We start from the raw sequence: 115,343 nt of genomic DNA, 5'->3' as shown, positions 1-115,343 counted from the left end.
TACCAAAGCTTTGTATCTTTCGTATTCTAATTTAGTTTTCCAAAGATTCGATTTTGCGGCTTCTAATTGCGCTTCGTTAATTGCTGTTGCACTTGCAGTATTTATAGCATTTTTCTGCGCCACAACGCTGTTTTGCTGCGCGTTTTGAACATCGGCAAGAGCCACATTCAATTTTGATTTATATTCACGATTGTCAATCACAACCAAAGTATCTCCTTTATGCACAAACTGATTTTCGTTAAAACGAACTTCCTGCACATAACCCGTAATACGCGACATAATTGGAGTTACATATTGCTCAACCTGAGCATCATTGGTTTCTTCGTGATTTCTGTTGAACACATAAAACCAAATTCCTAAAATAACACCACTTATAACAAGCGTACAAGCAATAATTGTTATTAGTATATGAAACGTTTTATTTCTTCTAGTTTCATTTTTTATCTTAACCATATCTCTTTAATCTCTTTACTTAGTTCTTTTCTAAAATGTCTTTTTTCTTGCTTCTTGCTTCTATCAAGTCTTTCTTCTTGCTTCTTTCCTCTAAGGCTTTAGCCTAATCTCTCACCATCTAGCTCTGCGGAAGCATTCCGGCCGTATGAAGCAGTTCGTAATGTTTTAAAACCGCATCCAGTCGTGTAGAAATTTTGTTGTATTTCGCCTGAAGCAAAGCATTATCGGCGTCAACCATTTCGGTAATTAAAACCAATTGATTTAAGTATTTCAGCTTTACAATGCGGTAATTTTCGTCAGCCAAATCCAATGCTTTGTCCACAACAACAAACTTTTCAAGAATTTCCTGATACTGTGTATGCTCTTTATAAAGCTTATCTTGAATTTCCTCTTTTACAATTTCATTCTGCATTTCCTGCCATTTGATTTTGGTGTTCGCCTGCTCCATTTTGGTTTTATTTTTATATAAAGACGAAAGATCAAAAGTAGCTTCAATACCAACCTGTCCTAAAGTATACAGATACGGATTGGGCGGAAAGAATTTATAGTTTGGATAATAAAAACCGTAATTCCCAAAGAAGTGAACACTTGGTAAATAATTTCCTTTTACCATTTTGAGTTCGGTTTTACTGATATTCAGCTCCTGACTAGCAATACGCATTTCTTCGTTTTGCAAAGCTTTATTCATATAAAAATCATACGGATCTAAGCCATTCATTTCGTCCAAACTCGATGTTGTGTCAATCGCAATTTCTTCGTTTTCTGGAATCTGGATCAGCGTTTTCAGATCGTGAAGTGCGATTTTAATGTTTTTGGAGTTAGTTAACGCATTCAATTCGCGATCTGAAAGCTGTAATTCGGCACGAATAACTTCGTTTTTCGTAACCGTTCCATGTTTTTGAAGCGATTGCACTTCTTTCAATCGGCTTTTCTCTTCTTTAATGTTTTCTTCGAATATTTTCTGAAGTTCCATCATTTTATAAATTGCCAGATAGTTTGCAACAACTTCTAGTTCAATATCATTTTCTGTTTTTTCCGATTTTATTTTCGCAATTTCGTTTTCCTGATTCGCAATTTTAATCGCGTTATTAATCTTGTTTCCAACGTAAATTGGCATTTTAAAAGTTGAATTTACCTCGTAGATTTCAGGAATTGCAGGCGTAACTTCTTTATCTTTTAAGAAACCACTTCCTTTAAATTCTGTAATGTTGGTAATTCTAGAGTACATTCCGTTAAGTTGTACATCTGGCAATCTAAGTTCTTTTCTTTCTTTGATGTTTTGCTCAGCGAGCGTAATCTCCAGTTGAGATTTAAGGATTTTCTTGTTGTTTTCCTTCGCCAGTTTCATCGCTTCTTGTAAAGAAACCGTATGAACTTCCTGAGCATGTAAACTATTGAATACTAAAACCATTAGTAAAATCAATAGGCTTCTGGGAAAACAATCTTCTTTAGAGTTTGTTTTTGTAAGGAACATGAATATTTGAATAATTTATGCTGCAAAGTTCCTTCATTTTTTCCTTGGCTGATGATTCTAAAAAGTCAATAACATATTCATTTCGGACAAATGTTAAAGTCGTGTTTTCCGAAAACGTTATATTAAAACACTGAAAAACAATTTATTACAAAATAGATTTTGATTGTGATTATTTTTTAATTTCTCTCGCAGATTTGGCAGATCAAGCAGATAATTAATGAATTAAAGCAAGAATCTGCACAATCTGCCAAATCTGCGAGAGAAAAAACAAATCATTTTCTTTCCAAAATCTCTTCTCCGTTTAAATAATCAGAAGGTCTTTGGCCTAAAATCTTAAAAAAAGTGTTACTAAAGGTTGGAACACTATTATAACCAACTTCTTGAGCTACCTCCTTTACCGAAAGCTTTCTTTCTAATAACAATTCGATTGCTTTAAGAATTCTTCGAATGGTATAATATTGAATAAAAGACATCTTGAGATCTTTCTGAAATAAGCGATACAGAGAGCGTTCACTAAAGCCAAATTCATGCGCCACATCAGCAAAGAGAATTGTTTCACCCAAATTATTTTCAATATATCGAAGAATTTTTCCCAATCGTTTATCTTTAGGCTGAGGAAGTTCTAGAGGTAAATTGGTATGACATATCTGCGGAAGAATCGCTTTTATGGCTTTTGCAATGACAAAACTCGGACTTCCCTTTTTCAAATCTCCATTCCACTGGTTGGTAAACATCATCATTTGAAGCAAGAGATTATTTACTGGATAAATACCCTCTATTTTATAGAATTCGTCCTCATCTTTTTCAACCGGAAAATACAAATTTCGCATCATCACATGTTCCGACTTTGGTTCGATACTATGCTCAACTCCTGCAGGAATCCAGATAAAATGTCTTGCAGGTAAAAAATATGATTTTGTTTCAGTTGTTACAAAAACTACATCGCCTTCTGCATATAGCATTTGCGCTTTTTTATGTTTATGTGTTGGAACAAGCAATTCTCCCATTATATTATGATGACAGTAAATGCTTTTTTTATCGGCATCTACTTTATGGAGATAATATTTGTCTACTTTGAATGTTGATTGTTCCATAATATAAAGATAGGAAAGAAATAAACTCCAAATTTTTAAATTCCAAATTCCAAAACTGGAACATAAAAATATTTAACCGCAAAGACACAAGGAAAAAGCGCAAAGTTCGCAAAGCTTTGCACTTAAAATTTTTAGCCACAGATTAAAAGGATTACAAGGATTTTAAAAATCTGTGTTAATCTTTATAATCTGTGGCTAAAAAAACTTTGCGAACTTTGCGTAAATTTTAGCGTCTTTGCGGTTAAACCTAGCAAAGTTTATATAAAAAAAATGCCTCTCGTAATGAGAGGCATTTTACAAACTTAGGCGGTCTGGACGGGACTCGAACCCGCGACCCCATGCGTGACAGGCATGTATTCTAACCAACTGAACTACCAAACCCTGCGTTATTGCGAGTGCAAAAATACAACAGATTTTCGTTTCTGCAAGCGTTTTTTCAAATAAAATTTAGACATTTTTTTAATTGGTTAAATTCCAATATTTTAAAAATTCAAGTTTTAATTAAAAAGTAGGAACTTTCTTTTACTTAACCGCAAAGAACGCAAGGTTAAAAGCAGAATCCCAATAACTATTGGAGCAAAGCTTTATTAAACTATAGCTTTGCGACTTTGCATTCTTTAAAAAATATCTTTGTGAACTTTGCGTATTCTTGGCGCTCTTTGCGGTAAAATCTTTCTGGAATTACGTGTGTGATTTCTCCCTTCGGTCGAAATGACAAACTGTACGATAAAATTGGAATTTGGAGTTTTTCCCGAAGTTTCGGGTTTGGAATTTACCTTTACAAAAGGTCTTAAATCAAAAAAGCCATCCACAAAAGTGGAAAGCTTTTCATTGGTCTAACTACTAAACCAGCTACGAGTTACAAAGTCGTAGCAAAACAACACAACTAATCTTAGATACCGTATTTGGGCAAAAAAGCCTTTCTGTTAAGAAAGGCTTCCCCAATATTGCGGTCTGGACGGGACTCGAACCCGCGACCCCATGCGTGACAGGCATGTATTCTAACCAACTGAACTACCAAACCTCTGCGTTATTGCGGTTGCAAAGATATAACAGAATTTCGTTTCTGCAAGTGTTTTTGTAAAAAAAATGAAATTATTTTTTAAATTATTATCCAAAGTTTTGTTTTTCAACCAAATATGTAGTCAATATTTTTTCAAAATTATCACCCACATTTACCGAAACGTACTTAATTTGGTTCTTTGCGCAAGTTAAAGCCAAGTTTTTAAAATAAGCTTCTACCCTTTTTTCATATTGCTCTTTTACATTATCAGCAAAAATCGAAACCTCTTCTCCTGATTCTAAGTCGATAAACTTTCTGGGTGTGTTATCGAAATCAAACTTCAATTCGGTTTCATTATCAACGACATGAAATAAAACTACTTTGTGTTTGTTGTGTTTTAGATGTTGTAATGCATTAAATAGTTTCTCATCGTCTTCGGTCTGAAACATATCGGTAAACAAAATAATCATCGAACGGCGGTGCATTTTCTCAGCAATCTGATGCAAATAGGTAATCGTATCGGTCGTTTTTTTGACTTTTGGCTGAACCAATAATTCTTCCAGTTTGTTCAAAAGCATTCTATGATGGCGATCACTTCCTTTCTCGGGAGCGTAATATTCGTATTTATCCGAGAAAACACTCAAACCAACGGCATCGCGCTGTTTCTTTAAAATATTCATTAAAACCGCCGAAGCCAAAACCGCAAAACCAATCTTCTTTTCATAAAAAGGCTGATTCGATTTTAATTCTGGATAATGCATTGACGACGAATTATCAACGATCAGATGACAACGCAAATTGGTTTCTTCCTCAAAGCGTTTCGTATACAAACGATCCGTTTTGGCAAACAATTTCCAGTCGATATGTTTAGTGCTTTCTCCAGCGTTATAGACTTTGTGTTCAGCAAATTCGGCCGAAAATCCATGAAACGGACTCTTGTGCATTCCCGATATAAAACCTTCCACAATCTGATTCGCCAGCATTTCGAGATGCTGAAAACTGGAGACTTTTTCTATTTCCGATTCGATTTTCATTCGGTTTCTTTTTTAATATTTTGCGCTTTATAAAGCAAATCTGTTGCCTGAAACAATTTGCGTTTCAAGATTGGACTAAAATTAGGGTTTTCTTTTAAGAATCGCTGTACTTCATCAAAAGCAAATTTCGATGAATATTTCCCAACGGTATTATCCAGCCAATCTTTCGGAAAGAAAATATCTCCTGTTCGCTGAATTTCATCAACCAAATCTAATGAAAATCTAATATATTTCTGCGCACTTTCCTGACGAAGCGGATGATGAATATTTGCCAATCCAACCGAAACCCACGATTCTTTCTCTCGGTTTGCATCGTCTTTTAACGATTCCATAAAAGCATTTCGAACCGATTCATCTTTCGATAAAGACGGAAGCAAGAATTCAAAACGCTTTTGTTTGTCCGGATTTGTAAACGAAATTCTGGTTTTCTCCAAAATTTCATCGGCTTTTGGATGTTTGAAAATCGCTAAATTCATCGCCATATTGGTGTAATCATCTTCGTTTAGTTTCAAATTCGGAATAGAAATTTCTCTGTTCCAAACTTTATACAAACTGGCTTTTGCCGAATCAGAATAAGCAATCGAACTAAATAATCCGAATAATGTCTTTTTAATATTAGACGATAAATTGGCTTGTAAACGTTCATATAAAACACCTTCAAGTTTTTTCTGAACTTTATTCTCTTGTTTTTCGGTAAAAAATCTCCAGTAAATTGTATTCAGACTATTTGAGGCAATTCGCAAAACCAATTCATTTTGCTCTGTTTGAATTCCCTTTAAAAAACAATCAAAAGCTCTTTCTGGAGAAACATTGCCAATCAAAGTATTTTCATAAAGATTACTATAACTAGAAGCTCTAGCCATTTCATCTTTTAAGTCAGCAATATAATTTAAATTATTCCCGTCAAGCGGAAAAACTCCGTATCCAAAACCATTATAATTGTAAACAATCGCAAGCGGTTTTTCAATTCCTATAGCTTCTTTTACAACAGTATTTTTGTCATTAATATTGATTGATAAAACTTTTACCTCTTTAGCATAAACTAAACCTATCTGAAAAACCTGAGGCCAAATATTATCCGATTTATCTTCTGCTTTTTGCTGAATTTCAAAACTTTTGATTCGGTTTTTAGCATCATATTCTATTTGATCCGTAAAAATCGCTCTTCCAGATTTGTTAACCCAAACCTCGCTCCATTTTTTCATATCAAGTGGAGTTTCAGCATCGAGAAGTTCCACGAGATTATTCCAGTCAGCATTGTCATTGGCGTATTTCTGAATGTATTTTTGAATTCCTTTCTGAAACGTTTCTTTTCCCATTGAAGCTTCCAACTGACGCATCATAATAGGCGCTTTGTTGTAAATAATAGCTCCGTAAAGCGAACCAGCATCTTTCAAATTCGCCAAATGCTGCTTGATCGGATGTGTTCCTAAAGATCGGTCTTCCGCGAAAGCGCTAGGATAATGCGCCGTAAAAAATTGCAGATTATGATTGACTTTTGGAAAAATTGGATTCATGATTTTATCGGCCATGAAGTTGGCAAAAACCTCTTTCATCCAAACGTCATCAAACCATTTCATGGTTACCAAATCGCCAAACCACATGTGTGAGGTTTCGTGTGCGATGAGTTTTGCACGGTTTAATTTTTCACTGTCGGTTGCGCTATTGTCCAAAAACAAAGTTGATTCTCTGTATTGAATTGCTCCTACATGCTCCATTCCGCCATACTGAAAAACAGGAATTGAAGCAAAATCCAACTTCTGAAACGGAAATTTACGATCGGTATATTTTTCTAAGAAATCCAAAGATTGTTGATGCAAATTGAAAATAGTATCAGCGCTTACGCGAAATTTCTCCGGACTGTTTTCACGATACAGCATCGTCATTTCTAAACCTGGCTTTTGTGTCGCGCTTTTGAATTTTCCTGCAACGAAAGAAAATAAATACGTGCTCATTTTGTCCGATTCTCCAAAAGTATAAATTGCAAAATCTCTTTTTTCTGACTTCTCTACTACATCGGCTCCAGCCAAAACCGACCATTCTTTGGGCACAGAAAGATTCAATTTATAAGTCGCTTTTAAATCAGGCTGATCAAAACAAGGAAATAAAGTACTGGCGCGATCTGGAACTAATAAAGTATATAAGAAATCGTCATTTCTATTTAATGACAAATTACCCGCAATAAATGAAATGGAAACTGTATTTTTTCCTAAAATCAAAGCAGAAACCGGAATTGTAATATGTCCGTTTTCGTGAACAATAGAAAGTTTTTTTCCGTTTGCTTCAACCGTTTTTATATTGGAAGTTTTCTCTTTAAAATCTAAAATTAACGGCTGACTTAAATCAGATAAACTCAAATTTACTATCAAATTAGAGCTTATATCTTCTGCTTTCTGATTCGGAATTTCGAAAAACAAAGTGTATTGAAGATCTGAAATCTGTTTTTTACGAAAATTTGCCAGCTGTTCAGAAACGCCGTTTTCAAATAATTCATTTGCTTTTGACTGAGAAAAACTATTGAAAATCAAGATAAAAAAACAAAGAAGGCTGTAGAAAATTTTCATTTTTAAGGAATATAAGATTTGCTAAAATTAACAAAAGCATTGATTTTTCGCAAACAATTACTGCAACAACATTGCATTTAAGGATAAGATTTCTATATTTGCAACACTATTGCATTAAACAGCATAAAAAACCTCATCTAGAAGTTAATCTTCACGAATGAAAAAGAAACTTAAATTTATAAATCTCTTGATGCCTTTGATTGTATTGTTCGCAATACTTTTTCCGGCCGTCCATTCGTATGAGCATATTTTGGATACTCATTCGTCAAAAGAGAAATTAGAGTTTTCTGTTTCCGAAAAACCACAATTTAAAGCCAAATTGCATTCGTTTCATAAATGTTCGATTTGTGATTTTAAGTTTAGTGCAGTTGGGACATTTGAAATTAATGTTTTTCAGTTTTTCAAGAATAATCCTGTTGCAAAACACATTGTTTTTTACAGCAAACCGCATTTTGCTTTTTTTAAGGGCGCTCTTTTCTCACTTCGAGCCCCGCCTTTTACACTTTAATATTTTTTGTGCTCTGTTTTGCTTTGGCAATTCGGCTATTTACATGTTTTAATGATTTCAAAATCTTGAATCATTAAATAGCGATTTCATTCATTTAAGCAATTAAACAAGTATTGATATTGATATTGTCATTGATATTGTCATTGACATTATTATTGTTTTCCGCTTTTTCCGCACAAAAAAATCAACTTTTTATCGATTAACACATTCGAACTAAATCCAAATTTCGGTCTTAGTTACGGCTGTACTGTTTTAAGCATTTGTTTGTTCTCGCAAAGTCGCGAAGACACAGAGTTTAGGACAATTTTCTTTGTGTCTTCGCGACTTTGCGAGAGCTAAATCAAAGAAAACCTTAAAGAAAAAACCTTAACCTAATGTCTTTAGCTAGAAAAGCTTAAAAGCATTTACAACCTCTTTTATAACCCAAATACCCTTTATAAAATGATCAAAATCAAATCAGAAAAAATGAAAACAACAAAACTTATTCTGGTTTCGCTCTTTGTCGCAATGGCTTTTACAAGCTGCAGTAATGACGATTCAGAAGAAAAACAGGCAATTCCAACTATTGACAAAATCGAGCTGGGTCTTAGCAACAGCGAAACAGCAACTATTGGCGCAGATTTCCATTTTAATGCAGAAGTAACTGCTGTTGATAAAATCGAAAATGTACAAGTAAAAATTCTACAAAAAAGTACCGAAACATACTCGAAAGTCTGGTCGCACGAAATTACGTGGACACAATATGCGGGCGCAAAAAACGCAACAGTTCACAAACATTTTGATATTCCAGAAGATGCTGTAGCAGGAAAATACAACTTCATCATTATCGTAAACGATCAAAACGGAAGCAAGCTAGAAGCGAAGAAAAACTTAACCATTATAAATCAAAAAATATGAAAAAATTAAAGCTTTTAATGGCCATTTTGGCGCTTACTTTTATTTCATCCTGCTCCAGCGACAAAGCCGAAATTGACAGCGAATATCCCATAATTGATATCACTGGAGCAAATGCTTTTCCGATTCAATGCAGCACGATCGAACGCGGAAAAACCTTCACTTTTAAAGCCACTTTTAATGACAATGTCGCTTTGGGTTCTTACAGCCTCGATATTCATCACAATTTTGATCATCATACACACAGTACAGAAGTTACAACTTGTGAAATGGAAGCGGTAAAAAGTCCTGTAAAACCAATGCTTTTTATAAACAATTACACCATTCCAAATGGTGTGAAAAGTTACGAAGCAACAGCACAAATCACTATTCCTGCAGATGTTGATCCCGGAGATTATCATTTTATGATTCGCTTGACGGATAAAGAAGGCTGGCAGACGCTGAAAGGTTTAAGTATTAAAATTTTATAAGATCAGATTAATGAAGAATGCCCTATCCATGTATTGGAAATATTATTTTTTACTCCTCAGTTTATTAATTACGGCAGAAGCCTTTTCTCAGAATAAGCCTTCAGAAAAGAAACCAGAAATCAAGGAACTTGACGAAGTTTTAATCAACAACAATACTGTTCAGAAACGCAAAAAAGAAGAATCGCTGAATGTTGAAACGGTAAACAATAGTTTTATTCAACGTAATCTTGGCGGGAGTTTGATGCAGTCTTTGCAGAAATTGCCTGGCGTTAAAACTATTTCAATTGGTTCTGGAGGTTCTAAACCGCTTATTCGTGGTTTGAGTTTCAATCAGGTTATTGTGGTTGAGAACGGTTTGAAACACGAAGGCCAACAATGGGGCGCAGATCATGGATTGGAAATCGATCAATATGCTGTAAATCGGGTAGAAATTATAAAAGGTCCTTCTTCATTTATTTACGGATCTGATGCTGTTGGCGGTGCGGTAAATATTAAACCTTTACCTCTTCCGTTGCAAAACACTTTTGGCGGAAGCGTTGATATCACTGGAAAAAGCAACAATGCGCAATTTGGAAGTTCTATTAATTTATTTGGAAGAAACAAAAACTGGTTCTTTGATTCTCGAGTTACCACAATGGATTACGGCGATTATCGCGTTCCGACCGATGTGGTTCATGTGTATAGTTATGCTGTTCCGTTATACAAAAATCATTTGCGAAATACGGCTGGGAAAGAACTCGATTTTCATTTGAGTTCGGGTTATTCGGGAGAACGTTTTAAATCGGTTTTCTATTTCAGTAACGTGCATACCAAAAGCGGATTTTTCGCGAATGCGCACGGGCTCGAACCTCGAAATGTAGATCTGGAATTGCACGACAAATCGAGCCGTGATATTTTAATGCCGTATCAGCAAGTCAATCATTTAAAGGTTAGCAATACGACTTCTTTTCAGTTGGGAAATCATGCTTTTGAGACACAGATTGGTTTTCAGAATAACTTTAGAAGAGAATATAGCCATTATGTCAATCACGGTTATATGCCTCCAATTTACCCTGAGGACATGTACGCTCCACAAGATTTGGAACGTCAATATGATAAAGATGTCTGGTCATTTTCTGCTAAAGATGAATTCAGAATTCAAAATCATCAAATTACGGTTGGTTCGAATGCAGTTTTTCAGCAAAATGAAATTGGCGGATGGAGCTTTTTGATTCCATCTTTCACGCAATTTAACGCTGGTTTATTTGCTTATGATAAAATTGAACTGAACGAAAAATGGTTTTTAAACGGCGCTGTTCGTTACGATTACGGAAAAATAAAAATGAAATCATACTACGATTGGTTTCAAAGTCCTGTTTCAGAAAACAATCAAACAGAATTGAAATATTTACAGCGTTCTCAAGATTTGACCAAAACTTTTGACAGTTTTACATGGTCGATTGGAGCCAATTACAATCCTGGAAAGCTTTCGCTGAAGGCCAATTTGGGCTCGAGTTTTAGAATGCCAATTGCCAAAGAACTGGCTTCAAATGGTGTAAATTATCATTATTTCAGATTCGAAAAAGGAAATCCGAATCTGGATGCAGAACGTTCGTATCAATTGGATTTAGGTGTGGAATGGAATCAGCAAAACTTCTCTTTTCAACTGACTCCGTTTGTGAACTATTTTCCAAATTTCATTTATCTCAATCCAACCTCAGCTCATGATATTTATTATGGCGCAGGAAATCAGGTTTTTGAATATGAGCAGAGTAAAGTCTTTCGCTATGGCGCAGAATTTCAAACAAGATATTATTTCCTAAAATCCTTAAGTGCAGAAATTGGTGCCGAATATCTTTATTCTGAACAAAAATCAGGAAGTAAAAAAGGCTATACACTTCCGTTTTCTCCGCCACCTTCTGTTTTATTCGGATTGAATTATGAACCTCAAATCCCTTTTTTAAAAGAACCTTATTTTTCTGTTGATTATCGTTTTACGGCACAGCAAAACAATATCGTTCCACCTGAGAAAAAAACGGCTGAAAGTCATGTTTTTAATGTGGCTTTTGGCTCAAAAATTAAAACAGGAAAACAGGATATCACCCTCAATATTCAGATCCAAAATTTATTTAATACAAGATATTTAAATCACACCAGCTTTTATCGACTTATCGAACTTCCAGAAGCGGGACGAAACATTATTGTTTCTATGAAGATTCCGTTTTCGTTTTTGCGATAAGCAAACCATTCAAAACTCAATTAATTACAAATTTTAAATCCTTTATTACAATGAAAAACAAGTTTTACAAACTGCTATTTTTATTTGCTTTATCGCTTTTTGCGGTTTCATGTAGCAACGACGATGACAACCATGACGATCATGATCACGATCACGACACTTCGGAAGAACATACATTTGTTCGAGTTTTACTTTCTGACGAAAAAACTACGGAGTTAACGCTTTTTGATCCGCATGAAGATAAGATCAGTTCTTTTATGGCAAAATTTGCTAAAGCCTCTTTGTACACTACAGAATCTGGACGTTATGCAGGAATTGTTCACAGAGACAATAATTTCGTAGAAACTTTCGACAGCGGATTGGAATTACACGGCGATCACATTGATGTTGATGATGTTCCAAAATTTGGAGTTTTAGCGACAAGCGCATTAAAACCAACACATTTTAAAAGTAAAATTGGAGAAATCTTAACTTTTAATGACGGCGATGGAACACTTTCTGTTGGTAAAGAAGCAGATGTAAACAAAGCTGGTTCAACGTTCAAAACGATAAGTGCAGGTTTATTGGCACATCACGGTGCAATGGCTACTTTTACAAACGGAACTTATGCAATTACCGTAAAAGACAATTCGGCAACAGGGACACTTCCAGAAAAAGTAAAAATTATTGACAATACCGGAAAAACGCTTTTTGATGCTAAAATTGCGACAAAAGGAATTCACGGAAATGCTTCAGACGGTGTTTATGCTGTTTTCGGTTCGTCAAGCGGAATTTTGGTTGTAGAAAGCAACGGAAACCAAAAACTAATCGATCATCCAGCAGATTTTGGAACAGCTTGGTTCGGGAGTATTTTAGAAACAGCTTCAGCAGGGAAATTCATTGGGTATACGGCTGCAAAAGGCGCTTATTTAATTGATGTTGCAGCTAATACTGTAAAACCAATTATTGCCAACACAACCATTATGCAATGCAAAACGAGTTACGATCGTAAAAAACTGGCTGTTTTATTGCATTCTGGAGAGCTTAAACTTTACGATATCAGTAGTTTACAAGCTATAAAAGAAACTAAAGCAACTTCAGAAACGGCTACAGATGCTACACTAAAACCTCAAATGGCAGTTACAGATCGTTTTGCTTATATTACTTCGCCAACAACGGGAGAATTAATACAAGTAAACCTTTCTACATTGGCAATCAAAAAAACAAAAGTGTCTAGCACGCCTTATATGATTACGGTTTTAGGTTATGAAAACAGTGAAACGCACAGCCACTAATTGATTTTAGAGCAACTTTTTCAATTATTCTAACACATAGAAACATAGCTTATCTTTGAGCGTAGAGGCGTTTCACTTATTTAAAACCACATAAGCTATATGTAAAAACTAGTTTTCTCTAAACTCTTTTATGAACATAAAATCTATGTTTCTATGTGTTTAAAAAACTTAACATATAAAAAAATAAAAAAGGTTTGACTCTCGTCAAACCTCTTTTATATAATATTGCAATCTAAGATTACAATAAAGCGTCTAAACTATCTGCGTAGGCTTGTTTCGGAGCTACTCCTACTTGTTTTCCTACTACTTCACCATTTTGAAACACCAAAACGGTTGGTATGTTACGCACACCATATTTTGCAGCAAATTCTTGGTTAGCATCTACATCTACTTTACCAACAACTACTTTACCAGCGTACTCTTCGCTTAATTGGTCAATGATTGGACCAACCATTCTACAAGGACCACACCATGCTGCCCAAAAATCTACCATTACTGGTTTATCTGATTTTAAAACTACTTCATCAAAAGTAGCATCTGTTATTGCTAATGCCATAATATATTAAGATTAAAATTAGGTTCGAAATATTAACTTTCAAACTACAGTACAAATTTAAAAATTTAAAATAAATCAAACACCATTACTAAATTAGTTTTCGTTATAAATGTATTATCATTAATTATAAGCTAGATAACTTTAAAATTACAATTTATTTACCTGAAAATCAAACTAATAAAAAGTTAATGTTTTTTGTAGTATCTTTAATACATTCAAAATTCGGCGACTATGAAAGAAGCTTTATCCAAAACCAAAACCTTTCTGCAATCTGATTCTTTTAAAAAATATGCCAAACGTTTTGGATATTTTATCTTGGGCTTAATTGCCATTCTTTTGCTCGCTTGCGGAGGTTTGTCGATATATTTTAATCGAAATAAAGCCGAAATTATTGCTAAAGTCAATACCAAAATCAACGAAAACATAAATGGTAAATTCCACATTAGAGATTTTCATTATAAGTTTCTTACTGGTTTCCCAAACTTTACATTGGCACTTAATGATGTCGAAATAAAAGACAATCAATGGCAGAGCCACAAACATACTTTACTGAGAGCAAAAGAAATCGAAGCGCGTTTGAATATTTTGAGTTTGTTGCAACACGAAATCAACATTCATAAAATCTTAATCAACGACGCCGATATTTATATTTATAAAGCCGAAAACGGTTATTCTAATGCTAATATTTTTAAACCCAAAAAGAAGAAACCAAAAACCGATAAAGAGAAACCCGAAACGACTATTGACGAAGTAAACCTCAACGATGTCCATGTTATTATAGACAATCATCTGGGGCATAAACTGTTTGATTTTGATGTGGCGAGTTTAGAATCTAAAGTAAATTATGGCGACAACAACTGGCAGACTAATCTATATTTGAAAACCAAAATTAATAGTCTAGCCTTTAATACCGTTCACGGAAGTTTTGCTAAAGAGAAAGTTCTAGAAGGCAATTTTGACATTTCGTATGCCGAAGCCAATCAGAAAATAGATATTAAAACCAAAGGACTAAAAATTGGTTCTGACGTTTTTGATATTATCGCTTTCTTCAATATCGGAAAAAACAATTCGCTTTTCGGAATCAATATCGGGACGGATATTTTATGGCGAAATGCTTCCAATTTATTATCGGCAAACATCAGTTCGAAGCTTAACCAATTCGACATCAAAAAACCGATTAAGGTAAACTGCGACATCAAAGGCGATTTGAATGTTGAAGGCGATCCTAAAATTGTGGTGCAGGCCGACATTCGCGATAACGAAGTAAGCATTCCTGACGGTTTGTTTACCAATTGCAGTTTTAAAGGAATTTTTACTAACACTTTTAAGCCTGAAAAGGAATCCAGCGATCCGAACTCGGCTATTATTCTGAACAATTTTAAAGCCGAATACGAAAGTATTCCGTTGACAATTGCGCAAGCCGTAATTAACAATCTTGAAAAACCAATTGCTACAGGAGTTGTAAATTCTGACTTTGATATTTCGAAACTGAACGGGTTGATGAATGAAAAAATTATTCATTTTGAAAGCGGTCACGCCAAAGCCAATTTGAAATTTCAATTTGACATTGTCGATTTGTACATCAATAAACCCAAATTTACGGGAGATGTTGATATTGCTGATGCTACATTCGATTATCTTCCGAAAAGAATTCATGCCGAAAAAACGGCTGTACAATTGTCCTTTACGCAAGAAGCGCTTTACATTAAAAAAATAGCCTACAAACACAAAAAGAACATTATCCGTATTGACGGAAAAATTGATAATTTCTTGAATCTCTATTACGATGCACCCGAAAAAATGGTCGTAAACTGGAATATTTACTGTCCAAATATTGATGTAAAACAGTTTTTAGGTGTTCTGCAAAATTCTCCAAAACAAAAAGTGGCGGAGAAAAAACCAGTGAAAAAGAATGTCAATTTTACAAATCAGTTACGATCTGTAATCGAAAAATGCGCTGCTGTAATTAATCTCAAAGCAGATAAAATCACATATGGCGCGCTTACTGCAACCAATACTCAAGCCACAATCCAGATGCTAAATTCTAAAATACTGCTAAAAAACGGAACATTAAATACTTCTGGCGGCAGCATAAACTTTAGCGGTTCTGTCGAACCAAGCGGAAATCGTTATGTCTTTACTTCAAACGCGCAGGTAAACCGAGTTGATATTGCCAGTTTCTTAAGATCTTTCAACAATTTCGGAATCAAATCTTTTAGTCCGAAAAACATTCGCGGCCGATTAACCAGCAATGCCAATGTTGCGGGTTTAATGAGCAGTACAGGCGATTTGATTGTCAATTCTATGAAAGGAAAACTAGATTTTAATGTCAATCAAGGTGCCTTAATCAATTTTGAACCGATTATGAAAGTTGGCAAATTTGCTTTTCCGTTTCGTGATGTAGAGAATATTACTTTTAGTGATTTATCGGGTTCGTTTAATCTTCGCGGCGAGCAAATCGATATCCATAAATTGACTATAAGTTCGAGCGTTCTCAACCTAGATGCAGAAGGCGTTTATTCTTTCGGTCGAGGCACGAATCTCGCCCTCACAGTTCCGCTAAGAAATTCTAAAAACGACGCCAAACTCGCCACCAAAGAAGAACGAAAAGCCGTTCGAGAACGCGGTATTGTCCTGCATTTGATTGCTTATGATAATGAAGGAAAAATGAAGGTTAAATGGGGGAAGAAGGATAAAGGGTAGAAAAAATCTATTTCTAAAAAAAATGTGTGTTGTCTTATTTAAATGATCTTTAGCGAATTAAAAAAATAAACACTTTTTGTTCCAATTTATAACAAAAAAACAATCTTAATTTGAAAGTTTTTCCTTTAAATTTGTAACCATTGTATAATGTTAAACAACTTGGTTATGAGTGATTATATTTCATTGTCTGAAGCATCAGAATTATTAGGAAAGAGTAAAGAGACTTTAAGACGTTGGGATAATGAAGGAAGACTGAATGCTGTACGTGAACCTATGAGTAATTATAGAATGTACAAGAGATCTGAAATTAATAATTTATTTTCAAGTTTTATAGATAATGATATACAAGAAACTATTTCTAATTATGTAAAACCGCATAATGATTATACAGTTCTTGAACTTTTTGCGGGAGCTGGCGGACTTGCTGTAGGAATGGAAAAAGCAGGTTTAAAATGTGTAGCTTTAAATGAAGTTGATAAATGGGCCTGCGAAACATTAAGAACAAATAGACCAAACTGGAATGTTTTAGAAGGAGATATAAAAGATTATAGTTTTTCAGAATTTCATAATAAAGTTGATGTTGTAACGGGCGGTTTTCCATGTCAGGCATTTAGTTATGCAGGAAAAAAATTAGGATTATCAGACGCTCGAGGCACATTGTTTTATGAATTTGCGAGAGCTGTAAAAGAAGTAAACCCTCCAATTTGTATTGGAGAAAATGTTCGTGGTTTATTAAGCCATGATAACGGTAAAACATTACAAGGTATGATTTCTATTCTAGATGAAATCGGTTATAATGTAGTCCCTGTACAAGTCTTAAAAGCAATTAATTTTAATGTTCCTCAGAAAAGAGAACGATTAATTTTAGTTGGCGTTAGAAAAGACATTCATGTAAAATATGAATATCCAAAACCTTATAAAAAAATATACAATCTTGAAGATGCATTAAAAAAAGGCGATTTATTTGATTGTGATGTTCCTCATTCAGGAGGTTCAAAATATCCTCAATCAAAAGTTGATGTTTTAAAATTAGTTCCACAAAAAGGTTATTGGAGAGACCTTCCATTAGATATCCAAAAAGAATTCATGGGTGGAAGTTTTTATCTTGGCGGAGGAAAAACTGGAATTGCAAGAAGAATCGGCTGGGATGAACCTTGTCTAACTTTAACTTGTAGTCCTGCACAAAAACAAACCGAAAGATGTCATCCGGAAGAAACTAGACCATTTACTGTTCGAGAATATGCTAGAATTCAAACATTTCCAGATGACTGGAAATTTGAAGGTTCTCTTGCTCAACAATATAAACAAATTGGAAATGCAGTTCCTGTAAACTTAGGCAAGGAAGTTGGTTATTCTATAATAGATTTTTTAAATAAATATTATAATTTATCAAAATCTAAATAATAACTATAATTTTCAAAAGTTATTTGATCCAAAATAGTTCGTTTCGAAGAATTTGCTATAGTTTTTATTTCATCTATCGCAGAATTATCATTTATCGTCTGATTTTTAGCAATTGAATTTAAATAATCTTCAATTGCAATTGGTAATTTTTTATATAATTGAAAAAATGCATCCTCTTCACCAGTAAGCAAGGCATAAAACCTATCTCCTGAAATTCTATAAACCCGAGAGTGGCTGTATTCTTTTCCATTTATATCACCATGCCATAATGTATTAAAACTTTTTTTCGCTAAAATTTGAACCCAATAACAATTTGCTTTTTTATATGTATCAGCATATCTAGCAAGTTTTTGGAAAAGCGCTTCAGCAGAACTGCTATTCATAGTATTATGCTTATTCTTTATATCAGCAAATAATGTATCGTTGGTTGCTTTTATATCGAAACCACTTAGGTTTCCAATTTCATAACCATTTATTCCACCCAAAATTTGTTCGTGAAACGTTCCAATTGAATTATTTATAGATTTGTCTATTTGCCTTAATATTTCTGATTGAATCAGGCTTTCTTCATCTATATCGTTAAACTTTGAATCAAGAGTCATTTTTATGGTATCTACTTTATTACTATAAAACTTGTTCTTCGTGATGTTATTTTTAGCTTTTAAATACGATTTATGTAGATTACCTATGCAATTTAAAAAATGTTCATCAGATATGAAGTTTAAATAAGTATTTGCCATAAAGAATAATTTTGAGTTGCTAAATTAACTTTTTTTTGGATCTATTAATTTTTAATGTAATAATTTTCGTTTAAAAAATACAAGTTATACAAAAACTTAGCATAACTTTTTATTTTATATTTGAAAGAAAAATGCCATGGTTAGTTTAGCTGAAAAAATTCATTTTTTAGAAAGTTACTTAACACAGTCAAATAAAAACTATGCAGATAGTTTCAAAGAAGACATTGTAATATTCATTGATGATTTTACTGATCAAAATAAACTTTTACTTTTTTTACATAAACTCAATTCAGCAAAAGAAATTGAAGAATGGGTTGAAAATTTATGCTCTAAAATAGTTCTAAAATTTGATTCTGAGAACGAACAAATAAATGATTTTATTTATGACTATATTCAATTTAGTAATTTATGATAGAACATTCAATTTTACCTATTCCAACTTCATTAACTCCACCAATTAAACTTAGTGAAATTATCTACAATTGTCCCGTTTGTGATAATGAAATTGAAATAGATATGCTTGTGGATAATGAAAGCTCTATAAAATGCAATCTATGCGAACACATAATTAAATTTGAAATCAAACAAGTTTAGAAATTTCTAAATATAAAAAGCCACTCCTCAAAGTGGCTTTTTCTCATTTCTTACTCAATCCCCAAATAAGGATCAAGAATTTCGGCTAATTCATTTAACCAATAGAAACCATCTTCAATATTTACGGTTTCGGTTTTCATAAATCCATCTTCTCGTATTGCGTTTAACGCAATTAGGAAATTTACTTGCCTAATCGTTTTTGCCATACTTTTAGAATCGATTGAATTGTTGAAGAATTCAGTTAACCTCAATTCGGTTTCTTTGGAAAGGGTTTTGGTACTCATAATTTTGCATTTAGGAATTATAAAACCCGCATAGCTTAGGTGTCCTACGCTGCAAAGAGCGTTGCGATTGTTTCCAATACCGCCACCATACCATACGGGCAAGAAGTTTTTTTGTATTCATATTTTTTGCATTTAGGAACTCCAAATATATGAAAAACAAAAATAACTTGTAAGTTTTTTCTTTATTTTAAAAATAAAATACTCTAAGTATATTTTCTCCAAATCGAAATTACAAAATTGAAAAATAAATCAATTTAAAATTTCATAATATTTCCTTAACCTACTTGTCTTTTATCTTTAAAATCTATAAGTTTGAGAATGAATCATTAAATTTTATTTGTTATGAAAGTACAAATCAACACCGACAAAAACATTGAAGGAAGTGCAAGATTAGAAAGTTATTTTTCTGGAGAAGTAGAAAAAAGCTTAGACCGTTTTCAAGATAAAATTACTCGCGTAGAAATTCATTTTGGAGATGAAAATGGAGAAAAATTCAGCTTGCATGACAAAAAATGTGTGATTGAAGTTCGTCCTGTAAAACTACAGCCAATTACGGTTACAGAACATGCCGACACTCTAGAAAAAGCTTTTAGCGGTGCATTGGCCAAAGCTAAAAAAACATTGACGAGCACTTTCGAGAAGATAAAAGAACATTAATTTTTTTTTAAACCATATAAGTGATATAAGTTCATTTTAAGTTTACATCACAAAGCAACGAAGCCGTAAAGTAGTACTTTACGGCTTCGCTTTTTTTATGGATAACAACAAGTGAAAATCTTAAATTAACTTATATCACTTATATGGTTTACTTTATTTAGGTAACGGTGCGCCTACTGCAATATCGCAACGGTGACCCGGTTTTCCGTGTGGCGGATTCATTCCGTCTGCAACTGTCGCTTCAGTACCTTCTGTGCTTAACAATGCAGGAACTGGGTTTGAAGCTGGCGGAGAAACCGTAAAATTTTGAGTAACTGTTCCGCTTTGAGCTGTATTTGTCGTTGTTGCAGTTGTTGTCGCTTTAGGCGAGTTTAAAGGCGCTCCAACAGGAATATCACATCTGTGTCCTGGCTGTCCGTGTGGCGGATTCATCCCTTTTGCTACTTTAACAGGTGTAGTTGTTGTAGTTGTCACCATTTTCTGCTGACTCGGATTTACCTGAACGGTTTGTCCTTGAGTCGCTTGTACTTGCTGTGTCGGTGCAGAATTTAAAGGTGCTCCAACTGCAATATCGCAACGGTGTCCCGGCTGTCCGTGAGCAGGATTGATTCCTTTAGTATCGCTTAAAACTGTATTTGGATTTGCTGCAGGGTTTTGTACCACTGGCGCTGCAGGTTTAGTTGTATCTTTTGCAAGTCCTAATCTTACTAATTCGGAAGATGCTGTACTTGCCTGCGGTTCTAATTCCTTTTTACAGGAAATAAAAAGTAAAGAAGTAACAGCTAGTGAGCCTAGAAGTATTTTTGCATTCATGATGGGGGTATTTTTATTGATGAATCAAATATAGTGGTTTTTTGAGAGATTAAATCACATGAGTAATGTTAATGATAATTTAATGAGGAACAAAGGTACATAGTCATTAGGCATCTTAAAATAAACTTTGCGACTCTGTGACTCTTCGACTTTGCGAGATTCAAAAAATAGCATTGCGAGAAACCTCACTTCCATCGTTAAAAAAATTATACCTTTAAACTCAAATAACATATCTCATGAAAAAAACACTTTTACTCCTTTTATTTGTTGCTTCTTTTGCCAATGCGCAAACAGACAAAATCAAAATCAATCAGACTCTTGACGCTTGGCACAAAGCTGCTGGCGAGGTAAAATACGATGCCTACTTTAATGTCTTGGCAGACGATGCCATTTACATCGGAACCGATGCAACCGAAAATTGGACCAAAAAAGAATTTGCTATCTGGGCAAAGCCTTTTTTTGATAAAGGAACGACTTGGAATTTTAAAGCTCTAGAACGTCATATCTTTTTTGATAAATCAGGAAAAATTGCTTGGTTTGATGAATTGCTAGATACACAAATGAAAATCTGTCGCGGTTCTGGAGTTTTAATAAAAGTGGGGAACGAATGGAAAATTCAGCATTATGTGCTGTCAATGACAATTCCGAATGACGAAGTTGATGCCGTAACCAAAATAAAAGCACCAATTGAAGACGCTTTGATTGCAAAACTTCAGAAAAAATAAAACATTTTACGGTTTTCTTATTATAAACGTAACTTTTTGCGCACTTTAGAAGCACTGTTAGCAGATTATTTTTAATTAATTCGGCAAAAACAGTGCTTTTTTGTAACTTTAGAATAAGATACTGTCAAAAAAACGAGCGGTATTTTACAAAATTCACCAAAATAAAACCCACACCTCTATTTTAACAGCCTTAAAAACAAGAATCTTTATTTTTTTCTAACTTTGACCCCAAAAAAAATAGGGTTAAACAAAGTATTTTAAAAATGAAAATAGAAAAACGCTGGATTATCTCCTTTATCATGATAAGCGTCGTATGTACGATAGGGGCATTTTGGCCAACAGTGACCGAAAATAATTATGTTTTATCAGAATTTGGAACTACAGATCATATCGTTCCTGCCGATGTTGCCTGGATGCTTACTTCGAGCTGTCTGGTTTTAATTATGACACCAGGATTGTCTTTCTTTTATGGCGGAATGGTTGGAAAGAAAAACGTTATTTCGACCATGCTTCAAAGTTTTATCTGTTTAGGAGTTGTAACGCTTTTATGGGTTGTTGTAGCATTTAGTTTGGCTTTTGGAGAACCGGTTGGTTTTGGTTCTGGAGATCATTTTTATAGCTTTTTTGGCAATCCGACTACTTTTGCTTTTATGGATTATGTTGGCGTTCTGCCTCATAAACAATTGGCGAGTACGATTCCGTTTATGCTTTTTGCTTTGTTTCAGATGAAATTTGCCATCATTTGTCCTGCAATTATCACAGGTTCATTTGCAGAACGCGTTCGTTTTATTTCTTATTTAGTTTTCATTAGTTTATTCACGATATTTATTTATGCTCCTTTATGCCACGCCGTTTGGTATCCAACGGGCGTTTTAGGAAGTTATTTTGGTGTTAAAGATTTTGCAGGAGGAACTGTGGTACACATGAGTTCTGGTTTTGCTGCTTTGGCTGGAGTAATTGTTTTAGGAAAAAGAAAAAACAGCCAGCATATTCCAACCAATATTCCGTTTGTTTTATTAGGAACAGGAATGCTTTGGTTCGGCTGGTTCGGGTTCAACGCTGGATCTGCTCTTGCTGCCAACGGAACTGCTGCGATGGCTTTTGCAACAACGACAACTTCATCGGCTGCAGCCATGTTGACTTGGATTTTCTTTGACAGAATGAACGGAAGAAAAGTTTCTGCTCTAGGCGCTTGTATTGGTGCTGTTGTTGGTTTAGTTGCCATTACACCTGCCGCAGGATTTGTTTCTGTGCCAGAAAGTATGTTCTTCGGTTTCATTACCGCTTTGGTTTCTAACACAGCTGTAAACTGTAAATATTCTAAAAAATTCGACGATACGCTTGACGTTTTTGCTTGCCACGGTGTTGGCGGAATTATGGGAATGATTCTAACTGCTATTTTCGCTCACGGCGAAGATGCAAGCTTACTTCACGGCGGATGGAATGTTTTCGGACATCACATGATGGCGTTGGTTTTGGTTTCTATCTTTACTTTCTTCGGCGCTTATTTCTTATTCAAAGTAACCAATTTCATTATTCCACTAAGAGTTTCAGAAGAATCAGAACACATCGGATTGGATTTATCTCAACACGATGAAACTTTAGATCCAAAATCAAAACCAATTACTGAGCCACATTACGGTTAAAAAATATTTTTTTTTAGCCCCAAATTACACGAATTTTCACTAATTTTTTTTCTGCATTGCAGTTAAATTGATTCGTGCAAATTCGTGTAATTCGTGGCGAAAACATTTTAAACATATAGTCCCTACGGGACATTTTTATCTATATATTATTTCCAACCAATATTTTGTGCTACCGATATCTTATTCCTGACGGAATAACACAGAAATACTTCTTAGCCAAAATAAATCTCGTAGAGATTAAATATTGGTAAAAACAAATAATCTTCAACTTGAAGTTGTCCCGTAGGGACTTTATTATTAAGCATTGAAAAATCCTTTCAATCCCTGAAATCTGTGGCAAAAAAACATTTAAACCCACTTACGCCATTACATTCGTTTATATTCCTTAATTTTGCCGAAAATTTTTGTAAAAGTGGGAAGTAAAAATAAACTAAAAAGATTCAGAGAGAACGAAACATTTCAAAACGTTTTTCAGCCAACCAGAGAAGAAGTTGTAGGCGATTTAATGCCTTTAAAAGGAAAATGGAATTCTGATTTCTTTAAAAATGATAATCCATTAGTTTTAGAGTTAGGATGCGGAAAGGGAGAATATTCTGTTGGATTAGCAGAGAAATACCCAAACAAAAATTTTATCGGAATTGACATTAAAGGCGCTCGTTTCTGGCGTGGTGCTAAAACTGCTGTAGAAAACGGACTTCATAATGTTGCTTTCGTTCGTACGCAAATTGAATTGATCAATCATATTTTTGCCGAAGGCGAAGTTGACGAAATCTGGATTACTTTTCCAGATCCGCAGATCAAATACAAAAGAACGAAACACAGAATGACCAATTCTGAGTTCTTGAAATTGTACAAAAAAATCCTGAAAAAAGACGGTGTTGTAAACCTAAAAACCGACAGTGAATTTATGCACGGTTATACACTTGGATTGCTTCACGGTGAAGGTCACGAAGTTTTGTATGCAAATCATAACGTATATAAAAACGAAGGAAGCCCTGAAGTTGTGACTTCTATTCAGACTTTTTACGAAAAACAATATTTAGAAATTAATAAGGCAATTACGTATATTCGTTTCAAAATTAAAGACTAACTTTAATTTTGAAGCCTTTATCTAACCGATTTAATCACTAAATGACCTACCTTACTCCATTAATTTCAGGTTTTATTGCCGCTGCCATTGGAACTATTCCGCCTGGATTGCTCAATATGACGGCTGCCAAAATAAAAATGAAAGAAGGGAAGAAGAATGCTCTGTCGTTTGTAATTGGTGCGGTTTTAATTATTTTTTTCCAAGCTTACATTGCGGTATTATTTGCTCGTGTGATAGACAATCGTCCAGATGTTGTCATATTATTGCGTGAAGCTGGTTTTATCATTTTTTCTATCTTAACTATTTATTTTTTCTTTTTTGCAAAAGATCCTATAGCTAAGAAAAAAACCAAACTAAAGAAAACCAGCAAAAAAAGCAGTTTCTTTCTCGGAATGCTACTTTCTGGACTAAACTTCTTTCCTATTCCTTATTATGTTGTAATAAGTGTAACGCTTGCTTCGTATCATCTTTTTGTATTCGAAAACACTATCATTTTAACCTTTGTACTAGGCTCAGTTCTTGGAGCTTTTGCAATTTTGTATAGCTATATTGCCTTTTTTGGAAGAATAGAAAAGAAAACCGATTACTTCATGCGAAACATGAACACTATTATAGGATCTATTACAGGATTAGTTGCTCTTGCAACACTTTTTAATATCCTGAATTACTACTTCGGATAATTTTATGGCCACAGATTAAAAGGATTAAAATGATTTTTTTTACTTTGTGTTAAATAATTTTTCACGCAGATTTACAAGGATTTAAACAGAGAATCCATTTAATCTTTCTAATCTGTGGCAAAAAAACAAAATCATGGCAGAAGAGAATTTTTTTGAAAGAGTTTATGTAATCGCCAGACAAATTCCGTTTGGAAAAGTTACTTCTTATGGCGCTATCGCAAAAGCATTAGGCACGGCTCGTTCTGCAAGAATGGTGGGCTGGGCAATGAATGCGTGCCATAACATGGACGATGTTCCTGCACATAGAGTGGTAAACCAAAAAGGGCTTCTGACAGGAAAACATCATTTTGATGGAACCAATTTAATGCAGCAGCTTTTAGAAAATGAAGGAATTAAAGTGGTCAACAATCAGATTGTAGATTTTGAAAAGCACTTCTGGAAACCTGAAGTTGAATCGTAAAAATCATTTTCACCATATAAGTGATATAAGTTCATTTAAAGATTGTGTTTATATCTCTCGCAAAGACGCGAAGTCGCAAAGAAAATTTAAAATAAGCTTTGCGACTTCGCGTCTTTGCGAGACTAAATAACAAAGTAAAACTTTAAATGAACTTATATCACTTGTATGGTTCATTTTTTAAATCAAGCAAATCACAAAACTTGTTTTATCTTCATCAGTTTGGTAGCTTAAATAACCACCATGTGCTTCTATAATATTTTTAGAAAGCGTTAAGCCAATTCCTGCCCCATCTTTTCTAGTGGTGAAAAACGGAAGAAAAACTTTATCTCGAATCTCAGCATCTACCCCTTTTCCATTGTCTGAAATCACAATGAAAAAGCGATTGTTTTCAGTATAACTCGAAATCAGCAATTTCTTTTCTGTTTTTTCTTTTAAAGCATGAATACTATTGGTAATCAAATTGATAATTACTTGTTCCATCTGATTTTTATCGATCATAATAGAACGCGAACTGTGTATTTCATTTATCAACTCAATTTTTTCTTCCTTCAAAATCGGACTCATAATTCGGAGACAATCTTCAAACAGAGCATTAATTGGCGTCATTTGCTTATTTGGCGTTGGCAGCATAGCTAGTTTACGATAATTCTCCACAAAAAACTGCAAATGATCACTTCTATTTATAATGGTCGAAATACTGCTTTTGATGTCTTCAAAATCGTCTTCTTCCAACTCTTCCTGATCTACAATATGAAGCAGATTCTGCGAAAGCGCACGAATAGGCGTTAACGAATTCATTAATTCATGCGAAATGATCTTCATCAAATTAATCCACGCTTCTTTTTCTTTCTTCTCAATAACACGCTGAATACTATCTAGTAAAATGATAAAGTACTCTTTATTGTAAGTTTGGGTATGCGACGTCTGAAGCATAAAAGTCTGAAGGTCTTGATCTTCAATTTTAATAGAAATGGCTGTTTTAAGTTCTGCAAAACCGACCTTTTCAATCTCACTGCACAAACTCGGAAGATAATTTTTAAGATATTGCCAATGACTTACTTTTGGCACTTTGAACAGCTTCGAAAAACAGTCATTCATTATAAAAACAGACCAATTTTCATTTTCTTTTTCTAAAATTAAAGCAGCGGTATCAATACTGTTCAAAATCGAACGGTAGATTAATTCTTTGGAAATCTGTTCTTGTTTCTGAACTTTTAATGTATCATATAAAAGATACAGACTATTAAAATTATCTTTTTTATGTTCTTCTGGAAAATGGGTAGAAAAGTCGTCATGCAGAATCGAGTTTATTGTTTTATCGTAAAACAGCAATTGGTTTTTGACAAAAAAATACATTTCGAAAAGAAAAATCAAAACAAAAACTCCAACTAATAAAGCGTTGTAATGAAATCCTTTATATAACAATAGTGCACTGCAAAGAAAGAGCGCCATTACAAACACAACTCTTACGAACAACGCATTATAAAATTTCCAGTTTTTCATTTAATTATTTTTTTTTGCCACGTTTTTTTCTAGCCACAGATTAAAAAGATTAAAGGGATTTTTTTATCCGCTAAATTTGCAAAATCTGCGTGAGACTAAAGACAAAGCAAAAATCTTGATTCTTGACTCTTGCTTCTTTCTCTAATTCTTCAAATCGTATTTCTCTATTCTTCTATACAAAGCAGCGCGAGACAACCCGAGTTCTTCGGCAGTTTTACTAATGTTTCCGTTATGCTTGAAAAGGGCTTTTTCAATTGCACCTTTCTCCATTTCCGATAACGGATTTTCATCATTTTCTTGAATTTCTTCAAAATCCAAAATGTCCAAATCCATTACAGAAATAGTGTTATTTTCAGCCAAAATCAAAGCACGTTCAATCTTGTTTTCCATTTCTCGCACATTCCCTTTCCAAGGATATTTCTCAAGATAAGACTCAGCATTATCTTCAAAACGCCAATTTTCCTGATTGTATTTTTCGGCAATCTGTTCTAGAATAAAGTTGGCCATTGGTACAATATCGTCTTTTCTTTCGCGTAAAGAGGGAAGATTTATTTCCATGGTATTAATTCGGTACAGCAAATCTTCACGGAAAGTCTTATTTTTCACTTCTGTTTTAATATCGCTATTTGTTGCTGCAATAACGCGCACATTTAGCGGTCTTGGTTTACTTTCTCCTAAACGCGTTACCGTTTTCGTTTGCAAAACATGAAGCAATTTGGCCTGAAGATGAAGCGGAATATTGCCTATTTCGTCCAAGAAAATAGTTCCGTTTGAGGCATTTTCGAAACGTCCCGGAGTATCTATTTTAGCATCGGTAAAAGCACCTTTGGCGTAGCCAAAAAGTTCACTTTCAAACAGATTATCACTTAGAGAGCCCAAATCTACATGTACAAAAGGTTCATTTTTTCTCTCCGAATGCTGATGAATATATTCGGCAAAAACATACTTTCCTGTTCCGTTTTCACCCAAAATCAAAACATTGGCGTCTGTTCTGGCCACTTTTTCGGCAATTGAATAAGCCTGTTTTATTTTTGCCGAAGTTCCAACAAAATATTTCTTTTCGGTTTTCTCTACTTTTTCTGAAGCTGTTTTTTTACTGTTTTTTCTGCTTTCAGCAACTGCCTTATCAATAACTTCAATGAGTTTTTCGTTATTCCATGGCTTTAAAACATAATCAAAAGCTCCAATTTTTATACCTTCTACAGCAGTTTCAATTTTACCAAAAGCGGTCATTAAAATAACGACTGTTTGCGGAGAAAGCGTTTGAATTTCTTTCAGCCAATGAATGCCTTCGCGCCCGTCTTCAAAACCTATTCGGTAATTCATATCCAGCAAAACCACATTTATATCATTTTCGCTTAAAATTGAAATGATTTTTTTTGGACTATTAGTTGTAAAAATCGTCTCGAAATGTTTTTTAAGAATCATTTTTGCAGAAAAAAGAATTTCTTCCTGATCATCAACAACTAATATTTGGGCTAGTTTTTTTCTCATTTGGTCTTTTTTCTGTCCGCTTCCGAACGGTCAACTGTTCATTATCGGACACTGCTTTTTTGAAGTATTTTCTGAAGCCTCTTTAAAATCAACGCTTTACAAATAATAAATTTTATGGCACAGTATTTACCTATTGATTATCAGTAAAATAAATTATAAAATGGACACGGTAATTCCTCGTAAAAATAAAAAATTTAGATATCTCGCAATAGCAATTGCTGTTTTTTTAGTTTTGCTTACCATCTCGGTTTTTGCTTTTAATACCAAAAGGACTTTAAATGTAAAAGCAGACGAATTGGTAATTCAAAAAGCAGAAAAAGCTTTTTTTGAAGATTTCGTCGTTTTTCAGGCAAAAGTAGAACCTTTGAATGTAATGCTGGTAAACGTTACCGAAGGCGGTTCTGTAAAAGAGATTTTTGTAGAAAATGGTGCAATGGTTACCAAAGGACAATCGCTGGCTCGTTTGTACAATCCGAATACAGAATTGAATTACTTAACTCAAGAAACTGCGATTATTGAGCAAATCAACAATTTAAACACGGGGAAATTAAACATCCGAAATCAAGAGCTAAACTTAAACAAAGATTTAGTTTTAATTGAACACGATTACAACGATGCGAAGAGATTATACGACATGAATGCAAAGCTGTATGAGAAAGATGTAATTTCTAAAAATGACTGGAATACTTTTAAGGAAAGCCTTCGTTTTCAGGAAGAACGTAAAAGAACAATTCAACAGAGCATTCAAAAAGAAAAACAAAGCAATCAAGTTCAGATTTCTCAGATAAACCGCTCGATCCAGACTATGGAAAAGAGTTTGGATATTCTGAGAAATAACAAAAAGAACTTTTTAATCACAGCTCCAGAAACAGGACGATTGACTTCTTTTGAACCTGTTTTAGGAAAAACTTTTCAGGCAGGTGCAAGCATTGGAAGAATTGATTCTAACAAAGGATATAAACTTATTGCCGAAGTAGACGAGTTTTATCTGGAAAAACTTAGAGAAGGCTTAAAAGGACAAGTAGAATTTAAAGGCAAGAATCTTGAAGTTTTCGTGACCAAAGTAATTCCAGAGGTTAAGGGCGGACGTTTTACTGTAGAACTTGCTTTTGTAAGCAAAGAAAATATTGTCCTGCAGGACGGACTTAGCTTTGGCGTAAAACTGATTTTGTCTGAAAAGAACAGAACTTTAGTTATTCCTAGAGGAGCTTTTAATCAGGAAGCAGCAGGAAAATGGATTTTTGTTGTAAACGGAAACAAAGCCGTAAGAAGAAACATCAAACTTGGCCGTGAAAATCCTTCTTATTACGAAGTTCTAGAAGGTTTAAAAGAAGGCGAATCTGTAGTTACTTCTTCTTATACTGATTATAAAGATATTGAAGAGCTCTCGCTTGAGTCGCAGTAATCAGTGGTCAGCATTTAGTGTTCAGTGTTCAGTCTCAGTTTACAATTCACAATTTACAATTCACAATTTACAATTATAATAAAATCATCATTTCAATCATCAATCAAAAAACGAATTTAATAACATTTCAAAACCTTAAAAATTATGATCGCAATTCAGAATTTAACCAAAGTTTTTAGAACAGAAGAAATAGAAACTGCTGCTTTGAGTGGCATCAGCGTAGAAATAAAAAAAGGAGATTTTTTAACTATCATGGGACCTTCGGGCTGTGGAAAATCGACTTTATTAAATATAATTGGCCTTTTGGACAGTGCAGATGGCGGCAGTTACAAATTACTAGATCAAGAAATGATTGGTCTAAAAGAAAAAGGTAGAGCGCAAGTGCGTAAAGAAAACATTGGTTTTATTTTTCAAAACTTCAACTTAATCGATGAGCTTTCTGTTTACGATAATATCGAATTGCCATTGCTTTATAACAACGTAAAAGCTTCTGAAAGAAAACAGAAAATTGAAGCGATTGCAGAAAAACTAAATATCTCTCATCGTTTGAAACATTTCCCACAACAACTTTCTGGCGGTCAGCAGCAGAGAGTTGCCGTTGCAAGAGCTTTGGTAAATGATCCGAAAATTATTTTGGCCGATGAGCCAACAGGAAACTTAGACAGTAAAAACGGTAATGAAGTTATGGAACTTTTAACCGATTTACATGCTAAAGGCGCTACCATTTTGATGGTTACCCACTCTGATTATGATGCTTCTTTTTCGCAAAGAACCATTCATATGAAAGACGGAGTTATATTTTCTGAAAAGTTAAATCAACGAAATGTTGATGTTTTTATGGACGCTAAATAATAAAGTGATGATTAAAATTATTGTTACTGCACTTGTAGTTCTGGTAGAACTGGTGTGCAAAATATTTACTATGATTTAAAACCGAAAGGTTTTCTAAAAACAACCATATCAACTATAAAAAATATACCTCAAAATGATTTTTAACTGGTTTAAAATATTTATATATCATTTAAAGCAAAACAAATTGTTTTCGTTCTTAAATGTTCTGGGATTAAGCATCGGGATCGCTTCTGTTATTTTTGCAATTTTATATTGGAACAATGAAAATGCATACGATCAATGGAATCCTGAGAAAGAGAACGCTTATATTGTTCTTAACAAAATTGGTTCGGGAGATATTTGGGCAACTAGTTCGATCCCTTTTGGAGAAACATGCAAAGCTACAATTCCCGAAATTGACAAAGTTTGTTTTCTCTACAATTGGTACGAAGACGGCATTGTTAAATTTCAAAATCTAAAAATATTGGATAAAAAAGTTATTCGTACAGACGAAAACTTTTTTGATTTTTTCCCTTTTGAAATTATAAAAGGAAGCAAACAAAATATTTTAAAAGAAAAAAATAGTGCTGCTGTATCAGAAGATCAGGCAAAATTGCTTTTCAAAAACGATGATCCAATTGGCAAATCAATTTCGTATGGAAATGGCGATTACATCGTAAAAGCGGTTTTTCGTGTAACTAAACCGTCTTCAATCGAACCGAATTATATTTTTAACGGGGTTAAGCGTGACGGTGATAAAGATCAGTGGGGAAATTTCAACTATGCTTTAATGGTCAAAGCTAAAAAAGGAACCGATCCTGCTGCTCTTATAAAGAAAATGCAAAATGTAATTTTTATCAACAGAACAGTAAAAGATGCAAAAGCCAGCGGACAGACTGTGGAACAATATCTAAAAGAAAACGGACAGGTCGAAGTGATGCTTGATCAATTGAAAACCTCTCGTTTATATGGCACAAAAAGTTCTGGAGGACAAAACCTTCCTGAAGGGCAAGGTAATTTAAAATTACTTTACATTATGGGCGGCTTGTCTGTTCTGATATTATTTTTATCAATGGTAAATTATATCAATTTAGCAACTGCATCGGCTATCAAACGTGCTAAAGAAGTAGGAGTTCGCAAAATTGTGGGTGCAACAAAAAAACAAATTATTATTCAGTTTATTTTTGAAACTTCCATAACCGTATTACTTGCCATAATTTTTGCTCTGGCTATTGTAGAACTTTCACTACCCTATTACAATACCTTTTTGAGAAAAACTTTGACTATGAATGGTAGCGAATTTTACCTGCAGCTTATTTTTATATTTGGATTAGTAATCGTTCTTGCAGGTATTTTCCCTGCTATTTATATCTCAAATTTTGAAACATTAAAGGTTCTAAAAGGTAATTTTTCAAGAAGCAAAAGTGGTATCTGGATTCGAAACTCAATGCTTATTTTTCAGTTCGGAATTGCAGCCTTTTTTATCATTGGAGCATTAATTGTTAATTCGCAGGTTGATTACATGATGAATAAAGATCTAGGCTTCAACGGTGACCAAGTACTTTCTATTACGTACAATACAAAAGAGCGGTTAAGCAGAACAGATAAATATTTAGCACAGAAACAAGAAATTAAAAAAATCCCAGGAGTTGTTGATGTCACTACATTTGCCGGCACTTTTGGAGGTAATGCTGGATCAAGTTCAGGATTTAAACATAATGGAATTTTTGTACAGCCCAAAAACATCGAAATGGATTTTGGATTTCTTGAAATGATGAAAATCAAAATAATTGAAGGACGCGATTTATCTCCTCAATTTGCTTCAGATACTGTTAGCGGTATGCTTATAAACGAGACACTTGCTAAAGAACTAAATCTTAAGAATCCAGTGAACACTATGATAACATCGGGCTGGAGTATTGGCAGCGATGATAACTTAAAGTTTAGAGTTGTTGGAGTTGTAAAAGACTTTAATTTAATCGATTTGCAGAATAAGGTTCCGCCAATGGTTTTTATTAGTTTAAAAACGTTAAAATGGAATAATTTCAATAGAGTGCTTGTAAAAGTTTCTCCAAATAATTTAACAGAAACGTTAGAAAAATTGAAATTATATTGGGAGAAAAATGTAAATCCAGACTATCCTTTTGACTATGAATTTGTTAACAAAGGATTTGCAAAAACTTATGAAGAGCAAGTCAAACAAAAAAACCTCTTTTTCATTTTAAATTTAGTCGTAATCATAATTGCTGTGTTCGGATTATTCGCTTTGGCATCATTTTCGATGGAGAGAAGACTGAAAGAAATCGCCATTCGAAAAACATTAGGAGCCGAAACAGATATACTCTTAAGAGAATTATCAAAACAATATATTGTTTTCTGTTTAATAGGATTTGCAATCGGGATTGTTCCTGCTTATATATTATTACAGAAATGGCTTGAAGATTTCGCTTTTAGAATTGGAATATCATCTGTTCCTTTTGTAATTGCCTTGATTTCTCTTTTGATTTTAACTTTAGTAATTGTTTTAACAAAAGCGTTTCAGGTAACCAAAATAGATGTTTTAAAATATTTAAAATACGAATAAGCTTGTAGACCATTTTTTTTAAAGAAGCCCGACAGATTTCAGTAAAATCCGTCGGGCTTTTATTTTTTTAGTCTTTCATTGTTACAGCATCGTTATAAATCAGCTTGTCCAGATTTTGGTCTCGATCGTATACATCTGGGAAAAAATTAACTTCTCCATTGTCCTGAACCCAGCAGGTAAAATAACCTATATAAACCGGAATTTTACGTTTAAGCATGCAAGTCGTTTCTTTTCCGCCATTCATAGCGCTCTCTATTTTGTCTGCTGGCCAGTCTGGATCATCTTTTAAAATATGCAATGCGAGCTGTTTGGCTTCTTTCACATTTATACAGCCGTGGCTAAAAGTACGTTTTTCAAATTCGAACAAACTTTTTGCAGGTGTATCGTGCATATAAATATCGTTTGGATTCGGGAACATAAATTTTACTAATCCCAAAGAATTTTTAGGTCCTGGCTTTTGTCGCACTTTCCCCCCGTTCCATTCCATATTATGCTCCTCCAAATAGTTCTTATCACTAGCAATCTGGAGTTTTAATTCATTTTGAATAATACTTGTCGGCACATACCAATACGGACTAAATACGATTCGATCCATATTTCCACTAAAGATTACAGTCTCACTTAGCCTGTTACCAACAAAAATATCCGAAACAAGATCATACTTTCCGTTCTTAACATAAAACAATCTGAATGAAGGAATATTAACCATTACATATTCATCTGCTTTAGCCAATTTGGTTGGAATCCATCTGCATCTTTCCATGTTCAGCATAATGGTTCTGATTCTCTTGCCAATCGGCTCATTCATCTGATTAATAACATCTCTTGTTAAAGCATAATTTATTTTTAGATTATATCTTTTTTTATAGTTTAAAACCCCTGCCATCAATTCTTCATCATAAATATCACTTCCAGAATCTTTTTTTAAATCTCCTACAACAAATAAGCGATTTCTAATTTGTTTTATGGCAATAGCAGTATCGTCTGGTCTTAAATCTTTGAAAGTAGCACTGTCAATCGCAATTTTCTGCCATAGATTATCGGTTTCTATTTTACGGTATTTTTTCAATGCATCTTTCAATCTGTAGTATTGGCTGAATAAAAGATTATCATCTTTATCCAATCGATCAGAATCAACCATTAACGAATCTAGAATGTGAGTATACGAAATAGATTTTGCAGGAAGGTACCATCCTATTTTTTTTAATGTCGCAGGATCAACTCCAGAATACACATTGCTGGCATAGAATACATACATACTTGTCAGCAGTAATTCGGTATCAAGCTGTGGTGGTTTGTTTGAAGAACTTTCATTAAAAGCCTCATCAATTTCTTCTTTATAAGGCATTTTATTTTCAATTCCCTGATCTCTCAGAACATTTACTTTCTGATACAATAATGAACCAAATTCAGTTATACTTTTATCGTCGTACCAAATAGATTTGTACTGTTTGGCTTTATAAATATCCTCAACATCTTTCTGATATTTTTTAAGCTTAGGATATTTTTTAAAAAAGGAATTAATCGAAGCTGCATCAAGAGTTATGACTGCAACCGTTTTTCGATTCGTTAAATCAGTTTTGTTTTTAGTATTGCTATTTAATGAATTGAATGAAAATGCAAAAAAACTGATTGTAATAATAATTAAAGAAAAAGTAAAATTTCGCATATTTTTAAAGTTTTAAATGGTAGAAATAACTTTAAAAAAAATACCGAAAACCCAAAAAATTACTCAAAAAACCTTAGTTTTCACATATTTTTTTCATGTCTGGTAATCATCGATTTGGGCAATCAAATATAACGAAGTTTTGTGAGAATTTTATTTAATTGAAAGAAAACTTTATGTAAAAAATATTCATTTGTATTGGAAAAACTTTTCTCCCAACATTAAATCGATAAATCATTCTTGATTATGATTTTCAATAAAAAACACTTTTAAATAATTTTGAATAATCTCTATATCAATAATTACAATTCAAAAACGCTTAATTTCCGAACTTAATCTGTTATCTTTGCACCCTGAAATCAGTTTAAATAAATATAATTTTATAAGACTGTTTTTGGAGAATAAAAAAATAGCCCATTACAATGAAACTAGATAGAAAAGAAATTCTAAAAGCCTTAGAGACAATCACTATTGCTGGAGAAGGAAAAAATATGGTTGAAAGCGGCGCCGTAACCAATGTCATTACATTTGGAGACGAAGCTGTTGTGGACCTTGTATTGCACACACCTGCAATGCACATCAAAAAAAGAGCTGAAGATGATATTAGAAAAACAATTCATGATTTAATATCTCCTGATGCAAAAGTAAAAGTAAACATTAAAGTAGAAGCTCCAGAGAAACCGGAAATTAAAGGTCGCGCAATTCCTGGAATCAAAAACATTATTGCAGTTGCTTCTGGAAAAGGAGGAGTAGGAAAATCTACAGTAACTGCAAACTTGGCTGTTACGCTTGCCAAAATGGGCTTTAAAGTTGGTGTTTTAGATGCTGATATTTACGGACCATCTATGCCAATTATGTTTGACGTTGAAAACGAAAAACCTGTTTCTGTTACTGTTGACGGAAAATCTAAAATGAAACCAATTGAAAGCTACGAAATCAAAATGCTTTCTATCGGATTTTTTACAGCACCAAGTCAAGCTGTAATCTGGAGAGGACCAATGGCTGCAAAAGCATTAAACCAAATGATTTTTGATGCAGATTGGGGAGAATTAGATTTCATGCTTCTTGACTTGCCTCCTGGAACTGGAGATATTCACCTTTCTATCATGCAATCACTTCCTATTACTGGGGCTGTTGTAGTAAGTACTCCACAAGCTGTAGCACTTGCTGATGCTAAAAAAGGTGTGGCAATGTTTATGCAGGATAACATCAATGTTCCTGTTTTAGGAATTATTGAAAACATGGCGTACTTTACACCAGAAGAATTGCCAGACAATAAATACTATATCTTTGGACAAGAAGGTGCTAAAAACCTTGCTGAAGATTTAGGCGTTCCATTTTTAGGAGAAGTTCCTATTGTACAATCTATTCGCGAAGCTGGAGATTACGGTCGTCCAGCAGCATTGCAAACAGCATCTCCAATAGAAAAAGTGTTCGAAGGAATTACTAGAAATGTTGTACAAGAAACCGTAAACAGAAACGAAAGTTTACCTGCAACTGAAGCCATCAAAATTACAACAATGGCTGGCTGTTCTGCAGTTAAAAAATAATTAGATAATTGAGATAATGTGACAATTAGATAATTTTAAAGAATTTTCTAATTGACACATTTTCTAATTGACACATTAATATTATGACAACAGAAGAAATAACAAGCAATGTTTTATTGGCCTTAGATGAGATAAGACCATTCTTAAAATCTGACGGTGGAGATATTTCATTAATCTCTATTGAAGATGACAAACATGTAAAAGTTCGTTTAGAAGGAGCTTGCATTAGTTGCAGTGTTAATCAGATGACACTTAAAGCAGGTGTTGAAACCACTATAAAAAAATATGCACCACAAATTGAAACTGTGGTAAATGTTATGTAACAGGTCGTCGCTTTTTCTCAAAATTAAACCTTCATAGTTTAACAAGAATAATAAGTGATTTATTATTTAATTGAGAAAATAATAAAATAATGCTGAAAAAAGAACGCTTTTTGCCAGATTCATAAAAAACAATGCAAAGTTTTAAGAGTTTCTGTTAAGGAATTGTTACATTTTTAACTTAAATTTGTCAACATAACCCTTAAATCTTAAACTTATGAGAAACTTTTACGCTCTTTTTTTATTATTTTTTGTAAGCGCTGTAAATGCACAACAGGGCCAAACACTTTTTGCTGAAAAAGCTTGGGTAAATGAAGCTGAAGAATGGTCAGATTTTCAATATTCAGGACAAATCATTTTTTCTACAAATGGTAAAACCGAAGAAGGCGCTTTAAGAATTGGAAATTATGATTTCTTATATGACCTTTGTGACGGAAAAGCAAAGTTTTCAAATAAGGCAACTTATAGCTCCGCCGATTTTTCGCATCCGCGAAAACTTAGTGCGCAGACAGACAAACAAGGAATTTTAAATTCTACTTATGAAGGGACTTTAATTTTCCAGGCTGACAAAGATTATTATTCTGTTATCTCTCTAGTAACCATACTAGAAAAAGGAGGTAATATTATTGGTGTAAAAATGCGCCTTAAAGACGGTAATCGAAAAGAATATGCTTTTAGCTTAAAAGAGAAAAGTTAAAATTAATAGAGAATTTGAACACGTTTTTCAAATTCTACACAAAATTCCAATAATTAAAATGGATGTATTAATAAAGATTAAAGATCGAGAAGGAGTTATACACGAATTACAGGCTCCAACTGATATGGCAATGAATATAATGGAGTTATGCAAAGCATACGAACTTCCTGTTGAAGGAACATGTGGCGGAATGGCCATGTGTGCTTCTTGCCAGTGTTATGTTCTAAATGATGTTGCATTACCAGAAATGGGTGACGATGAAGAAGCTATGCTTTCAGAAGCCTTTTATGTTAAATCTAATAGCCGTTTAGGTTGTCAGATACCAATTACTGAAGATTTAGAAGGACTGGAATTAGAACTAGCTCCAGAATACTAGAAAATAAATTCCAAAATTTTAAAATTCCAAATTCCAAAATGCATTTTGTGCACTTGGAATTTGGAATTTTTTTTAATTGGAATTTAAAAAACCGCTTGGATCAAAAGGCTCAAATTCTCTTTCCAAAAATGCTTCGGTTAATATTCCAGCCGAACATAACCATGAAATCGTTTCTTCGAGCGAGTTTCCAGCTTTATAAATCATTTCGCTATATCTTGGTAAAACATAATATTGATTGTTTAAAAGAATAATTTCATCTCCATCAAAAGTATCTCCAATTCTAATAGAGTTTAGCACTTCTTCTTTCGTCAAAACTTCTTTTCCTTCATCCCAAAACCAATATTCAGTAATACGGTTTTTCCATTCTTCCAAAGTTAAAACAATCGTTTCAGGAAGATAAACCCTTACATAAGTACCGCCTAAAATACCACTTCCGTATTCTTGAACATACTCTTTATAATCTTCATCAAAAGTTATGTTTAATGTTTTTTCACAAGCCAGAATTTCTTCTTCATCTGCGGTAAATAAATCTGTTTTTTGCGTATTGTAATTTGGAATAATCTTGTAGTTATCGAAATTCATTGTCTCTATTTTTCTAAATTAAAGGTATGCCTTTTTTATATTCCCAATAACTTTTTAAAACTAAAAAACTTTGCTAAGATCTTATATCAAATTTTATTCTTTATAGTATTCACTTATTTTATAATTTTTAGTTTTTGTCTGCCATTTATTGTTTATAAAGTTTCTTGTCGTCACGGTTACAAATTCACTATTCATTGCATCTTCTTCCAATTCATAAACCTTACGCAATCCTTTATTGGGTACAACTTCATATTCTGTTGTCATGTGCCAACAGCAGCCAGATTTAGAATATGTAATTAATCTTTTTCTTTTATGATCTGTAACAAACATACCGAGATTTTCACTTACCAAATTGGTTAATTGACTACTCAAAACAAATTGTTTTTTAGTAGAATTATAAACATAAACATCATAAGAAGGTCCGCCATATCCACTGTTGTTCCCGTTCCTCACAGCCAAATCTTCTGTTCCGTCAAAATTAAAATCATCAAAAATCAATGGACTTTGCTCTCCATAAAGCTGAATAACATTTACTGTTGGTTTTTGTTTTTCATCAAGAAAAAAATATAAATCATCTGAGGTCAGCGTTTGAAAAAAACTATTTGATTTTTTATCTACTAGTTTTATAACTGCTTTTCCTTCACAATTTCCCGCATTACAATTGTCTACAGAAATCTCAGCAGAATATCTTTTTGAACCATTCATAACTTCAAATTTATTCTGAGCTACGCAAATTCCAGAAATTAGAATTAATAAATATTTTATATTTTTCATTTTAATCGAGTTACTGTGATTCTTTCTTGTAAAACTAGTCTAAACTAAATTAGAAATCTACTTCCAAAAGCTATAAAATAATTAAAATAAGATATTTGAAATCAAAAAAACCGTAATTACATCACTGCAATTACGGTTTTCTCTTTATAACAATTTTATTTAATCTCTCTCGATTATACCAAACCTGCTTTAATTAAATATTCAGCGATTTGGATTGTGTTTGTTGCAGCTCCTTTTCTTAAGTTATCGGCAACAATCCACATGTTTAATGTGTTTGGCTGGCTTTCGTCGCGACGGATTCTTCCAACAAAAACATCATTTTTACCTTCTGCATATAATGGCATTGGGTAAGTAAAAGTATCTAAATTATCTTGTACTGTAACGCCATCTGTATGGTGTAGAATTTCGCGAACTTCATTTACGTCAAAATCATTTGTAAACTCAACGTTTACTGCTTCACTATGTCCGCCTACAACTGGAACGCGAACAGCAGTAGCCGTAACTCTGATAGTGTTATCACCTAAGATTTTTTGAGTTTCGCGAACTAATTTCATTTCTTCTTTAGTGTACCCGTTCTCTTCAAAACTATCGCAGTGTGGAATCGCATTTCTATGAATTGGATATTTGTAAGCCATTTCACCTTGAACTCCAGCGTACTCGTTTTCTAATTGTTTTACCGCTTTTACACCGGTTCCTGTGATAGATTGGTATGTAGAAACAATGATTCTTTTAATATTGTATTTTTTGTGCAAAGGCGCCAAAGTCATTACCATTTGAATAGTAGAACAGTTTGGATTTGCAATAATTTTATCTTCTTTAGTTAAAACGTCAGCGTTGATTTCTGGAACTACCAATTTTTTAGTTGGATCCATTCTCCATGCAGAAGAGTTATCAATAACAGTTGTTCCAGCAGCAGCAAATTTTGGAGCCCATTCTAATGAAGTATCTCCTCCAGCAGAGAAAACAGCGATATCAGCTTTCATATCAACAGCTGTTTGTAATCCTACTACTTTATACTTGGTTCCTTTGTATTCAATTTCTTTTCCAACTGATCTTTCTGATGCAACAGGAATTAATTCTGTAACAGGAAAATTTCTTTCTGCTAATACTTTAAGCATTACTTCGCCTACCATTCCAGTAGCGCCTACAACTGCAATTCTCATTTTTATATTTTTAAATAATCAATTAATCTAATTTTGTAACGCAAAAGTAAGTATAATAAAAGTCTCTGCAAGGCGATTCACAAAAAATAACAAATTGTTACAAAATAAACATTTTGTAAAAAAACCGCCTCTTTAGAAGGCGGTTAAGTTAGACTTAGTGTAGCGGTATTATATTTTTATTTATTTTTCAATAAATCTCTAATCTGTGTCAATAATTCTTCTTGAGTTGGTCCAGCTGGAGGCGGTGGTGCAACATCTTTCTTTTTTGCATGATTTATTCCTTTAATTATCAGGAATAGAACAAAAGCTACAATTACAAAGTTAATTACTGCCGATATAAATACTCCGTATTTTACACCTCCAAAAGCAGTTAATTGTTCAATAGTCGATAAATGCGCAGCATCTAAAGCTGGTTTCAACAGCAATGGCGTAATTACATCTTCAATAAATGAGCTGACAATTTTACCAAAAGCAGCTCCAATGATCACCCCGACAGCCAGGTCAACCACGTTGCCTTTCATTGCAAATTCCTTAAATTCTGAAAAAAATCCCATACTTGATCTGTTTAGTTGAATAATAAATGAATATCGAAAATACGCATTTTTATTGGATTTTTTTAAGATTATCTAAAAAATACCCTCTTAACACGCTGCGAAATACTCGTCATTATCTCATACGGAATTGTTTTTAAGGCTACAGCCATCTCTATCACAGTCGGGCTTTCGCCAAAAATAATTACCGAATCGCCTTCTTTGCAATCGATATGGCTTACATCAACCATCAGCATATCCATGCAGACGCTTCCCACGATTTTTGCTTTCTGATTTTTGATTGTTACATATCCTACTTCATTTCCCCATAATCTCGAAATTCCGTCTGCGTAACCAATCGGGATTGTGGCAATTTTGGTTTCTCTATCGGCCATAAAACGACGCCCATAACCAACGCTGTCGCCAGTAGGAATTGATCTAATTTGAGAAATTATGGATTTCAGAGTTCCTACATTTTCCAGATATTTCTGTTCTGCAGGATCGTTTGAAACGCCGTACAATCCAATTCCTAAACGTACCATGCTGTATTGTGCATCAGGAAAATTACTGATTCCTGAAGTATTTAAAGTATGTCGGATTGGATTAATGTTTAATTCGGTCATTAGTCTTGAAGAAAGCTTTTCGAACAAGGCAATCTGCTGTCTCACAAAATCAAAATGTTTTGGATCATCACTTGTTGCCAGATGCGATAAAATGCTCTGAACACGAACTGTCGAATTTCCTTTTAATGTTGCAATCAGTTCATCGATCGTATTGTTTTCAAAACCTAAACGATGCATTCCCGTATCCATTTTGATATGAATTGGGTAATCTTTTAAGTTCTTTTCGCGGGCAATTTTCAAAAAGGCATTTAATCCTTTCAAACTATAAATTTCAGGTTCTAATTGATACTGAATCATAGATGGAAAACTCGTAGACTCAGGATTTAGAACCATAATCGGGACTTTTATTCCGCCATTTTTCAACGATATTCCTTCATCGGCAAAAGCCACACCCAAATAATCCACTTTATGATGTTCTAAAAGTTTAGCAATTTCTAATCCTCCATTTCCATAACCAAAAGCCTTTACCATAACCATCATTTTGACACCTGGTGCCAACTTTGATTTGTAGTAATTAAAATTATGGCTGATAGCATCGAGATTAATTTCGAGAATGGTCTCATGCGTTTTTTCTTCCAGTAGCGAAACGATTTCTTCAAACTCAAATGATCTTGCTCCTTTTATCAAAATCGTTTCATTGTGAAAATTAAAATTATCAATTGCTGCAATAAAATTGGCTGTATTTTCAAACATGGTACTGTTTGGAAACTTTGCTGCAAAAGAAGAAATCGTTGGCCCAATGCCAATTACACGGTTAATTTTATTGTCTGAAATTAATTGGGCTACTTTAGAATATAATTCTTCATTGGTAAATCCGCTTTGGAAAATATCTGATAAAATAACGGTTTTTGAAGCACCTTTTTTCTTCTGGCTTTCTAAGAAATCCAAAGCAATTTTTAGCGATTGAAAATCAGAACTGTAACTATCATCAATAATACTGCAGTTGTTGATTCCGTTCTTAACTTCCAAACGCATTCGAACTGGATACAGCATCTGAATTCGGCTTTGAATGGTTTCCTGATCATAATTAAAATGCAGTAAAACCAACAAACAAGAAATCGCATTTTCTATAGAAGCCGAATCGTTAAACGGAATTTCTAAATTGAAAACCTCATTTTTATAATGATATTGAATAAAAGTATGGTCGTTTTTATATTCTCTTTTTTCAATAAAAACATCTGCTTTTTTATCTGTAAAACTCCACGAAAAAAGCTTTCGAGGATGAATCATATATTCTGCAGCAAACTGGGTTAGACATGATTCTACAACTTCTGTTTTCTGATAGATAATGATTGGACAATCTTTGAACAAAAGTAATTTTTCATCAATCTTCTGTACTAAATTCAAAAATCCTTCATCGTGTGCACTTCCAATATTGGTAAGCACTCCTATTGTAGGTTTAATGATTTTCTCCAGTTTAATCATTTCGTTAACTGTCGAAATTCCAGCTTCGAAAATGCCTAAATTATGTTTTTCATTAATACCAATTACAGAAAGTGGAACTCCAACTTGAGAATTGTAGCTTTTTGGACTTCTAATAATATTATAATCAGGACTCAGTAAGAAATTAAGCCATTCTTTTACAATCGTTTTACCGTTACTTCCAGTTAATCCGATTACTGGAAAATGGAAAATATTTCTATAATAAGCCGCAAATTCTTGAAGTGCCTGAAGCGTATTCTCGACAACCAAAAAATTAGCCTTATCTATATAACCATCTGGAATATACTGAACCACAAAATTCTGAACACCATTTTCTATTAAATCTGGAATAAACAAATGAGCGTCGTTATTTACACCGGCCAGAGCAAAAAATAAAGTCTGTGATCCGTTTTGAAGCGAGCGGCTATCAATTGAAATATGATCGATTAAAACATCTGCATTTGTACCAATCCATTTGGCATTAAGTACTGAAACCAGGCTTTTTAAATTTAGGCTCATTTGGAAATTTCTTTTTTTCAAATTTAAAAAAAGGTTTGCCATGAATTTCCCAAATTTTCACTAATTATTCAATTTATTTGAAAGTGCCGAAAAAGTAGATTTGCCACAAATTGCACGAATTCACACAAATTAATTTTTTAAAATAATCTGCTAAATCTGCGTGAAAATTTTTAGCCACAGATTAAAAGATTATCATTGATTATAATCCTTAAAATATGCTACAAAAAAATAATTCGTGTGAATTCGTGTAATTCGTGGCAGAAAACATTTAAAAAAATCTGCTAGATCAGCCAAATCTGCGTGAAAAAATTTTAGCCACAGATTAAAAGATTATCATTGATTATAATCCTTAAAATATGTGACAAAAAAATAATTCGTGTGAATTCGTGTAATTCGTGGCAGAAAACATTTATTGTTTATATTTGTTTTTACACCACAAATTTCCATGTTTTGAAAAAAGTACTTCCAATATTCTCTTATATATTACATCCGATTTTTATATCGCTATACGCTACTTTGTTTTACCTATTTTATAAAGACGATGTTTTTAGTACTCAGGAAAAATACTTTGTTTTAATACAGATTTTAGTCATTAATATAATTGTTCCTGTCTTATTTTATTTACTGTTAAAATCGACTGGCCATGTAAAATCAATAATGCTGAGTCAAACTTCAGAACGAACCATTCCGCTCATTTTGCAGTGTTTTTTATATATCTTGCTCGTAAAAAGAAGCATTATAATTACGCGTTATCCAGAACTTCACTTCTTTTTTCTTGCTGCTTTATTCAGTACAATTTTGGCATTGGTATGTGTACTGTTTAAGACAAAAGCAAGCTTACATATGGTCGCTATCTCAGGGTTGACAATTTTTGTTATCGGATTAAACATTCATCTTCAGCTGCATAATCCCTATTGGGCAGCTTTGCTAATTTTACTGTCAGGAATTGTGGCTTCCTCACGTTTAGAAATGAATGCACATACTTCTAGAGAAATACTAATAGGATTATTTATTGGAATAATGCCTCAGCTTTTATTTTTATACTTGTGGTTATAGAATATAAAAAATCAGTCCCGCGTTTAAGGTTTTCATATTGATCTTTTCGCCGTTCAAAGTTGTTGCTGAATTAAATAAAGAGCTTAAACCATAATACACATACACATTCCATGTATTGTATCCTGCGGCAAGATACGGACCGTACTGAAATTTATTGATGTCTCCGTTGTTTTTGATTTTATATGTGTTTTCTCCATCATCAAGAGTAGAGGCACTCGAAAAGATATAACTCAGTTTCACTCCACCATAAATGCGCCAGAATTTAGTGCTTTCATAAGTAGAATTTCGCCATCTGAATTCGATTGGAAGATCTACCGAATATTGTCTGTAACGATTGGAAACAAATTGTCCGTAATCATTTACGCCATAAATAATTGCACCCGAAGCGTCTTCAGAAATCGTTAAATTTTGATAATAGTTTTGATAACTTAAACCTAAACCTGCAGCAATAGCAACGGTTCTGGATTTATTAACCGGCATATCTCGCAAGAAACCTCCTGAAAGTCCAAGTGAGAATTTATTCTGTTTGAAATCGACTGGGATATCGGTAAACATGTTATACGTTACCGAGAAATAAAACTGATCTTCTCGATACAGAGAATCTATTTTTATAGCTGGTTTTATCTCAGGCTTAACGTCTTCTTGTGCAAAAGAGTTAAAAAAAGTGAGTAAAAATAAGCAGCTAAAAATAATTCGCATATCGTGGTTCGTTTTTTTAAAGAGATGATTATAAATAAACGCTTTTCTACGCTCATTTATTTCACTTACAAATATAATATAATGCTTTCTGTAGTAAAGATAAGAAGTGAAAATATTCTCATTTTGACTGCGAATAAAATTAATTGCTGCATTTTTTTCAATAAATCAATTCGTTGAAACAAAAAATTAATCAATTTTCTTTTTATCTTTTATACCTTTGCGGTGTATGAAGAAAAAGCAGCTCATATTAAGTTTATCGTTTGCTGTAACAATATTGTTCTCGATATTGTTTCAGTCGATACACAGTTATGAGCATATTGTAAAGCAGCTTTCAGAAAAACAGTGCCATCACAATTATAATGATCCGAGCGGAGAAATAACGCATCAGCATCATGATTATGACGTTTGTTTTGTTTGTAATTTTGCCTTTGGAAGTTATATTGTTCCAGAGACTTTTCAATTTCAATTTCATTCTTTTGAAAAAGAATTTGCTTATTTCTTCCCCATTACAGAGAAAATCTTCTCTATTTCATCACCTTCGTATTTCTTACGTGGTCCACCTGCTGCTATAGTTTCTTAAGTTTCGATTATTCGAAAAAAATCATATTTCTTTTCATTTAAATTCAAAACAACATTGAGTTTCCTAGTCCTATTTTTATCAATTAGGATCAGAATGCTTTATTGTTAGTTTTTGGTTTTCATTCGAAGAAAAAAAACTCAATTTAACTATAGCATCATTTTCAAATGAAAAATTTTATAATTGCCCTTGTTTTAGGGTTTTCGGGCATGCTTACTGCTCAAAATTCGGTTTCAGGAACCGTAACCGACAACCAGAATAATCCGTTGCCAGGAGTTTCTGTTTACGCACCAGAATTACATAAAGGAACTACAACAGACGCAAACGGAAAATACGAATTGAATAATCTTCCAAACGGAAGCCTTCGCATCGCTTTCACTTATGTTGGATACGCCAATCAAAATAAAACCATCGCAAAACTGCTTAAGCAAAATACGTTAGACATTACACTTGAAGAATCTATTTTAGAAATGGACGAAGTTGTGGTTTCAACGCCTTTCAATAAGCTGCAATCGCAAAACGTAATGAAAATTGAGCATGAAAGCATTAAAACATTACAGCAAAAAGGAACCTCAACTTTAATTGAAGGTTTGGCAACGATTCCAGGAGTTTCTCAAATTTCAACAGGAACTTCTATCGGAAAACCTGTCATTCGCGGACTTAGCGGTAATCGTGTTTTGGTTTATTCTCAAGGTGTTCGTATCGAAAACCAGCAGTTTGGAGACGAGCATGGTTTGGGTTTAAATGATGCTGGAATAGAAAGTGTTGAAGTTATCAAAGGCCCAGCTTCTTTATTATATGGTTCTGATGCTTTGGGAGGTGTTTTGTATTTTAATCCTGAAAAATTTGCTGATGCTGGTGATTTTAAAGCTAATTTCAGCCAAAAATATTTTACAAATACAGAAGGAAGCAATTCTTCTATCGGATTAAAAACGTCTACTGACAATTGGAAATTCTTAGCTCGTGGAAGTTACAACACACATTCTGATTACAAAATAGCTGGCGGTGACCGCGTAACCAATTCTCGTTACAACGAAACTGATTTTAAAACTGGTATTGGTTACAGCAATTCAAGTTTTTCAAGTGTTTTAAGATACAACTACAACAAATTGGATATTGGAATTCCTGAAGATGGAATTGCAGAACAATCTTCGAGCAAAGACACACAATTTCCGAGACAGGGAATTTTCAATCATTTATTGAGTTTAAACAATGTTATCTTTTTTGAAAACTCTAAACTAGATGTTGATTTAGGATACATTGCCAATGACAGAAGCGAATTTGAAGACAGCAATGAAGCGTCTTTACACATGAAACTGAACACTTTCAATTATAATGCTAAATATCATTTCCCTAAATTCGGAAAAATCGAAACCATTTTGGGAGTTCAGGGAATGCATCAAACCAATAAAAATTCTGGAGAAGAATATTTGATTCCAGACGCAACAACCAATGATTTTGGTGTTTTTGGAACGGCAAATTACGAATGGGACAATAGCGTTATTCAAGCCGGATTGCGTTTTGACAACCGTAATATCACTTCGATCGCTCACGGAATTGAAGGTGAGGAAGGTTATTTTCAAGCTTTAGACCGATCTTTTGACAGCTTTAATGCTTCTTTAGGATATAAAACCAAATTTGCTGAACCTTTAACTTTCCGTTTAAATGTTGCGACAGGATTTAGAGCTCCAAACTTGGCAGAATTGACTTCAAACGGTGTCCATGAAGGTACAAATCGTTACGAAATTGGAAATGCTAATTTGAAAACAGAACAAAACGTTCAGACCGATTTGAACTTAGAATACAAAAGCACGCATTTTGAATTCTTTGTAAACGGATTTTACAATCACGTAAACAATTATATCTATACTTCGCCAACTGGGGAAGTTCGAGATGATAATGATGTTTTTGCTTATGTTCAAGATAATGCGCAATTGTATGGAGGTGAAGTTGGTCTGCATTTTCATCCGCATCCTTTAGACTGGTTGCATTTTGAAACTAGTTTTGAAACAGTTACAGGTAAAAAAGAAAACAAAGATTATCTGCCTTTGATTCCTGCAAATAATTGGAATAATACATTGAGAACTGAATTTAATATCAAAAACTGGTTAAGCGAAGGTTTTGCTTCTCTGAATGTTTCTTCAACCTTTAGCCAAGATAACGTAAGCGGTTTCGAAACAGCTTCTAAAGGCTATACTTTGGTAAATTTAGGTTTTGGAGGAACTGTTAAACTAGGAAAAACTGCTTTCGACATTAACTTAAATGGAAACAATTTATTTGATAAAAAATATATTGCACATCTTTCTAGATTAAAAACAGACGGTATTCCGAATATTGGAAGAAATATCGTTTTGGGAGTCAATTTTAATCTGTAACAATTTGAAACCATATAAGTCATATAAGTAAAATTAAGCAAGCCGTTTAATGATCTTATATAGCTTATATGGTTTAATTTTTTCATTTCAATTTTCACAACAAAAAGTGCTATTTTTGTTACAACAGATAAAAACTAACTATGAAAAAAACATTTTTATTAATGGCAATTACAACTGCAGGAATATCATTTGGACAAGGCAAAATGCAATATCCGCAAACTAAAAAAGGAGAGACTTTTGATGTTTACTTTGATACCAAAGTGAGCGATCCGTACCGTTGGTTAGAAGATGATAAATCTGCCGAAACCGGTGCTTGGGTAAAAGCTGAAAATGAAATTACTTATGCTTATTTAGATAAAATTCCGTTTCGCGAAGAACTTAAAAAGCGAATGGAAAAACTTTGGAACTACGAAAAAATTGGAGCTCCATCCAAAGAAGGAAAATTTACTTATTATTCAAAAAATAACGGTCTTCAAAATCAATCTGTTGTTTATAGAAAGGATGAAAATGGCAAGGAAGAAATTTTCCTAGATCCGAATACTTTCTCTAAAGATGGAACAACTTCTCTTGGCGGACTTGATTTTTCTGAAGACGGAAGCAAAGCAGCTTATGCAATTTCTGAAGGCGGAAGCGACTGGAGAAAAGTAATTATCATAGATGCACTTTCTAAAAAAGTTTTAGAAGACACTTTGGTTGACATAAAATTCAGTGGTGTCTCTTGGCACGGAAATGAAGGTTTCTACTACTCAAGTTATGACAAACCGAAAGGAAGCGAATTATCTGCTAAAACTGATCAGCACAAATTATATTTCCACAAATTGGGAACTTCTCAAAAAGACGATAAAGTAATTTTTGGAGCAGATCAAAAAAGAAGGTATGTGGGAGGATATGTTACCGAAGACAATCGTTATTTGGTAATTACAGCTGCTAACTCTACTTACGGAAATGAATTATACATTAAAGATCTGACTAAAGCCAATAGTCCTATTGTTACAATCGTTGACAACTTTGACAGCGACAATAATGTTATCGAAAACCAGGGCAGTAAATTGTTTATTGAAACAGATTTTAATGCTCCTAACAAACGCATCATAACTGTTGATGCTGCAAATCCGAAGCCTGAAAACTGGAAAGATTTTATTAAAGAAACCAAAGATATTTTATCGCCTTCAACTGGAGCTGGCTATTTCTTTGCCAATTATACCAAAGATGCTGTTTCATTTGTACAGCAATATGATTACAACGGAAAATTGGTTCGTGAAATTAAACTTCCTGCAGTAGGAACTGCTGGCGGATTTAGCGGTAAAAAAGACGATAAAATTTTATACTACAGTTTTACCAACTATACAACACCAGGAAGCATCTATTCATTGGAACCGAAATCTGGTAAATCTGAAGTGTATCAAAAACCAAAAGTAGATTTCAAAAGTGAAGATTACGAATCAAAACAAGTTTTCTACACTTCAAAAGATGGTACAAAAGTTCCGATGATTATTACTTATAAAAAAGGAACAAAATTAGATGGTAAAAACCCAACAATCCTTTATGGTTACGGCGGATTCAATATTAGTTTAACTCCAAGTTTCAGTATATCTAATGCAGTTTGGATGGAAAACGGTGGGGTTTATGCAGTTGCTAACTTAAGAGGTGGCGGAGAATATGGAAAAAAATGGCATGATGCAGGAACCAAGCTTCAAAAACAAAATGTATTTGATGATTTTATTGCCGCTGCAGAATATTTAATTGCACAAAAATATACTTCTTCTGATTATTTAGCTATTCGCGGAGGATCTAATGGAGGTTTATTGGTTGGTGCAACTATGACTCAGCGTCCAGATTTAATGAAAGTAGCATTGCCAGCAGTTGGAGTTATGGATATGCTTCGTTACAATGCTTTTACAGCAGGAGCAGGATGGGCTTTTGATTACGGAACTGCTCAAGATAGCAAAGAAATGTTCGAATACTTAAAAGGATATTCTCCAGTTCATAACGTAAAACAGGGAACGCATTATCCAGCAACAATGGTAACTACTGGAGATCATGATGATCGTGTTGTTCCAGCTCACAGTTTTAAATTTGCTTCTGAATTACAGGAAAAACAGACAGGAGAAAATCCGGTTTTAATTAGAATTGATGTAAAAGCAGGACACGGAGCAGGGAAATCTGTTGCGGCTAGCATTCAAGAAAGTGTAGATATTCAAGCTTTCACGCTTTACAATATGGGTTTTAAAGCCTTACCTAAAAAGTAAGCTTTAAACTGATTTTTTTAAGCCACGAATTCACGAATTATTTTGTGAATTCGTGGCTTTTTATTTTGCCACTAATTACTCGAATTTTCACTAATTTAAATTGTGGAAAATTACATCTTATTGTTTTTTTGCCACAGATTAAAAGAATTAAAATGATTTTAATATCTATGCGTTTACTTTAGTAATCTGTGAAAATCCTTTTAATCTGTGGCGAAACTTCAAAAAATAATTCGTGAAAATTCGTGCAATTCGTGGCAAACCTTTTTTAAATTTGAAAAACTTAAAACTTACACAATGGAAATTATAAAATGGGGAATTATTGGCTGCGGAAATGTAACCGAAGTAAAAAGCGGACCTGCTTTTCAGAAAGCTCCAAATTCTGCTTTAGTTGCCGTGATGCGAAGAGATGCTGCTCTTGCTGAAGATTATGCTAAGCGTCATAACGTTCCAAAATGGTATTCAAATGCTGAAGATTTAATAAATGATCCAGAAGTTGATGCTGTTTATATTGCCACTCCTCCATCTTCTCATAAAGAATATACCATTTTATGTGCTAAAGCCGGAAAACCAGTTTATGTAGAAAAACCAATGGCTCTGACTTTTGAAGAATGCAACGAAATGATCAACGCTTGTAAAGAACATAATGTTCCGTTATTTGTTGCTTATTACAGGAGAGCTTTGCCTCGTTTTTTGAAAATAAAAGAAATTATTGATCAAGGAAAATTAGGAACTATAAGACACGTCAATTGTGTTTTGTACCATCCTTTTGAAGCTCGTTACGATGACGAAATCAATCTTCCGTGGACTGTTTTACCGCATATTTCTGGAGGCGGAATCTTTGTAGATTTAGCTTGCCATACTTTAGATTTCTTAGATTTTGTTTTAGGCCCGATAAAATCCGTTCGCGGACATGCGACTTCTCAATTAATGGCTTATCCAGCTGAAGATGCTGTTTCAATGTCATTTTTATTTGAAAACGGAATTCACGGATCTGGTATTTGGAATTTTGCAAGTTTTGAACGTTACGATAACACTGAAATTGTAGGTGATAAAGGTAAAATTTCATTCTCTACTTTCGGAAACGATCCTATTCATATTCAATATGCAAATGGAGAAAAAGAAGTTATTACTATCGAGAATCCATTACATATTCAGCAGCCTTTTATTGAAACTGTTATTGCTGAATTATTAGGAAAAGAAGGCGCTTCTCCATCTAAAGGAACTTCTGCGGCTAGAACCACTTGGGTTATTGATCAAGTTTTGAAAGAGTTTAGAGAAAATTCGAAATAGTATTTATTTGAGTTGCTTCCAGCTTTAGCTTGGCTAATACATGAAAAATCTTAGTCAAAGTTTTTAACTTTGACTAAGATAAAACTGGGTAGTTTGTCATTTCGAGGAACGAGAAATCTTCGCGAGAAACTCCATCCCAATTGTCACCAATCTTTGTAGAGCTACTTGTGGAGATTTCTCGTTCCTCGAAATGACAAAAATGCGCATAAAAAAAGAGGATATTCTTTCGAATATCCTCTTTTTTTTAAACTATAAACTATAAAAAAATGGAAAAACTATAGGCTGTATTTGATTCCTAATGTTAATCCTAAACCAGAAATACCAACGTAAGAACTTAAATCGTCTGTTGCTTTTGTATTATCAAAACCTGCTGCATTTGTAACCATACTATTAGAATTAGCATCGATTTTGCTATGGTAGTTTGTATGATTAGCAGAATATGAAGCAGCTCTAAATGCAGTTGTAGTATTTAGTTTATCTACACCGTTTTCAGTATAATCAGTAGTTTCTTTTGTTTTTCCATGAACAGTAAAGTTACGGTACTCTAATTCAGCAAAAGCAGAAATATTTTTCCCTAATTTATAAGAAGTACCAATAGCTGCCATAAACCCAATTGTTGCATTTGGCTTAACTACATCTTTAGAGTAAGCATCAGTTTTTGCAACTTGATTAGCACCTACAAATGTTGTATACTCTCTATTTGTTTTAATATCTAAAGTACCGTGAATTGGAACAATAACCCCAACTTTAGTATAAGGCTCAAAACCATGAGCTTCTCCTAAAAACATTACAAGTGATGGAGCTAAATCAAAAGCTTTAATTTGTCCTTCAGCAGTAAAACTCACATATGTAGCAGCAGGGCTAGCAGCAGGATTATATGAAATAAGTCTATCTGTTGTCTGAGCCATTGTCTTGCTATTGCTGATATAGTAATTTGCAGACATCTCAACTCCTAAACGAGTAGAAAAACGGTAACCAGCAGTAATACCACTTCTGAAACCTTGCCCAAAAGAACCTGTTACACTTTCTCTTGAAACTAATTTATTATTAGCTAAAGTACCTGAATATACATCTCTGTTTGGTGCCTGACCTCCTACTTCTGGAAACTCAGTTGAAGCCGTTTGGTTGAAATATGATCCTCCTAATTTAAAATACCAGCTTTCTGGTTTTTCTACTTTTTCTGTTTGCGCCATTGTGGCCATAGAGCAAACTAATAATCCTAATAAAAATAGGTTCTTTTTCATAATTTTGATTTATTGATTAGTACAAACATAGAATATTTTAACACATTCTTATAGTTTGCAAAGTTAGACTTGGAACGAAAACGTTGTAATTTTGGGCAATATTACTAAAAAAGTATTATGCGTGCATATTTTTAACATAAAAAATTAACATCTGTTCAAATTTTAACTGTTAATTTTTTAGTTGAGTTTAAAATTAATCTGCATTTTCTCCAATTCCTGCAATAATTCAGTTGAAATTCTAACCTTCAGACGACGGCTAGGCATCGTTAATTTGGTTACCACTTTTATTTCTTCAACCTCATTCACTTCTTGAATCTTAGTATCTTCCATCGCGCTATCTTCATTTTCATTCTCAGCTTCAAAAACAGCATCTTCGGCTTCAAAATCGGCTGGTGTTTCTACCTCAACTAAGCGCTTTATTTTTTCCAATTCCATGATTTCAAAAGTCACAGAATTCTCCCCTTTGTTTTCAGCAAACAAATGACTCAGTTTATGAATAAATTCAGGATGAAGATCTTTAATATTCAATAATACAATCAGTTTTTTAGCGAAAGCTTCCAAAATATCCTGTAGCTGGCGAATCTCAACAAACTGCATTCGCGGATCTGTTTTTTTACCAGTATCATGATTTACCCATCCGTCTTTGATCAATATTTTCAAAAAGGCAAAATTGTTCTGAATTAAGAAGTGGCGGAATTTCAAATACTCTTCCCCAAAAATCTTAAATTCATAACTCTCATCATAACCTTCTAAGTTGAAAGCCGCCCAGCCTTTTCCGTTTTTAGCAACACGATGCTGAACGTTATTGATAATTCCAGCAAACATTAGGTTTTTTCCAACATATTCGTTCATGCTCTTCAGCGCTTCCAAACGAGAATTGCAGAAGTATTTCATCTCAAATCTAAAATCGTCAAGCGGATGCCCCGAAATATAGATTCCGACAACTTCTTTTTCTTTGGCCAGTTTCTCCATTGTACTCCAGTCTTCGCACGGAGGTACAACTGGTTCAGCGATTTGCACTTCGCTGGTTTCTCCAAACAAACTTACCTGCGATGAGTTTTCATTTTCCTGAAACTTCGATCCATAACGCATTGCTTTTTCGTAGAAAGTTATTCCGTCGCCATCATCGTGGAAGTATTGTGCTCTGGTTGTTCCTTCAAAAGAATCAAAACCTCCAGCCAATGCTAAGTTTTCAATTGCTTTTTTGTTGGCTGCACGAAGGTCAATACGCTTCGCCAAATCAAAAATCGATTTATATCTTCCGTCTTTTCTGTTTTCTACAATGGTTTCAACAGCTCCAGATCCAACTCCTTTGATCGCTCCCATTCCGAAACGAACGGCATAATCATCGTTTACTGTAAATTTATAGTACGATTCATTTACGTCTGGTCCCAAAACCTGCAGCCCCATACGCTTACATTCTTCCATGAAAAACGAAACTTGTTTGATATCGTTCATGTTATTCGAAAGTACCGCAGCCATATATTCTGCAGGATAATGCGCTTTCAAATAAGCGGTCTGATAAGCAATCCAAGCATAACAAGTTGAGTGCGATTTGTTGAAGGCGTAACTCGCGAAGGCTTCCCAGTCTTTCCAGATTTTCTCCAGAATTTTGGCATCATGACCTTTTGCTGCCGCTTGCTCCACAAACTTCGGCTTCATTTTATCTAGTACATCCTTTTGTTTCTTACCCATCGCTTTACGCAAGACGTCGGCCTCACCCTTTGTAAATCCTGCCAAAGACTGAGACAAAAGCATTACCTGCTCTTGGTAAACGGTAATTCCATAGGTTTCAGATAAATATTCCGCACAGGCATCTAAATCGTATTTGATTTCCTCGTCGCCATTTTTTCTTCGAACGAAAGACGGAATATACTCCAAAGGTCCCGGACGATACAATGCGTTCATGGCAATTAAATCTCCAAATACCGTTGGCTTCAGATCTTTCATGTATTTCTGCATCCCAGGCGACTCGTATTGGAAAATTCCAACGGTTTCACCTCTTTGGAAAAGCGCATACGTTTCTTCATCATCAATCGGGAAAGTATCTGGATTCAGTTCAATTCCTGTTCTGTATTTTACCAGTTTTACGGTATCTTTTATCAGCGTAAGGGTCTTCAGACCCAAGAAGTCCATTTTCAGCAATCCGGCACTTTCTGCAACCGAGTTGTCAAATTGTGTTACATATAAATCGGAATCTTTTGCAGTTGTTACAGGAACATAATTCGTAATATCCGATGGCGTAATAATTACCCCGCAGGCGTGAATACCCGTATTACGCATCGATCCTTCAAGGATTTTTGCCTGCTGAATAGTTTCTCCTGCCAAATCATCTTCATTGGCAATCGCGATTAATTCTTTTACATTATCAAATTCGTCAGAACGAAGGGCTTTTTTAACTTCTTCTTCACTTTCAGAAATAAAACGCGCCAGATTCCATTTTGACGGCATCATACCTGGAATCAATTTCGCAATTCTATCGGCTTCAAATAATGGCAAATCCAATACACGAGCCGTATCACGAATAGCCGATTTGGTTGCCATTTTACCATAGGTGATAATCTGCGCCACCTGTTTTTGACCGTATTTGTTGATTACGTATTCCATTACACGTCCACGACCCTCGTCATCAAAGTCGATATCAATATCGGGCATCGATACACGGTCAGGATTTAGGAAACGCTCAAAAAGCAAGTCGTATTTAATCGGGTCAATATTGGTAATTCCGAGGCAATAAGCAACGGCAGAACCCGCTGCAGAACCACGGCCTGGCCCTACCGAAACGTCCATATTTCTAGCTTCGGCAATGAAATCCTGTACAATCAAGAAATATCCAGGATAACCAGAATTAGAAATCGTCATTAACTCAAAATCCAAACGCTCTTGAATCGATTCGGTAATTTCGCCATATCTTCTTTTGGCGCCTTCCATTGTAAGATGGCGCAAATAAGCATTTTCCCCTCGAACACCATTGTCTTTTTCATCTTCTGGATCAACAAATTCATCCGGAATTTCAAATTTCGGAAGCAATACATCACGATACAATGAATATCCTTCAACCTTATCAATTATTTCCTGAATGTTGATAATGGCTTCTGGCAAATCAGCAAAGAGTTTTTTCATCTCGTCTTGCGACTTGAAGTAGTATTCCTGATTTGGAAGTCCGTAGCGATAGCCACGTCCACGACCAATTGGTGTTGCCTGCTTTTCACCATCTTTTACACAAAGTAAAATATCGTGCGCATTGGCATCTTCTTTATTTAAATAATAGGTATTGTTTGTCGCAATTAATTTGACATCGTGTTTTTTAGCAAACTCAATCAGGGTTTTATTTACACGATTTTCATCTTCCTGATTGTGGCGCATCACTTCCAGATAGAAATCTTCGCCAAACTGTTCTTTCCACCATATTAAAGCTTCTTCAGCTTGATTTTCACCAATATTCAAGATTTTACTCGGAATCTCTCCGTATAAATTCCCAGACAAAACCATGATATCGCCTTTGTATTGCTCAACAATGTTTCTATCAATTCTCGGAACATAGTAAAATCCGTCAGTATAAGCAATCGAAGCCATTTTAGCTAAGTTATGATACCCAGCTTTATTTTTAGCCATCAAAACAACTTGGTAACCATTGTCTTTTTTGCTTTTATCTAAGTGATTTTCGCAGATATTAAATTCACAGCCTACAATTGGTTTTACTTCGGTTTCTGTTGGTTCTTCACCAGCTTCGACCAAAGCTTTATTTTTTCCAGATGCAGCTTTGTTGTGATTCATAACAGCGCTCACAAAATGGAAAGCTCCCATCATGTTTCCAGTATCCGTCATCGCAACGGCTGGCATTCCGTTTTTGGCTGCAGCCGCCACAATATTTCCAATTCCGATAGTAGATTGAAGTACCGAAAACTGTGTATGATTGTGTAAATGTGCAAATTTTGCTGCTTTGAAATCGGCTTTGTCTTCTTCTGAAACAACATTTTGTGTATCTTCTCCAGCTAAAGCTTTAAGCTGTTCTCTAATTTTATCAGAAGCTGCTTTTAAATTAATGTGTTTTAAACCAATTAATTTAAATGGCTCTGGATTTCGTTGTTGAAAGTCTTTGAAATATTCTTTCGGAACGTCAAGTTCTTCTTTTGTAAAAACTTCTCTTCTAACCAATTCTAAGAAACAACGTGTAGTTGCCTCAACGTCGGCAGTTGCGTTGTGCGCTTCCGCGAATGGCTGATCGAAAAGATAGCTGTGTAATTCGGTCAAAGTTGGCAGTTTGAATTTTCCTCCACGACCTCCAGGAAGCTGTAATAATGAAGCAGTAACTTCGGTACAAGTATCCAAAACAGGCATAGAACTCATTTGAGACTCCACTCCCATTCTATGGAATTCGGCTCCCATAATATTAACGTCAAAACCTAAATTCTGTCCAACAATATATTTGGTTTTGCTTAAAGCAATATTGAATTTCTCTAAAACTTCGGCCAAAGTGATTCCATCGGCTTCAGCCAATTCAGTTGAGATTCCGTGAATACGTTCAGCATCATACGGAATGTTAAATCCTTCTGGTTTTACCAAATAATCCTGATGTTCGACAAGCTGTCCCATTTCGTCATGAAGCTGCCACGCAATTTGTATACAGCGAGGCCAGTTGTCAGAATCGGTAATCGGGGCATCCCAGCGTTTTGGTAATCCGGTTGTTTCGGTATCGAATATTAAATACATAGAATTTTAAAAAGTCAAGTTTTAAAGCTCCAAATTTCATATCTTTCACATTGTAAACCATTGACAACATGAAACATAATAAAATGAGAAATGAAAAATCGGAGGAATTCAAATTTACGCTTTTTTTACAGAAATAAAGAAGCTAAAGTTGTTAACAAAAACGTTAATTAAAACTCCATGAATTCGATTCGTAAAAAAATTAAACACATAGAAACATAGATTCAAGTTTTCTAAAAAGATAATTAAAAAAATCTAGATTTTCACACATAGCTATGTGTATTTTAAATAAGTGAAACGCCTCTTTAGACAAAGAAAACTATGTATCTATGTGTTTAAAACAAATTACACTCAAAGTTTTTAATCCAAAAAATTCCAATTATTCATTTTGGATACTCATTGCACCAAAATGAACACTTTTAAACTGCAGTGTATTCTGAACTTTGCTTCATCAAATTATAACAATTAAAAAGAATAATAATTATGAAAACAATTTTTATCACAGGCGCATCATCAGGTTTAGGAAAAGCAACAGCAAAATTATTCCACGATCAAGGGTGGAATGTAATTGCAACAATGAGAAATCCCGAAAAAGAAACTGAGCTCTCTCAATTAAAAAATATAACCCTTTTACCCTTAGACGTTACCAATTATGATCAAATCCAAGCTACAGTTCAAAAAGCGCTTGAAATTAGTGACATTGATATCGTTTTTAACAATGCTGGTTATGGATTAATTGGCCCTTTAGAAAGTCTTTCCGATTCTCAAATCACCAAACAGTTAGACACTAATTTATTGGGAGTAATTCGCGTTACAAATGCATTTATTCCATATTTCAGAGAAAGAAAAACCGGCTCATTTATTTCAACAACTTCCATTGGCGGATTGATCTCTTTCCCTTTAGGATCAATCTATCATGCAACAAAATGGGGATTGGAAGGCTGGAGCGAAAGTATGGCTTATGAATTAAATCCGTTTGGAATAAACATTAAAACCGTTTCTCCTGGAGCAATTAAAACAGAGTTCCTTCACGGCTCACTTGACACAAGCACTTTGCCAGAATACGAAACAATGACCAATAAAATGTTTGGAAACGTTGACACCATGTTTGAAATGGCCTCAACTCCTGAGCAAATTGCCAATGTTGTTTATGAAGCTGCTACAGATGGAAAAAACCAATTAAGATATGTTGCCGGTGAAGATGCAAAAGCGCTTTACAAACAAAGATTGGAAGTTGGAGACGAGGTTTTTCGTTCTGAATTTGGCAAACAATTTTTTGGAGAATAATTCATTCAGACTAATACCGTTCAGGTTTCGAGAATCAGGACGGTATTAGCCTTTCAAATTTTCATACTTTTATATCATGGAAAGAAAAAACAATAGTCCAGAAAAAATCTCTTCTATATCACAGTTTCATGACCTGCTTCGACTGCCAAAACCACTTCATCCGATGGTGAGTTTGGTAGACAATACGCAGTTGGTCATCAACGAAGATTTAGCGAATCATGCCTTTTTGCTTGATTTTTATAAGATCTCTTATAAGTTTTCTACCAAAGGAAAAATGGGCTACGGTCAAGGCTATTATGATTTCAACGAAGGCGGACTTATGTTTGCTTCCCCAACTCAGTTAATTTTTACTGAAAATGAGGAAGGCGTTGAATACGGTGGCTATACACTTTTATTTCATCCTGATTTTATTCGAAATTATCCTTTAGGAAAAAGCATCAAAAAATATGGTTTCTTTTCTTATGATACCAATGAAGCACTGCATCTTTCTGACAGTGAAAAAACAATCATTATTGGATTATTGCAGAGTATTGACAACGAACTCAATACCGCAATTGATGAAATGAGCCAGGATGTAATTGTTTCTTATATCGATGTTTTGTTGAATTACAGCAATCGTTTTTACAAGCGTCAATTCATTACCAGAAAAACCATCAGTAACGATTTATTATTAAAAGTCGAAGAAACTCTGGATAACTATATTAGCAATGCAGAAACTTTGAAAAGAGGATTGCCAACAGTAGAATTTCTGGCTTCGCAGATTAATGTTTCAAGTCACTACTTAAGCGACATGCTTCGTAACTTAACTGGGTTAAATGCACAACAGCATATTCATTCGAAATTAATTGAAAAGTCAAAAGATTTCTTGATTACTACCAATCTTTCTGTAGCAGAAATTGCTTATCAATTGGGTTTTGAGTATCCACAATCTTTCAGTAAATTATTCAAAAAGAAAACCAATCTAACTCCATTAGAATTTAAAAATTCATTGAACTAATTTTTAAAAACGCTACTCTCAAAAAATCAATTTCTGCCTCAAAAAATCATAAAATTTCATAAAAATACACTTCTTGGATGTCGTAGTATTTTGATGTTTTATTGAATCTAAATAATACCCAAAAAACACCTTAAAAAGCTTTAAAAAACCCAAAAAGCACATTTTTTTCAAAGAAATCAAAACTAACAATTATTACTATTTTTATTCATTTTGTTAGATTTTTTCAAACAAATTCTTATATTTTATATTGATTTTGAGATAAATTTGCAAACTATTAAAACAAAAAACAATCGGGTAAAATTAAAGCCAAAAAAGAAAAGCTAAATCTGTTTCGTAATCATTTTTCTTTCAAATTTTAGTCTGCAAAAGCCATTTGGCAATATGTAAATTAGTTTGGGTATCGTATATAATGAAATATTGAAATTGACGCTTTTTTATCTTTTTTTACTTTTGTTTTGCTATTATAATGAACAGGAAATTGCTGTGGTTATAGAAATTACAATTAAAAAAAATAAAAAATGAGTAAGACATTATTTGACAAAGTATGGGATTCACATGTTGTGCGTAAAATTGAAGATGGACCAGATGTGTTTTTTATTGACCGCCATTTCATTCATGAAGTTACGAGTCCTGTTGCTTTTTTAGGATTAAAATCAAGAGGCGTTAACGTATTATATCCGGATCGTACTTTTGCAACTGCCGACCACAATACACCAACCATAAACCAACATTTACCAGTTCAAGATCCGCTTTCTGCAAACCAGCTTAAAGCTCTTGAAGACAATGCAAACGAATACGGAATTTCGCACTGGGGATTAGGTCACCAAAAAAATGGTATTGTACACGTAGTTGGTCCTGAAAACGGAATTACTTTGCCAGGTGCTACTATTGTATGTGGAGATTCGCATACGTCTACTCACGGTGCTTTTGGAGCTATTGCTTTTGGTATCGGAACATCTGAGGTTGAAATGGTGCTTTCTACGCAATGTATTATGCAGCCTAAACCAAAGAAAATGCGTATTAACGTAAACGGACAACTAAGTAAAGGAGTTGGACCAAAAGACGTTGCGCTTTATATTATTGCTCAGTTAACTACTTCTGGAGGAACAGGATATTTTGTTGAATATGCTGGTGATGTTTTTGAAAACATGACTATGGAAGGCCGTATGACAGTTTGTAACCTAAGTATAGAAATGGGTGCTCGTGGAGGTATGATTGCTCCTGATCAAACAACTTTCGATTTCTTAGAAGGAAGACTTTACGCTCCAAAAGGTGAAGCTTGGACAAAAGCTGTTGAATACTGGAAAACTCTTAAAACTGATGCTGATGCTGTGTTTGATGCTGAATTAAACATCAAAGCTGAAGACATCGAACCAATGATTACTTATGGTACAAACCCTGGAATGGGAATTGGTATCACAAAACATATCCCAAGTGCAAACCAAGTTGAAGGTGGTGAGGAAACTTACAAAAAATCTTTGGCTTACATGGGCTTCAACGAAGATGACGTAATGATTGGAAAACAAATCGACTACGTTTTCTTAGGAAGTTGTACAAACGGACGTATTGAAGATTTTAGAGCTTTTGCTGAAATTGTAAAAGGAAGAAAAAAAGCAGATAATGTTACGGCTTGGTTAGTTCCGGGTTCTCACGTTGTTGAAGCTCAGATTAAAGAAGAAGGAATTTTAGATATTCTGACTGAAGCTGGTTTCGTATTGCGTCAGCCGGGTTGTTCTGCTTGTTTAGCAATGAACGACGATAAAGTTCCTGCTGGTAAATACGCAGTAAGTACTTCAAACAGAAACTTTGAAGGTCGTCAAGGTCCTGGTTCAAGAACGCTTTTAGCTTCTCCAATTATGGCGGCAGCAGCGGCAGTTACTGGAAAATTAACTGACCCGCGCGAATTATTTTAGATTGCAGATTTTAGATTTTAGATTCCTCACTTTGAGCAATCTTTATCTAAATTTCTTCAAAATAAAATTAACTAACATTATTAAAACAAAACATTTTAGATTCTGTGTTTTAAGTTTTCAAAAGAAAATCTAAAATCTAAAATCTAAAATCTAAAATTCCAAAAAATGGCATACGATAAATTTAACATACTTACAAGCAGCGGTGTACCGTTGCCAATTGAGAACGTAGATACAGATCAAATCATTCCAGCTCGTTTCTTAAAAGCTACAAAACGTGAAGGTTTTGGAGACAACCTTTTTAGAGACTGGAGATATAACGGAGACGATACTCCAAAAGCAGATTTCGTTTTAAACAACCCAACTTACAGCGGAAAAATCCTTGTTGGAGGAAAAAACTTCGGTTCTGGATCTTCAAGAGAGCACGCTGCGTGGGCGGTTTACGATTACGGATTTAGAGCTGTAGTTTCTAGTTTTTTTGCTGATATCTTCAAAGGAAACTGTTTAAATATTGGTGTTTTGCCAGTACAAATCAGTCCAGAATTTTTGGAAAATATTTTCAAAGCAATCGAAGCTGATCCTAAAACAGAATTAGAAATCAATCTTCCTGACCAAACTATTACTTTATTGCCAACTGGCGAGCAAGAATCTTTTGCTATCAACGGATACAAAAAGAATAATATGATTAATGGTTTTGACGACATTGATTATTTACAAGATATGAAAGAGGATATTAAAGCTTTTGCTGATAAACTTCCTTACTAATAGAAATATCATTCAGTCTATTAGACCCGGCAGGCTTCAAAAACCAGTCGGGTCTTTCTAGAATAAATAGGACGCGGATAAAACAGATTTGCTATCGCAAAAACACGGAAAAAAACAGATTCCTTTTTTTAGCTAAAACAAAAATCCGCGTAAATCCGTGTCTTCGCGATAGCGAATCCGTAAAATCCGCGTCAAATTAGAAACTGTTTATCAAGCACAGTTAGAATTATAGAATATCAATATGGAAAAAAGAAAAATTGAAATAATGGATACGACGCTTCGTGATGGTGAACAAACCTCAGGAGTTTCATTTTCTGCTGCAGAAAAACTGACCATTGCACAATTGTTGTTGGAGGAATTAAATATTGATAGAATCGAAATTGCTTCAGCACGCGTGAGCGAAGGAGAATTTCAGGCTGTAAAAGGCATTACTTCATGGGCTGAAGAAAAAGGATACATTAACAGAATTGAAGTCCTTACGTTTGTTGACGGAGGAGTTTCAATAGACTGGATGAAAAAAGCGGGTGCCAAAGTGCAGAATTTATTGACCAAAGGCTCAATGAATCACTTAACACATCAATTAAAAAAAACTCCAGAACAGCATTTTTCTGAAATCGCTCAAATCATTGCTTTAGCCAAAGAAAATAATATTGAAACCAATGTTTATCTGGAAGACTGGAGCAACGGAATGCGAAATTCTCCAGATTATGTTTTTCAATTCTTGGATTTCTTAGCAACTCAGCCAATTAAAAGAGTTTTACTTCCTGATACTTTAGGCGTTTTAATTCCGTCTCTAACTTTTGAATTCATTTCGAAAATCAGAGCAAAATATCCAAACATTCATTTTGATTTCCACGCTCATAACGATTACGATTTAAGCGTTGCTAACGTTATGGAAGCGATAAAAGCAGGAATCAATGGACTTCACGTAACCGTAAACGGAATGGGAGAACGCGCTGGAAATGCACCTCTTGAAAGCACTGTTGCTGTTATCAATGATTATCTGCCAGAAGTAAATATTGGTATTAAAGAAACTTCGTTGTATTCTGTAAGTAAGCTGGTTGAAACTTTTACAGGTTATAGAATTCCTGCCAATAAACCAATTGTTGGCGACAATGTCTTTACCCAAACTGCCGGAATTCACGCTGACGGTGACAACAAAAACAATCTTTATTTTAATGATCTTCTTCCAGAACGTTTTGGAAGAAAAAGAAAATACGCTCTCGGAAAAACTTCTGGAAAGGCCAATATCGAAAAAAATCTTCAGGAGTTAGGCTTAAAACTTAACAACGAAGATTTGAAATTGGTTACCCAAAGAATTATCGAATTGGGCGACAAAAAAGAAACCGTAACTAAAGAAGACCTTCCATACATTATTTCTGATGTTTTGGACAGTCATACTTATGAAGAAAAAATTACTATAAACTCTTATATGCTGGTTCATTCTAAAGGAATGCGCCCATCTACGACTTTATCTTTAAATTTAAACGGAGAAATAATCGAAGAAAACGCTCAAGGAGACGGTCAGTTTGATGCTTTTATGAATGCTTTATCAAAGATTTACAAAAGCAAAAAACTAACGCTTCCGAAATTGATCGATTATGCTGTTAGAATCCCGCCAGGAAGTAGTTCTGACGCGTTGTGCGAAACCATTATTACATGGGTCAACAACGGAAAAGAATTCAAAACCCGTGGATTAGACTCAGATCAAACTGTTGCAGCGATTATTGCAACGCAGAAAATGTTGAATATAGTTACTTAATATAAGGAACAAAGGTTCAAAGTTGCAAAGGCACAGAGGTTTTACCTGCTTTCAAAACTTTGAACCTTTGTTCCTCTCAACCTTTGAACCTTAATAACACATATAGAATGAAATTAAACATAGCCCTTTTAGCCGGAGACGGAATCGGACCAGAAGTAATAAATGAAGCAGTAAAAGTATCAGATGCTGTTGCAAAAAAATTCGGACATGAAATCACTTGGAAACCCGCTTTAACTGGTGCTGCAGCAATTGATGCAGTAGGTGAACCTTATCCAGATGCAACACACGAAGTTTGTAAAAATGCTGATGCCGTTCTTTTTGGAGCAATCGGCCACCCTAAATACGATAACGATCCTTCTGCTCCAGTACGTCCAGAGCAAGGTTTATTAAAAATGCGTAAAGCATTAGGTTTGTTCGCAAACGTAAGACCAACTTTTACTTTCCCATCTTTATTAGATAAATCGCCGCTAAAAAGAGAAAGAATTGAAGGAACTGATTTAGTTTTCTTAAGAGAATTAACTGGCGGAATTTACTTTGGTGAAAAAGGAAGAAAAGATAACGGAGATACTGCTTATGATAACTGTGTTTACACAAGAGCAGAAGTACAGCGTTTAGCTAAAAAAGGTTTCGAATTGGCAATGACCCGTTCTAAAAAATTATGTTGTGTTGACAAAGCAAACGTTTTGGAAACTTCTCGTTTGTGGAGAGAAACAGTTCAGGCAATGGAAAAAGACTATCCAGAGGTTGAAGTTAGCTACGAATTTGTTGACGCTGTAGCAATGCGTTTGGTACAATGGCCAAACTCTTATGATGTATTGATTACAGAAAACTTATTTGGAGACATCTTAACAGACGAAGCTTCTGTAATTTCAGGTTCAATGGGATTAATGCCTTCTGCTTCTATGGGAGCTGAAGTATCTTTGTTTGAACCTATTCACGGTTCTTATCCACAAGCTACAGGATTAAACATTGCAAACCCAATGGCTACTATTTTATCTGCTGCTATGATGTTCGAAAACTTCGGATTGATGGAAGAAGGAAAAGCGATGAGAGATGCTGTAAACAAAGCTTTAGAAGCTGGTGTAGTTACTGAAGATTTAGCTAATGGAGGCAAAGCATACGGCACTAAAGAAGTTGGTGACTGGTTAGCTGCGAATGTATAATTAAAGAAATCGTAGAGACGCACCGCAGTGCGTCTTCTCGTTATATTAGACGCACTGCGGTGCGTCTCTACAAAAAACAACAAAAAAAGGGATCAACGAAAGTTGATCCCTTTTATATTTTAGAAAAAAAACATTAATATTCTCTTCTGTTTCCGCGATCTCCGCCACGGTTGTTTCCGTAACCACCACGATCGTTTCCTCCACGGTTGTTATTAAAACTTCTTCTTTCGCCCTCTGGTTTTGGCTCAGATTTATTTACAACGATTGTACGACCTGAAACAACAGCACCATTCAATTCATCGATAGCTTTCTGAGCTTCGCTATCATTTGGCATTTCAACAAAACCAAAGCCTTTACTTCTTCCAGTAAATTTATCAGTAATAATTTTAACAGAGTCAACTGTTCCATAAGCCTCAAAAGACTCTCTTAAATCTGCTTCCTCAATACTGAATGGAAGGCTTCCAACGAAAATATTCATAGATATTTATTTAAATAAAAAACAAATGTAGTCTTATTTATATCTAATCCACTATATTATCAATTTATTTAAGTTTTTATTCTGATTTGAAGTAATCTAAACAGTTAACTTAATTGTTAACAGGAACAAAGTTTTCTCCTGATATCACTGGGATTTTATAGAAAACTCCTTCTGAAAAATGCATGGTTTGTTTTTCGGCATTAGGATCAGTATTTACTGCTGTAAATTTAAACGTCCCCGAAATAGTATTATCGACCGTATTATATTCTGTAACAACAATTTCTCCAGTTCCTTTGCCAGTTCCAGTGGTAAATTCTACTTCTTCTCCGTTATAAGTGTTTTTATAAATGGCTTTTATATCATCATTTACCCCCAAAACATAAGTTTTCTCAGCTGGTTCAGGAATCTGAAATTTGATTTGTTCGTCATTTAAAGAACCTTCAATAGTAAAAATTCCATTTGTTTCTATTCCTGATTTATATATTTTGGCTCTCCAAAACGCATTATCTTTTAAGGTCTGAAAAGCCTGATTGTTAGACCTTACATCTTCAGATGTACAAGATACAAGCAAAAGTAAAATTGATAGGAGATAAAAATATTTTCTCATATTTAAAATAAATTTGCTGCAAAAATACCTTATAAACAGCTAATCCTTAAAATTTAAAAAGTCAAAAAAATGCTAAAAAAACGACTCAAATATATTTAATGCTTTTTAAAACGCGTTTTTCATAAAAAAATTATATCTTTGCGCCCTTAATTAACAGAGGTCGAGTACCTCAAAATTTAATCACTAGATTATGTCAGTAAAAATTAGATTACAAAGACACGGTAAAAAAGGAAAACCTTTTTACTGGGTAGTAGCTGCAGATGCACGCTCAAAAAGAGATGGTAGATACTTAGAGAAAATCGGTACTTACAATCCAAACACTAACCCAGCAACTGTTGAGTTAAACCTTGACAGCGCAGTTAAATGGTTACACAATGGTGCTCAACCAACTGATACTGCTAGAGCTATCCTTTCTTACAAAGGTGCTTTATTGAAACACCACCTTGATGGAGGAGTTCGTAAAGGTGCTTTAACACAAGAGCAAGCAGACGCTAAATTAACTGCTTGGTTAGAAGCAAAAGCTGGTAAAGTTGATGCTAAAAAAGATGGTTTATCTAAAGCAAAAGCTGATGCTAAAGCTACTGCATTAAAAGCAGAAAAAGAAGTTAACGCTAAACGTGTTGCTGATGCTGCTGCTGCACAAGCTGAAGCTGCTGCCGCTGCACAAGCTGCTGAGGCGACTGAAGAAGTTGCTGAAGCTACTGAAGAAGCTCCTGCTGCTGAAGAGAATAACGAAACAACTGAAGCATAATTTTACTTAGCGATAATGCGTAAAGAAGATTGTTTTTATTTAGGTAAAATCGCTAAAAAATTTAGTTTCAAGGGTGAAGTCTTAGTCTATCTAGACACGGATGAACCTGAGTTATACGAAAATCTGGAATCAGTGTTTGTTGAAAGCAACAAACACTTGGTTCCTTTTTTTATTGAAACTAGCTCATTACACAAAAACGACTTTTTGAGAGTTCGTTTTGAAGATGTAAATACAGAAGAAGATGCAGATGCCTTAGTCGGCAGCCCTATTTATCTTCCTTTAACCATGTTGCCAAAACTTACTGGCAACAAATTCTACTTCCACGAAGTTATTGGTTTCGAAATTGAAGACAAACGTTTAGGTGTTTTCGGAAAAATAACTTCTATTAATGATTCAACTGCACAGCCTCTTTTTGAAGTTTTAAATGGCGAAGTTGAAATCTTAGTTCCAATGATTGATCAATTTCTTGTAAAAATCGATCGCGAGAACAAAAAAGTAATCATGGATCTTCCTGAAGGTCTTATTGAGATGTACTTGTAATTAAGAAATTCCTATTTTTTAAATTCCAAATTCCAAACTGAAATATTATTTCAATATTTTATTTTGAGAGAAAAAACTTATAATTGTATTGTTTTTTACTATTTTTAAATCCCAACAATTGGAATTTGGTATTTAAACATTGCCATTTTATTTATGAGTAAACCATATAATTTAGAAGAAAGAACTCTCCTCTTTGCAAAAGAATGCAGAATCTATATAAGGTCTTTACCGAAAACTATTTCAAATATTGAAAACGGAAAACAACTAGTCCGTTCATCTGGTTCTGTTGGCGCAAATTACATTGAAGCAAATGAAAAACTAGGAGATAAAGATTTTATATTCCGTCTCAAAATTGCTAGAAAAGAAGCTAAGGAATCTAAATTTTGGCTACAATTATTAAATGATTTAAATCCAGATCAAAACTCACTTTCAGAATCTTTATTATTCGAAATTGAAGAGTTGCGAAAAATTCTTTCTGCCATAATTACCAAAACTTCGAAACAATAAATTAATATTTAACCTTACTTTTGCAGCATTAACATATTAACGTTTCTATATTCAAATTGGAATTTGGATTTTTCGCATTGGAATTTCTTCCCAAGATTGGAATTTGGAATTTTTTAAAAATTGGAATTTTATATTTATGTTTAAGTTTAAGCAATTTTCTGTTAAACAAGACAAAACCGCTATGAAAGTTGGTACCGATGGTGTTTTATTGGGTTCTTGGACTCCAATTGACCACAATCCGTTTAGTGTATTGGATATTGGTGCTGGAACAGGAATTATTGCTTTGATGCTGGCACAGCGAACTCATGCAGAACAAATTGATGCGCTTGAAATTGATGAAGACGCTTACGAACAAGCTGTAGAAAATTTTGAAGCTTCTCCTTGGGGTGATCGCCTATTTTGTTTTCATGCTGGTCTGGATGAATTTATTGATGAACCAGAAGATGAATACGATTTAATTGTTTCGAATCCGCCTTTTTATGCTGAAGATTATAAAACAGAAAGCGAACAACGTGATTTAGCTCGTTTTCAAGATGCAATGCCTTTTGAAGAACTTGTCGAAGCTGCCGATTTATTACTTTCAGAAAACGGAATATTTGCTTTAATTATTCCTTTCAAAGAAGAAGAAAAATTTATTGCTCTAGCAAAAGAATCAGAACTTTATCCTTTAAAAATTACAAGAGTAAAAGGAACTCCAAAATCTGAAATTAAGCGAAGTTTATTGGCTTTTAGCCGAAATGAAGTTTCTAAAATTGAAATCGATGAACTTATTATCGAAATTGACAGACACGTTTATACTCCAGAATATATCGAGCTGACTAAAGATTTTTACTTGAAGATGTAAAAAAATCTTTGTCAAAGTTTAAACCTTTGACAAAGGCTCTATTTAGATTTTTCTATTTACCTTTTTTAGCATAAAGAACCGCTCTTTCCAAAACTTCATCTCTTCCTTGCTGAATTCCTAAAATAGTTGGTTTCACTTCAATATTAGGAACAATCCCTATTCGTTGGGTTTCTTTTTTGTTTGGATAAAAAACACCATAGCAAGTAAATGATGAACCAAATCCTTTAATGATTTGAAATCTATAATTTGCGCCATCAGCTCCGCCAGTCTGGCTTCCGATTACTACACAATTAGGAACTGTTTGTAAACTCATCACGGTAAACTCAGCATGACTTACAGCTTTTTCATTTGTTATAACAATTACTTTTCCTTTGTAATAATCTGGATTATTTTTTCCGCACTTCTGAATTCCTTCTCTCCAATAATAACGCCCAGGGTAATTTACATCTGGATCAAGAAATCTAGCAAATTCTTTCTCTTCAGGATTAAGCCAATCTGCAATTGGGTACATAACCTCGTGTGGTCGATTTCTATTGTCAAAGATTATTGCATTTGTATTGTTTAATGCCGAAATTAAGGCTGGAACATCCGCTGGATCAAGTTCATCAAAATTAACATAACCAATATTACCCTCTAAAATTTTCCATTTTTCTTTATCTGGAAATTGAATTTTTAGATCTTCGTACACATATCTATTAATAGACTTCACTGTAGTTTTTCCATCTCGAATAAACTCGATTTCAAACGAAGGTGTTTTTCCGTTAAAAATTGCCCAATATGCATTCTTTAAAACAGATGGTTCGTTAGATCCTTCTACATATTTTCGGTTTTCTTTCAAAATTTCTCCTATAGTCTTCCCTTCTACTTTTGTAATTATGTCTCCAATCTTAATATCACTAACTTTTGCCAGAGAATCATTCTTCAATGCAACAACAATTGCTTTTTCATCAATGATATTAACGTCCACGGGAATAAATTTATCACCAAAATAGTCAAACAATTGAGCCATACTTGTCGCAGCGTGAGTATCATTTAACTTTACAGAGATCTCACGCATAGCTAAATTAAAATCCTTTTCAGATTCTGGCGCATAATATCTAGGTAACATTTCATTTAATACTTTTTCCCAATTTTCATCCATTTGATATTTATATGGAAAGAAATATTCGATGTAATTCCAATATCTGAAAAGAGTTAAAAGACGTAATTTTTTATCAGTCCATTTAAAATCAGCATATTTTGTTTCGTTATTAAACTGAAGAGGTACATTTCCTGTATGAAGCTCGAAATTAACGTAGTATTGTTTACCTTGAATTCTGTTTTCTTCAATAAACTTTAATTTTTTAGAAAGAGATTTCGAAAACAAGTCATTTTTATTGAGCCAAGACAAGTCGAAGTTTTTATCAAAATATTCTTTTTTTACAGCAGACTTTATCGTCTCTTGTTTTTTGATTTCCCCTAAAGAATCAATCCAATTTTCAATTACCAAAGAGAGTGCTTCAGAAGTTTGAGCTTCCTCGATTTTTGGTAAAATTTGAAATAATTGTTCATCCCAATTTTTACTTCCATCAGTAACATTTGGATGATAATATTTTAAGAAGCCCCAAACTTTGCAAGTCGCTGCTAACTTTTGAGTTTCTGTGATTGGTTTTGAAAAAGAGAATTGAAATACTAGTAAAAATGCAATGAGTACTGTTTTTTTCATTAAAATTTGGGGTTTCGGTTAGTTAGTTAAATGGTTAAACTTGTTCAAAAATATTTTTAAACTGATATAGAATTCTTTCGATTAAACGCAGATCTTCGGTTATAATTTCTGCGCTTCCTTTCATTTCCTGCTGAAAGGTAATCTTTTTATCGTATGATGTTTTTAGTCCGTTTCGAAGAGCAACATCTATAAGAAGGTTTCCATCCTTATCAGGAACCAATGAAATATTTTTGATTTCGCCTTTCAAAACACCAAATTCTCGGTCGGGATAATTGGCTAAACGGATATTTACACGTTGCCCTACTTTGATTTTTCCTGAATTTAAAGCCGGCGCTTTCACTTTTCCTATAAAACTGTTTTTAGCGTCTGGAATTATCGAAAACACATTGTCTCCAACGTTTATAGTTTGATTTTCATTCCAAACCTGCAGAAAAGTCACTTTACCGCTAATAGAAGATTTTAACGCATAGGCTAATTCCCAGTCTCGTATCACTTTTTTCAGCTGATAAAAAGACTGTGAAACATTGCGCCCGAGGTTAACTTCTTCTCTAGTGCTATTTATCTGCGAATTCTGACTTGATTTTGTATTATCAATCAAAGAAGACCTTAATTGAGAAATTGACGACAGTAAGCTTCTATAATTCTTTTGAGCCTGAAGAAAACTCAGCTTTTTGGCTTCCATTTCTTGGGCAGAAATAATCCCTTTATTAAATAAAGTTTCAAAACGCGCCACTTCATTTCTCTGAAGCTCGAGTTCTCGCTCGTTGATTACTTTTTGCTGCTGCAGGATTTCTATTCTTTCGGTTATTTGGATTTTTTCAGACTGCTGTGCTCTGCTTTCTACTTGAAAAGGATGCAGATCCTTATTTAATTCCTGTGCCTGATAATCTTTCTGAAATGCTGCAAATGCACTTTCTATTTCTCCTAACTGTTTATTTTGTAATAATCCAAAAGGAAACTCTTTTTTTGAGCTGTTTATGTCGTAGCCATCAACTATTTTTTTTAGCAAAAAAACATCTTTATAATTGGCTGTATTTTCAATAATGGCAAGTATACTATTTTTACCAACCACCATTTTGTTTTTAACCAAAATAGCTTCAATACGTCCAGAAGACTTTGACACTATTTTCTCTGGAGGAATATTAGTAGTAATTACAATTTCCGTCTTTACAACATCTGGGTATTTGACAAACCAGGAAACAAAAAACAGCATAATTATTATGGCAAATATCAGAACGGTTCCCCATCGTATCATCCAATGCGGTACTTTGGTCAGGATATCCTGAACCTCTTCGCTTCTCAATTCAAATGTATCTTCGCTCATGATTAATTTCCTAACTGCAGCTGATTTCTAACCAGTTCAAAATAATTTCCTTTTTGTTCTACTAATGCCGAATGGCTTCCTATTTCGATAATTTTTCCTTTCTCTAAAACCACAATCTGGTCTGCATTCATAACCGTACTCAATCGATGGGCTATTACCACCACCGTTTTCTCTTTAAAAAAGAGATCAAGTTTTTTCATAATCTCCTTTTCATTATTTGCATCAAGAGCTGAAGTTGCTTCATCAAAAAATAGAATTTCAGGATTTTTGTAAACTGCCCGCGCAATTAATAACCGCTGTTTCTGACCAGTACTCATACCCAATCCTTCTGCCCCTATTTTGGTATTGAAACCTTGAGGAAGCTCGCTAATGTAGCTTTTAATATTGGCAACATCCGCTGCATACAATAATCTTTCTTTATCAATATGATCTACTCCAAAAGCAATATTATTAGCAATTGTATCACTAAAAATAAAACCTTCTTGCATTACGGCACCAATATTAGATCTCCAGGCATTTTGTGATATGTTTTTAAGCTGTGTATTGCCAATTAGGACTTCTCCTTTTTCAGGTTCGTAGAACTTCAGAAGCAATTTCATTAGGGTTGTTTTACCGCTTCCGCTGACCCCTACTATCGCTGTTACTTTATTAGATGGAATTAACAGGCTCAAATTATCTAAAACAGGAACATCTGCTCCTAAATAACGAAAAGTAAGATTTTTAATTTCGATATCTACATCTTGAGGCACATCGTTTGTCTGATTAATTTCTTGCTGTAATTCGTCTTCTTTCTGATGAATTTCGGACAATCTGGCAAGTGAAATCGTTGCGTCCTGTAATTCTCGCACAAACTCTATCAACTGAGTAATCGGGCCGTTTAAACTTCCTACTATGGCACTTATCGCAAGCATTGTCCCCAGTGTGATAGAACCATCTATCACCAGTTTAGCCGACAAGAAAATGATAAATATATTCTTTAACTCATTAATAATCGAAGAGCCAATTGTTTGTGTCTGCTCTAAAATCAGTCCTTTTATCGAAACTCTAAAAAGTCTTGCCTGAACATACTCCCAACCCCATCGTTTTTGTTTTTCGGCATTGTGGAGTTTAATTTCCTGCATTCCGTTTATCAGCTCCATTACTTTACTCTGCTCTTTTGAAACCTCCGCAAACCGTTTATAATCTAATGCTTTTCTTTTTTTCAAAAACAGCACGATCCAGCCAAAATAAAGAAGGCTTCCTCCAAAGAAAACGAGAAATATTTTCAGATTGAAATAGGCCAAAACAGCTCCCATCACAAACATATTAATTACAGAAAAGAATACATTAAGCGATGATGTAGTAAGTATTTTTTCGATACGCCGATGATCATTTATACGCTGCATAATATCACCTGTCATTCTCACATCAAAAAAGGAAATTGGCAGACTCATTAATTTGATAAAGAAATCGGAAATAAGAGAAATATTGATTCTCGTTGACAAATGCAATAAAATCCAGCTTCTGATAAGTTCTAATCCAGTTCTTCCTGCGAAAACAAAAAGCATCGCAAAGAGAATCAGATAAATAAAATGGATATTCTGATTCTGAATTCCGACATCGACAATACTCTGGGTTAAAAATGGAAAAATCAGGTTAAGCAAACTGCTTGCTAAAAGTCCTATTGCAAGCTGAATAAGGAATGATTTGTATTGAAATAAATACTTGAAAAGGAATCTGAATCCTAATCCTGAATTTTCTTCTTTGTCAAAATCAGATTGAAAAAATTTAGGTGTAGCTTCAATCAGCAATGCAATTCCTTCTTTCGTTTTATCGTCGGCATTATTACCAATCCAAAACTTAACAAATTCTTCTTTACTGTAGTCCAAAAGACCAAAAGCGGGATCTGAGATGTAATATCTTCCTTTTTTAATTTTATAAAGAACTACATAATGATTATCATTCCAGTGCAGGATACAAGGTAATGGAGCTTCTTCAATTCTTTTTACAGACAATTTTACGCCTAAGGTCCTAAATCCAATTTTCTCGGCCGCACCACTCAAAAAAAGCAAATTACTTCCTTCACGAGTTGTTTCGCTAAAATCTCTCAACTCCTGAATATTGATTGTTTTACCGTAATATTTAGCAATAATTTTTAAACATGTTGGGCCACAATCTTTTTGATCAGCTTGTCTATAATGAATGAATCGTTTCAATTGTTTTTGATTTATTAAAGACCAAATTAAGAAAAAAAATTCTTGTTAATCCATAAAAAAAACAGAGAAGACCTAAATCTTCTCTGTTTCAGTATTTAAAAACAAATTTTTAGCAACACAATTTCTTTAGGACATGGCCGCGGTTACCCTAACCAAATAAAAACAACCTATCGGCCAACTCCTAAGAATCTCAGTACCAATCATCAATACTGAGAATTTGCTCAATGTTCCACGATCGAGCGCCTATACATTCAAAAAAAACATGACTAAATTCTAAATAAGGCTATATCGTATTACTTTTAAAAAAGTTAAAAATCAACAACAAAGACGACTTGTATCACAAATACCCGATGATGTATTTAGCGGACAAGTTTCGCCTGGCGGTATTAAAAAGCATCCTGCTTCTAAAGCATAAACCCAGCATTCTGGAATTCCTCCTTTTATGGTTTTCTGCTCATTTTTATTAATGCACTGAGCACCTTCTAGGTTTAAGATCTTCTTTAACATAATTAATACCTTTTTTATATAACAACAGTGTTTTATCTATTGCTAATTAATATTAAAAATTAGCAAGCAGAGTATTTCTCAACTGCAGTATCATGACAATTAAGTTCTTGTAGATACTCGTTTCCTAGAATATTTTTCTGCTCTTTTTTTGTCAGCTTTCTTGTTTCTTTGCTTTTTAAAATCTTTTCTAACATAACTGGCTATTTACGTTTTTTGGTTTAAGCCTCAAATCTGTAATAACTTTTGATACTTATTTTTCTCTAGCAGCCTCCGAAATAGCTATTTGGTATACAGTTCCAGTATGTTGGCACGGTTCCAAATTCTGTACATCTTTTGGCCTTAAATCCATCTTCACAAATTGGAGCATGATCTCCATTTATTGTTTTCAGTTCATTAGCAGTCAATTCTACTGCACCTTTCAATTTCAAAATATTCTTTAACATAACTGCAGGTTTTTAATCGGGGTTATTTTCTTCTATTTTAGCAGTCGAAGCTTCTGCATTTCTAAGCTATCTTTTCCAGAACTTGAACTTCCTCTACATAATCATTCAAGAAATATTTTAACTCGTTCAATTCGTATTCATTTGGAAATAGCCTTTCGTTTACAATTTTAATAGGTGTGTAATTAAAATTGTTCATAGAGCACCAATCATATTGTTTCTGAATTTCCTGATTTATCATCATGCTTACAGAATCAACATTCCATTTTTTAAGCCATTTTTTATGAGTCATTCTCTTAATATACCAATCAGAAATTGCTTCAACTGTTTTTCCAGGTGACGTCCTGTTAATAGTCAAAAGTCTTTCTACAACTGCCTTGTAAGGATTGTCGTTGTTTTCAGGATTAATATTAAAAAGAACATTCAAATATATTTTGTCTGGAAACTTCAATACTAAATCAAAAGCTTCTTGAAAAGTTCTATAGCAATGCCCACAGCTAGGACTAAGAATTACAGAAAGTCTAACTCCTGCATTTTTATTGCCAAATGTCAATCCTCTTAAATCTTCAAATCCTTTTGTATATTTTACTTTTTTAGATAAGAAATTTAATAAAGAGTAATTTCTTTTAAACTTCTTAAGCTCTTTTAGAGAGTTTTCGTTATCAAGCATTTTTCTTATCATTACTTTAACTGCTGCCCAAATTGGTATTAAAAGCAATAAAGAGAACACATAAGGGAATATTTCATTAAAACTGAAACTCAATGTGAAAAAATCAGACGAAAACCAAACAATGCTTTGTGCCAATATTAAAAATGATATTGCAAGACACATGATACACCATTTTTGAATCTCAAACTTTTGAATCCAGATTGAACAAACTATTATTGGAATTGCCAAGAGACTTAAGAATCCAACAAAAACTGCTGAACTTAAAGGATTAACCAATATTGCTACAATACTTGAACTAAAGAAGAGCAATGGCAAATCTGAGAAACTCAGCCATCTATTTGCAATATCATCATTGAAGCTTATTACAGAATGACAAGAAGAATTAGAACTCAAATTACAGAATTTTGAAATTACAGTGTTTTTAACTCCCCATCTTTCTTGAACAATAAATATGCTTACAATTAGCCCTAAAACTGATGTTACCAAAAACGAAGCGCTAAACCAATCAAAACGATTATAGTAGAAAGACAATCCCCCTACAAGCACAAGAGGCAGAAAATATTTTAGCCAGTTGTATTCTATTTTTAAATTATCTCTTGCTACGACATTGTTTGGCTCAATGGCAACAATTACTCCATTCCAATCTAAGAGAAATTTATCATAGGATAACTTTTGTACTCCTTTTTTTGTAGTTGTAATTCTAACACCGCTTTTAATCTTTTCAACTAGCGTCAATTCATCTTTAAAATACGCCAAAAAATTTGAAGGCAACTCTTCAATCTGTTCTTTCGAAACTCTTACTGCTGCATTCTCTACAGAAAGCAAATCAAACGAGTCTGTAATGGCAAACAAACTCGGATAATTTGGATGAGACAAAAACAGGTCCTTAAACTCATTTTTGATATCTGAGTATCGATTGATTTGCAGAAATTTTTGGACCAGTTTTAACATCGTTTTTTAATGTTTTAAAATCATAATTACACTGCAAAGATTGGGGTTTTTATTGATAAAAATCACATAAACACATACATTTTATTAATTATACCACATACAATTTATAAATTATACCAAGTATAGTAAAGTTCGCAATACCCTGACACACTTAAGATTACATGTTTATTCTTTCAACAAAAAGCTCAAAAAGCCCATTTTCGATTAACGGTTTTGCTTTTTATCTAGTTTTGGATAGGTAATAATCTAAACATTGAAAAACATGAAAATAAGGACAAGAAAATGACATGATTTCGAAGAAAGAAAATCATAAGAAGAGGTCGAAAAAATGACTTCAAATCGTCAAAAAAAAACCTCAAATCAGAAGCAAAAAAACTTCCTCTAAAAGCAAAAAGCAAACCATAATTTGGTCAGTATCCCTCACAAATAAATTCGTTTTTTTCACTGCTTTTGATCAATAACAACTCAAAAAAAACTATTCGCACAGTTCCTTTTTAACGCTCATTTTTTGATGCGTTTGATAATACTTTAAAAAAAGTATACAACACTTAACACTTTAAAAATATAAACTAAAAATTCAAAAACATGAAAAATAAAATATTCACATTGACAGATTTCGAAATAGAAAAAATTGATCCAAAAACACAAAGACTTATTAAAGGAGGAGGTAATGACGCCACTGATCCGGCTACACCAAGCGATCCTTTGAAAACTAATGGTGGAGGAAACGGTTAACTAACATCTTAAACAGTAAAATACAAATAAATCAATCCCAAAAAGAATACATGAAAACTAAAACATTAACATTCAAAGATTTCGAATTAGAAAAAATAGACATAAAAACTCAAAGAGTTATTCGAGGAGGTGAGGAAACTATTGATCCGCCCATTATAAGCTATCCCATAAAAACTAATGGCGGAGGAAACGGCTGATTCTCATTTGCAAATACACAAGGTAAAAAACAACTAAAAAAAATTAAATCATGAAAACTAAAATATTGACATTCAAAGATTTCGAACTAGAAAAAATAGACACAAAAACTCAAAGAATTATTCGAGGAGGGGAGAATGAAACTGTTGATCCGCCTGTTATAAGCTATCCTATTAAAACCAATGGCGGAGGAAATGGCTGATTCTCATTTGCAAATACACAATGTAAAAAACAACTAAAAAAATTTAAATCATGAAAACTAAAATATTGACATTCAAAGATTTTGAACTAGAAAAAATAGACACAAAAACTCAAAGAATTATTCGCGGAGGTGAGGAAACTATTGATCCGCCCGTTATAAGCTATCCAATAAAAACTAATGGCGGAGGAAATGGTTAATAATTCAGCTTTAAATATTGTTCGCAAATTGAGCTGGAGATACTCCAGTTCTTTTGCGAAACGATTTTGCAAATGATACGGCATTTTTAAAACCAACACTTTCTGCAATTGCCTGAGTCGAATATTTGCGATACAAATGATTTGTAATCATCTGATTAATAACGTAATTAATCTTTAATTCATTTGAATATTCTCCAAAAGATTTTCCAAATCGTTTATTAACAACATAAGATAAATAAGTCGTATTGGTTTTAATTTTTTTAGCAACATACGAAAGTGTAAAATCGGCATTTAAGTATTCTAGTTTTTCTTCTAATGCCAGTAATTTTTCCACAATTTTATTTTCTTTTGCCTCATCGATACTAAGATTTGCATTTTCCTTTTTAAGCTGACCATCTTCTAGTTCTGGAAACTCTTCCACAACTATAGTTTTTTCCAATGCTGCTTTTTCGATTTCTGCTTTTTCAATTTCTTTTTTCTCAAGATTAGCTTTAAATTCCTCAATTAAAGCATTCATTTTTTTCTGAGCTTTATTTTTATCTCTAATATTTTTAATTAGAAAAAATACAATCCCAACAACCAAAATAACATAGAAGACTTTTAGGGCTTTATTCCATAAAACCTCATATTTATACTTCTCCTGAATGCTCAACATCTCATCGCTCAGATTCGCAGTTCCTAATTTATAATTAACTTCTAAAGCTTCTTCTCGCAATTGTCCTTCATATTTTTCATAAGAATCTAAATAAATTTTAGAATGCTTAAAAGCTAATTCAGGTTCGTTTTGAATATTATAAATTTTGGCTTGGATATAATTGGACTGAAAATAACTCATGTCTATTTTCTTTTCCTTTAGATAAAGAGAATCGACTTTTTTCAAGAAAATTAAAGCTTTATCGTATTTTTTTTGAGTATAAAAGAGATCTCCCAAGTTATAATTTGCAGTCTTGAAATAACTTTCATCATTATTTTGCTTCGCGTACATCGAAATATCAAAGTAAGCTTTCTCTGCATTTTTAAAATCTTTTTTTAACAAATAGATATTTCCTAGACTTAAAGTAGCCGTCATTTTATTATCTATATAGTTTTGTGAATAGGTTATCGCCCTTTTATAATAGTATTCTGCCGAATCAAGTAAAACTGACTTGCTTCGGTTCTTCATGTAATAACCTTCATAGACGTTTCCTAAATTGGTATAAATGTTACTTTTACTGTTTTGGAATTGATCTTTCTCATAAAGACTTTCATTCTTATCCAAAAAATCACTGTTCTGTCTAAGGTTTTTTACAGCAAGTTCGTAATTACCCACAGCTTCATTAACTAAAGCAATATTGCTTTTAAACTTTACAGTTTGAATAACATCTTTAGTTTTAATAGAAAGTTTAATTCCCTCCTGATAATTACTGAGAGCATTACTAAAATTTCGTCTTTTCCATTCTGTTAGTCCTCTATAATTATATAGGTAAGCTCTTAGATTTGTTTTTTGAACAGATTCTGGAAGTTTGTTATAATGAGCTAATGCCTTGGCAAACCATTCATCGCATTTAGCTCTATCATTTTTTAATTGATAAAGGTAAGATCCCGCCCCGTAAGCAAAAGCTATGTGTTCATTGTTGTTAGATGTCTTTAATTCAGCTGCATATTCAAGCCCCTGGTCAAAATTACCATTCATGCTAAAACGGATTTTATCCTGTAATTCTAAGTACTTTTGCTCCGTGAATTCCTCTCTGTTTTGAGCAGTCCCACTAGAAAATATTAATAGTAAAAAGAAAAAAGAGATGATTAGCCTCATTAAGTTTATTTTTGGTATTCAAAAATAGTCTATAAATTATCAAAAAACTACAATTAATTTGCCAAATTCCTATTAATTTTATTTTTACAGTAAAAAAATATAACAATTTAACTCGTATTTGTTATATTTTTATTATGTAAATTTGCTTTGCTAAAAATTAGAAAACATGAAACCAGACCTATTTCAATCTCCAGATTATTTTAACCTAGACGATTTACTATCAGATGAACATAAATTGGTTCGCGAATCTGCTCGTGCTTGGGTAAAAAAAGAAGTTTCTCCTATAATAGAAGAATATGCTCAAAAGGCAGAATTTCCTAAACAAATTATTAAAGGTCTTGGAGAAATCGGTGGTTTCGGGCCTTATATTCCTGTAGAGTACGGTGGTGCGGGATTAGACCAAATTTCTTATGGTTTAATTATGCAAGAAATCGAAAGAGGCGATTCTGGCGTAAGATCTACCTCATCTGTTCAATCTTCGCTTGTAATGTATCCAATATGGAAATATGGAAATGAAGAACAAAGAATGAAATATCTGCCAAAGCTTGCTACAGGAGAATACATCGGATGTTTCGGTTTAACTGAGCCGGATCACGGTTCTGATCCTGGAAGTATGATTACCAATTTTAAAGATATGGGAGATCATTATCTTTTAAATGGTGCTAAAATGTGGATTTCTAATGCTCCTTTTGCTGACATTGCAATTGTTTGGGCTAAAAATGAAGAAGGCAGAATTCATGGTTTAATTGTAGAACGCGGTATGAAAGGTTTTACAACTCCAGAAACTCACAACAAATGGTCACTACGTGCTTCTGCAACTGGAGAATTAATTTTTGATAATGTAAAAGTTCCAAAAGAAAACCTTTTACCTAATAAATCTGGTCTTGGTGCTCCGCTTGGCTGTTTAGATTCTGCACGTTACGGAATTGCTTGGGGGGCAATTGGCGCCGCAATGGATTGTTATGATACCGCTTTAAGATATTCTAAAGAAAGAATCCAGTTTGGAAAACCAATTGGAGGAACTCAACTACAGCAGAAAAAACTAGCTGAAATGATCACTGAAATCACAAAAGCACAATTATTAACCTGGCGTTTAGGAGTTTTAAGAAATGAAGGCAGAGCAACAACTGCCCAGATTTCTATGGCAAAACGCAACAACGTAAATATGGCAATCAACATTGCTAGAGAAGCAAGACAAATGCTCGGAGGTATGGGAATTACAGGCGAATACTCTATTATGCGCCACATGATGAACCTTGAAAGCGTGATTACTTATGAGGGAACTCATGACATACATTTATTGATAACAGGAATGGATGTGACTGGAATTCCAGCATTTAAATAAGCTGTAATTATTAAAATATACATAAAATCAATGCGAAAAGCTTCTTCTTGACGGAGAAGCTTTTTATCTTTGCATCAAAATTTTTTCACAAATGAATATCGAAACGATAAACAAAAGCATACAACCTCAAAAAGATCAACTTTTAAAACATTCCTTATACAATAAGATTCAAAATATAGACGACCTGCACAGTTTTTTAGAAACTCACGTTTTTGCTGTTTGGGATTTCATGTCACTATTAAAAGCTTTACAAGCTAAACTTACTTGCACTACAACGCCATGGTTTGCTACAAAAAATCCTGGTACGCGTTATTTAATTAACGAAATTGTCTTGGCAGAAGAAACAGATTTAACCCTAGACGGAAGAAGACAAAGCCACTACGAAATGTATCTTGAAGCAATGGAAGCTTGTGGCGCTAATACAACAGGAATTTTAAGCTTTTTATCAGAAGTGACTTCTCTGCACAATATATTCGTGGCAATCAAACAAAGTTCGCTTCATCCAAATGTAAAAGCTTTTCTTGATTTTACTTTTAGAGTAATCGAAGAAGGAAAACCACACGAAATTGCAGCCGCTTTTACTTTCGGAAGAGAAGACCTTATTCCGAGTATGTTTACTGAGATTCTGAAAAACTTTCAAAAGAATCTTCCAGAAACCGATTTGACAAAATTGTTATACTATTTTGAAAGACATATCGAACTAGATGCTGATGAGCACGGTCCTATGGCTATGACAATGATTACAGAATTATGTGAAGACGATGCACAAAAATGGAAAGAAGTGGAAGAAGTTTCGATTCTTGCCCTAGAAAAACGTATCGCTCTTTGGGATGCCATTGAAGAAGAAATCGTAATGAAAACCGAAATGGTTTAAAAATAAAATAAGTTCTTTAAAAATTCCAATAACTTAACTGTTTCAACAAACAATTAAGTTATTGGAATTTTGTTTTTCATACCTTTGACATTCAACCTGTTGAAAAACACTTTCAAATGAAAATTATCGATTTCATTCCAACAGAACAGTTAAAGCCTTTTATTAAGACTTATAGAATTATAGAAAGCGAAGACGAATTGACAAACAGGGTTTTGCCCAGCACTTCGCTAGCAATTGCTTTTCGATGCAAAGGCAACATTAACTACATTAAAGAAAATCAGCACGATAAACTGCCCGTTTCTACAATTTCAGGTATTCGCAAATCAGTACGTTTAATTAATTATGCAAAAGATACGGCAACTCTTGTCGTTCAATTTAAAGAAGCTGGCGCTAAAGCCTTTTTTAAAGAACCGCTTCATGAATTATTTGAAGAAAGTGTTTCGCTTGACAACTTTATTCCGCAGCAAAAAATTGCCGTTATCGAAGAACTTTTAGCGGAAGCGAAAACCAACAATCAAAAAATTGCGATTATAGAACAGTTTCTTTTATCAAGACTCCACAATTATAAACCCGACGATTTAATCTCTGCCGCCATTAACATTATACAATCCAAAAAAGGCATTATTAAAATAAAAGAACTTGCCGACGCACTCTTTATCAGTCAAGATGCATTTGAGAAAAGATTCCGAAAAACAATTGGGTCTTCGCCAAAACAATTTTGCTATGTTGTTCGTATAAAATCAATTATTGATCACAAACAAAAAAACCAAAACCTCATCGATCTGGCTTTTGACGCGGGTTATTTTGACCAGTCTCACTTTAATAAAGACTTCAAATTATTTACAGGACAAACTCCAACAGAGTTTTTCAACTTTCCTTCATTTTGGTAAATCAATGATTTTTTACAATGATTTGGTTTTCACAATTCTGAATTTTACATCAATAAAAACAAGAATTATGAAAACAAATCTTTTAATCTCAATTGTCTTATTGACATTATTAAGCTATAGAACAAATGCTCAATCAACAACTATCAACTCAGAAATTAAACCTAAAAAATCAGAAACCATGCAGCAAATTTTTATCGATAAATTTATTGTTCCCGAAAAATCAAAACAAGAATTTTTAGAACGAGTACGCATCAACCGAAACTTCATAAAACATTTAAACGGATTTGTAAATGACAATGCGTACGAACGTATTGACGAAAATGGCAATTTAATTTACATAACAATTGCGGTTTGGGAAAATGAAAAGGTCTTGAAAAGCGCAAAAGAAGCCGTACAGAATGAGTACAAAAAAGAAGGTTTTAATATCTCTGAAATGTTCACAAGATTAAACATCATCATGGAAAGAAATATTTACAGAGAAGCCACAAAACCGTAACCAGCTATTTAACGTAACTATTTGTTTAAGATGTTCACAAACCTAATTTGCCAAAATTATGAAACCGCATTTCAAACAAATAGTTATTGTTATACTCAGCATATTTTTATTGAGCTGCAGCGCTGAGCAATCAGATTCTGAGAATAATTCGGTTCCTCCTGCAACAACTCCGCCAACCGCAGAAGTTCCTACAACCCCAATTTCAAAATCCATAAATTATCTCGCTTTAGGAGACAGTTATACCATTGGACAAAGTGTCTGCGAAACTTGCCGCTATCCTGAGCAGCTCAAAGCTAAATTACAGACAATTTATCCCGAGACTGCTTTTTCATTAAAAGTCATTGCAACAACAGGATGGACAACTGCTAATTTAATTTCTGCAATTGATTCTCAAAATCCAGAATCCAATTATGATTTGGTTACACTTTTAATTGGCGTCAACAATCAATATCAACATTTAGATTTTTCGATTTACGAAAAAGAATTTCCACAATTGCTCAATAAGGCAATTGCATTGGCCAAAGGCAACAACAAAAATGTGATTGTGCTTTCGATTCCAGATTATACCTATACTCCATTTGCTGCCAACTATACCGATTCAAACCGAATAAAAATTTCGAACGAGATAAATCAATATAACAGTTTTGCTGAGAACTGCTGTATCTCCAGAAATGTTGCATTTATTTCAATTACCGACATTACGAGACAAGGCCTCAACAATCCGAGCTTAGTTGCTTCAGACGGTCTGCATCCTTCTGAAATTGCTTATAGGATGTTTGTAGACAGAATGATTCCTCAGGTTAAAACTGCTTTGCAGAAATAAATTAGTTTTACCATTAGTAAAATATTTTAAAACAAAATAAAGGTACCTTTGTATATTGCTGTAAATTAATTTGACATGCAGGTTTCTGTTCCAAAAGATTTATTACCCTATATCAAACATTATCTATTTTTAGATAATACCGAAACTGCCATGCAAAAATTTCGTTTGTTTTCTGATGGCAATACGGGACTTGTATTTTCTTTAAAAAGCAAACTTATTTCTGGTATTACTAAACATGAAGTAAAAGAATATCTGCCCGCTTCATTTTTATACGGACAACTCAATGGTTTTAAGGATCTTTATTCTGAAAATGAAATAACCTTGATTATTGTCGTTTTTCAGCCCAACGGAATCCATCAATTATTAGGAATTCCTGCCAACGAATTTCACGATGCTATTATTCCTGTTGAAGATATCTTTAATCAGGAGGTTATTGAATTACAAGAGAAGCTATCAGAGCGAAACAATCAAACTCGTATTGATCTATTAAATCGTTTTTTCAAATCGTTAATCGCATCGAAATCGGCTTCAAATCAATTCATAATTAATCATTCTTTAAACTTTATCATTAACAATAAAGGACAATTTTCTATAAAACAATTAGTGGAATATACCGGTTATACCGAAAGGCATTTGGAAAGAAAATTCAAAGAATGCATTGGACTAAATCCTAAGAAATTTGGCAACGTTGTAAGGCTACATCATTTTTTAAAACTATTAAAAGACAAACCTAACGACGCCAATCTTACCACGATTTGTTATGATGCTGGTTTTTCTGACCAATCTCATTTAATTAAAGAATTTAAAAAACATACAGGAATAACTCCAACCGAATATGTTTACAATACAGGGAAATTAACCAACAATCTCATTAAACGAACATTTTAAAATGTCGGTTTTGTACAATTCATAATGTATTGATAAGGCTATTTTTGATTCAAATAATGAATAGCTTACAATATGAAAAATCTAAAAATAGCCACAGCTCAGTTTGAAAACAAAAGCGGCGATAAAAACTATAACTTATCTGTCATTGAAAAACTTTCTCAAAAGGCGTCTGACGAAAACTGCGATGTGATTTCCTTCCATGAATGTTCTATAACTGGATATACATTTGCAAGGAATTTATCTAAAGAACAAATGCTGGACTTGGCAGAATTGATTCCTAGTGGCGAAAGCATTCTAAAATTGATTGAAATTGCCAAAAACAATAACATTGTAATATTAGCAGGACTTTTCGAAAAAGATGAAAACGATAATCTATTCAAAGCTTATGTTTGTGTGGATAAAAATGGTTTAGTAGCCAAATACCGAAAACTGCATCCTTTTATAAATCCGTATTTAACGCCTGGAGATCATTATTGTATTTTTGAAATTGAAGGCTGGAAATGCGGTATTTTAATTTGTTACGACAATAATATTATCGAAAATGTTCGCGCAACAAAACTTCTAGGAGCCGATATTATTTTTATGCCTCATGTAACTATGTGTACTCCCTCTACCCGACCTGGTGCTGGCTTTGTGGCACCGCAGCTTTGGGAAAACCGAGAAACAGATCCAACTTCGCTACGATTAGAATTTGACGGAATGAAAGGCCGTGATTGGCTAATGAAATGGCTTCCGGCAAGAGCGTACGACAATGCTGTTTATGCGATATTTTCGAACCCAATTGGTATGGACGACGATCAATTAAAAAACGGCTGTTCTATGATTATTGATCCTTTTGGAGATATTTTGGCAGAATGCCGCACTTTTGACGATTCTTTCGCAACGGCTGTGCTTACGCCAGAAAAATGTATTCAGGCTGGAGGAAATCGGTATATAAAAGCTCGAAGACCAGAATTGTACAGAGATATTATTGGACAAGATCATCAATCGGAACAAAATGTTGTTTGGTTGAACTCTGGTAAAAATTAAAGAGAACACTAATAAAATGACATCTTATTTGTTGGTCGTCCACAACAAGAAATGTCATTTCTCTCGAATTGAATTAATCTTGATTTTTATTATCCTTTTTTAGACTTCCAAATAAACCCATCTAATAAGTAATGCGTAAACTGCGGTACAGTCAACAAAGGAACTAACAGAATCTGCCAGCTTGAGAAATCGAAACTGCTTATGTTGATATTTTCATTCCAGACAAAAAATTCCCAAAGAAACTCTTCCGAAAAGGCGATTACTAAAAGAATTCCAATGTAAATCAAAAGTCCTTTGTATTGTTTTAAGAAAGATAAATTTCCTAATTCCGAAGCTGATTTCCCATCGATTTCTTTAAAATAAACCAAAGCCATATACGGAATTCCATGCGAAACGACATTCAATAAAGTAAAAATCAAATCGTCATTAAAATATACAATTCCAAAATACCAAGACAAGGCCGTTCCTAGGATAATGCTGTTTTTCGGAATATTAAAAAATCTATTCTGAATTGACTTTACAGTGGTATAAACGACATACAAAATCAAAATTGCAATATAAATCCAAAACAGGACTTCGAGAATTCTTTGATTTTCAAACCTAAAAAATTCATTTTCTACAAACCAATTGAACTTTCGCTTTGACGAAAAAAACCAATACAGCATCGGGTATCCAGTTGAAGCATAAATCGCTAAATTATCAATCCAAACCGAGATTTTAGTTTTCACCTCTTTTCTCGCATACAATCTCATGAATCCGTATTGCTGCCTGATGAAGTGAAAAACAGCAACGTAAGCCAAAAATGACCAAAAAACTAAACTTCCGAAAGAGAAAAGCACAATTCCGGTTACAAAACAAAAAAGTGGCAACAGAACTAATCTTCTTTTTTGTTTCTGAAATTCATCGGCAACAAAATACGTTTTGAATAAAGTTGCATAAACGTGTGCTACATCTATAAAAACAATCAGAAAAAGCCATGTGTAAAAAGAATAATTCTCTTCAATCTGAGCAATGTAATCCTGAAAAATAAAAATGATCGCCAATACAAAAAATGACGGACCAATTATAAAAGTCAAATCGGTTTTGGCTTTATGAATCCAAGGTTGTTCCATCTACAATTTCATTTACAACATTAATTCCCTGATGAAAAGCTTCTTCAAAAATCGAAATTCCTGATAAATCACTATGGGCGAAATAAATCTTATTTTGAATATTCTGCTTTGCATTTTTCTTCGCTTCACCAAAAATAAATCCTGGCGCTGGCGAAATCATTCCGTGGCCTAAAAGAAATACTTCTATATCTTCTGTACATTCTTCAATATCCTTATGCGCGACTTTTAAATCGTTCAGAACAAACTGTTTCCAGTATTCTTTATCTTTTTTATAAAGCTCTTTTCTCGTTTTCTTCAAATCAGCCGAAGAGAAACTATAGTAATACGTAATCACTTTTTTATCCTGAACCTGATTCAATGTTTGATGCTGATCGTAAACATATCCTAAACCTTTCGCATCATAAATGACATTGTCCCAAGAAAGCGGAAAACTAAAATTATCCGATAAATCGTTTACAATCAGCGTTGCCAAAAGCCAAGGCGTGTAATGAAAATCTTTGGTAAATGTTTTTCGGTCTTTAATCAAATATTGATTTACAAATTGCGGAGACGACATGATGACTTTATCGGCAATAATTTCAACCGATATTTTATTGACATCATCAAAAGCTTTTGCAATCACTTTATTGTTTTCTACTTTGACATCATAAACCAAATGATTTTTGAGCGTTTTGTCTTTCGTATATTTTTTCAGATGATTGGCTAAACGCGAATTTCCTTCAGGCCAAGTCAAAACGCTGTCGTGTTTTTCGGGTGTAGAATCTTGTTTTCTTCCCGCAAAATAATGAATTCCAGCCCAAGCCGAAACATATTCGATTCCTAAACCAAAATCGTCTTTACAGCAATAATCGATATAATTGTATAAAGGTTCAGATGTAAAATGATTGTCTTTGAACCACTGCTTCATCGTGATTTTATCCAAAGCTCTTGTTTCAATATCAGACGAAGAAAGATAAAGCGGAATATCAAATAAATACTTCTGGTCTTCTCCTCTGGCGGTTCTAAACGCATCCATTTTTTTGAAGAATTTATCAAACTCCAGATCATCAGAAATCAAGTTTCCTTCCTTTGGAACGACACCTTCCTGCCAATTGTTTTTATAGAACAAACGTTCGTCTGGCGCAAAAGTCAATTGCAATTCATCAAAAATTGGAAATCCTTTTTCGCTGTAGCCAAAAATGATTTTTTCTTCTTCTAAAAAATGAAGTAATTCTTTATCCTGAAAATTCGGCAATGGCAAATAATGCGCGCCTAAAGGATATTTGGAATATTTATTTTCTCCGTTGGAAGAGTTTCCTCCCAAATGATTTTCTAATTCTACTATCAGAAAATCAGAAATTCCTTTTTTATGAAATTGGCGAGCCGCACTTAAACCAGAAATTCCTCCGCCAACAATCAAATACGGAATTTGGATTTGTTTTGTCGGTTTAGGAAAATCTTTAATCCATAAACGATGCCCAAGCAAGTGTTTGGTTCCAGATAAACGAATCATCATTACGGCAATTTTATCAGAACAAAACTGCAGAAACGGAACCGCAATTAGTGCCGCACCAACTACTTTTAAAAAACTCCTTCTGGATTTATTGCAGTTTTCCCCACTCTTCATCAAAATAGCGTACTAAAATCTGGTTGTCTAAACGATTGATTTCGATTTGGTTTGAAATCATATCATTTGTAAAATAATTGAATCGGTCAAATTGATAATTGTAAAACTTCAATCCGTCTGCTTTTCGGTTTACGGTATTAAAAGTCGTCCCGAAACCATTTATGGCAATCGTATAACCCCATTCTCCAAACGATGGAACATACGCATGATAAGCATCAACCTGCTGAAAAACCTGCATCACCGTTTTATTGATACACCAAAATGACTTTGGCGCAAAATAAGGCGACGTAGTTTGTATTACAACCGCCGCATCTGGCTTTAAAATGGTTTTTATGGTTTGATAAAAATTCAGCGAATACAATTTTCCCAAACTATAATTGGACGGATCTGGAAAGTCAATTATCGCGACATCGTATTTTTCCTTGTTGTTTTTCGCCCAAATATAAGCGTCGGTATTGATTACGGTAACTTTAGGATTATTTAACGAATTTTGATTGAAATTGGTTAAAACTGTATTGGTTTTAAACAGTTTTGTCATTCCTTCATCCAAATCTACCAAAGTCACTTTCTGAACGTCTTTGTATTTCAAGATTTCACGAACCGCGAGACCGTCTCCGCCCCCCAAAACCAAAACGTTTTTGACGCTTTTTGCCATCGACATTGCCGGATGCACAAGAGCTTCGTGATAACGATATTCATCTGCAGAACTAAATTGTAGGTTATTATTCAAATAAAGCCTGTAATCGCTCTTATTATGCGTTAAAACGATACGCTGGTACGGTGTTGAGTTTGTATAAATGATATTTTCTCCATATAATTTCCCTTCTGAATAGGCTAGAATATCATTCGAAAAAATAAAAACTGCCAATAATAATACAAAAGAGAAAACGGCTTTTGCTCTTAATAAAGAAGGTTTCTTTAATTCTCTTTTTAATAAAAAGCATAAAGCAATGGCAATGCTTACATTGATCATTCCGAAGAAAAGAGAAGTTCCCATGATTCCTAATTTCGGAACTAAAACCAACGGAAAAAGTATCGAAGCTAAAAGCGCTCCGATATAATCAAAAGTAAAAACATTCGAAACCAGATCTTTAAACTCGACTCTATCTTTTAAAATATTCATTAAAAGCGGAATCTCTAATCCGACCAAAAATCCGGTTACGAAAACAAATAAATATAAAATGAATTGAAAAGAACCGACATTTTCAAAAAGCAGAAACAAAACTACTGAGCTTAAACCTCCAATAAGTCCAACCAGAATTTCGATTTCAACAAAAGTATTGAGCAGATTCTTGTGAAAAAACTTCGAAAAAAAGGAGCCTATACCCATCGAAAACAGGTATACGCCAATAATAAATGAAAACTGTTTTACCGAATCGCCCAATAAATAACTCGCCAAAGTTCCTGCAACCAACTCATAAATAAGTCCGCAAGTAGCAATTATAAATACGGCAAAAAGTAAAAGAAATTCAAACCTAAGAAACTTTTTACCCATGAATTGCGGCACTAATAATCATGGAAATCCCGATGATAAATGCTGCCAAAACAATGGCAACAGCAACATTATTTTTTTCTACAACTTCTTTCCAAGTATTTTCTGGAGTCAATTTTTCGATAATATAATACCCGATTAATAAAATTACAATTCCTAAAAAAGAATAAAGAATTGAGTTTACTATTGGCTGTGCGTGAAATAATTCCATATTTGATAGTTTTTATTTGTGGTAAAAATGATTGTATGATGAACGGCTTCCGCTCGTTGTTGATTTATAATTTTCTGTCGATTCACAATCACAGATTCTATTTCCTGCAAGAGCAAAATAGATGTAAACTCCAAAGCAAAAGAATCCAATTGCTAATGGCGCCCAATTATTGGTAAAGAAATCTGAAATTCTTTTCATATTATTCATAAGTTGAGTAGGAACTGTCTGCCCATCTCTGTTTTTCAAATTGATTTTTAAAATATCGTATTATGAAATAAATCACAACCATCGCAATAATAACCAACCAGACATTTCGGTTAGAAGGCTGATTCCAAACTACCTTAACATTCATCTCGCTGTTGGTAAGATCTTCTGGAGCTTTCATTGGCGTTATTGAAAGGTGATATCTGCCTGCCTTTACTCCACAAATATTAAATTTCTCAGACTGACTTCCTTCTGTCCACGATTCTCCTTCAGAATAACCATAATAGTATTCAATATCTTTGTTGGCATAAATCTCATCGCCATTATCTTCATTAATTAAAGCAATGTTCAAATTGGCCCATGAATTATTAACCCCAGTAGAAACACTAATGGTCATAGGAGCCGAAGCGCCTTTGAGTACAAAAGAAGGAGTGGTAATTTCTTTATTATCAAATTCGCTGAACTTAATTGTACTATTAAAAACGTTCTGCTCTACCTGATCTTTATAAATATACCAATTTGCTGTTAGAATCAATAAAGCGAAAAGACAGAAAATAATGGCTGTATTTTTAAGATCAAAAAGAGACGGCTGAATCATACCTGTTCCAAACTGATACGGTAACTTTATTCCTGGAAATGCTTTTCTGATTTTGCTTTTACTAACATATTCGCCGTGAAAAGCAGTCTGAACATTATTCATTTTTTCTACCGAAACAATATATGGCGGATTTATAAATTCGGCCAAATGTATTTTTTTGTTTGAAAGCTGAAAATCAAAAAATCCTTTTGCATCGATTATTTCAGCATCAGAATGTTCAAACAGATCATAATCTTGACCTTCATAATCCAGAACTTTAACTCCTTTTTTTAGATCGTCAATCTTTTCCATTTCGGTAAGCATCATCCAGTGCCCGTTTGAAACAGAAAGATACAGAAACTCTTTAGCTTCATTTTGCAAAATAAATTCTGTCCATCTATAATCTGGATGTACTTTTTTTCTCAAAATACCAGTTACCTTATATTCGCTTCCTTTTAAGAAACCAGTTTCGCCAATAACTAGCGGATATGTTTCTGTTTCTGCTTTATATTTTGATTTTCTGCGAAATTTTCCATCATCGTCAGCTTCATATAAACTGCGACATATAGGACAAACAAAATTGACTAATTCAAAACCAACCTCTAATTCGGTTTCTACATTACAATCGTAACAAGGAATCTTCATATCTTATCGGTTAATTTCAAAATCTTTAATTATTTCTGCTTCAAAATAGGCAACATAATCAGCCATAACGGCACGCACTTTTCCTGAATTATCCTGAAGATAATTGCACAAGTAAACATCCAAAGTTAACTGATTATATTCTGGCCAAGTGTGTATACAAATATGAGATTCTTTAAGACAATACGAGATTGTAAAACTTTCGTTCTCGAAGTCATGCACCACAACGCCAACCTTCTCAAGTTCGTATTTTTCTAAAATGGAATTGGTAACTGCAACAAAGCCTTTGCTATTGGTAAGCTTAGAGATTTCGTCGACATGTAGAGTAACCAGTTTATGCAATCCTGGCGAATAAGGAGGTAAATCCATTAAGTTATTTATATTACACAAGCGCCAAATATATAATATTTCTAGAATAAAATAATGTGGGAAACCGTATTTTGAAAATAACTTTTTAGGACTATGTATTTTGCTATTTTTTCTTTTTTTAGATTTTTTGGAAGATCTTATGAATCAAGATTTTTTGATTTATAAATCATCAAACTCTTTTTGTTCTAAATCAATATCTTCAAAACTGATTCTATTTTTAATCGAATAATCTCTCTAAATAATAGAGACGCGACTAATCTTTCTAAAAAATAGAGACGCGATTATCTTTCTAAAATAATAGAGACGCGATTATCTTTCTAAAATAATAGAGACGCGATTAATCGCGTCTCTACCGTTATTCGGGATTGTTTTTGTTCTATTTTCCATAAAATTTGTCTTTATTCCAATTCAACGGATTGTTTTCTATATAATTTTGTATGGTTTCAAAAGATTTTTCATTTCTAATGATATGATCATGAAAACGCGGTTGCCAACCAAAATCAACATGTATTTTTTTCATCTCAAAAGAACATCTTCCTTTATACCATCTTATAATTCTCGAAATATTATCGTGCAGCATGGGGTTTTTATTCCCGGCAAAACCACCTGTTTTATATATTGTTTCGGGTAGAGACGCGATTAATTGTGGAGACGCGATTAATCGCGTCTCTACGGAAACCGATGCGTTTTTATCGATAATTAAAATCCCATGAACGTGATTTGGCATAATCACAAAATTACCCAATTCGACATACGGAAAATGTTCCGGAATATCTAACCAATATTTTTCTGCCAATATTCCTAATTCCGATGCCTCCAATGTAGAATCAATAATATCTCCAAAATAACATTCCCTATTTTTAGTACAAATAGTTATAAAATAAGCACCATTTGCACCATAATCCCAATTTTGCAATCGCGAAGATGGAATTCGATATTTATTTTTAAATTTTTGAGACATTGGTCAACAGATTTTTCGAAAGGTGTTCGTAATATATAATCCTGAAATTGATTGTCGCTGATTTTCCCATGCAAATATTGTAAAATCGAATTGTCCAAAATTTTTGTTCAATAAGTCTTTTGGGCGTTGATATTGTAATTTATAATTTGGTAATAGAGACAATAAATAAAAAACCTCGAAATCTACATTTCGAGGTTTGGTATTATTTTATTAAAAATTTGCAGAGAAGAAGGGATTCGAACCCTCGATACAGTTACCCATATACTAGCTTTCCAGGCTAGCTCCTTAAACCACTCGGACACCTCTCTATTTGGTCTGCAAATAACACAAAAAAAATCGAGTTTAAAAAGTAAAATTAAGTTTCGTTTATACTTTTTCGAAATTCTTCCATAAACAATTTAACTGCCTTCTTTTGATAACTGCCAATCGTTAGCATAAACGAATCTCTTTTGGTTACAACTCCTGTAATCTGAATGGCTTTAAGACTATGCTCCCATCCTTTCAATGCTTTTTCTGCTACAATGGTTGCCCAATCACTATTTTCTACCATTTGCAATAGCGCATGAATCGAATTTAATTCGATCGAAATTTTCGGATTCATATTGTGTTTTGCAAACAACAACTCAACGTATTCTCTTGAATTGGAACCTTTTCCTGGAAGAATTAATGGCACTTCGTCTAATTTCTTAAAGGGTATTTTTTCTAATTCAGCCAAAGAGTTCGATTTTGAAACCGCCATAACCATGTTTGAGGTAAACAAAGGCACTTTCTGAATTGGAGGACCAATTTCGTGTGATGAAATTACCAAAACCAAATCCAGTTCATTATTAATCAGTTTTTGTTCTAAAGCTTCTGTAGTACCATATTCTACAACTATTCTTAAGTTTAGATATCTTTTGGCAAATGCATTTACGACAGGCAAAATCAATAATCCGAAAATATAGGTTACGCCAATTCGGAGCTCTCCGCCAATCATTTCGTTCAAATCTTCAATAGCCTGTTTTCCGTTTTCAACATTTTCGACCACTTTTTTGGCATGAATCAGAAAAACAGCGCCTGCTTCTGTCAATTGCACTTTTTTTCCAATTCGCTTAAACAATGGCATTCCCAATTCTTCTTCGAGCTTTTTTATTTGCTGCGAAAGCCCCGATTGCGTTACAAAACACAATTCAGCTGCTTTTGTAAAATGCAAAACCTCAGCAGTTTTAATAAAATATTGCAGTTGATAGATTTCCATATTGATAAGTTTTACTACTTATTATCAGTAAAATTATTAATTTTTCTAATGAAATCATAATCCCGACCTTTGTATCAAATAATTAAGATCATGTTTAAAGCCTTAAAATCAAGAAATTTCAAGTTATTCTTTTACGGACAATCTGTTTCAGTTATCGGAACCTGGATGCAGAAAACTGCCGTAAGCTGGATGGTTTACAGTATAACGGGATCTGTGTTTTTGTTGGGTTTGGCCACTTTTTTAAGTATGATTCCCTCTTTGTTTCTAGCGCCTCTTGCGGGAAGTATTATTGGACGTTATGACAGACACCGCGCTATGATTGTTTTACAATCTTTGGCAATGCTTCAGGCAGGAACTTTGGCTCTTCTTATTTATCTCAAAATTTATAATATCAATTTTATTCTGGCATTGAGTTTAATTCAAGGAATCATCAATGCTTTTGATATGACTTGCCGCCAGACTATGATGATTGATATTGTCGACAATAAAGAAGATCTTCCAAACGCAGTTGCACTTAACTCTACTATGAACAACTTTGCCAGAATCGCGGGTCCTGCGCTTGCCGGAATTATTCTGCATCAATATGGAGAAGATATCTGTTTTATTGGGAATTTTGTGAGTTATGTGCCTGTTTTGATTTCGCTAATGATGATGAAAATTACGCCTCATATCAAAGCCGAAAACAAGCTTAAAATGCTAGACGATCTTATAGAAGGTTTGGATTATGTGAAAAAAGAAACCGAAATGGCCAGAATGCTTTTGATGTTAACTTGCAGCAGTTTATTCGTAATTTCTTTTAATACTTTAATGCCTGTTTTTGCAAAAGATATTTTCAACGGAAATGCTGAAACTTTCAGCTGGTTTGAAAGCGCTGCCGGAATTGGTTCTGTCTTATCTGCAATCTATTTAGCCAATTTAAAATCGGCTGAGAATATGGGAAAATTAATGATTGCGGCTAGTTTGTTATTAGGATTCAGCATTATTATTCTGGCAGTTTCAAGCAGTATTACAATTGCATTGATCTGTATGACTTTAAGCGGAATCGGAATGATGGGACAAACCTCATCGATCAACATTTATATTCAGACCCACAGTATTGTGAGCATGCGTTCTAGGAGCATCAGTTATTATATGATGGCGTATCAGGGAATGATTCCTGTAGGAAGTTTAATTATTGGTTATGTTTCTCATTCGCTTGGCGTAAGAACTACTGTTGCCATTCAAGGAATTATCTGTATTCTTTCTGTAATTGTTTATGTGTATTATAAGAAACATAAAGCAACTGAAGAAGACTTGGAAACTTGCCCTGTTGAATACCGAAATTCCAAATTTTAAAAATTCCAAATTCCAATTTTCCACAAACTGTATGGTTAAGCGAAAATTTCAATAAAAAAAATCCCAAATTCCAACTTTAGATTTTGGAATTTGGGACTTAAAATATTGTAATTTAAACTATGATATTTCCCCGCGAAGTGCCGTCTCAAAAATATCTTTAAACTCATTTTGCGGAATATTATGCCCAAGCAGATACATTAATTTTGTAATGGCTGCTTCTGTCGTGATGTCTTTTCCTGAAATCACTCCTAGCGATTTTAAAGCTGTACTGGTTTCATATTGTCCCATGTTGACACTTCCGCCAGAACATTGGGTTACGTTTACGATATGCATTCCCGATTTAATGGCTTTTTCTATTAAGTTTAAAAACCAATCTTCAGTTGGAGCATTTCCAGAACCGTAGGTTTCCAGAATAATCCCTCTTAAACCTTTGATTTCAAGGATTGAAGCCAAAACAATTTCGCTCATTCCTGGGAACATTTTTATGATCGCAACGTGATTGTCCAAGTTCTTATGAACGATCAATTTTGCATCTTTATTTACAGGAAGAAATAAATGTCTGTTTAGTGTTAAATGAACACCAGATTCTACCAATTCAGGATAATTTGGTGCTGTAAAAGCTTTGAAATGTTCTGCATTTACTTTAGAAGTTCGGTTTCCGCGATACAATTTGTATTCAAAATATAAACAGACTTCTGTAATAACTGGTTTTCCGTTTTCCTGAAGAGATGCAATCTGAATTGCCGTAATCAGGTTTTCTTTTGCATCGGTACGCAAATCTCCAATTGGCAATTGCGAACCTGTAAACACCACTGGTTTTGCTAAATTCTCTAGCATAAAACTCAATGCCGAAGCCGAATACGACATGGTATCTGATCCGTGAAGCACCACAAATCCGTCGTAAGCGTTGTAATTTTCCTCGATAATGGTGGCAATCTTGGTCCACATTTCGGGATTCATATTTGAAGAATCTATTGGATGTTCGAATGAAATTGATTCAATTTCGCAATCCAATTGTTTGATTTCGGGAATCTTCTGAATTAGTTTACCAAAATTGAAGGCTTTTAGTGCTCCTGTTTCAAAATCTTTGCTCATACCGATGGTTCCTCCGGTATAAACCAATAATATTTTTGCTTTAGATGACATCTTGGTATTTTAATTTGTTGACAACAGGATTTGCATACATAGCTAAAAATCCTTGTCTTGTCACAGGATTATCACTTCCGATACGCATTTCTAAACGACGTTCAAAAAGCTGTTTTTCGCTCTCTTTATATTTGTGAGCAAATTTATTTGTTTCGTTTAAAATATCGTAAGCAATAAAATTTGTAGGCCATAATTGATAGTTTTTCAAGATAACATCATCAATAGTTTGTGCCAATGCCTGAACCTGTTTGTTTACATTATCATTTTCTGCCACAATCTGATCGATTTCAGTGTCTAAAACATCGCCTACCGAAATGTGTATTCTCTTTTTAGTTCCCATGATACCGCTAATGATATTCATGAAATCTTCGTTTTTATCTTTTACATACACTTCGTTGTTTGCTTCTGCCATTAATTGTGGCATTTTTAAAACATCTGTTGGATCGTATTCGTATGAAATAGAAACAGGAACTATTTTTAATTTCTTAAAATAATCCATTAAGTTTTCTTCGTCAGACCCCATTCCAATCATTTTTAAAACTCCCGGATTGGTTTCGTCATTTCCGTCTTTTGTTCTTCCTTCTCTCTGAGCAATCCAAACCGAACGGTTTTCGCGAAGCAGTAATTGTCCCATATATTCAGACAATAATTTTGAACTCTGAAGCATTTCTCTAGGTGATAAACCTCTTAAAACTAAAAAGTTTCGGTTTAATTTTGCCAAAGTTGCCAAAAAAGCTTTTTTGACCAAATTGTCTCCAATTGCCGAAGCGGTCATTACTAAACCATGTTCAAACAAACAAACATTTAGCAAAGTCGTATCCAGAAGAATATCTCTATGATTTGAGATAAATAGATAAGAAGTGTTTGGTTCCAGTTTTTCAAAACCTGAAGTCGTTAATCCTTCAGAGCTTTTTTCTAAAACTTTCTGGATAGTGTTATAAATAAAGTTGCATTGAAAATCACGAATCGAGTGTGTTTTCTTCAATTGCTCCTTCCAAACCTCATCTTCTACATCCGGAAAAGTAAAGTTCATCATGGTTTTCATCATAGGATGATTGACCACCGCATGAAGTGCTTCATTTATTTCGGAATCATAAAACGGTCGAATGGCATCAAATTTCTGCATTATTTATAATTGTTTAAAGTGGGCAAAAGAACAAAAAAAAAATTAAAGTTTTGTAAGGCTCAGGTTAAATCCCAAAAACGTCTTTTGAGTTTTGGGTCGTAATTGCTGCAATTTCTTCTGCAGAAACCCCATACACCTCGCTTAATTTAGCTATAACATTGACCAAATAACTGCTTTCATTTCTTTTTCCTCTATACGGAATCGGTGCTAAATACGGTGAATCTGTCTCCAAAACAATATGTTTTAAATCGATTTGATTTAAAAACTGATCAATTTTTCCGTTCTTAAACGTAACTACACCTCCAATTCCTAGTTTCATATTGTAAGAAATTGCACGCTCTCCCTGTTCTAAAGTTCCGGAAAAACAATGAAAAATCCCAAACAAATCTTCAGATTTTTCTTCTTCTAATACTTCAAAAATTTCATCAAATGCTTCACGGCAATGAATTACGATTGGCAATTTGTACTGTTTTGCCAGCTGAATTTGTCTCTTAAAAGCAATTTGCTGTTCTTTTAAATGCGTTTTATCCCAATACAAATCGATTCCGATCTCGCCAACTGCATAGAATTTTCTTTTAGATAATTCTGTTTCCACGTGAGCCAATTCTTCCAGATAATTATCTTTCACGTAAGTGGGATGCAAACCCATCATTAGAAATATATTTTCAGGATAATTTTTTTCTAAATCGTACATAGATTGAGTTGCTGCAGCATCGATCGCAGGAATAAAAAAACGGGTAATTCCGGCATCAATAGCACGTTGAATCATTTCGTCACGATCCTGATCAAACTCTTCAGAATATAAGTGCGTGTGGGTATCGGTAATAATGGGTGTTGAATTCAAGGCTGTAATTTTAAAGTGCCAAAATTACGATAATATTAAAAGAATAGCAATTCTGTGTGATTGGCACGCGGATGAAACGGATTTTCTTTTTGTCAGGCTGAGCGGAGTCGAAGCCTTAATCGCTAATCTATGTGGGTTTTCAATGCGATCCTTCGACTTCGCTCAGGATGACACAAAAAAAACCTCTGTCAAAGTTTAAAACTTTAACAGAGGTTTGAATAATAACAACCTATTTTTTATCATTCTGAAGAACAAAGGATCTCACAAGAAGCTTCGAGGAGAAAACCCCCATTTTTTCTCTCGATCAGCTAGTGCGATCCCTCGTTCTTCAGTACGACAGACAGGGTTATTTTCCTGTTTCTATATATAGCAAAGCGCGTTCCAAAACTTCGTCTTTGCCTTGCTGAATACCTAAAATTGTTGGTTTTATTTCAATATCGGGTACAATTCCTACACGTTGTGTTTCTCTACCATCTGGGTAATAAACTCCAATTCCTGAAAAGCCCGTATGAAATCCATTAAAATCAAATTCAAACACATTACCATCTGCTCCAGCGGTCTGGCTTCCTATTATTGTGGTATTTCCAGCTGTTTGGAAACACATCGCTGTCCATTCTGACTGGCTTATAGAATTCTCATCCAATAATACAATCACTTTTCCTTTATAATGGTCTTTATTCTCAAACCCTGCATTTCTTCCCTCCGTCCAATAGTATTTTCCTGGATAGTTTAAATAGGGATAAGTATAAATCACAAATTTCTCTTCGTTAGCATTTAGAAAGTCTGAAATTACTTTATAAGTGCCTTGCGGATAATTCCTTATATCAAAAACAATTGCTTTTGTATTTTTTAAAGCTTCAACCATATCTGGAATGTTTTTGGGCTTTATAACTCCCATATTGACATAGCCAATATTATTGTCGAAAAGTTTAAACTTATCTTTCTTTTTCTGAGCTCCCTTTTTATACTCATTTCGATGTGAATCATGATAATTAAACCAAGTCATTGACTTTGTTTCGTATTTCCCATCTTTCAAAAATTCTACTTTTACCTTTTCAGATTCGCTTAACAAGATTGCACCAACAACTTTATCCAGAAAAGAAACTTCGTTTGAAGCAGCAATCATTTCCCTTTTCTCTTCAATAATTTCCTTGATGCTCTTATCATTTATTTTAGTAATCACTGTCCCAATTTTAATGCCATCTGCCTCAGCAAGACTGTCTCCTAAAATCTCTGTGATTACAAGTTTTTCTTCTATTATTTTGCCCGTTGCTGGAAAAAAATAAAAGTTCTTTTTTTCTGTTGCTGCAGACGGATATATATGAAATTCAACATGGCTATCATCTAGTTTTGCCGCTGTTTTTCTTAATACTTTAAAAAAATCTTCTGGAGTGTTAGATTGAACAACAGAAGGAATCACTTCATTTAAAGCTTCGTCCCATTTCTGGTCCATTATATATTTGTACGGAAAATAATACTCTACGACATTCCAGTATGCATACAGCATTAAAAGCTTTGCGTTTTTGTCTGTGTAATCTAGATTAAAATAATTCTTTAAGTTTTTAAAACCGTCAAAACTTGGTCCAAATTCCTCATCACTCTGAAACCTATTTTCTTCAATAAATTTTAATTTCTTCGAAAGCTTTTTTGAAAACAGTTTATTATTAAACCAGCTTAAATCGAAATTCTTATCAAAAAATTTGACGTCCTTTGGCGCAACAATCGGCGCTATTTCTTTTACTGGTCCCAAATCATCTATCCAGTTTTCTAAAATTAGTGAAAACTCTTCTTTCGTTTGGGCTTTTTCAATTTTTGGCAATTTTTCTAAAAGCTGATTATCCCAATTCAATTCTCCACTGGCAATTTTCGGATGATAATATTTTAAGAATCCCCAAACTTTGCAAGTAGCTGCCAGTTTTTCTGTCTGCGTAATCTTATTCAAACCAAAAATGGTCTGAGTGAAAACAAGAATAAAAATCAGTGCAACTTTTTTCATTTGGTTTTGGGTTAACTTAAATTGTTTTTGGAACAAGTTCTTGTAAAAAGAAAATCGAATTTAGAACTAAAATTCCAAATTCGATTGAGGTTTCCCGTAAACGGATAAAATTTTTCTTAATAATTAAGATTTTTATTCCAATTCTTCTAAAAGTTGTTCTACTTCGTCATAATCTTCATAATCTTGCGAAATGGTCTGTAAAATAGCTTTACAATCATCGTACTTTCCTTGTTTTAGTTTAGACAAAGCCAGATTCCATTTTGCTTTTTCTTTATAAACAGAATTCCCTGCTTCCAATTCTTTGAAAATATTTTCTGCTTTTACGTATTTGCCAACTTGCAATAAGGATACCGCATAGAAATATTTAATCTCTTCTGAATTGTTTTCTTTCAGAATCATTTCAAAAATCGGAATAGCCGTTTCATATCTTCTTCCATTAAAATTATTCTCAGCTTGTTTTAAAATAGCTTCAGACACGCCTCTTTCTGTAAAATAAGCGCTTTCTGGATGGTTGTAATCTTCAAAATTTGGATAATGTTTATAATCAAAGAAAAACAATCCGAACATAATAATTACCGATGCTGCCGCTGCAAAATACCACGGTTTAAGCGAAACTACTTTGTTTTGTTTCTTATGGAAATATTTATCTGAAATTCTAGTCAGGTTTTCTTTAAAGATTTCTCTCTCCTGTTCCTGTCCAAATTTATTTTCCAGTTGAAAATGCATTTCTTTAAAACTTTCAAATTCCGAAGCCAGTTCAGTATCTTCAGACAATTGTTTCTCAAAATTGTGTTTTTCATCAACGGTCAGTTCGCCTTGAAGATATTGGTCAAATAATATATAGCGTTCTTCGTTCATGATTAATTGTTTTTTAAAGAGTTAAAAATTTTCGCTTCTTGAATCCACTGCGTCAACTGGCCCACGCACAAAGACTTCTTTTTGCGTACATAGCCGTAGGTCACATTGAGTTTCTCGGCCACTTCTTCCATCGATTTTAAAGAAAAACTAAGTTTTAAAACTTCTTGGCATTTCTCTCCTAGTTTCTGGAACATGGTTTCAAAAAGTTTCTGTTTTTCATCAAATTCTTCGGCTTGTGCAACCAATTCGTGAGCAGATTCATTAATAGATACCACATTCTCATAAATTGTTACCCCTTTATTGGCAGAATTTTTCAACTCGTTCAGCCATCGTCTTTTGCACAATAAGAAAAAATAGGCATCAAACGGACAGGTTAAAAAAAGTTTACCGGCTTTCGCCTGATTAAAAAGCAGAATCATGATTTCCTGAACCACGTCCTGCGCCTGATCTTTATCTCCAGAGTTATTGGTGATAAACTGAACTACTTTGGGCGCAAATTTTTTATATATCATTTCGATAATCACTGAATCGTTTGCAGCAAGTCCGTCGATATATTTTTGATCAGGATGAATTTTATTTTGATCCATAAAAAAACATTTTACAGCTAATTTAAAAAAAAGAATCCTAAAAACTTTTAAAATAAGAGGTAACAATATTACAATCAATTGTATATAACAAAACAAAAGTCTTTTAAAAACCTTTAAAAAATTAAAAGAAATGAAAAGTTATCAGTTTATAGATAAAAAAACCTAGATCAGTTTTACGAAATAATCGCAGCCAAAACGCGCAATGGTTTTGTAATTACAGAACAAAATGAGAAGCTGCCCTATGTGGTTTTGTCTAAAGAAAAGAAAACCATAAATCATGCTTTACATTTATTTCTCAGCATTATCACTTTTGGCTTTTGGACGATTGTCTGGATTTATCTTATTCTAAAATTCTCGCGCGAAAAAGACATTTTAGTCGCTGTAGACGAAGACGGAAATCTGTTTGAAGACAAATGCATTTCTGTTTAAAACAAAAAAATAGGTAACAAATTTTCTGCTTAGTTGATATAGCGATATACAAACCTCTTAAAAAAATTAGAAAAGAAGGGTAACAAAACAAAAACCGAATTGATATAACATTAAAATTAATTAACCAAATCTGAAAATCACCTGAAAAATTTCAGAACAGATTTATAAAAACTAGAAAATTATGAAAACAAATTTTAAAAAAATCGGACTTTTAATACTAGCAATGACCACGTTTGCAAGCTGCGACAATAGTGACGGAGAAGATATCAAACTCTCGCCTCCTACTTCGGGTGCATTTAAAAGCATTAACGAAAAAGGAGTAAAAAGAAACACGCAAAATTTTACTATGACCGCAGGAAATGGCGTTGTGACCTTAACTTCGGCAAAGGGTGTAAAGCTTTCCATTAACGGAGATTGCTTAACCAAAAACGGAAATCCGGTAACAGGACAAGTTGATATCGAATACATTGAACTTTTTGATAAAGGAAATATGTTGGTTACCAATAAACCAACTATGGGAATTACAGCAGACGGAAAGAAAAATCTTTTGATCTCTGGAGGAGAATTCTTCATCAAAGCAACTCAGGGGGGAGTCGAGTTAAAAACTTCGTGCACTATGAACATGATTGTTCCAACAGCATTGACAAATGGTTTGGATAACTTAATGACTTTATGGACTGGAGTTATTGATGAAGATGGCGAATTGGCTTGGAGAGAAGCAAAAGCAAATGCTGACGGAACCGGTGGAAAAGGTGGCGTGCAAGGCGAAGGAAACAATTATTATGTCACATTTGGCAACTTCGGATGGACCAACGTAGACCGTTTTTATAGCGATCCAAGACCAAAAACTACTATTTTGGTTGATGTACCAGAAGGATACAATAATACAAATAGTGCAGTTTATCTTTCTTATGACGGAGAAGGCACAAACGCTCTAGCCAAACTGGACACGTTTACTGCTGAAGGATTGTTTAGCGAGCATTACGGACAAATTCCGATTGGATTAGCTTGCCATATCATTTTTGCAACTGAGGATAATGGCAGCTGGCGCTATGCTATAAAAGGAGTGACCATTTCTGCAAATTCAGTTTACAACTTTACTTTAGCTGAAACAACAGTCGGTACCGAAGCTCAACTGGTTGCTGCAATTAATGCCATACAGTAACTTCTAAATGCTTTTTTTGAGAAAAAGTGGTGATTTGCTCATCACTTTTTTTTACATTTAATCTTGTTTGAGATTTCATTCAGAAATTTTTAAACCTCAAAACTAACTAGTTATGAAACCACAACTGTCTATTTTCTTTATTCTATTTTCTATTTTTTCAATAGGACAAACCAAAGTGAAAGACACCATAACACGAAGAGCCAATATAGGTTTTATTCAAAACGGAAATCAGGTTAGTTTTAAACCTGAAACACCACCTTTGATTCCGATTGCAGGTGCGCCCAAGCCGAGCTATTCTTATTTATGGGAATTGGGAGACGGGCATTACAGCAAAGAAGCCGAACCTAAACATGTTTATAAAAACAAAGGAACTTACACTACAAGGCTTGCTGTAACCAATAATTATGATAACGGAAAACCTCCTGCAACTCGCCCGAAAAAAGTGGCTGTAAACGATATTACAGATACCAATTATAAAGACATTGCTTCTATTGCTGACCAAAACGGTTTTGCGATTATTAAAAACTGTGATCCAATTCCAGAGCAGGAAATGGTAGTTGTAGTAAGTTATCAAAATCTTGAAAATTATGTTTCTAGTGGAAAGCTTTATTTGTTTTACAATGAAAAGCAATTCAAACACAATAATTTCGAATTAGGCGATTTCAGAACGTATGCGGGCGAACGTGAAGTAAAAGAAAATCTGGTTGCTACAACTGATGATCTTAACGATTCGAATACTTTTTTGGCTTCCGCCGAAGGGAATTTCAAAACCAAAAAATATAGAAATACCACAACAGAAGAAGATTTGGATGCTTCGCTTTCAGATGCCCATAAAATCTATCACAATGTTTCTATTTTAGAATTTGATGATTCGAATCCAGGAGAAACGCGAAATGTTTTTTACACTTTCAAAACGACTCCCGAAATGATTAAGGATACGAGCGCAACGGTTACCATGAGAGGAATTTTTGTCCCAAATAGAAGTTATAAAAACCATAAAGTGAAAAATCTGGAAATGGAAATTGTGACTTCTCACGATCCAAACAAAATGGGTTCTAACGGAAGTTTTATGAATTACAGATTAGTGCGTTTTAAAAGAGTAAATTTTAAAACCCGTTTTCAGAATAATGGTGAAGGTCCAGCGAGAAAAATTCGTTTAGAAACCGACATTCCTGATATGTTTGATAAAAAGACTTTTCAGATTGAAAGCATGTATCCCGAATGTCCAATTTGTCCAAAAGGCGAAGAACCAACCGTAAGCTGTCTCGATACGATCATCAAACAGAAACAGATTATTTTTACTTTTAAAAACATTTATCTTCCTGGAAGCGAACAGAAAAATGTTCATGAAAAAGATTCTACAAAAGGTTTTGTAAAATACTCGATGAAGTTTGGCGAAGATTTTCATAAAGTAAAAACCAAAAGCCGAACTGCGATTATTTTTGATAAAAACGAACCTATAATTACCAATTATGCCACTACTCGATTCTTGCCCGGAATTTCGATTGGTGCAAAAGCGGGTTATAATTTTTATTCTGATTTAGATAAATCGACGAGCTATTTTGTTGGTGCTACGCTTTCGCCCTTTAAATCATATCGTTTTTATTGGCAAGTGGAATGGGAAAATGCTTTAAACAAGTACGATAGTGAAGTAAATATCTCCGAAGAATTTAATACAAATGCCAACGGAACCAGACAATTGGTTCGCACCACAACTGCCACCGAAAATAAAAATGTTAATTGGGAAGTGCCTGTTTTAATTCGATACAACATCAACAACTACATTGGAGTTGGAGCGGGAATTCAGGCGAATGTAAATGTTTATTCAGAACAAAATCAGACAATCACAGTCGATACTTTTGAAGGTGATAAAGAGAACTTTTTAATCAGCTCTAACACGAGTTCCAATACGATCAAAAACAATTTCTCGGGTTTTAAAACTGGGCTTTTATTTGATTTGACAGCTGGTTTTGCCAGAATCGGACCAAGTTTGGGCGCGCGTTATGTAATTAATTTTGAACAGAATTTTAATTATTTTCAGGTTTATGGAATTTGGAAGTTTTAGAGGTTATACCACAGAGATGCGCAAAGGCTGCACAGAGATACACAAAGTCTTTTTCTTTTGCGAATCTCTGCGAAAAAATCTTTGTGTTTCTCTGCGATATAAAAAAAGCTTAATATGAACTCACATCACTTATATGTTTTTATCCTTCTTTTCCTGAGTCTGAATATTTTTGGACAAAATCAGGAAGATAAAATCTATAATGCTGTTGATAGTTTTACCGCAAATCCTTCCGCGGAAGCGTTACAGAATTTAAGAAACATAGAAAGTGATTTTTGGAAAAGTGCAAAGCCTAAAACGAGAGATGAGCTATTGGCAATTGTCATTTTAAACTGCAATAAAGCGTATTATGAAAATCAGTTTGGACAGAATTTGGATGCCGTAAAAAGCTACGAAAAAGCTTGGATGATTTATCAGAAAAACAAACTGAAAAATTATGATATAATTGAATTCTGCCTCAAACCTTTAGGTAATTTATATACTGTTTTGGGTGATTATGAAAATGCTGAAAACACTATAAAACAATATTATTTTATTGCCAGTCAGCAGAAAAATAAGAGTCAAAAAACGGCCGCAATTCTAAATCTTTCAAATGTTTATCAAAATACGGGTAACGTTTATAAAGCGATAGATTTAATTGAAAAGACAATTCAGACCGAAAAACTTTCTAATAAAGAAAAAGGGCTTTTGCTGAATAATTTAGGAACAAACTATGTTTTATCTTCTAAAAAATTGGAAGCAGAAACTTCCTTTTTAAAAGCGGTTTCTCTTTTAAAAAATTACAAATCGCAAACTGAAACTTTAGCAAATGCATATCGAAATCTGGCACAGTTGAAAGTAAATGAAAATGATTTTGCAAAAGCATCTGAATACTTCGAAAAAGCCAAAACTGAATTCAATAAAACTCCTAACAGAGAACCTAGAAAAATAGGACAGTTTTACTTTGAAGCGGCTTTTATTGCTTTTAGCGAAGGAAAATTAGCGGAAGCACAAGAAAATATCGCATTAATATTCAAAACGCTTCTTCCATCCTTTTCGAATTCCAAAAACAGACTGCCAAATCAGAATTCGCTTTATGCGGAAACTGTTTTATTAGATGCTTTAGATTTGCAGGCTTTGATTTTTTTAGCTGAAAATCAACCTAAAAATGCACTGAAAAGCTTTGGGCTTTCCTTTAAAATTGAAGAAATGATTCAGTCGCTTTTGGTTTATGAAAATTCTAAAATTATAACGCAGGTCAGAAACCGAAATCGTACTGAAAAAAGCATCGAAATCTATCTTTCTCTTTATGAAAAAGAGAGAAAAATGAGTTATCTGGAAAGTGCTTTTCTACTTTCGGAACAAACAAAATCTGTGGTTTTAAAGAATCATTTAAAAAACTTAGAAACAATTTCAAGAGAAGAAAAACTAATTTTACAGCAATTGCAAAATTGGAATACTACAATTTTAAAAGAACAGCAAAAACTGGAATTGGCTGATATTTCGAAAATCAATGAGGCGGTTAAAAAGCAGAATGAATTGATGCTGCTTTTGAAAACAAAACAAAGTAAAACGGATTCAAAAAAGAGTTCTAGCTTTAATCTTTCTGGACTTTACACCAAATTAGAAAAAGACAATGCTATAGTAATAGAATACTTTTTTGGAGCTCACTGCATTTATAATTTTACTCTGGAAAACAAAAAAATTGCGCTGTATAAAATTGAAACTGAAAAGAATGCTTTTCCAGAATTACTTTCTTTTATCGAACTTTTTAAAGATCCTTCGGTTATAGCAAATAATCCGAAAAAATATAATTTGCTGGGAAATGAGGTTTATAAAAAACTTCAAATTCCTAATGAACAAAAGCATAAAAACTTAATCATAATTCCAGACGGCATTCTATCTTTTCTGCCTTTTGAAGCATTAATAAATGAAACATCCAATACTTCAAATTTTACAAAAATGCATTATCTGCTCGATAAATTTGATGTTGCTTACAATAACTCAGCTGAATTATATCTTAATACTAACGCGCTTTCAAACAATAAAAAGAGCATTTTAGGAGTCTTTCCAATTTTTGCAAAAACCAATTACGAACTTCCTTTTTCAAAAAATGAATTGCAATCGATACAACATAATTTTAAAGGACAGTTTTTTGAAAATGAAAATGCCAGTTTTTCAAACTTTAAGAATAATTCAATTGGAAAATCAATTATTCACCTAAGCACACACGCCTCTTCAGGCGATTTTGAAATTCCAGCCAGCATTAAATTTTATGATCAGGAAGTCTTATTTTCTGAATTGTACAATTTAAAACTGAACCCTGATTTAGTGGTTCTAAGTGCCTGCGAAACCGGAATTGGAAAATTATATAAAGGCGAAGGCGCTATGAGTGTTGCTAGAGGTTTTCAGTTTGCAGGAGCGCAGAATCTTTTGTTTTCTTTGTGGAATGTCAACGACTATACGACTTCAGTCTTTATGGATTATTTTTATAAAGATCTTAATCATAATTCTTCTTTTGTAAAGGCAACCGCAAATGCAAAAAGAGAATTTTTAAAAGATGAAAATATTCCAAATGCAAAAAAATCACCTTATTACTGGAGTGCTTTTGTATATTACGGCACTCTCGAAAAACCTGAAAAGGAAACCAATTATATCTTATATATCATTAGTTTTTTGGCGGTAATTGGCTTATTTTTGGGTTTCAATCATTACAGAAATGGAAAATCTTCACGAAATTCTCAAAATAGAGAAGTACAAAAAAATAAAGTTTAAAATAACCAAAACACAGCATTTACAGATAAAAGCCAAGATTAATGGCGTTTCTGGTAATTTCATTTTAGATACAGGCGCATCAAACACTTGCGTGGGTTTTGAGTCTATTGAACGTTTTGAACTTTCTGCAAAAAATTCTAAAACAAAAGCTTCAGGAGCGGGAGGTACTGGAATGACAACTCAGATTTCATCTAAAAACAAATTGCAATTGGGAAGCTGGAAAAATAAAGATTTTAATATCGTAATTTTTGACCTTTCACACGTAAATGAAGCTTTAGAATCTTTCAAAGCCAAACCTGTTCACGGCATTATAGGCGCCGATGTTCTATTGGAAGGAAAAGCAATTATTGATTATTTTAACCATTATTTGTATTTAAAGTAGGACTATAAAAAAACGCATTTTTTTACGGGAAACCATAATTTTAACAATATTTGTATTATAATATTCAAAGGCTAGGTTTTTTATTATATTTGTTGCGCTATTTTAACAAATCTATACTTATGAAAAAAACTCTACTTTGTTTTCTTTTTTTATTGCCAACTTTAATTTTTGCTCAGATTAGCCCTCTTTCGGGATGTCAAACATATCCTATATTTAATTTAACGACTCGAAATGCTGAATTAATCGGTAACTTAAATCCTAACGAAACTACAGTAAGTTACCATTTAAGTCTTAATGACGCTAATACTAATACAAGTCCAATTCCAGATCCAACAGCTTTTGTATCGCCTCAATCGCAAACAGTTTATGCGAGAATAAACAATAAAGGTACTATTACAACAAATTTCTTTCAATTAATCTTCTATCCTACTGAGCAGATTGTGGCTTTAACAATAAATCCTGACTGTAATGAACCTCGAACAAGAATTCAATTAGTTTCAGTTCTGCCAGGCGCGAGTCAAATTTTTAGCTATTCGTTAGATTATGGACAGACATATCTTGCTAACAGGCAATTTTATCTAGAGCCTGGCGATTACACTATTCTAATAAAAGATTCTTATAATTGTAAAACTGATACGCCAGTTTTTGTTCAGGTTAAACCTTATATACCTTTAAAAGCAAATGCAGTTGTAACAGAAGGCATTAACTGTGGCGACAAAGATATTGTTACAATTACAGGAACTGGAGGAACATCTGTTTATACTTACTCTTTTGACGGCATTAATTACTCCAATTCAAATACATCAAGCGAATTAAAAGCAGGAACTCATACTGTATACGTAAAAGATCAAATGGGATGTACTGCTTCAACAACAGTTACGGTCAATCAATACAAATCTACTTTATCTTCTATTGCTGTTGCAACCAATGCTACTTGTAATAATAAAGGTTCTATTACAATTATAACACAAGGAGGAAAATCACCATATCAATACTCCATAAATGGTTCTCCTTACACAACTAATCAAACATCTAACCTTACTTTAACCAACTTAGATGCAGGAAATTATACTATAACAACAAAAGATGCTACAAACTGTACGTTTACGCAAACCATTGTTATAATACAATATAACCCAATATCTGTTGAATTAATAGCCAAAAATGCAAGCTGTGCATCATCAGCTGACGGAGAAATTGAAGCAAATGCAACTGGCGGTATTCTTTCATACAAATATCAACTTAGAAATGCCGTTGGAACTCAACTCACAAACCTACAATCGTCTAATATTTTTAAAAATTTAAGTGTTGGAGATTATACTGTTGATGTTACTGATGCTGTAAACTGCACTATTAGATCATTAGTAGTACATATAAGTGAGCCTGATCCAATAGTTGCAAGTGCAAATATTGAAAATCAAACCATAACTGTAAATGCAGTTGGAGGAACGGGAAAATATCTCTATTCTTTAGATCTTCCCGAACGTGTGACTAATAATATCTTTACTAATGTAAGTTTTGGAAATCATGAAATTTATGTTATCGATGAAAATGGTTGTTACACCATGTTATATTTAACAGTTAATCCACCAGCACCCGTAATAGATGGTAAAAAAGAAATGATCTTAGAATTTAAATCTGGGCAAACTTTAGGCGATCTTGTTATTGAAGGTCAAAACATTAAATGGTACAGTAGACCAGGAACTTCTCCAACTGGAAAAACAAGTAAAACTGCGATAGAACCCTCTTTACCATTGTCTACGGTTTTGGTTGATGGCGTAACGTATTATGCCTCGCAAACTATAAACGGAATCGAGAGTAAAGAACGTCTTGCTGTAACAGCTAAACTAAATGGCACACTCTCTACTCCTGATTTTGATTTGACTGACTTTCAGTTTTACCCAAATCCTGTAAAAAATATTCTATCAATCAAAAACAAAACAGCTATTGAAGACATTCAGATTTTCTCCATTTCAGGCCAATCTATTTTATTTCAAAAAGTAAATAATACGCATAGTGAAATTGATTTAAGTAATCTCACAAAAGGAATGTACATTCTAAATATAAAATCTGATGGAAAAGAAAAAGCAATGAAATTTATTAAAGAATAAAACTTCATCACAAAAAAGCCTTCATATTAAATTATGAAGGCTTTTTTTGTATTCTAAAATTTATCTCTTACTATTCAATTTCTGCTTTAGGAGTGGCATGCTTTTTCAATGAAAAATAAGCCACAACTGTACTCAACAACATTAAAACTCCTCCTAAAATAAAAGGTGCTCCTGCAAATTTAAAAGGCGCATCGTCATGAGTGAAAAAGTAAAATGTATTGGCCATCATTGGCGGACCAATAATTGAAGAAGCACTCATCAAACTCGTTAAAGTTCCCTGAATTTCTCCTTGTTCACTTGGCGCTACTTTACTTGCCACAACAGATTGCAACGCTGGACCAGCAATTCCGCCAAGGCAATATGGAATTAAAAACACAAACATCATCCAGCTTTCTGTTGCAAAAGCAAACAATAGCATTCCGATGGTATATAAAGCTAAACCAATATAAATGCTTTTCTCATTTCCAATTTTCGGATTGATGTATCGAACTAATCCTCCTTGTACAACTCCAACCAATAAACCGATTATTCCTAACGAAATTCCGATCATTCTTTCGTCCCAATTGAATTGATAAATGGTGAAGAAACTCCAGTTGCTTTGCACGGCATGAGAACCTACATAAAGTAAAAAGATAGCAACAATTAACCCGATTAATGTTGGGTGTTTTCTTAATCCTAAAATAGCTCCAATTGGGTTGGCACGTTTCCAATCGAATTCTCTTCTGTTTTCTTTTTTTAATGATTCTGGTAAAATGAAAAATCCGTAAAGGAAGTTCAGCATACACAAAACTGCTGCTGCATAAAAAGGAACTCGAGATCCATATTGCCCTAAAAGTCCACCAATAACGGGTCCGATGATGAATCCTAATCCAAAAGCGGCGCCTACTAAACCGAAGTTTTTTGCTCTATTTTCGGCAGTACTAACGTCGGCAATATAAGCTGAGGCTGTTGTAATACTAGCACCTGTTACTCCAGCAATAATTCTTCCGATAAAAAGCCAAATAATGGTTGGCGAAAATGCCAATAAAAGATAATCTAAAGAAAATCCGAAAAGGGAGATCAAGATGATTGGTCTTCTTCCGAATTTATCACTCATATTTCCAATTACAGGAGCAAATACAAACTGGGTTATCGCATACGCGAAAGTTAGCCAGCCACCAATTTTTGCTGCTTCGCTGATGTCTCCATGAATCAATTCTTCGATTAATTTTGGTATTACAGGAATAATAATTCCCCATCCTGTAATGTCTATTAACATGGTAATAAAAATAAAACCAATTGCTGCTGACTTGTCTTTTTGTAGCATAATAATTTTTGTAAGGTGATGCAAATAAACAGATTTTTCAATTAACAATAAAAAAATCCCAAATCTCAACACTTAAATTCCAAAGTTCAAATTCCAAATTCCAATTGAAAGTGCTTTTTTTTTCACGCAGATTTAAAAAAGATTTAAGCAGATAAACGCAGATTTTTAATCTGATTTGCTAAAATCTGTAAAATCTGCGTGAAATAATTTTAAAGAATCAATAAAAAAATCCCAAATTCCTAATTGAAGGAACTTGGGATTTTTCATATTTTAGATTACTATAAATATTTCTTTAAAACTGCTTCTTTCAATTTTGGTATTTCAGCAATTTCTTTCTCTAAAGATTTAATTTTTTCTTCTATTTTTTCTATTTCTAAAACTATTTTTTTCTGTTCTAGAATAGATGGAAGTGGAATCTTGAAGTCTTCCAATTGTTGTTTAGTAATCGCTTCTCTTGAAGTTGCACCATCTCCAATTTCCAATAATTGATTTTTATATAATTCAGAAATTAAAATCGTTTGGACATATTTTGGCAAAGATTTTTCATTTACTCGAATAATTGAAACATGCTGATTTACCCTTGCAGGTAAATATTTTTCAGGCACAATACAACATCTGCAAATTGATGCTCCAGTAATATTGAATAAAACATCATTTTTTTCAACTGTTACACCTTTTAGTTTTTCAGCTTGTATTTCATCGATATAAGCCAACCCTTTTTCATAAAATTCATTATCATAAACATTTTGACTACGAATTAATGAAATTCCACTTTGTTTATAAGAACCTTCTCCTCCCAGTGGAGTTGCTCCACTTCCTATTTTGGAGGTAATGTTTGATAATGAAATTAATTCTCCTGAAACTTTAGAAACAACATTTTTAATATTTGCTTTTTGTTTTTCTATTTCATCTTTTACTTTCTCTTCTTTTATTTCTAAAGCTTCAATTTCTAAAATAATTTTTTTCTGAACATCTATTGGCGGAAGTGGAATCTTTAATGAATTAAAAGTTTCAATTTCAAGATTTTTTTGCGCTACACCTTGTCCACATGAATAAATCATTTCTTGGTTCAAAAATAAATATTGATTTAGATATTCTTGATTTAAAATAGTCGAGTTAATTGTGTTTAAAGTTAAACCGGAATCATTTAAAAAAAACTTTCCTTGAATATATCTGACACATTTTGGAGACATCCCAAATCTTGAGATGATAAAAACATTTTCTCTATTAAAATTATCCGATTTAAAAGTTTCGCCACCGCCACCATATACAGGATAAATATGTCCTTGCTCTGATTTTTTAACTATCCTAGTTCCATAATCAATAACAGAAATTTCTCCAAGTTTTTTTAAATCCCATTTACTTTCAATTTCATTTTTTTTTTTAATCGAAAGCGAAATGTTTTTTTCAAATTCCACTCGATCAAAAGTTAACATATCAATTAAATTATGACGAGAAACATTTTTTTCTATAACATTACTAATAGAAAAATCAAAATCACCATGAAATGCTTTGTAAATATAAGTACTTGCCTTTTCAGGATTATCAAAAACTTCTGCATCAAAAAGTTGAGTACATTCTTCTATATGTTTACCTCTTTGTATAGGGTGTATACCCTCACTTCCTCTTCTGTTAGAGAATTCATAACCTAAGAAACGTTTTTCTGCATCTTTTTCGCCACTCTTTACTAAAACCACCTTCTGAGGATAAGCAATTACAAAATAGTATAATTTATCCGCTTCTTTTTCTAAAAGTAAATTCCAAAATTCTTTATCGTTTTTGGCTTTTAGTTTCTTTTTATACTCTATATAAATTTCGTGTGTTTCAATTGCTTTATTTGGTTCCTTTTTCAATAAAGAAATATAATCTTCAAAAGAAATTCCTTCCCAAACATGGTTTATATATTTAGCAACTGGTTTTTCAATTCCATTTAATGTAACATCTTGTAAAACTGAGAAAAACTTTTCTACTCCAATTTTAATATTAGCACTTTCGTAATTATTTCTTCTTCTTAAAAATAAAGTTACAGTATTGGTTCCTGTTGCCATAAAAGTATTAGAACCTAATTCAGCTATTCCAACAATATCAAAATATTGCAAAATAATTTCACGGGATTTAGAGTAAATACCAGTATTGCTTAAAATAGAACTTGGCAAAATAATTCCAGCCACACCCCCATCTTTTAACAATTGTTTTGTACGCTCAATAAACAAACATTCAATTTCAGAACTGCTATCTGTTAGTTTATTATAAAGTTCAAAATCATTGTCTTTATAAAATGATCTTGCAGCATTTTTAAAAGCTGAAACTGAATATGGCGGGTTTGATACAATTATATCGAATTGTTTGTTTTCTTGCGGGAAATCTTTGTCTTTATGTAATAAT

99 protein-coding genes and 3 tRNA genes (2 of these 102 cut by a window edge) are annotated in these 115,343 nt (G+C 33.6%); 53 read left to right on the top strand and 49 right to left on the bottom strand.

Translation table 11 applies throughout. The features are described 5' to 3' along the window. The 7 genes from PQ463_RS19655 to PQ463_RS19625 form a co-directional block, all read right to left on the bottom strand. Positions 1–453, bottom strand: partial view of an HlyD family secretion protein gene (locus tag PQ463_RS19655; protein WP_274255124.1) — the 5' end (the start) only. 597 nt of this gene lie to the left of the window's left edge; 453 of the gene's 1,050 nt are visible here — the first part of the coding sequence; its start codon is at positions 451–453; its stop codon lies beyond the left edge, outside the window. Positions 454–571: 118 nt separating this feature from the next. Then, positions 572–1,864: a TolC family protein gene (locus PQ463_RS19650; RefSeq protein WP_274255123.1), complete on the bottom strand. Its 1,293-nt coding sequence runs from the start codon at positions 1,862–1,864 to the stop codon at positions 572–574. Between the two features lie 335 nt (positions 1,865–2,199). Next, positions 2,200–3,021: a helix-turn-helix domain-containing protein gene (locus tag PQ463_RS19645; protein WP_274255122.1), complete on the bottom strand. Its 822-nt coding sequence runs from the start codon at positions 3,019–3,021 to the stop codon at positions 2,200–2,202. A 307-nt stretch (positions 3,022–3,328) separates the two neighbouring features. Continuing rightward, a tRNA-Asp gene (locus PQ463_RS19640) sits at positions 3,329–3,402 on the bottom strand. A 569-nt stretch (positions 3,403–3,971) separates the two neighbouring features. Continuing rightward, positions 3,972–4,045 (bottom strand) — tRNA-Asp (locus PQ463_RS19635). 86 nt (positions 4,046–4,131) lie between these two features. Beyond that, on the bottom strand, positions 4,132–5,058 hold the full coding sequence (locus PQ463_RS19630) for a DUF58 domain-containing protein (RefSeq protein ID WP_274255121.1): 927 nt from the start codon (positions 5,056–5,058) through the stop codon (positions 4,132–4,134). After that, a complete protein-coding gene (locus PQ463_RS19625) occupies positions 5,055–7,622 on the bottom strand; it encodes a M1 family aminopeptidase (protein WP_274255120.1) in 2,568 nt (855 codons plus the stop codon). Before PQ463_RS19625 ends, PQ463_RS19630 begins: the two co-directional genes overlap by 4 nt. A gap of 157 nt (positions 7,623–7,779) precedes the next feature. Here PQ463_RS19625 and PQ463_RS19620 point away from each other — a divergent pair, with 157 nt between their 5' ends. From PQ463_RS19620 to PQ463_RS19600, 5 genes are all read left to right on the top strand, one after another. Further along, entirely contained in the window at positions 7,780–8,130 is a 351-nt protein-coding gene (locus tag PQ463_RS19620) for a hypothetical protein (RefSeq protein WP_274255119.1), read from the top strand. Positions 8,131–8,595: 465 nt separating this feature from the next. Continuing rightward, positions 8,596–9,027, top strand: a complete 432-nt coding sequence (locus PQ463_RS19615; RefSeq protein WP_274255118.1) for a DUF4625 domain-containing protein — start codon at positions 8,596–8,598, stop codon at positions 9,025–9,027. Further along, positions 9,024–9,494 (top strand): DUF4625 domain-containing protein, encoded by a 471-nt coding sequence (locus PQ463_RS19610; RefSeq protein WP_274255117.1) that lies wholly within the window; start codon positions 9,024–9,026, stop codon positions 9,492–9,494. The genes PQ463_RS19615 and PQ463_RS19610 overlap by 4 nt, the downstream gene beginning before the upstream one ends. 10 nt (positions 9,495–9,504) lie before the next feature. Beyond that, positions 9,505–11,712 (top strand): TonB-dependent receptor, encoded by a 2,208-nt coding sequence (locus PQ463_RS19605; RefSeq protein WP_274255116.1) that lies wholly within the window; start codon positions 9,505–9,507, stop codon positions 11,710–11,712. Between the two features lie 50 nt (positions 11,713–11,762). Beyond that, entirely contained in the window at positions 11,763–12,986 is a 1,224-nt protein-coding gene (locus tag PQ463_RS19600; RefSeq protein WP_274255115.1) for a hypothetical protein, read from the top strand. Between the two features lie 238 nt (positions 12,987–13,224). Here PQ463_RS19600 and trxA read toward each other — a convergent pair whose 3' ends face one another. Continuing rightward, complete coding sequence (gene trxA / locus PQ463_RS19595) at positions 13,225–13,542, bottom strand: thioredoxin (RefSeq protein WP_008466289.1); 318 nt, start codon at positions 13,540–13,542, stop codon at positions 13,225–13,227. A 231-nt stretch (positions 13,543–13,773) separates the two neighbouring features. On the opposite strand from trxA, the gene PQ463_RS19590 reads away from it, so the two are divergent. Together PQ463_RS19590 and dcm are read left to right on the top strand one after the other, a co-directional pair. Next, positions 13,774–16,245 carry an AsmA family protein gene (locus PQ463_RS19590; protein WP_274255114.1) on the top strand — a complete coding sequence of 824 codons (2,472 nt, stop codon included), beginning with the start codon at positions 13,774–13,776 and terminating at the stop codon, positions 16,243–16,245. A gap of 159 nt (positions 16,246–16,404) precedes the next feature. Further along, entirely contained in the window at positions 16,405–17,649 is a 1,245-nt protein-coding gene (gene dcm, locus PQ463_RS19585) for a DNA (cytosine-5-)-methyltransferase (RefSeq protein ID WP_274257978.1), read from the top strand. Here dcm and PQ463_RS19580 read toward each other — a convergent pair. Next, positions 17,625–18,389: an Eco47II family restriction endonuclease gene (locus PQ463_RS19580; protein WP_274255113.1), complete on the bottom strand. Its 765-nt coding sequence runs from the start codon at positions 18,387–18,389 to the stop codon at positions 17,625–17,627. The genes dcm and PQ463_RS19580 overlap by 25 nt on opposite strands. A 136-nt stretch (positions 18,390–18,525) precedes the next feature. Here PQ463_RS19580 and PQ463_RS19575 point away from each other — a divergent pair, with 136 nt between their 5' ends. After that, positions 18,526–18,801: a hypothetical protein gene (locus tag PQ463_RS19575; protein WP_274255112.1), complete on the top strand. Its 276-nt coding sequence runs from the start codon at positions 18,526–18,528 to the stop codon at positions 18,799–18,801. 232 nt (positions 18,802–19,033) lie between these two features. Here the strand turns inward: PQ463_RS19575 and PQ463_RS19570 are convergent, their stop codons facing one another. After that, a complete protein-coding gene (locus PQ463_RS19570; RefSeq protein ID WP_274255111.1) occupies positions 19,034–19,267 on the bottom strand; it encodes a hypothetical protein in 234 nt (77 codons plus the stop codon). Positions 19,268–19,609: 342 nt separating this feature from the next. On the opposite strand from PQ463_RS19570, the gene PQ463_RS19565 reads away from it, so the two are divergent. Continuing rightward, complete coding sequence (locus PQ463_RS19565; protein WP_111425972.1) at positions 19,610–19,924, top strand: HPF/RaiA family ribosome-associated protein; 315 nt, start codon at positions 19,610–19,612, stop codon at positions 19,922–19,924. Between the two features lie 153 nt (positions 19,925–20,077). On the opposite strand, the gene PQ463_RS19560 is transcribed toward PQ463_RS19565, so the two are convergent. Continuing rightward, positions 20,078–20,737: a hypothetical protein gene (locus tag PQ463_RS19560; protein WP_274255109.1), complete on the bottom strand. Its 660-nt coding sequence runs from the start codon at positions 20,735–20,737 to the stop codon at positions 20,078–20,080. Between the two features lie 236 nt (positions 20,738–20,973). Here PQ463_RS19560 and PQ463_RS19555 point away from each other — a divergent pair, with 236 nt between their 5' ends. The 5 genes from PQ463_RS19555 (at position 20,974) to PQ463_RS19535 (ending at position 25,338) form a co-directional block, all read left to right on the top strand. Beyond that, entirely contained in the window at positions 20,974–21,462 is a 489-nt protein-coding gene (locus PQ463_RS19555) for a nuclear transport factor 2 family protein (protein ID WP_274255108.1), read from the top strand. Between the two features lie 263 nt (positions 21,463–21,725). Further along, positions 21,726–23,108: an ammonium transporter gene (locus tag PQ463_RS19550; protein ID WP_111375863.1), complete on the top strand. Its 1,383-nt coding sequence runs from the start codon at positions 21,726–21,728 to the stop codon at positions 23,106–23,108. Positions 23,109–23,520: 412 nt separating this feature from the next. Next, a complete protein-coding gene (trmB, locus tag PQ463_RS19545; RefSeq protein WP_073408106.1) occupies positions 23,521–24,198 on the top strand; it encodes a tRNA (guanosine(46)-N7)-methyltransferase TrmB in 678 nt (225 codons plus the stop codon). Positions 24,199–24,239: 41 nt separating this feature from the next. Next, positions 24,240–24,878, top strand: coding sequence for a lysine transporter LysE (locus tag PQ463_RS19540; RefSeq protein ID WP_274255107.1), 639 nt, complete (start codon positions 24,240–24,242; stop codon positions 24,876–24,878). Between the two features lie 133 nt (positions 24,879–25,011). Beyond that, positions 25,012–25,338 (top strand): MGMT family protein, encoded by a 327-nt coding sequence (locus tag PQ463_RS19535; protein WP_111286436.1) that lies wholly within the window; start codon positions 25,012–25,014, stop codon positions 25,336–25,338. A 177-nt stretch (positions 25,339–25,515) separates the two neighbouring features. On the opposite strand, the gene PQ463_RS19530 is transcribed toward PQ463_RS19535, so the two are convergent. Beyond that, the gene (locus tag PQ463_RS19530) at positions 25,516–26,841 is read right to left on the bottom strand and encodes a sensor histidine kinase (protein ID WP_274255106.1); all 1,326 of its coding nucleotides are present in this window, start codon (positions 26,839–26,841) and stop codon (positions 25,516–25,518) included. A 141-nt stretch (positions 26,842–26,982) separates the two neighbouring features. Then, a complete protein-coding gene (locus PQ463_RS19525) occupies positions 26,983–28,335 on the bottom strand; it encodes a sigma-54-dependent transcriptional regulator (RefSeq protein ID WP_274255105.1) in 1,353 nt (450 codons plus the stop codon). A gap of 160 nt (positions 28,336–28,495) precedes the next feature. On the opposite strand from PQ463_RS19525, the gene PQ463_RS19520 reads away from it, so the two are divergent. The 3 genes from PQ463_RS19520 to PQ463_RS19510 all read left to right on the top strand — a co-directional run bounded on the left by PQ463_RS19520 (position 28,496) and on the right by PQ463_RS19510 (position 33,155). Next, on the top strand, positions 28,496–29,740 hold the full coding sequence (locus tag PQ463_RS19520) for an efflux RND transporter periplasmic adaptor subunit (RefSeq protein WP_274255104.1): 1,245 nt from the start codon (positions 28,496–28,498) through the stop codon (positions 29,738–29,740). A 144-nt stretch (positions 29,741–29,884) separates the two neighbouring features. Further along, a complete protein-coding gene (locus PQ463_RS19515) occupies positions 29,885–30,592 on the top strand; it encodes an ABC transporter ATP-binding protein (RefSeq protein WP_274255103.1) in 708 nt (235 codons plus the stop codon). 133 nt (positions 30,593–30,725) lie between these two features. Beyond that, positions 30,726–33,155: an ABC transporter permease gene (locus tag PQ463_RS19510; RefSeq protein ID WP_274255102.1), complete on the top strand. Its 2,430-nt coding sequence runs from the start codon at positions 30,726–30,728 to the stop codon at positions 33,153–33,155. Positions 33,156–33,222: 67 nt separating this feature from the next. Here PQ463_RS19510 and PQ463_RS19505 read toward each other — a convergent pair whose 3' ends face one another. Further along, the gene (locus PQ463_RS19505) at positions 33,223–34,824 is read right to left on the bottom strand and encodes a L,D-transpeptidase family protein (protein ID WP_274255101.1); all 1,602 of its coding nucleotides are present in this window, start codon (positions 34,822–34,824) and stop codon (positions 33,223–33,225) included. Positions 34,825–35,243: 419 nt separating this feature from the next. Here PQ463_RS19505 and PQ463_RS19500 point away from each other — a divergent pair, with 419 nt between their 5' ends. The 4 genes from PQ463_RS19500 to PQ463_RS19485 all read left to right on the top strand — a co-directional run bounded on the left by PQ463_RS19500 (position 35,244) and on the right by PQ463_RS19485 (position 37,764). After that, on the top strand, positions 35,244–36,371 hold the full coding sequence (locus PQ463_RS19500) for an Mrp/NBP35 family ATP-binding protein (protein ID WP_274255100.1): 1,128 nt from the start codon (positions 35,244–35,246) through the stop codon (positions 36,369–36,371). 83 nt (positions 36,372–36,454) lie between these two features. Then, positions 36,455–36,694, top strand: a complete 240-nt coding sequence (locus PQ463_RS19495; RefSeq protein WP_008466263.1) for a NifU family protein — start codon at positions 36,455–36,457, stop codon at positions 36,692–36,694. A 214-nt stretch (positions 36,695–36,908) separates the two neighbouring features. Continuing rightward, positions 36,909–37,388, top strand: a complete 480-nt coding sequence (locus PQ463_RS19490) for a hypothetical protein (RefSeq protein WP_274255099.1) — start codon at positions 36,909–36,911, stop codon at positions 37,386–37,388. A 58-nt stretch (positions 37,389–37,446) separates the two neighbouring features. After that, positions 37,447–37,764 (top strand): 2Fe-2S iron-sulfur cluster-binding family protein, encoded by a 318-nt coding sequence (locus PQ463_RS19485; protein ID WP_091490641.1) that lies wholly within the window; start codon positions 37,447–37,449, stop codon positions 37,762–37,764. Between the two features lie 72 nt (positions 37,765–37,836). Here the strand turns inward: PQ463_RS19485 and PQ463_RS19480 are convergent, their stop codons facing one another. From PQ463_RS19480 to PQ463_RS19460, 5 genes are all read right to left on the bottom strand, one after another. After that, on the bottom strand, positions 37,837–38,346 hold the full coding sequence (locus PQ463_RS19480) for an SMI1/KNR4 family protein (protein WP_274255098.1): 510 nt from the start codon (positions 38,344–38,346) through the stop codon (positions 37,837–37,839). Positions 38,347–38,439: 93 nt separating this feature from the next. Beyond that, the gene (locus PQ463_RS19475) at positions 38,440–39,120 is read right to left on the bottom strand and encodes an XAC2610-related protein (RefSeq protein ID WP_274255097.1); all 681 of its coding nucleotides are present in this window, start codon (positions 39,118–39,120) and stop codon (positions 38,440–38,442) included. A gap of 173 nt (positions 39,121–39,293) precedes the next feature. After that, on the bottom strand, positions 39,294–40,283 hold the full coding sequence (locus PQ463_RS19470; RefSeq protein ID WP_111367495.1) for an aspartate-semialdehyde dehydrogenase: 990 nt from the start codon (positions 40,281–40,283) through the stop codon (positions 39,294–39,296). 176 nt (positions 40,284–40,459) lie between these two features. Then, entirely contained in the window at positions 40,460–40,837 is a 378-nt protein-coding gene (gene mscL, locus PQ463_RS19465; RefSeq protein ID WP_274255096.1) for a large conductance mechanosensitive channel protein MscL, read from the bottom strand. Between the two features lie 68 nt (positions 40,838–40,905). Further along, complete coding sequence (locus PQ463_RS19460; protein ID WP_274255095.1) at positions 40,906–43,377, bottom strand: bifunctional UDP-N-acetylmuramoyl-tripeptide:D-alanyl-D-alanine ligase/alanine racemase; 2,472 nt, start codon at positions 43,375–43,377, stop codon at positions 40,906–40,908. 450 nt (positions 43,378–43,827) lie between these two features. On the opposite strand from PQ463_RS19460, the gene PQ463_RS19455 reads away from it, so the two are divergent. Further along, entirely contained in the window at positions 43,828–44,433 is a 606-nt protein-coding gene (locus PQ463_RS19455) for a hypothetical protein (RefSeq protein WP_274255093.1), read from the top strand. Here PQ463_RS19455 and PQ463_RS19450 read toward each other — a convergent pair. Beyond that, positions 44,428–45,132 carry a porin family protein gene (locus tag PQ463_RS19450; RefSeq protein ID WP_274255092.1) on the bottom strand — a complete coding sequence of 235 codons (705 nt, stop codon included), beginning with the start codon at positions 45,130–45,132 and terminating at the stop codon, positions 44,428–44,430. The two genes, PQ463_RS19455 and PQ463_RS19450, sit on opposite strands and share 6 nt — an antisense overlap. A 226-nt stretch (positions 45,133–45,358) precedes the next feature. On the opposite strand from PQ463_RS19450, the gene PQ463_RS19445 reads away from it, so the two are divergent. The 4 genes from PQ463_RS19445 to PQ463_RS19430 all read left to right on the top strand — a co-directional run bounded on the left by PQ463_RS19445 (position 45,359) and on the right by PQ463_RS19430 (position 51,623). Beyond that, positions 45,359–45,712 carry a hypothetical protein gene (locus tag PQ463_RS19445; RefSeq protein ID WP_274255090.1) on the top strand — a complete coding sequence of 118 codons (354 nt, stop codon included), beginning with the start codon at positions 45,359–45,361 and terminating at the stop codon, positions 45,710–45,712. Positions 45,713–45,876: 164 nt separating this feature from the next. Next, entirely contained in the window at positions 45,877–48,084 is a 2,208-nt protein-coding gene (locus PQ463_RS19440) for a TonB-dependent receptor (protein WP_274255089.1), read from the top strand. 140 nt (positions 48,085–48,224) lie between these two features. Next, the gene (locus PQ463_RS19435; RefSeq protein WP_274255088.1) at positions 48,225–50,333 is read left to right on the top strand and encodes a prolyl oligopeptidase family serine peptidase; all 2,109 of its coding nucleotides are present in this window, start codon (positions 48,225–48,227) and stop codon (positions 50,331–50,333) included. A gap of 294 nt (positions 50,334–50,627) precedes the next feature. After that, a complete protein-coding gene (locus PQ463_RS19430) occupies positions 50,628–51,623 on the top strand; it encodes a Gfo/Idh/MocA family protein (protein WP_274255087.1) in 996 nt (331 codons plus the stop codon). A 275-nt stretch (positions 51,624–51,898) separates the two neighbouring features. On the opposite strand, the gene PQ463_RS19425 is transcribed toward PQ463_RS19430, so the two are convergent. Next, complete coding sequence (locus tag PQ463_RS19425; protein ID WP_274255086.1) at positions 51,899–52,867, bottom strand: outer membrane beta-barrel protein; 969 nt, start codon at positions 52,865–52,867, stop codon at positions 51,899–51,901. 177 nt (positions 52,868–53,044) lie between these two features. Next, the gene (gene dnaE / locus PQ463_RS19420) at positions 53,045–57,580 is read right to left on the bottom strand and encodes a DNA polymerase III subunit alpha (protein WP_274255085.1); all 4,536 of its coding nucleotides are present in this window, start codon (positions 57,578–57,580) and stop codon (positions 53,045–53,047) included. 480 nt (positions 57,581–58,060) lie between these two features. On the opposite strand from dnaE, the gene PQ463_RS19415 reads away from it, so the two are divergent. The 6 genes from PQ463_RS19415 to leuB all read left to right on the top strand — a co-directional run bounded on the left by PQ463_RS19415 (position 58,061) and on the right by leuB (position 65,461). Continuing rightward, positions 58,061–58,864, top strand: a complete 804-nt coding sequence (locus PQ463_RS19415) for an SDR family oxidoreductase (RefSeq protein WP_111376048.1) — start codon at positions 58,061–58,063, stop codon at positions 58,862–58,864. A 76-nt stretch (positions 58,865–58,940) separates the two neighbouring features. Then, complete coding sequence (locus PQ463_RS19410) at positions 58,941–59,861, top strand: helix-turn-helix domain-containing protein (protein ID WP_274255084.1); 921 nt, start codon at positions 58,941–58,943, stop codon at positions 59,859–59,861. A gap of 518 nt (positions 59,862–60,379) precedes the next feature. Beyond that, complete coding sequence (gene leuC, locus PQ463_RS19405; protein ID WP_274255083.1) at positions 60,380–61,774, top strand: 3-isopropylmalate dehydratase large subunit; 1,395 nt, start codon at positions 60,380–60,382, stop codon at positions 61,772–61,774. A 165-nt stretch (positions 61,775–61,939) separates the two neighbouring features. Then, positions 61,940–62,536, top strand: coding sequence for a 3-isopropylmalate dehydratase small subunit (gene leuD, locus PQ463_RS19400; RefSeq protein WP_274255082.1), 597 nt, complete (start codon positions 61,940–61,942; stop codon positions 62,534–62,536). Between the two features lie 241 nt (positions 62,537–62,777). After that, complete coding sequence (locus PQ463_RS19395; protein WP_274255081.1) at positions 62,778–64,298, top strand: hydroxymethylglutaryl-CoA lyase-like TIM-barrel protein; 1,521 nt, start codon at positions 62,778–62,780, stop codon at positions 64,296–64,298. Positions 64,299–64,405: 107 nt separating this feature from the next. Next, entirely contained in the window at positions 64,406–65,461 is a 1,056-nt protein-coding gene (gene leuB, locus PQ463_RS19390; protein ID WP_135221466.1) for a 3-isopropylmalate dehydrogenase, read from the top strand. A 133-nt stretch (positions 65,462–65,594) separates the two neighbouring features. Here the strand turns inward: leuB and rbp are convergent, their stop codons facing one another. Together rbp and PQ463_RS19380 are read right to left on the bottom strand one after the other, a co-directional pair. Next, positions 65,595–65,939: an RNA-binding regulator gene (gene rbp / locus PQ463_RS19385; protein ID WP_012023384.1), complete on the bottom strand. Its 345-nt coding sequence runs from the start codon at positions 65,937–65,939 to the stop codon at positions 65,595–65,597. Positions 65,940–66,048: 109 nt separating this feature from the next. Further along, the gene (locus tag PQ463_RS19380) at positions 66,049–66,546 is read right to left on the bottom strand and encodes a DUF6252 domain-containing protein (RefSeq protein WP_274255080.1); all 498 of its coding nucleotides are present in this window, start codon (positions 66,544–66,546) and stop codon (positions 66,049–66,051) included. Positions 66,547–66,736: 190 nt separating this feature from the next. Between PQ463_RS19380 and PQ463_RS19375 the strand changes: the two genes are divergently transcribed. The 4 genes from PQ463_RS19375 to PQ463_RS19360 all read left to right on the top strand — a co-directional run bounded on the left by PQ463_RS19375 (position 66,737) and on the right by PQ463_RS19360 (position 69,188). Continuing rightward, positions 66,737–67,297, top strand: coding sequence for a 30S ribosomal protein S16 (locus PQ463_RS19375; protein WP_274255079.1), 561 nt, complete (start codon positions 66,737–66,739; stop codon positions 67,295–67,297). A gap of 15 nt (positions 67,298–67,312) precedes the next feature. Beyond that, a complete protein-coding gene (gene rimM / locus PQ463_RS19370) occupies positions 67,313–67,837 on the top strand; it encodes a ribosome maturation factor RimM (RefSeq protein ID WP_008466225.1) in 525 nt (174 codons plus the stop codon). A gap of 153 nt (positions 67,838–67,990) precedes the next feature. After that, a complete protein-coding gene (locus tag PQ463_RS19365) occupies positions 67,991–68,344 on the top strand; it encodes a four helix bundle protein (RefSeq protein WP_274255077.1) in 354 nt (117 codons plus the stop codon). A 136-nt stretch (positions 68,345–68,480) separates the two neighbouring features. Beyond that, the gene (locus PQ463_RS19360; protein WP_274255076.1) at positions 68,481–69,188 is read left to right on the top strand and encodes a tRNA1(Val) (adenine(37)-N6)-methyltransferase; all 708 of its coding nucleotides are present in this window, start codon (positions 68,481–68,483) and stop codon (positions 69,186–69,188) included. Between the two features lie 52 nt (positions 69,189–69,240). Here PQ463_RS19360 and PQ463_RS19355 read toward each other — a convergent pair whose 3' ends face one another. From PQ463_RS19355 to PQ463_RS19330, 6 genes are all read right to left on the bottom strand, one after another. Further along, positions 69,241–70,893, bottom strand: coding sequence for a S41 family peptidase (locus tag PQ463_RS19355; RefSeq protein ID WP_274255074.1), 1,653 nt, complete (start codon positions 70,891–70,893; stop codon positions 69,241–69,243). Positions 70,894–70,927: 34 nt separating this feature from the next. After that, entirely contained in the window at positions 70,928–72,217 is a 1,290-nt protein-coding gene (locus tag PQ463_RS19350) for an HlyD family secretion protein (protein ID WP_274255073.1), read from the bottom strand. Positions 72,218–72,219: 2 nt separating this feature from the next. Then, on the bottom strand, positions 72,220–74,412 hold the full coding sequence (locus tag PQ463_RS19345; protein ID WP_274255072.1) for a peptidase domain-containing ABC transporter: 2,193 nt from the start codon (positions 74,410–74,412) through the stop codon (positions 72,220–72,222). 315 nt (positions 74,413–74,727) lie between these two features. After that, positions 74,728–74,919 carry a hypothetical protein gene (locus PQ463_RS19340; protein ID WP_274255071.1) on the bottom strand — a complete coding sequence of 64 codons (192 nt, stop codon included), beginning with the start codon at positions 74,917–74,919 and terminating at the stop codon, positions 74,728–74,730. A 260-nt stretch (positions 74,920–75,179) separates the two neighbouring features. Next, positions 75,180–75,362 carry a hypothetical protein gene (locus tag PQ463_RS19335; RefSeq protein WP_111425937.1) on the bottom strand — a complete coding sequence of 61 codons (183 nt, stop codon included), beginning with the start codon at positions 75,360–75,362 and terminating at the stop codon, positions 75,180–75,182. 61 nt (positions 75,363–75,423) lie between these two features. Next, positions 75,424–76,980 (bottom strand): vitamin K epoxide reductase family protein, encoded by a 1,557-nt coding sequence (locus tag PQ463_RS19330; protein WP_274255069.1) that lies wholly within the window; start codon positions 76,978–76,980, stop codon positions 75,424–75,426. A 585-nt stretch (positions 76,981–77,565) separates the two neighbouring features. Between PQ463_RS19330 and PQ463_RS19325 the strand changes: the two genes are divergently transcribed. The 4 genes from PQ463_RS19325 to PQ463_RS19310 are packed head-to-tail and all read left to right on the top strand — an operon-like array spanning position 77,566 to position 78,309. Then, the gene (locus PQ463_RS19325) at positions 77,566–77,715 is read left to right on the top strand and encodes a hypothetical protein (protein ID WP_274255068.1); all 150 of its coding nucleotides are present in this window, start codon (positions 77,566–77,568) and stop codon (positions 77,713–77,715) included. 50 nt (positions 77,716–77,765) lie between these two features. Further along, positions 77,766–77,912, top strand: coding sequence for a hypothetical protein (locus PQ463_RS19320; RefSeq protein ID WP_157957733.1), 147 nt, complete (start codon positions 77,766–77,768; stop codon positions 77,910–77,912). A gap of 50 nt (positions 77,913–77,962) precedes the next feature. Further along, complete coding sequence (locus PQ463_RS19315) at positions 77,963–78,112, top strand: hypothetical protein (RefSeq protein ID WP_274255067.1); 150 nt, start codon at positions 77,963–77,965, stop codon at positions 78,110–78,112. Between the two features lie 50 nt (positions 78,113–78,162). Further along, complete coding sequence (locus tag PQ463_RS19310) at positions 78,163–78,309, top strand: hypothetical protein (protein WP_274255066.1); 147 nt, start codon at positions 78,163–78,165, stop codon at positions 78,307–78,309. Positions 78,310–78,319: 10 nt separating this feature from the next. On the opposite strand, the gene PQ463_RS19305 is transcribed toward PQ463_RS19310, so the two are convergent. Beyond that, positions 78,320–80,101, bottom strand: coding sequence for a helix-turn-helix domain-containing protein (locus tag PQ463_RS19305; protein ID WP_274255065.1), 1,782 nt, complete (start codon positions 80,099–80,101; stop codon positions 78,320–78,322). Positions 80,102–80,267: 166 nt separating this feature from the next. Between PQ463_RS19305 and PQ463_RS19300 the strand changes: the two genes are divergently transcribed. The 7 genes from PQ463_RS19300 (at position 80,268) to PQ463_RS19270 (ending at position 86,446) form a co-directional block, all read left to right on the top strand. Then, positions 80,268–81,446 (top strand): acyl-CoA dehydrogenase family protein, encoded by a 1,179-nt coding sequence (locus tag PQ463_RS19300; protein ID WP_274255064.1) that lies wholly within the window; start codon positions 80,268–80,270, stop codon positions 81,444–81,446. Between the two features lie 91 nt (positions 81,447–81,537). Further along, complete coding sequence (locus PQ463_RS19295; protein WP_274255063.1) at positions 81,538–82,320, top strand: DUF3050 domain-containing protein; 783 nt, start codon at positions 81,538–81,540, stop codon at positions 82,318–82,320. Between the two features lie 116 nt (positions 82,321–82,436). Next, positions 82,437–83,210 (top strand): AraC family transcriptional regulator, encoded by a 774-nt coding sequence (locus PQ463_RS19290; protein WP_274255062.1) that lies wholly within the window; start codon positions 82,437–82,439, stop codon positions 83,208–83,210. Positions 83,211–83,277: 67 nt separating this feature from the next. Next, complete coding sequence (locus PQ463_RS19285) at positions 83,278–83,706, top strand: hypothetical protein (RefSeq protein ID WP_274255061.1); 429 nt, start codon at positions 83,278–83,280, stop codon at positions 83,704–83,706. A 58-nt stretch (positions 83,707–83,764) separates the two neighbouring features. Beyond that, a complete protein-coding gene (locus tag PQ463_RS19280) occupies positions 83,765–84,529 on the top strand; it encodes an SGNH/GDSL hydrolase family protein (RefSeq protein ID WP_274255060.1) in 765 nt (254 codons plus the stop codon). Positions 84,530–84,604: 75 nt separating this feature from the next. Continuing rightward, positions 84,605–85,417: an AraC family transcriptional regulator gene (locus PQ463_RS19275; protein ID WP_274255059.1), complete on the top strand. Its 813-nt coding sequence runs from the start codon at positions 84,605–84,607 to the stop codon at positions 85,415–85,417. Between the two features lie 72 nt (positions 85,418–85,489). Then, complete coding sequence (locus PQ463_RS19270) at positions 85,490–86,446, top strand: nitrilase family protein (RefSeq protein WP_274255058.1); 957 nt, start codon at positions 85,490–85,492, stop codon at positions 86,444–86,446. Between the two features lie 89 nt (positions 86,447–86,535). On the opposite strand, the gene PQ463_RS19265 is transcribed toward PQ463_RS19270, so the two are convergent. The 10 genes from PQ463_RS19265 to PQ463_RS19220 all read right to left on the bottom strand — a co-directional run bounded on the left by PQ463_RS19265 (position 86,536) and on the right by PQ463_RS19220 (position 94,857). Next, positions 86,536–87,558 (bottom strand): hypothetical protein, encoded by a 1,023-nt coding sequence (locus PQ463_RS19265; protein ID WP_274255057.1) that lies wholly within the window; start codon positions 87,556–87,558, stop codon positions 86,536–86,538. Continuing rightward, a complete protein-coding gene (locus tag PQ463_RS19260; protein ID WP_274255056.1) occupies positions 87,536–89,164 on the bottom strand; it encodes a flavin monoamine oxidase family protein in 1,629 nt (542 codons plus the stop codon). Before PQ463_RS19260 ends, PQ463_RS19265 begins: the two co-directional genes overlap by 23 nt. Further along, on the bottom strand, positions 89,139–90,659 hold the full coding sequence (locus tag PQ463_RS19255; RefSeq protein WP_274255055.1) for a polyamine aminopropyltransferase: 1,521 nt from the start codon (positions 90,657–90,659) through the stop codon (positions 89,139–89,141). The genes PQ463_RS19260 and PQ463_RS19255 overlap by 26 nt, the downstream gene beginning before the upstream one ends. Next, complete coding sequence (locus PQ463_RS19250; protein ID WP_008466189.1) at positions 90,652–90,867, bottom strand: DUF350 domain-containing protein; 216 nt, start codon at positions 90,865–90,867, stop codon at positions 90,652–90,654. The genes PQ463_RS19255 and PQ463_RS19250 overlap by 8 nt, the downstream gene beginning before the upstream one ends. A gap of 12 nt (positions 90,868–90,879) precedes the next feature. Next, positions 90,880–91,065, bottom strand: coding sequence for a hypothetical protein (locus PQ463_RS19245; RefSeq protein ID WP_274255054.1), 186 nt, complete (start codon positions 91,063–91,065; stop codon positions 90,880–90,882). A gap of 1 nt (position 91,066) precedes the next feature. Next, positions 91,067–92,293 (bottom strand): DUF4178 domain-containing protein, encoded by a 1,227-nt coding sequence (locus tag PQ463_RS19240; RefSeq protein ID WP_274255053.1) that lies wholly within the window; start codon positions 92,291–92,293, stop codon positions 91,067–91,069. Between the two features lie 3 nt (positions 92,294–92,296). Next, complete coding sequence (locus PQ463_RS19235) at positions 92,297–92,659, bottom strand: S-adenosylmethionine decarboxylase family protein (protein ID WP_274255052.1); 363 nt, start codon at positions 92,657–92,659, stop codon at positions 92,297–92,299. Positions 92,660–93,035: 376 nt separating this feature from the next. Then, positions 93,036–93,620 (bottom strand): transposase, encoded by a 585-nt coding sequence (locus PQ463_RS19230; protein ID WP_274255051.1) that lies wholly within the window; start codon positions 93,618–93,620, stop codon positions 93,036–93,038. 221 nt (positions 93,621–93,841) lie between these two features. After that, positions 93,842–93,928, bottom strand: a tRNA-Ser gene (locus PQ463_RS19225). A gap of 47 nt (positions 93,929–93,975) precedes the next feature. Next, complete coding sequence (locus tag PQ463_RS19220) at positions 93,976–94,857, bottom strand: LysR substrate-binding domain-containing protein (protein ID WP_111425924.1); 882 nt, start codon at positions 94,855–94,857, stop codon at positions 93,976–93,978. Between the two features lie 90 nt (positions 94,858–94,947). On the opposite strand from PQ463_RS19220, the gene PQ463_RS19215 reads away from it, so the two are divergent. Continuing rightward, entirely contained in the window at positions 94,948–96,192 is a 1,245-nt protein-coding gene (locus PQ463_RS19215; RefSeq protein ID WP_274255050.1) for an MFS transporter, read from the top strand. Between the two features lie 117 nt (positions 96,193–96,309). Here PQ463_RS19215 and PQ463_RS19210 read toward each other — a convergent pair whose 3' ends face one another. From PQ463_RS19210 to PQ463_RS19185, 6 genes are all read right to left on the bottom strand, one after another. After that, entirely contained in the window at positions 96,310–97,338 is a 1,029-nt protein-coding gene (locus PQ463_RS19210; protein WP_274255049.1) for an asparaginase, read from the bottom strand. Then, positions 97,328–98,464 carry a 1-acyl-sn-glycerol-3-phosphate acyltransferase gene (locus PQ463_RS19205; protein ID WP_111378946.1) on the bottom strand — a complete coding sequence of 379 codons (1,137 nt, stop codon included), beginning with the start codon at positions 98,462–98,464 and terminating at the stop codon, positions 97,328–97,330. The genes PQ463_RS19210 and PQ463_RS19205 overlap by 11 nt, the downstream gene beginning before the upstream one ends. A 64-nt stretch (positions 98,465–98,528) precedes the next feature. Next, on the bottom strand, positions 98,529–99,308 hold the full coding sequence (locus PQ463_RS19200) for a TatD family hydrolase (RefSeq protein ID WP_274255048.1): 780 nt from the start codon (positions 99,306–99,308) through the stop codon (positions 98,529–98,531). Positions 99,309–99,654: 346 nt separating this feature from the next. After that, positions 99,655–101,304, bottom strand: coding sequence for a S41 family peptidase (locus PQ463_RS19195; protein ID WP_274255047.1), 1,650 nt, complete (start codon positions 101,302–101,304; stop codon positions 99,655–99,657). 132 nt (positions 101,305–101,436) lie between these two features. After that, positions 101,437–102,162, bottom strand: a complete 726-nt coding sequence (locus PQ463_RS19190; RefSeq protein WP_274255046.1) for a tetratricopeptide repeat protein — start codon at positions 102,160–102,162, stop codon at positions 101,437–101,439. A gap of 2 nt (positions 102,163–102,164) precedes the next feature. After that, positions 102,165–102,749, bottom strand: coding sequence for an RNA polymerase sigma factor (locus PQ463_RS19185; RefSeq protein ID WP_274255045.1), 585 nt, complete (start codon positions 102,747–102,749; stop codon positions 102,165–102,167). Positions 102,750–103,359: 610 nt separating this feature from the next. On the opposite strand from PQ463_RS19185, the gene PQ463_RS19180 reads away from it, so the two are divergent. The 5 genes from PQ463_RS19180 (at position 103,360) to PQ463_RS19160 (ending at position 111,652) form a co-directional block, all read left to right on the top strand. Next, complete coding sequence (locus tag PQ463_RS19180; RefSeq protein ID WP_274255044.1) at positions 103,360–104,343, top strand: hypothetical protein; 984 nt, start codon at positions 103,360–103,362, stop codon at positions 104,341–104,343. A gap of 112 nt (positions 104,344–104,455) precedes the next feature. Further along, the gene (locus tag PQ463_RS19175) at positions 104,456–106,408 is read left to right on the top strand and encodes a PKD domain-containing protein (RefSeq protein ID WP_274255043.1); all 1,953 of its coding nucleotides are present in this window, start codon (positions 104,456–104,458) and stop codon (positions 106,406–106,408) included. A gap of 114 nt (positions 106,409–106,522) precedes the next feature. Next, positions 106,523–109,159 (top strand): CHAT domain-containing protein, encoded by a 2,637-nt coding sequence (locus PQ463_RS19170; RefSeq protein ID WP_274255042.1) that lies wholly within the window; start codon positions 106,523–106,525, stop codon positions 109,157–109,159. Continuing rightward, positions 109,104–109,541, top strand: coding sequence for a retropepsin-like aspartic protease (locus PQ463_RS19165; RefSeq protein WP_274255041.1), 438 nt, complete (start codon positions 109,104–109,106; stop codon positions 109,539–109,541). Before PQ463_RS19170 ends, PQ463_RS19165 begins: the two co-directional genes overlap by 56 nt. Positions 109,542–109,660: 119 nt before the next feature. After that, positions 109,661–111,652, top strand: coding sequence for a T9SS type A sorting domain-containing protein (locus tag PQ463_RS19160; RefSeq protein WP_274255039.1), 1,992 nt, complete (start codon positions 109,661–109,663; stop codon positions 111,650–111,652). A 70-nt stretch (positions 111,653–111,722) separates the two neighbouring features. Here PQ463_RS19160 and PQ463_RS19155 read toward each other — a convergent pair whose 3' ends face one another. Then, positions 111,723–112,958 carry a TCR/Tet family MFS transporter gene (locus tag PQ463_RS19155; protein ID WP_274255038.1) on the bottom strand — a complete coding sequence of 412 codons (1,236 nt, stop codon included), beginning with the start codon at positions 112,956–112,958 and terminating at the stop codon, positions 111,723–111,725. 278 nt (positions 112,959–113,236) lie between these two features. Beyond that, positions 113,237–115,343, bottom strand: the 3' portion of a protein-coding gene (locus PQ463_RS19150) for an N-6 DNA methylase (RefSeq protein ID WP_274255037.1). The gene runs 1,604 nt beyond the window's last position; 2,107 of the gene's 3,711 nt are visible here — the last part of the coding sequence; the start codon falls outside the window, past its right edge; the stop codon is at positions 113,237–113,239.

Origin of the sequence: Flavobacterium sp. KACC 22763 (assembly GCF_028736155.1) — a bacterium.
Lineage (GTDB): Bacteria > Bacteroidota > Bacteroidia > Flavobacteriales > Flavobacteriaceae > Flavobacterium.
Note: the sequence above shows the minus strand (reverse complement) of the source record. Positions and strands in the feature narration are given on the sequence as shown.

Coding starts and splice junctions, on each gene's coding strand:
- PQ463_RS19650 (WP_274255123.1), bottom strand. CDS start 1,864: ATGGTTTTAGTATTCAATAGTTTACATGCTCAGGAAGTTCATACGGTT.
- PQ463_RS19645 (WP_274255122.1), bottom strand. CDS start 3,021: ATGGAACAATCAACATTCAAAGTAGACAAATATTATCTCCATAAAGTA.
- PQ463_RS19630 (WP_274255121.1), bottom strand. CDS start 5,058: ATGAAAATCGAATCGGAAATAGAAAAAGTCTCCAGTTTTCAGCATCTC.
- PQ463_RS19625 (WP_274255120.1), bottom strand. CDS start 7,622: ATGAAAATTTTCTACAGCCTTCTTTGTTTTTTTATCTTGATTTTCAAT.
- PQ463_RS19620 (WP_274255119.1), top strand. CDS start 7,780: ATGAAAAAGAAACTTAAATTTATAAATCTCTTGATGCCTTTGATTGTA.
- PQ463_RS19615 (WP_274255118.1), top strand. CDS start 8,596: ATGAAAACAACAAAACTTATTCTGGTTTCGCTCTTTGTCGCAATGGCT.
- PQ463_RS19610 (WP_274255117.1), top strand. CDS start 9,024: ATGAAAAAATTAAAGCTTTTAATGGCCATTTTGGCGCTTACTTTTATT.
- PQ463_RS19605 (WP_274255116.1), top strand. CDS start 9,505: ATGAAGAATGCCCTATCCATGTATTGGAAATATTATTTTTTACTCCTC.
- PQ463_RS19600 (WP_274255115.1), top strand. CDS start 11,763: ATGAAAAACAAGTTTTACAAACTGCTATTTTTATTTGCTTTATCGCTT.
- trxA (WP_008466289.1), bottom strand. CDS start 13,542: ATGGCATTAGCAATAACAGATGCTACTTTTGATGAAGTAGTTTTAAAA.
- PQ463_RS19590 (WP_274255114.1), top strand. CDS start 13,774: ATGAAAGAAGCTTTATCCAAAACCAAAACCTTTCTGCAATCTGATTCT.
- PQ463_RS19580 (WP_274255113.1), bottom strand. CDS start 18,389: ATGGCAAATACTTATTTAAACTTCATATCTGATGAACATTTTTTAAAT.
- PQ463_RS19575 (WP_274255112.1), top strand. CDS start 18,526: ATGGTTAGTTTAGCTGAAAAAATTCATTTTTTAGAAAGTTACTTAACA.
- PQ463_RS19570 (WP_274255111.1), bottom strand. CDS start 19,267: ATGAGTACCAAAACCCTTTCCAAAGAAACCGAATTGAGGTTAACTGAA.
- PQ463_RS19565 (WP_111425972.1), top strand. CDS start 19,610: ATGAAAGTACAAATCAACACCGACAAAAACATTGAAGGAAGTGCAAGA.
- PQ463_RS19560 (WP_274255109.1), bottom strand. CDS start 20,737: ATGAATGCAAAAATACTTCTAGGCTCACTAGCTGTTACTTCTTTACTT.
- PQ463_RS19555 (WP_274255108.1), top strand. CDS start 20,974: ATGAAAAAAACACTTTTACTCCTTTTATTTGTTGCTTCTTTTGCCAAT.
- PQ463_RS19550 (WP_111375863.1), top strand. CDS start 21,726: ATGAAAATAGAAAAACGCTGGATTATCTCCTTTATCATGATAAGCGTC.
- PQ463_RS19540 (WP_274255107.1), top strand. CDS start 24,240: ATGACCTACCTTACTCCATTAATTTCAGGTTTTATTGCCGCTGCCATT.
- PQ463_RS19535 (WP_111286436.1), top strand. CDS start 25,012: ATGGCAGAAGAGAATTTTTTTGAAAGAGTTTATGTAATCGCCAGACAA.
- PQ463_RS19530 (WP_274255106.1), bottom strand. CDS start 26,841: ATGAAAAACTGGAAATTTTATAATGCGTTGTTCGTAAGAGTTGTGTTT.
- PQ463_RS19525 (WP_274255105.1), bottom strand. CDS start 28,335: ATGAGAAAAAAACTAGCCCAAATATTAGTTGTTGATGATCAGGAAGAA.
- PQ463_RS19520 (WP_274255104.1), top strand. CDS start 28,496: ATGGACACGGTAATTCCTCGTAAAAATAAAAAATTTAGATATCTCGCA.
- PQ463_RS19515 (WP_274255103.1), top strand. CDS start 29,885: ATGATCGCAATTCAGAATTTAACCAAAGTTTTTAGAACAGAAGAAATA.
- PQ463_RS19510 (WP_274255102.1), top strand. CDS start 30,726: ATGATTTTTAACTGGTTTAAAATATTTATATATCATTTAAAGCAAAAC.
- PQ463_RS19505 (WP_274255101.1), bottom strand. CDS start 34,824: ATGCGAAATTTTACTTTTTCTTTAATTATTATTACAATCAGTTTTTTT.
- PQ463_RS19500 (WP_274255100.1), top strand. CDS start 35,244: ATGAAACTAGATAGAAAAGAAATTCTAAAAGCCTTAGAGACAATCACT.
- PQ463_RS19495 (WP_008466263.1), top strand. CDS start 36,455: ATGACAACAGAAGAAATAACAAGCAATGTTTTATTGGCCTTAGATGAG.
- PQ463_RS19490 (WP_274255099.1), top strand. CDS start 36,909: ATGAGAAACTTTTACGCTCTTTTTTTATTATTTTTTGTAAGCGCTGTA.
- PQ463_RS19485 (WP_091490641.1), top strand. CDS start 37,447: ATGGATGTATTAATAAAGATTAAAGATCGAGAAGGAGTTATACACGAA.
- PQ463_RS19480 (WP_274255098.1), bottom strand. CDS start 38,346: ATGAATTTCGATAACTACAAGATTATTCCAAATTACAATACGCAAAAA.
- PQ463_RS19475 (WP_274255097.1), bottom strand. CDS start 39,120: ATGAAAAATATAAAATATTTATTAATTCTAATTTCTGGAATTTGCGTA.
- PQ463_RS19470 (WP_111367495.1), bottom strand. CDS start 40,283: ATGAGAATTGCAGTTGTAGGCGCTACTGGAATGGTAGGCGAAGTAATG.
- mscL (WP_274255096.1), bottom strand. CDS start 40,837: ATGGGATTTTTTTCAGAATTTAAGGAATTTGCAATGAAAGGCAACGTG.
- PQ463_RS19460 (WP_274255095.1), bottom strand. CDS start 43,377: ATGAGCCTAAATTTAAAAAGCCTGGTTTCAGTACTTAATGCCAAATGG.
- PQ463_RS19450 (WP_274255092.1), bottom strand. CDS start 45,132: ATGCGAATTATTTTTAGCTGCTTATTTTTACTCACTTTTTTTAACTCT.
- PQ463_RS19445 (WP_274255090.1), top strand. CDS start 45,359: ATGAAGAAAAAGCAGCTCATATTAAGTTTATCGTTTGCTGTAACAATA.
- PQ463_RS19440 (WP_274255089.1), top strand. CDS start 45,877: ATGAAAAATTTTATAATTGCCCTTGTTTTAGGGTTTTCGGGCATGCTT.
- PQ463_RS19435 (WP_274255088.1), top strand. CDS start 48,225: ATGAAAAAAACATTTTTATTAATGGCAATTACAACTGCAGGAATATCA.
- PQ463_RS19430 (WP_274255087.1), top strand. CDS start 50,628: ATGGAAATTATAAAATGGGGAATTATTGGCTGCGGAAATGTAACCGAA.
- PQ463_RS19425 (WP_274255086.1), bottom strand. CDS start 52,867: ATGAAAAAGAACCTATTTTTATTAGGATTATTAGTTTGCTCTATGGCC.
- dnaE (WP_274255085.1), bottom strand. CDS start 57,580: ATGTATTTAATATTCGATACCGAAACAACCGGATTACCAAAACGCTGG.
- PQ463_RS19415 (WP_111376048.1), top strand. CDS start 58,061: ATGAAAACAATTTTTATCACAGGCGCATCATCAGGTTTAGGAAAAGCA.
- PQ463_RS19410 (WP_274255084.1), top strand. CDS start 58,941: ATGGAAAGAAAAAACAATAGTCCAGAAAAAATCTCTTCTATATCACAG.
- leuC (WP_274255083.1), top strand. CDS start 60,380: ATGAGTAAGACATTATTTGACAAAGTATGGGATTCACATGTTGTGCGT.
- leuD (WP_274255082.1), top strand. CDS start 61,940: ATGGCATACGATAAATTTAACATACTTACAAGCAGCGGTGTACCGTTG.
- PQ463_RS19395 (WP_274255081.1), top strand. CDS start 62,778: ATGGAAAAAAGAAAAATTGAAATAATGGATACGACGCTTCGTGATGGT.
- leuB (WP_135221466.1), top strand. CDS start 64,406: ATGAAATTAAACATAGCCCTTTTAGCCGGAGACGGAATCGGACCAGAA.
- rbp (WP_012023384.1), bottom strand. CDS start 65,939: ATGAATATTTTCGTTGGAAGCCTTCCATTCAGTATTGAGGAAGCAGAT.
- PQ463_RS19380 (WP_274255080.1), bottom strand. CDS start 66,546: ATGAGAAAATATTTTTATCTCCTATCAATTTTACTTTTGCTTGTATCT.
- PQ463_RS19375 (WP_274255079.1), top strand. CDS start 66,737: ATGTCAGTAAAAATTAGATTACAAAGACACGGTAAAAAAGGAAAACCT.
- rimM (WP_008466225.1), top strand. CDS start 67,313: ATGCGTAAAGAAGATTGTTTTTATTTAGGTAAAATCGCTAAAAAATTT.
- PQ463_RS19365 (WP_274255077.1), top strand. CDS start 67,991: ATGAGTAAACCATATAATTTAGAAGAAAGAACTCTCCTCTTTGCAAAA.
- PQ463_RS19360 (WP_274255076.1), top strand. CDS start 68,481: ATGTTTAAGTTTAAGCAATTTTCTGTTAAACAAGACAAAACCGCTATG.
- PQ463_RS19355 (WP_274255074.1), bottom strand. CDS start 70,893: ATGAAAAAAACAGTACTCATTGCATTTTTACTAGTATTTCAATTCTCT.
- PQ463_RS19350 (WP_274255073.1), bottom strand. CDS start 72,217: ATGAGCGAAGATACATTTGAATTGAGAAGCGAAGAGGTTCAGGATATC.
- PQ463_RS19340 (WP_274255071.1), bottom strand. CDS start 74,919: ATGTTAAAGAAGATCTTAAACCTAGAAGGTGCTCAGTGCATTAATAAA.
- PQ463_RS19335 (WP_111425937.1), bottom strand. CDS start 75,362: ATGTTAAAGAATATTTTGAAATTGAAAGGTGCAGTAGAATTGACTGCT.
- PQ463_RS19330 (WP_274255069.1), bottom strand. CDS start 76,980: ATGTTAAAACTGGTCCAAAAATTTCTGCAAATCAATCGATACTCAGAT.
- PQ463_RS19325 (WP_274255068.1), top strand. CDS start 77,566: ATGAAAAATAAAATATTCACATTGACAGATTTCGAAATAGAAAAAATT.
- PQ463_RS19320 (WP_157957733.1), top strand. CDS start 77,766: ATGAAAACTAAAACATTAACATTCAAAGATTTCGAATTAGAAAAAATA.
- PQ463_RS19315 (WP_274255067.1), top strand. CDS start 77,963: ATGAAAACTAAAATATTGACATTCAAAGATTTCGAACTAGAAAAAATA.
- PQ463_RS19310 (WP_274255066.1), top strand. CDS start 78,163: ATGAAAACTAAAATATTGACATTCAAAGATTTTGAACTAGAAAAAATA.
- PQ463_RS19305 (WP_274255065.1), bottom strand. CDS start 80,101: ATGAGGCTAATCATCTCTTTTTTCTTTTTACTATTAATATTTTCTAGT.
- PQ463_RS19300 (WP_274255064.1), top strand. CDS start 80,268: ATGAAACCAGACCTATTTCAATCTCCAGATTATTTTAACCTAGACGAT.
- PQ463_RS19295 (WP_274255063.1), top strand. CDS start 81,538: ATGAATATCGAAACGATAAACAAAAGCATACAACCTCAAAAAGATCAA.
- PQ463_RS19290 (WP_274255062.1), top strand. CDS start 82,437: ATGAAAATTATCGATTTCATTCCAACAGAACAGTTAAAGCCTTTTATT.
- PQ463_RS19285 (WP_274255061.1), top strand. CDS start 83,278: ATGAAAACAAATCTTTTAATCTCAATTGTCTTATTGACATTATTAAGC.
- PQ463_RS19280 (WP_274255060.1), top strand. CDS start 83,765: ATGAAACCGCATTTCAAACAAATAGTTATTGTTATACTCAGCATATTT.
- PQ463_RS19275 (WP_274255059.1), top strand. CDS start 84,605: ATGCAGGTTTCTGTTCCAAAAGATTTATTACCCTATATCAAACATTAT.
- PQ463_RS19270 (WP_274255058.1), top strand. CDS start 85,490: ATGAAAAATCTAAAAATAGCCACAGCTCAGTTTGAAAACAAAAGCGGC.
- PQ463_RS19265 (WP_274255057.1), bottom strand. CDS start 87,558: ATGGAACAACCTTGGATTCATAAAGCCAAAACCGATTTGACTTTTATA.
- PQ463_RS19260 (WP_274255056.1), bottom strand. CDS start 89,164: ATGAAGAGTGGGGAAAACTGCAATAAATCCAGAAGGAGTTTTTTAAAA.
- PQ463_RS19255 (WP_274255055.1), bottom strand. CDS start 90,659: ATGGGTAAAAAGTTTCTTAGGTTTGAATTTCTTTTACTTTTTGCCGTA.
- PQ463_RS19250 (WP_008466189.1), bottom strand. CDS start 90,867: ATGGAATTATTTCACGCACAGCCAATAGTAAACTCAATTCTTTATTCT.
- PQ463_RS19245 (WP_274255054.1), bottom strand. CDS start 91,065: ATGAAAAGAATTTCAGATTTCTTTACCAATAATTGGGCGCCATTAGCA.
- PQ463_RS19240 (WP_274255053.1), bottom strand. CDS start 92,293: ATGAAGATTCCTTGTTACGATTGTAATGTAGAAACCGAATTAGAGGTT.
- PQ463_RS19235 (WP_274255052.1), bottom strand. CDS start 92,659: ATGGATTTACCTCCTTATTCGCCAGGATTGCATAAACTGGTTACTCTA.
- PQ463_RS19230 (WP_274255051.1), bottom strand. CDS start 93,620: ATGTCTCAAAAATTTAAAAATAAATATCGAATTCCATCTTCGCGATTG.
- PQ463_RS19220 (WP_111425924.1), bottom strand. CDS start 94,857: ATGGAAATCTATCAACTGCAATATTTTATTAAAACTGCTGAGGTTTTG.
- PQ463_RS19215 (WP_274255050.1), top strand. CDS start 94,948: ATGTTTAAAGCCTTAAAATCAAGAAATTTCAAGTTATTCTTTTACGGA.
- PQ463_RS19210 (WP_274255049.1), bottom strand. CDS start 97,338: ATGTCATCTAAAGCAAAAATATTATTGGTTTATACCGGAGGAACCATC.
- PQ463_RS19205 (WP_111378946.1), bottom strand. CDS start 98,464: ATGCAGAAATTTGATGCCATTCGACCGTTTTATGATTCCGAAATAAAT.
- PQ463_RS19195 (WP_274255047.1), bottom strand. CDS start 101,304: ATGAAAAAAGTTGCACTGATTTTTATTCTTGTTTTCACTCAGACCATT.
- PQ463_RS19190 (WP_274255046.1), bottom strand. CDS start 102,162: ATGAACGAAGAACGCTATATATTATTTGACCAATATCTTCAAGGCGAA.
- PQ463_RS19185 (WP_274255045.1), bottom strand. CDS start 102,749: ATGGATCAAAATAAAATTCATCCTGATCAAAAATATATCGACGGACTT.
- PQ463_RS19180 (WP_274255044.1), top strand. CDS start 103,360: ATGAAAACAAATTTTAAAAAAATCGGACTTTTAATACTAGCAATGACC.
- PQ463_RS19175 (WP_274255043.1), top strand. CDS start 104,456: ATGAAACCACAACTGTCTATTTTCTTTATTCTATTTTCTATTTTTTCA.
- PQ463_RS19170 (WP_274255042.1), top strand. CDS start 106,523: ATGAACTCACATCACTTATATGTTTTTATCCTTCTTTTCCTGAGTCTG.
- PQ463_RS19165 (WP_274255041.1), top strand. CDS start 109,104: ATGGAAAATCTTCACGAAATTCTCAAAATAGAGAAGTACAAAAAAATA.
- PQ463_RS19160 (WP_274255039.1), top strand. CDS start 109,661: ATGAAAAAAACTCTACTTTGTTTTCTTTTTTTATTGCCAACTTTAATT.
- PQ463_RS19155 (WP_274255038.1), bottom strand. CDS start 112,958: ATGCTACAAAAAGACAAGTCAGCAGCAATTGGTTTTATTTTTATTACC.